Origin of the sequence: Novosphingobium olei, assembly GCF_037076535.1 — a bacterium.
In the GTDB taxonomy this organism is placed as follows: domain Bacteria; phylum Pseudomonadota; class Alphaproteobacteria; order Sphingomonadales; family Sphingomonadaceae; genus Novosphingobium; species Novosphingobium olei.
Genome location: NZ_AP029021.1, coordinates 959461 through 1073606 on the forward strand (window position 1 = coordinate 959461; position 114146 = coordinate 1073606).

General features: G+C 66.5%; 104 protein-coding genes (2 of these 104 only partly in view). 54 read left to right on the plus strand and 50 right to left on the minus strand.

Annotated features, from left to right (window positions below; all coding sequences use genetic code 11):
* The 3 genes from AACH40_RS04585 to AACH40_RS04595 form a co-directional block, all read left to right on the plus strand.
* Positions 1-193, plus strand: partial view of a hypothetical protein gene (locus tag AACH40_RS04585; RefSeq protein WP_169492494.1) — the 3' portion only. It extends 11 nt beyond the left edge of the window; the window shows 193 of its 204 coding nt (coding positions 12-204); its start codon lies off the left edge, out of view; the stop codon is at positions 191-193.
* Between the two features lie 231 nt (positions 194-424).
* On the plus strand, positions 425-1867 hold the full coding sequence (locus AACH40_RS04590; RefSeq protein WP_338644371.1) for a hybrid sensor histidine kinase/response regulator: 1443 nt from the start codon (positions 425-427) through the stop codon (positions 1865-1867).
* Positions 1864-2790, plus strand: coding sequence for a response regulator (locus AACH40_RS04595; protein WP_240959417.1), 927 nt, complete (start codon positions 1864-1866; stop codon positions 2788-2790). The genes AACH40_RS04590 and AACH40_RS04595 overlap by 4 nt, the downstream gene beginning before the upstream one ends.
* A 37-nt stretch (positions 2791-2827) precedes the next feature.
* On the opposite strand, the gene AACH40_RS04600 is transcribed toward AACH40_RS04595, so the two are convergent.
* Complete coding sequence (locus tag AACH40_RS04600) at positions 2828-3346, minus strand: Rid family hydrolase (RefSeq protein ID WP_338644372.1); 519 nt, start codon at positions 3344-3346, stop codon at positions 2828-2830.
* A 263-nt stretch (positions 3347-3609) separates the two neighbouring features.
* Here AACH40_RS04600 and AACH40_RS04605 point away from each other — a divergent pair, with 263 nt between their 5' ends.
* From AACH40_RS04605 to AACH40_RS04635, 7 genes are all read left to right on the plus strand, one after another.
* Positions 3610-6162, plus strand: a complete 2553-nt coding sequence (locus tag AACH40_RS04605) for a TonB-dependent receptor (RefSeq protein WP_338644373.1) — start codon at positions 3610-3612, stop codon at positions 6160-6162.
* 135 nt (positions 6163-6297) lie between these two features.
* Entirely contained in the window at positions 6298-8280 is a 1983-nt protein-coding gene (locus AACH40_RS04610; RefSeq protein ID WP_338644374.1) for a tetratricopeptide repeat-containing sulfotransferase family protein, read from the plus strand.
* A 37-nt stretch (positions 8281-8317) separates the two neighbouring features.
* Positions 8318-8773 carry a cytochrome c gene (locus AACH40_RS04615; protein WP_338644375.1) on the plus strand — a complete coding sequence of 152 codons (456 nt, stop codon included), beginning with the start codon at positions 8318-8320 and terminating at the stop codon, positions 8771-8773.
* Between the two features lie 57 nt (positions 8774-8830).
* Positions 8831-10420, plus strand: coding sequence for a flavin monoamine oxidase family protein (locus tag AACH40_RS04620; protein ID WP_338644376.1), 1590 nt, complete (start codon positions 8831-8833; stop codon positions 10418-10420).
* Positions 10421-10551: 131 nt separating this feature from the next.
* Entirely contained in the window at positions 10552-11466 is a 915-nt protein-coding gene (locus AACH40_RS04625; RefSeq protein ID WP_338644377.1) for an aldo/keto reductase, read from the plus strand.
* A 70-nt stretch (positions 11467-11536) separates the two neighbouring features.
* The gene (locus tag AACH40_RS04630; RefSeq protein WP_338644378.1) at positions 11537-12526 is read left to right on the plus strand and encodes an NADPH:quinone oxidoreductase family protein; all 990 of its coding nucleotides are present in this window, start codon (positions 11537-11539) and stop codon (positions 12524-12526) included.
* A gap of 518 nt (positions 12527-13044) precedes the next feature.
* Positions 13045-14472 carry a M20/M25/M40 family metallo-hydrolase gene (locus AACH40_RS04635; protein WP_338644379.1) on the plus strand — a complete coding sequence of 476 codons (1428 nt, stop codon included), beginning with the start codon at positions 13045-13047 and terminating at the stop codon, positions 14470-14472.
* Here the strand turns inward: AACH40_RS04635 and AACH40_RS04640 are convergent.
* Complete coding sequence (locus AACH40_RS04640) at positions 14453-15055, minus strand: TetR family transcriptional regulator C-terminal domain-containing protein (RefSeq protein ID WP_338644381.1); 603 nt, start codon at positions 15053-15055, stop codon at positions 14453-14455. The two genes, AACH40_RS04635 and AACH40_RS04640, sit on opposite strands and share 20 nt — an antisense overlap.
* Positions 15056-15123: 68 nt before the next feature.
* On the opposite strand from AACH40_RS04640, the gene AACH40_RS04645 reads away from it, so the two are divergent.
* The gene (locus AACH40_RS04645) at positions 15124-16305 is read left to right on the plus strand and encodes an aromatic ring-hydroxylating dioxygenase subunit alpha (protein WP_338644382.1); all 1182 of its coding nucleotides are present in this window, start codon (positions 15124-15126) and stop codon (positions 16303-16305) included.
* A 24-nt stretch (positions 16306-16329) separates the two neighbouring features.
* Positions 16330-18024 (plus strand): NAD(P)/FAD-dependent oxidoreductase, encoded by a 1695-nt coding sequence (locus AACH40_RS04650; protein ID WP_338644383.1) that lies wholly within the window; start codon positions 16330-16332, stop codon positions 18022-18024.
* Positions 18025-18092: 68 nt separating this feature from the next.
* Here the strand turns inward: AACH40_RS04650 and AACH40_RS04655 are convergent, their stop codons facing one another.
* The gene (locus AACH40_RS04655) at positions 18093-19418 is read right to left on the minus strand and encodes an amino acid permease (RefSeq protein ID WP_338644384.1); all 1326 of its coding nucleotides are present in this window, start codon (positions 19416-19418) and stop codon (positions 18093-18095) included.
* Positions 19419-19495: 77 nt separating this feature from the next.
* On the opposite strand from AACH40_RS04655, the gene AACH40_RS04660 reads away from it, so the two are divergent.
* Together AACH40_RS04660 and AACH40_RS04665 are read left to right on the plus strand one after the other, a co-directional pair.
* Entirely contained in the window at positions 19496-21097 is a 1602-nt protein-coding gene (locus tag AACH40_RS04660) for a tetratricopeptide repeat-containing sulfotransferase family protein (RefSeq protein WP_338644385.1), read from the plus strand.
* A 115-nt stretch (positions 21098-21212) separates the two neighbouring features.
* On the plus strand, positions 21213-23756 hold the full coding sequence (locus tag AACH40_RS04665) for a TonB-dependent receptor (RefSeq protein ID WP_338644386.1): 2544 nt from the start codon (positions 21213-21215) through the stop codon (positions 23754-23756).
* A gap of 30 nt (positions 23757-23786) precedes the next feature.
* On the opposite strand, the gene AACH40_RS04670 is transcribed toward AACH40_RS04665, so the two are convergent.
* Positions 23787-24458, minus strand: a complete 672-nt coding sequence (locus tag AACH40_RS04670; protein WP_338644388.1) for a response regulator transcription factor — start codon at positions 24456-24458, stop codon at positions 23787-23789.
* Positions 24459-24622: 164 nt separating this feature from the next.
* Between AACH40_RS04670 and AACH40_RS04675 the strand changes: the two genes are divergently transcribed.
* Positions 24623-25873 (plus strand): S8 family serine peptidase, encoded by a 1251-nt coding sequence (locus AACH40_RS04675; RefSeq protein ID WP_338644389.1) that lies wholly within the window; start codon positions 24623-24625, stop codon positions 25871-25873.
* Between the two features lie 248 nt (positions 25874-26121).
* Here the strand turns inward: AACH40_RS04675 and AACH40_RS04680 are convergent, their stop codons facing one another.
* Positions 26122-26604, minus strand: coding sequence for a GNAT family N-acetyltransferase (locus AACH40_RS04680; RefSeq protein WP_338644390.1), 483 nt, complete (start codon positions 26602-26604; stop codon positions 26122-26124).
* Between the two features lie 210 nt (positions 26605-26814).
* Here AACH40_RS04680 and AACH40_RS04685 point away from each other — a divergent pair, with 210 nt between their 5' ends.
* Genes AACH40_RS04685 through AACH40_RS04695 form a run of 3 tightly spaced genes read left to right on the plus strand, consistent with a single transcriptional unit; the run spans position 26815 to position 29196 of the window.
* Entirely contained in the window at positions 26815-27126 is a 312-nt protein-coding gene (locus AACH40_RS04685; RefSeq protein ID WP_169492134.1) for a PadR family transcriptional regulator, read from the plus strand.
* Positions 27123-28256: a hypothetical protein gene (locus tag AACH40_RS04690; RefSeq protein WP_338644391.1), complete on the plus strand. Its 1134-nt coding sequence runs from the start codon at positions 27123-27125 to the stop codon at positions 28254-28256. The genes AACH40_RS04685 and AACH40_RS04690 overlap by 4 nt, the downstream gene beginning before the upstream one ends.
* A 4-nt stretch (positions 28257-28260) precedes the next feature.
* Positions 28261-29196, plus strand: coding sequence for an alpha/beta hydrolase-fold protein (locus AACH40_RS04695; protein WP_338644392.1), 936 nt, complete (start codon positions 28261-28263; stop codon positions 29194-29196).
* 432 nt (positions 29197-29628) lie between these two features.
* Here the strand turns inward: AACH40_RS04695 and AACH40_RS04700 are convergent, their stop codons facing one another.
* From AACH40_RS04700 to AACH40_RS04730, 7 genes are all read right to left on the minus strand, one after another.
* On the minus strand, positions 29629-29886 hold the full coding sequence (locus AACH40_RS04700) for an ATP synthase F1 subunit epsilon (RefSeq protein WP_169492513.1): 258 nt from the start codon (positions 29884-29886) through the stop codon (positions 29629-29631).
* A 93-nt stretch (positions 29887-29979) separates the two neighbouring features.
* Positions 29980-31431 carry a F0F1 ATP synthase subunit beta gene (gene atpD, locus AACH40_RS04705; RefSeq protein ID WP_338644393.1) on the minus strand — a complete coding sequence of 484 codons (1452 nt, stop codon included), beginning with the start codon at positions 31429-31431 and terminating at the stop codon, positions 29980-29982.
* Between the two features lie 210 nt (positions 31432-31641).
* On the minus strand, positions 31642-32220 hold the full coding sequence (locus AACH40_RS04710; protein WP_338644394.1) for a putative colanic acid biosynthesis acetyltransferase: 579 nt from the start codon (positions 32218-32220) through the stop codon (positions 31642-31644).
* A gap of 52 nt (positions 32221-32272) precedes the next feature.
* Positions 32273-33145: a F0F1 ATP synthase subunit gamma gene (locus tag AACH40_RS04715; protein ID WP_169492518.1), complete on the minus strand. Its 873-nt coding sequence runs from the start codon at positions 33143-33145 to the stop codon at positions 32273-32275.
* Positions 33146-33255: 110 nt separating this feature from the next.
* The gene (atpA, locus tag AACH40_RS04720; RefSeq protein ID WP_169492519.1) at positions 33256-34785 is read right to left on the minus strand and encodes a F0F1 ATP synthase subunit alpha; all 1530 of its coding nucleotides are present in this window, start codon (positions 34783-34785) and stop codon (positions 33256-33258) included.
* A gap of 33 nt (positions 34786-34818) precedes the next feature.
* Complete coding sequence (locus AACH40_RS04725; RefSeq protein WP_338644395.1) at positions 34819-35373, minus strand: F0F1 ATP synthase subunit delta; 555 nt, start codon at positions 35371-35373, stop codon at positions 34819-34821.
* Between the two features lie 433 nt (positions 35374-35806).
* Complete coding sequence (locus AACH40_RS04730) at positions 35807-37363, minus strand: serine protease (protein WP_338644396.1); 1557 nt, start codon at positions 37361-37363, stop codon at positions 35807-35809.
* A gap of 96 nt (positions 37364-37459) precedes the next feature.
* Here AACH40_RS04730 and ada point away from each other — a divergent pair, with 96 nt between their 5' ends.
* The 4 genes from ada (at position 37460) to AACH40_RS04750 (ending at position 40763) form a co-directional block, all read left to right on the plus strand.
* On the plus strand, positions 37460-38515 hold the full coding sequence (ada, locus tag AACH40_RS04735; protein ID WP_338644397.1) for a bifunctional DNA-binding transcriptional regulator/O6-methylguanine-DNA methyltransferase Ada: 1056 nt from the start codon (positions 37460-37462) through the stop codon (positions 38513-38515).
* A 2-nt stretch (positions 38516-38517) separates the two neighbouring features.
* Positions 38518-39417 (plus strand): type II CAAX endopeptidase family protein, encoded by a 900-nt coding sequence (locus AACH40_RS04740; RefSeq protein WP_338644398.1) that lies wholly within the window; start codon positions 38518-38520, stop codon positions 39415-39417.
* A 55-nt stretch (positions 39418-39472) separates the two neighbouring features.
* The gene (locus tag AACH40_RS04745; protein WP_169492524.1) at positions 39473-39976 is read left to right on the plus strand and encodes a ferritin-like domain-containing protein; all 504 of its coding nucleotides are present in this window, start codon (positions 39473-39475) and stop codon (positions 39974-39976) included.
* A 253-nt stretch (positions 39977-40229) separates the two neighbouring features.
* Positions 40230-40763, plus strand: coding sequence for a GIY-YIG nuclease family protein (locus tag AACH40_RS04750; protein WP_338644399.1), 534 nt, complete (start codon positions 40230-40232; stop codon positions 40761-40763).
* Positions 40764-41020: 257 nt separating this feature from the next.
* On the opposite strand, the gene AACH40_RS04755 is transcribed toward AACH40_RS04750, so the two are convergent.
* The 3 genes from AACH40_RS04755 to AACH40_RS04765 are packed head-to-tail and all read right to left on the minus strand — an operon-like array spanning position 41021 to position 45818.
* Positions 41021-42595, minus strand: a complete 1575-nt coding sequence (locus AACH40_RS04755; protein ID WP_338644400.1) for a cryptochrome/photolyase family protein — start codon at positions 42593-42595, stop codon at positions 41021-41023.
* On the minus strand, positions 42592-43653 hold the full coding sequence (locus AACH40_RS04760; RefSeq protein WP_338644401.1) for a glycosyltransferase: 1062 nt from the start codon (positions 43651-43653) through the stop codon (positions 42592-42594). Before AACH40_RS04760 ends, AACH40_RS04755 begins: the two co-directional genes overlap by 4 nt.
* Positions 43653-45818: a primosomal protein N' gene (locus AACH40_RS04765; protein WP_338644402.1), complete on the minus strand. Its 2166-nt coding sequence runs from the start codon at positions 45816-45818 to the stop codon at positions 43653-43655. Before AACH40_RS04765 ends, AACH40_RS04760 begins: the two co-directional genes overlap by 1 nt.
* A 70-nt stretch (positions 45819-45888) precedes the next feature.
* On the opposite strand from AACH40_RS04765, the gene AACH40_RS04770 reads away from it, so the two are divergent.
* Together AACH40_RS04770 and AACH40_RS04775 are read left to right on the plus strand one after the other, a co-directional pair.
* Positions 45889-46569 carry a DUF4197 domain-containing protein gene (locus AACH40_RS04770; RefSeq protein ID WP_169492529.1) on the plus strand — a complete coding sequence of 227 codons (681 nt, stop codon included), beginning with the start codon at positions 45889-45891 and terminating at the stop codon, positions 46567-46569.
* A gap of 58 nt (positions 46570-46627) precedes the next feature.
* Positions 46628-47575, plus strand: a complete 948-nt coding sequence (locus AACH40_RS04775) for a rhodanese-related sulfurtransferase (RefSeq protein WP_338644403.1) — start codon at positions 46628-46630, stop codon at positions 47573-47575.
* Between the two features lie 7 nt (positions 47576-47582).
* Here AACH40_RS04775 and AACH40_RS04780 read toward each other — a convergent pair whose 3' ends face one another.
* Both AACH40_RS04780 and AACH40_RS04785 read right to left on the minus strand, forming a co-directional pair.
* Positions 47583-48842 carry an acyl-CoA dehydrogenase family protein gene (locus AACH40_RS04780; protein ID WP_338644404.1) on the minus strand — a complete coding sequence of 420 codons (1260 nt, stop codon included), beginning with the start codon at positions 48840-48842 and terminating at the stop codon, positions 47583-47585.
* A 36-nt stretch (positions 48843-48878) separates the two neighbouring features.
* The gene (locus AACH40_RS04785; protein ID WP_338644405.1) at positions 48879-49760 is read right to left on the minus strand and encodes a helix-turn-helix domain-containing protein; all 882 of its coding nucleotides are present in this window, start codon (positions 49758-49760) and stop codon (positions 48879-48881) included.
* Positions 49761-49887: 127 nt separating this feature from the next.
* Between AACH40_RS04785 and pobA the strand changes: the two genes are divergently transcribed.
* Positions 49888-51057 carry a 4-hydroxybenzoate 3-monooxygenase gene (gene pobA / locus AACH40_RS04790; RefSeq protein WP_338644406.1) on the plus strand — a complete coding sequence of 390 codons (1170 nt, stop codon included), beginning with the start codon at positions 49888-49890 and terminating at the stop codon, positions 51055-51057.
* A 39-nt stretch (positions 51058-51096) separates the two neighbouring features.
* On the opposite strand, the gene AACH40_RS04795 is transcribed toward pobA, so the two are convergent.
* The 4 genes from AACH40_RS04795 to ligK all read right to left on the minus strand — a co-directional run bounded on the left by AACH40_RS04795 (position 51097) and on the right by ligK (position 55117).
* Positions 51097-52413 carry a family 1 glycosylhydrolase gene (locus tag AACH40_RS04795; RefSeq protein WP_338644407.1) on the minus strand — a complete coding sequence of 439 codons (1317 nt, stop codon included), beginning with the start codon at positions 52411-52413 and terminating at the stop codon, positions 51097-51099.
* A gap of 73 nt (positions 52414-52486) precedes the next feature.
* Complete coding sequence (locus AACH40_RS04800; protein WP_338644408.1) at positions 52487-53380, minus strand: amidohydrolase family protein; 894 nt, start codon at positions 53378-53380, stop codon at positions 52487-52489.
* Positions 53377-54450 carry a 4-oxalomesaconate tautomerase gene (locus tag AACH40_RS04805; RefSeq protein WP_338644409.1) on the minus strand — a complete coding sequence of 358 codons (1074 nt, stop codon included), beginning with the start codon at positions 54448-54450 and terminating at the stop codon, positions 53377-53379. The genes AACH40_RS04800 and AACH40_RS04805 overlap by 4 nt, the downstream gene beginning before the upstream one ends.
* Positions 54443-55117 carry a 4-carboxy-4-hydroxy-2-oxoadipate aldolase/oxaloacetate decarboxylase gene (ligK, locus tag AACH40_RS04810; protein WP_338644410.1) on the minus strand — a complete coding sequence of 225 codons (675 nt, stop codon included), beginning with the start codon at positions 55115-55117 and terminating at the stop codon, positions 54443-54445. The genes AACH40_RS04805 and ligK overlap by 8 nt, the downstream gene beginning before the upstream one ends.
* Before the next feature lie 113 nt (positions 55118-55230).
* On the opposite strand from ligK, the gene AACH40_RS04815 reads away from it, so the two are divergent.
* The 7 genes from AACH40_RS04815 to AACH40_RS04845 all read left to right on the plus strand — a co-directional run bounded on the left by AACH40_RS04815 (position 55231) and on the right by AACH40_RS04845 (position 61699).
* The gene (locus tag AACH40_RS04815) at positions 55231-56385 is read left to right on the plus strand and encodes a LysR substrate-binding domain-containing protein (protein ID WP_338644411.1); all 1155 of its coding nucleotides are present in this window, start codon (positions 55231-55233) and stop codon (positions 56383-56385) included.
* A gap of 61 nt (positions 56386-56446) precedes the next feature.
* Entirely contained in the window at positions 56447-57283 is an 837-nt protein-coding gene (locus AACH40_RS04820) for a DUF1932 domain-containing protein (protein WP_338644412.1), read from the plus strand.
* Complete coding sequence (locus AACH40_RS04825; RefSeq protein ID WP_338644413.1) at positions 57280-58305, plus strand: amidohydrolase family protein; 1026 nt, start codon at positions 57280-57282, stop codon at positions 58303-58305. The genes AACH40_RS04820 and AACH40_RS04825 overlap by 4 nt, the downstream gene beginning before the upstream one ends.
* Entirely contained in the window at positions 58302-58727 is a 426-nt protein-coding gene (ligA, locus tag AACH40_RS04830; protein ID WP_338644414.1) for a protocatechuate 4,5-dioxygenase subunit alpha, read from the plus strand. The genes AACH40_RS04825 and ligA overlap by 4 nt, the downstream gene beginning before the upstream one ends.
* Before the next feature lies 1 nt (position 58728).
* Positions 58729-59571, plus strand: coding sequence for a class III extradiol dioxygenase subunit beta (locus AACH40_RS04835; protein WP_169492542.1), 843 nt, complete (start codon positions 58729-58731; stop codon positions 59569-59571).
* A gap of 8 nt (positions 59572-59579) precedes the next feature.
* Positions 59580-60536 (plus strand): Gfo/Idh/MocA family oxidoreductase, encoded by a 957-nt coding sequence (locus tag AACH40_RS04840; protein WP_338645922.1) that lies wholly within the window; start codon positions 59580-59582, stop codon positions 60534-60536.
* A gap of 68 nt (positions 60537-60604) precedes the next feature.
* The gene (locus tag AACH40_RS04845) at positions 60605-61699 is read left to right on the plus strand and encodes a helix-turn-helix transcriptional regulator (protein ID WP_338644416.1); all 1095 of its coding nucleotides are present in this window, start codon (positions 60605-60607) and stop codon (positions 61697-61699) included.
* Here AACH40_RS04845 and AACH40_RS04850 read toward each other — a convergent pair.
* The 5 genes from AACH40_RS04850 to AACH40_RS04870 all read right to left on the minus strand — a co-directional run bounded on the left by AACH40_RS04850 (position 61696) and on the right by AACH40_RS04870 (position 67023).
* Positions 61696-62430, minus strand: a complete 735-nt coding sequence (locus AACH40_RS04850) for a 3'(2'),5'-bisphosphate nucleotidase CysQ (RefSeq protein ID WP_338644417.1) — start codon at positions 62428-62430, stop codon at positions 61696-61698. The genes AACH40_RS04845 and AACH40_RS04850 overlap by 4 nt on opposite strands.
* Positions 62431-62453: 23 nt before the next feature.
* Complete coding sequence (gene cysN / locus AACH40_RS04855; RefSeq protein ID WP_338644418.1) at positions 62454-64379, minus strand: sulfate adenylyltransferase subunit CysN; 1926 nt, start codon at positions 64377-64379, stop codon at positions 62454-62456.
* A 125-nt stretch (positions 64380-64504) separates the two neighbouring features.
* Positions 64505-65425, minus strand: a complete 921-nt coding sequence (gene cysD / locus AACH40_RS04860) for a sulfate adenylyltransferase subunit CysD (protein WP_338644419.1) — start codon at positions 65423-65425, stop codon at positions 64505-64507.
* 113 nt (positions 65426-65538) lie between these two features.
* Positions 65539-65757, minus strand: coding sequence for a hypothetical protein (locus tag AACH40_RS04865; protein ID WP_338644420.1), 219 nt, complete (start codon positions 65755-65757; stop codon positions 65539-65541).
* Between the two features lie 48 nt (positions 65758-65805).
* Positions 65806-67023, minus strand: coding sequence for an argininosuccinate synthase (locus AACH40_RS04870; RefSeq protein ID WP_169492546.1), 1218 nt, complete (start codon positions 67021-67023; stop codon positions 65806-65808).
* Positions 67024-67722: 699 nt separating this feature from the next.
* On the opposite strand from AACH40_RS04870, the gene AACH40_RS04875 reads away from it, so the two are divergent.
* From AACH40_RS04875 to AACH40_RS04885, 3 genes are read left to right on the plus strand one after another with little or no spacing between them, the layout of a single operon-like run.
* Complete coding sequence (locus tag AACH40_RS04875) at positions 67723-68220, plus strand: helix-turn-helix transcriptional regulator (RefSeq protein ID WP_338644421.1); 498 nt, start codon at positions 67723-67725, stop codon at positions 68218-68220.
* 41 nt (positions 68221-68261) lie between these two features.
* Positions 68262-68600, plus strand: coding sequence for a hypothetical protein (locus tag AACH40_RS04880; protein ID WP_338644422.1), 339 nt, complete (start codon positions 68262-68264; stop codon positions 68598-68600).
* 14 nt (positions 68601-68614) lie between these two features.
* A complete protein-coding gene (locus AACH40_RS04885) occupies positions 68615-69067 on the plus strand; it encodes a hypothetical protein (protein WP_338644423.1) in 453 nt (150 codons plus the stop codon).
* Between the two features lie 4 nt (positions 69068-69071).
* Here the strand turns inward: AACH40_RS04885 and AACH40_RS04890 are convergent, their stop codons facing one another.
* On the minus strand, positions 69072-70349 hold the full coding sequence (locus AACH40_RS04890) for a cyclopropane-fatty-acyl-phospholipid synthase family protein (protein ID WP_338645924.1): 1278 nt from the start codon (positions 70347-70349) through the stop codon (positions 69072-69074).
* Between the two features lie 101 nt (positions 70350-70450).
* Positions 70451-70861, minus strand: a complete 411-nt coding sequence (locus tag AACH40_RS04895) for a glycine zipper 2TM domain-containing protein (protein WP_169492549.1) — start codon at positions 70859-70861, stop codon at positions 70451-70453.
* Between the two features lie 182 nt (positions 70862-71043).
* Here AACH40_RS04895 and AACH40_RS04900 point away from each other — a divergent pair, with 182 nt between their 5' ends.
* A complete protein-coding gene (locus tag AACH40_RS04900) occupies positions 71044-71883 on the plus strand; it encodes a PhzF family phenazine biosynthesis protein (RefSeq protein WP_338644424.1) in 840 nt (279 codons plus the stop codon).
* Positions 71884-71956: 73 nt separating this feature from the next.
* Positions 71957-73120: a hypothetical protein gene (locus AACH40_RS04905; RefSeq protein WP_338644425.1), complete on the plus strand. Its 1164-nt coding sequence runs from the start codon at positions 71957-71959 to the stop codon at positions 73118-73120.
* A 9-nt stretch (positions 73121-73129) separates the two neighbouring features.
* Here the strand turns inward: AACH40_RS04905 and rlmN are convergent, their stop codons facing one another.
* The gene (rlmN, locus tag AACH40_RS04910; protein ID WP_338644426.1) at positions 73130-74392 is read right to left on the minus strand and encodes a 23S rRNA (adenine(2503)-C(2))-methyltransferase RlmN; all 1263 of its coding nucleotides are present in this window, start codon (positions 74390-74392) and stop codon (positions 73130-73132) included.
* Between the two features lie 179 nt (positions 74393-74571).
* On the opposite strand from rlmN, the gene AACH40_RS04915 reads away from it, so the two are divergent.
* Entirely contained in the window at positions 74572-75243 is a 672-nt protein-coding gene (locus AACH40_RS04915; RefSeq protein WP_169492553.1) for an outer membrane protein, read from the plus strand.
* 233 nt (positions 75244-75476) lie between these two features.
* Positions 75477-76166, plus strand: a complete 690-nt coding sequence (locus tag AACH40_RS04920; RefSeq protein ID WP_338644428.1) for a porin family protein — start codon at positions 75477-75479, stop codon at positions 76164-76166.
* 61 nt (positions 76167-76227) lie between these two features.
* On the opposite strand, the gene AACH40_RS04925 is transcribed toward AACH40_RS04920, so the two are convergent.
* From AACH40_RS04925 to AACH40_RS04950, 6 genes are all read right to left on the minus strand, one after another.
* A complete protein-coding gene (locus tag AACH40_RS04925) occupies positions 76228-76716 on the minus strand; it encodes a hypothetical protein (protein WP_338644429.1) in 489 nt (162 codons plus the stop codon).
* Positions 76713-76916 carry a hypothetical protein gene (locus AACH40_RS04930; RefSeq protein WP_338644430.1) on the minus strand — a complete coding sequence of 68 codons (204 nt, stop codon included), beginning with the start codon at positions 76914-76916 and terminating at the stop codon, positions 76713-76715. Before AACH40_RS04930 ends, AACH40_RS04925 begins: the two co-directional genes overlap by 4 nt.
* A 3-nt stretch (positions 76917-76919) precedes the next feature.
* Positions 76920-77105, minus strand: a complete 186-nt coding sequence (locus AACH40_RS04935) for a DUF4169 family protein (RefSeq protein WP_338644431.1) — start codon at positions 77103-77105, stop codon at positions 76920-76922.
* Positions 77105-77734 carry a phosphoglycerate mutase family protein gene (locus tag AACH40_RS04940; protein WP_338644432.1) on the minus strand — a complete coding sequence of 210 codons (630 nt, stop codon included), beginning with the start codon at positions 77732-77734 and terminating at the stop codon, positions 77105-77107. Before AACH40_RS04940 ends, AACH40_RS04935 begins: the two co-directional genes overlap by 1 nt.
* 79 nt (positions 77735-77813) lie before the next feature.
* The gene (locus AACH40_RS04945; protein WP_169492559.1) at positions 77814-78197 is read right to left on the minus strand and encodes a hypothetical protein; all 384 of its coding nucleotides are present in this window, start codon (positions 78195-78197) and stop codon (positions 77814-77816) included.
* 110 nt (positions 78198-78307) lie between these two features.
* Complete coding sequence (locus tag AACH40_RS04950; RefSeq protein WP_338644433.1) at positions 78308-78892, minus strand: TetR/AcrR family transcriptional regulator; 585 nt, start codon at positions 78890-78892, stop codon at positions 78308-78310.
* Positions 78893-79032: 140 nt separating this feature from the next.
* Between AACH40_RS04950 and AACH40_RS04955 the strand changes: the two genes are divergently transcribed.
* On the plus strand, positions 79033-80700 hold the full coding sequence (locus AACH40_RS04955) for an FAD-dependent oxidoreductase (RefSeq protein ID WP_338644434.1): 1668 nt from the start codon (positions 79033-79035) through the stop codon (positions 80698-80700).
* Positions 80701-80719: 19 nt separating this feature from the next.
* Here AACH40_RS04955 and AACH40_RS04960 read toward each other — a convergent pair whose 3' ends face one another.
* On the minus strand, positions 80720-81205 hold the full coding sequence (locus tag AACH40_RS04960) for a GreA/GreB family elongation factor (RefSeq protein ID WP_338644435.1): 486 nt from the start codon (positions 81203-81205) through the stop codon (positions 80720-80722).
* Positions 81206-81321: 116 nt separating this feature from the next.
* Between AACH40_RS04960 and AACH40_RS04965 the strand changes: the two genes are divergently transcribed.
* On the plus strand, positions 81322-81525 hold the full coding sequence (locus tag AACH40_RS04965) for a hypothetical protein (RefSeq protein WP_338644436.1): 204 nt from the start codon (positions 81322-81324) through the stop codon (positions 81523-81525).
* A 1025-nt stretch (positions 81526-82550) separates the two neighbouring features.
* On the opposite strand, the gene AACH40_RS04970 is transcribed toward AACH40_RS04965, so the two are convergent.
* Positions 82551-84572, minus strand: coding sequence for a lytic transglycosylase domain-containing protein (locus tag AACH40_RS04970; RefSeq protein WP_338644437.1), 2022 nt, complete (start codon positions 84570-84572; stop codon positions 82551-82553).
* A 108-nt stretch (positions 84573-84680) separates the two neighbouring features.
* On the opposite strand from AACH40_RS04970, the gene dapA reads away from it, so the two are divergent.
* Complete coding sequence (dapA, locus tag AACH40_RS04975; RefSeq protein ID WP_169492565.1) at positions 84681-85562, plus strand: 4-hydroxy-tetrahydrodipicolinate synthase; 882 nt, start codon at positions 84681-84683, stop codon at positions 85560-85562.
* A gap of 25 nt (positions 85563-85587) precedes the next feature.
* Here dapA and AACH40_RS04980 read toward each other — a convergent pair whose 3' ends face one another.
* The 6 genes from AACH40_RS04980 to AACH40_RS05005 all read right to left on the minus strand — a co-directional run bounded on the left by AACH40_RS04980 (position 85588) and on the right by AACH40_RS05005 (position 90761).
* A complete protein-coding gene (locus tag AACH40_RS04980; RefSeq protein ID WP_338644438.1) occupies positions 85588-86307 on the minus strand; it encodes an SDR family NAD(P)-dependent oxidoreductase in 720 nt (239 codons plus the stop codon).
* Positions 86304-87617, minus strand: a complete 1314-nt coding sequence (locus AACH40_RS04985) for a fatty acid--CoA ligase family protein (RefSeq protein ID WP_338644439.1) — start codon at positions 87615-87617, stop codon at positions 86304-86306. Before AACH40_RS04985 ends, AACH40_RS04980 begins: the two co-directional genes overlap by 4 nt.
* Positions 87610-87942 (minus strand): acyl carrier protein, encoded by a 333-nt coding sequence (locus tag AACH40_RS04990; RefSeq protein ID WP_338644440.1) that lies wholly within the window; start codon positions 87940-87942, stop codon positions 87610-87612. The genes AACH40_RS04985 and AACH40_RS04990 overlap by 8 nt, the downstream gene beginning before the upstream one ends.
* Before the next feature lie 14 nt (positions 87943-87956).
* Positions 87957-88469, minus strand: a complete 513-nt coding sequence (locus AACH40_RS04995; RefSeq protein ID WP_338644441.1) for an acyltransferase — start codon at positions 88467-88469, stop codon at positions 87957-87959.
* 361 nt (positions 88470-88830) lie between these two features.
* A complete protein-coding gene (locus AACH40_RS05000) occupies positions 88831-89613 on the minus strand; it encodes a 3-hydroxybutyrate dehydrogenase (protein WP_338644442.1) in 783 nt (260 codons plus the stop codon).
* Between the two features lie 44 nt (positions 89614-89657).
* Entirely contained in the window at positions 89658-90761 is a 1104-nt protein-coding gene (locus AACH40_RS05005; RefSeq protein WP_338644443.1) for a patatin-like phospholipase family protein, read from the minus strand.
* Between the two features lie 174 nt (positions 90762-90935).
* Here AACH40_RS05005 and smpB point away from each other — a divergent pair, with 174 nt between their 5' ends.
* The 8 genes from smpB (at position 90936) to AACH40_RS05045 (ending at position 102870) form a co-directional block, all read left to right on the plus strand.
* Positions 90936-91424: an SsrA-binding protein SmpB gene (smpB, locus tag AACH40_RS05010; protein WP_169492570.1), complete on the plus strand. Its 489-nt coding sequence runs from the start codon at positions 90936-90938 to the stop codon at positions 91422-91424.
* 122 nt (positions 91425-91546) lie between these two features.
* On the plus strand, positions 91547-92107 hold the full coding sequence (locus AACH40_RS05015; protein WP_338644444.1) for a DUF2062 domain-containing protein: 561 nt from the start codon (positions 91547-91549) through the stop codon (positions 92105-92107).
* 37 nt (positions 92108-92144) lie between these two features.
* Positions 92145-94613, plus strand: a complete 2469-nt coding sequence (locus tag AACH40_RS05020; RefSeq protein ID WP_422394897.1) for an ATP-binding protein — start codon at positions 92145-92147, stop codon at positions 94611-94613.
* Between the two features lie 263 nt (positions 94614-94876).
* Entirely contained in the window at positions 94877-95947 is a 1071-nt protein-coding gene (gene recA / locus AACH40_RS05025) for a recombinase RecA (protein ID WP_169492573.1), read from the plus strand.
* Positions 95948-96188: 241 nt separating this feature from the next.
* Complete coding sequence (locus AACH40_RS05030; RefSeq protein WP_338644445.1) at positions 96189-97037, plus strand: class I SAM-dependent methyltransferase; 849 nt, start codon at positions 96189-96191, stop codon at positions 97035-97037.
* Positions 97038-97095: 58 nt separating this feature from the next.
* Positions 97096-99741: an alanine--tRNA ligase gene (gene alaS, locus AACH40_RS05035; protein ID WP_338644446.1), complete on the plus strand. Its 2646-nt coding sequence runs from the start codon at positions 97096-97098 to the stop codon at positions 99739-99741.
* A gap of 39 nt (positions 99742-99780) precedes the next feature.
* A complete protein-coding gene (locus tag AACH40_RS05040) occupies positions 99781-100719 on the plus strand; it encodes an energy transducer TonB (RefSeq protein WP_338644447.1) in 939 nt (312 codons plus the stop codon).
* A gap of 120 nt (positions 100720-100839) precedes the next feature.
* Positions 100840-102870, plus strand: a complete 2031-nt coding sequence (locus tag AACH40_RS05045) for a S9 family peptidase (RefSeq protein ID WP_338644448.1) — start codon at positions 100840-100842, stop codon at positions 102868-102870.
* Positions 102871-102873: 3 nt separating this feature from the next.
* Here AACH40_RS05045 and AACH40_RS05050 read toward each other — a convergent pair whose 3' ends face one another.
* The 6 genes from AACH40_RS05050 to AACH40_RS05075 form a co-directional block, all read right to left on the minus strand.
* Positions 102874-103050 carry a hypothetical protein gene (locus AACH40_RS05050; RefSeq protein WP_338644449.1) on the minus strand — a complete coding sequence of 59 codons (177 nt, stop codon included), beginning with the start codon at positions 103048-103050 and terminating at the stop codon, positions 102874-102876.
* 71 nt (positions 103051-103121) lie between these two features.
* Positions 103122-103766: a hypothetical protein gene (locus AACH40_RS05055; protein ID WP_338644450.1), complete on the minus strand. Its 645-nt coding sequence runs from the start codon at positions 103764-103766 to the stop codon at positions 103122-103124.
* Positions 103767-103790: 24 nt separating this feature from the next.
* The gene (locus AACH40_RS05060; protein WP_338644451.1) at positions 103791-105572 is read right to left on the minus strand and encodes a cation:proton antiporter; all 1782 of its coding nucleotides are present in this window, start codon (positions 105570-105572) and stop codon (positions 103791-103793) included.
* 327 nt (positions 105573-105899) lie between these two features.
* Complete coding sequence (locus tag AACH40_RS05065) at positions 105900-106769, minus strand: energy transducer TonB (RefSeq protein WP_338644452.1); 870 nt, start codon at positions 106767-106769, stop codon at positions 105900-105902.
* A gap of 28 nt (positions 106770-106797) precedes the next feature.
* A complete protein-coding gene (locus tag AACH40_RS05070; RefSeq protein ID WP_338644453.1) occupies positions 106798-108843 on the minus strand; it encodes a DUF3857 domain-containing transglutaminase family protein in 2046 nt (681 codons plus the stop codon).
* Between the two features lie 286 nt (positions 108844-109129).
* A complete protein-coding gene (locus AACH40_RS05075) occupies positions 109130-110353 on the minus strand; it encodes an NADP-dependent isocitrate dehydrogenase (protein ID WP_338644454.1) in 1224 nt (407 codons plus the stop codon).
* 203 nt (positions 110354-110556) lie between these two features.
* Here AACH40_RS05075 and AACH40_RS05080 point away from each other — a divergent pair, with 203 nt between their 5' ends.
* Positions 110557-111318 carry a crotonase/enoyl-CoA hydratase family protein gene (locus AACH40_RS05080; protein ID WP_169492583.1) on the plus strand — a complete coding sequence of 254 codons (762 nt, stop codon included), beginning with the start codon at positions 110557-110559 and terminating at the stop codon, positions 111316-111318.
* A gap of 76 nt (positions 111319-111394) precedes the next feature.
* Here AACH40_RS05080 and AACH40_RS05085 read toward each other — a convergent pair whose 3' ends face one another.
* Positions 111395-112408 carry a sensor domain-containing diguanylate cyclase gene (locus AACH40_RS05085; RefSeq protein WP_338644455.1) on the minus strand — a complete coding sequence of 338 codons (1014 nt, stop codon included), beginning with the start codon at positions 112406-112408 and terminating at the stop codon, positions 111395-111397.
* A 245-nt stretch (positions 112409-112653) separates the two neighbouring features.
* Between AACH40_RS05085 and AACH40_RS05090 the strand changes: the two genes are divergently transcribed.
* The 3 genes in view from AACH40_RS05090 to AACH40_RS05100 are tightly spaced (at most 9 nt apart) and all read left to right on the plus strand, a layout consistent with a single transcriptional unit that may run on beyond the window.
* Positions 112654-113289, plus strand: a complete 636-nt coding sequence (locus AACH40_RS05090; protein ID WP_338644456.1) for a cytochrome b/b6 domain-containing protein — start codon at positions 112654-112656, stop codon at positions 113287-113289.
* Positions 113290-113298: 9 nt separating this feature from the next.
* Entirely contained in the window at positions 113299-113814 is a 516-nt protein-coding gene (locus AACH40_RS05095; RefSeq protein WP_338644457.1) for a hypothetical protein, read from the plus strand.
* A gap of 5 nt (positions 113815-113819) precedes the next feature.
* Positions 113820-114146 carry the 5' end (the start) of a VIT family protein gene (locus tag AACH40_RS05100; RefSeq protein ID WP_338644458.1) on the plus strand. The gene runs 366 nt beyond the window's last position, so the window shows 327 of its 693 coding nt (coding positions 1-327); its start codon is at positions 113820-113822; its stop codon lies beyond the right edge, outside the window.

The following is a 114146-nucleotide window of genomic DNA, read 5'->3' on the forward strand; positions in this document are numbered from 1 at the left end:
GCGACTCACCCAGCTTGAACCGGACATCGTCGCCAAGATGCGTTCGGTCATCACCTGCCAGAAGCCCGAAGTGATCCAGACCCACTTCGGCATCGGTCTCAACACTTGGGTCAAGCTTCGCGAGGGCAAGGCGATCCGCCATTCCGTAGCGGAAAGGCTGATGCAGCGGCTGCAGCGCGACCATCTGATCTGACCGGCAGGCACGGAACGGCGCAAAGCTTTGCCTATCAGGGGCATGGGGGCTTGATGCCCCTTGCTTTGCAGTGCACAATGCCCTCCTCGGTGCCGGCAAACCAACGGCGCTGTGGGGTCGAGCAAAAAAATGCACAGGGCGTTGGGGCAGGGTCCGGCGCAAGGCCGCGAACCCGCACGTGGTTCATCATGGAATGCGCTTTCCCGCCGCGCAGGACGCGCCGTCTCCACGTTGCGCCGTCTTGTTCGCCGCGACGCCATCGCGGCGGGCGGCATCGCGGGAAGAATTGCCGAGCTTGAGCGGGCCTGTGCCGTGGCCGAGGCGGCCAGCGCTGCCAAGAGCCGCTACCTCGCCAACGTCAGCCACGAAATCCGCTCCCCGCTCAACGCGATCTATGGCTACGCCCAGCTGATCGAACGCGGTTCGGGCGTCGACGCGGCCGAAGCGGCCAAGGTGATCCGCCGTAGCGCCGAGCACCTGACCGATCTTGTCGAAGGGCTGCTCGATATCTCGCTGGTCGAAAACGGGGTTACCCGCGTGGCCAGCGACGTGGTGCGGCTGCCCGCCTTCATCGACCAGCTGGCGCGCATGTTCGCGCCTTCGGCCGAGGCAAAGGGCCTTGCCTTCGAGGTCGACCTGCCGTCGCGGTTGCCCGAATTCGTGCGCACCGACCAGAAGCGGTTGCGCCAGGTGCTGATCAACCTGGTCAGCAACGCGATCAAGTTCACCGACACAGGCACGGTCACTTTGCGCGTGCGCCGCAGCGGCGAGACGACCCGGTTCGAGGTGGAGGATACCGGCCCCGGCATCGCGCCCGAGGATCGCGAGCGGGTGTTCGCGCCGTTCGAACGGGGCGAAGGCGAAGAGGGGCGCAGCAGCGGCTTCGGCCTTGGCCTGCCGATCACCCGCGCCATCGTGCAGATCCTGGGCGGTGACATCGCCGTGACCGACGGCGCGTCGGGCGGCGCCTGCTTCCGCGTGTCGCTGATGCTCAATGAAGTGCGCGTCGAAGGCACCGACAAGCCGGACCTTGGCCGCATCGTCGGCTATGCCGGCGCGCGGCGCCAGGTGCTGGCGGTGGACGACGATATCCGGCAGCTTTCCTTCGTGCGCCAAGCGCTGGAGGATGTGGACTTCGACGTCTCGATCGCGCCCGATGGCGAAACCGCGATCGCGCTGTGCGATGCGCAGGCGTTCGATGTCGTGCTGCTGGACGTGCAGATGGGCGGGCAAAGCGGGTGGGAGACAGCGAGCCACCTGCGCAGCGTCCACGGCCGTTCGCTCAAGATCGTGATGCTATCGGCCAATGCGCACGAACGGCATGGCCCCGCAGCGGACGACGAGGAGTTGCCGCACGACCTGTTCCTGCTGAAACCGGTGGAGATCGGCCAGCTGATCGACGCGATCGGGCGCCAGCTGGGGCTGCAATGGGTGCGTGAGGGTGGCACGCCTCGCCCGATGTTCGGCAAGTGCGAGGAGCTTCCCGAAGCTGCGCTTGCCCATGTGGCCAAGTTGCGCGAACTGGTGCGGATCGGCCATGTGCGCGGGATCGAAGCGGAAATTCGCGCGCTGGAGAAGGCGGCCCCCGAATGCGGGACGCTCGCGGCGACGCTTTATGCTTGCCTCGACCGCTTCGACCTCGCCGCGCTGGCGCGCAAGCTGGAAGGACTTTGACCGTGAGCGAGGACAACCCGCAGCGTCGCGACACCGTGCTGGTGGTCGATGATGAGCCCAATTCGCTGCGGCTGCTGACCGATACGCTGGAGGCGGGCGGCATCCAGGTGCTGGTGGCGACTTCGGGCGGCGCCGCGCTGGATCTGCTGGGCCACGTCGTGCCCGATCTGGTGCTGATGGATGCGGTGATGCCCGGCATCGATGGCTTCGAGACGACCGCGCGGATCAAGGCCAATCCCCAGACCGCGCACGTGCCGGTGATCTTCATGACCGGGCTGACCGAAAGCGAGCACGTGATCGAAGGCTTCGAGGTTGGCGGCGTCGATTATGTAAGGAAGCCGGTCAACGTTCACGAACTGCTCGCGCGCGTCAGGGTGCACTTGGGCCATGCGCGTGCGGTGCAGGCCAGCACGGCCAGCCTGGATGCCACCGGCCGCCTGATGATGGCCACCGACACGCGCGGTTTCCTGCTGTGGTGCACGCCGCTTGCCGAACAGGCGATCAACCGCTTGGCCCCGGGCTGGAACCGCGATCAGCGCGAACTGCCCGACGAGCTGCGCCACACCGTCGAACGGTTGCTGACGCGCGATTCGCAAGGGGCGAGCCTGCGGATCGAGCAAGGCGACGGCGCGCTCGAACTGGTGCTGATCGCGCATTACCGCGAGAACGAAGTGCTGATCCGGCTGAACGAGCTGAACCCGCATGTCGATGCGGCGCGGATGCAGGCCAAGCTCGGCCTGACCGAGCGCGAGGCCGAAGTGCTGCTGTGGATCAGCTACGGCAAGTCGAATGCCGATATCAGCGAAGTGCTGTCGATCAGCCCGCGCACGGTGCAGAAGCACCTAGAGCGAATCTACGAAAAGCTGGGCGTGGAAACCCGGGCGGCGGCTGCGGCGATCGCGATCAAGGTGATCGCACCCTGATCGCTGCTGCCTTCGGCCTACGCCCGGGCCGGGGAAATCACTTCTTCTTGGCAGCGATGCCTTCGATCTCGATCAGGAAGTATGGACCGGCCAGTGCAGCGACCTGGAAGGTCGAACGCGCGACCGTTGTCGGGTTGTCGGCGGTCTTGAAGAACTGCTTGAAGCCTTCGTTCGCGCCGGCGAAGTCCATGTGGCCGAGCTTGGGATCGGCGGCGACGAACAGCGTCAGCTTGACCAGATCGGCCATGGTGTAGCCCCGCGCTTCGAGCAGCGCCTTGATCTTGGTGAGCACGCTGATCGTCTGCGTCTTGGTATCGCCCAGATCATCGACCGACTTGACGTCGGCGAAGGTCTTCTTGGGATCGACGGGCGAGGCGAGCTGGCCCGAAAGGAAGATGATGTCGGTGCCCGCCTTCACGTCGGCGGCATCGAGAATCAGCGCCTGCGGGTTCGACTGGATCTTGGTGACCTGCGCCTGCGCCGAGGCGAACGGCGCGGCCGCGACGGCTGCGGCAAGGGCGAGTGCGGAAATCCGGGGGCCGGTAAAAAGGCGCATGGGCAGTCCTTGGCATGATGTTGCAACGGGAGCGGCGCCGGGCGCCCTCCTGTCGGCGCCACCGTAAAGCGGCGCGGTCCCGGTGTGATACGTTAATCGGCGTATGGGCAAGTCTCCTGCTTTGCCGTCTCTGCCGGACACATCGCGCAAAATTCCAAAAACAGGCGCGAAACAAAAGGGTCGGCATCAAGGGCAAGGGAGCCTGGGCGCACGATACCAGCTTGAGTGGATGTCTGGAGCGACACGATCAAGGGGGTCCTACAATGTCGCCACTGTCCAAAGCTGCTTTGATTTCGCTTCTCGCCTCGACCGCGCTTCCCACTGCGGCGATGGCGCAGGATGCGCCCGCTGCCGACGAACTGCCGTCGGACATTATCGTTACCGGCACCCGCGTTACCGGCATGCGCGCGGCAGACAGCGCCGCACCGGTCCAGGTCGTCGGCACGCAGGCGATGCAGGCCGTGGGCCAGCAGGACCTGACCCAGGTTCTGGCGCAGAGCCTGCCCAGCCTCAACTTCCAGGCCTTCGGTGGCGATACCGCCAACCTGACGCTGACCGCCGCGCTGCGCGGGCTTTCGCCCAACGACACGCTGGTTCTGGTCAACGGCAAGCGCCGCCACTTCACCGCCAACCTCGCGGTGCTGGGCGGCTCGCCCTATTCGGGCGCGGCGACCACCGACCTCAGCTTCATTCCGACCAACGCGATCGGCCGCATCGAAATCCTGCAGGACGGCGCCGCGGCGCAATACGGTTCCGACGCGATCGCCGGCGTGGTCAACATCATCCTCAAGGACCAGTCGTCGGGCGGCCTGTTCACCGTGACCGGCGGCCAGTACTACGAAGGCGATGGCGAAACCGCCTCCACCGCGCTCAACATGGGCTTCAAGCTGGGCGATCGCGGCTTCGTCAATGTCACCGGGGAGTACAAGTTCCACAACTACACCCAGCGCGGCGGCTGCGATCGTCGCTACCTGACGCTGGACTGCAAGACGCGCACCGACATCAACCCGATCGATGCGGCCGGTGTTGAAGCCAATCCGTTCTATCCGCGCGTGAACACCATCAACGGCGATGCGAAGTACAGCCTGTACAACTTCGTGTTCAACGCCGGCTACGATTTCTCGGACGCGGTGTCGGGCTATGCCTTCGGCAGCTATGGCAAGCGCAAGGCCTATGCCTACGAAAACTACCGCCGTGCGACGCGCGTTTCCGGCACCACCAGCGATGGCGAGAAGGTCTATCCGCTGACCGCCGGCTTCAACCCGCAGGAACACCTGGACGAGGAAGACTTCTCGCTCACCACCGGGCTCAAGGGCGCGGTATCGGGCTGGAACTGGGATCTGTCGCTGACCTACGGCCGTGACGCGGTGGCGCTCTACACCATCGATTCGGCCAACCCAACGCTCTATGCGCAAGAGCAGTCGCAGAACGCCGACCCGATCGGCCTGCAGCGCGATTTCTATGACGGCACGCTGGTCAACAGCGAGTGGGCGGTCGAAGCCGGCGTCACCAAGGACTTCGAAGTCGGCATGGCCAAGCCGCTGACGCTCGCCCTTGGTGGCCAGTGGCGCAAGGACACCTACGCCATCCAGTCGGGCGAATTCGCCTCGTACTTCGGCGGCGGTGCGCAGTCCTATCCCGGCTTCGCGCCGACCGATGCCGGTTCTTACAACCGCAAGGCCTGGGGCGCCTACATCGACGTCGCCATGGACCCGGTCGAAGGCCTGCATGTCGACCTCGCCGGCCGCTACGAACACTATTCCGATTTCGGCAAGGTGTGGAACGGCAAGGCCACCGCGCGCTATGACTTCAGCCCTGCGTTCGGCATCCGCGGCACCGTTTCGAACGGCTTCCGCGCTCCGACGCTCGCCGAATCGTACTACTCGTCGGTCAACGTCGGCCCGGGTTCCACCTTCGGCCAGCTGCCGCCGAACTCCGCTGCCGCCAAGCTTCTCGGCTTCTCGCCGCTCAAGCCCGAAAAGGCGACCAGCTTTTCGGCCGGTTTCGTTGCGCACCCGCTGCCGAACCTGCAGATCACGCTCGATGCCTATCAGATCAAGCTGAAGAAGCGCATCGTTCCTTCGGCCGCGATCTTCGGCTCGCTGGGCTCCAGCACCGTGTCGCAGGCGGTGATCGATGCGCTGATCGCGCGCGGCGTCAGCCTGGCCGACGCGACCAGCTACGCCGGCATCAACATCTTCACCAACGGCGCGGACACCCGCACTCGCGGCGTCGAAGCGACGATCGACTACACCAGCGATTTCGGCGGCGATGCGAAGGCCAACTGGACGCTGGGCTTCAACTACAACCAGACCAAGCTCGAGAAGATCTACGCGCTGCCGGCAGCGGTGGTGAACACCGCCTTCAGCCAGACCACGCTGCTCGATCCCAACTCGATCGACGGCCTGACGACCGCCACCCCGCGGGTGAAGGTCATCGCCAACGCGCTGTTCACCTTCGGTGATTTCTCGGTCAACCTGCGCGAAACGCTTTATGGCGTCACGCACCAGCGCACCAGCTTCAGCGGCAGCGGCTATGGTTCGCCGGGGGATGGCAGCGGCTACACCGTCCTGCGCATCGGCACCAGCGTGATCACCGATCTCAACGTCGGCTACAAGATCACGCCGAAGATCCGCTTCGACATCGGCGCCAACAATCTGCTCAACAAGAAGGCGCCGACCGTTCCGCTGGTCGCCCATCCGTCGGGCGGCGTGCGTCCGGCCAACGGCAGCAACGTCTACAACCCGCCGATCACGTTCACCCCGTGGGGCATCAACGGCGGGTACTACTACGCCCGCGCGACCTTCAACTTCTGACGGTCGAACGATGATGGTTGCGCCTCTTCGGACCGGCAGTTCAGCCACGAAGAGGCGCCTTGCGAACCGGGGCGTATCCCGCCCCGGTCTTGCCTCCGGCTCCGTGTCGGCTGGCTCCATTCAAGATGAAATGCCATGCTCGCCGCGATGACCAATCCCCTCGACCAGGCAGCCCGGGACCTTGCGACAAGGCCGGCCTCTGCAGAGCGGATCGCGCGCAAGCTGGTGGAGCAGAACCCGGCCGATCCGCGTCCGCGGCTGATCCTCGCCTCGGCACTGCGGCGGCTGGCGCGCGGCGCCGAAGCGCTGCCGCTGCTGATCGAACTGGCCCGCGCCTTTCCGCGGGCAGCGCGCACGCGCTACGAACTGGGCCTCACGCTCTGCGCCGTCGGTCGCACGGGCGAGGGTGAGCAGCAGCTCGAGGCGGCAACCGCGCTCGATCCCAACCATGCAGAAGCGTGGGCCGCGCTGGCCGAGCGCGCCTTTGCGAGGGGGGATGTCGGCGCCGAACGCCGCGCCCGCGCTGCTCTCGCCCGGATCGACGCCAGCCACCCCGAACAAGGCGGGCACGCTGAACTCGGCAAGGCGGCAGAACTCGTCGCGCTCGGCCAGCATGGCGACGCCGAGCAGATCCTGCGCCGCTTTTGCCTGACGCATCCCAACCATGCCGAAGGTGCGCGGCTGATGGCCGCGTGCCATGTCGCCAACCGCACCGTCCATGCCGCCGAAACGCTGCTGCGCCATGCGCTGAGCATCGAACCCGGCTCGGCCCGCATCCGCTTCGACCTTGCCCATGCGCTGTTTGCCGCACGCCTTGCCGAACAGGCGCTGGCAGAGCTTGCGCCGCTGCTCGAAGCCGATCCTGTCAACCCGGCCTATCTCAACCTGCAGGCGGCGTGCCTTGGCCTGCTCGGCGATGATCGCGCCGCCGAAGCGATCAATGCCGATCTGGCGACGGCCTTTCCCGACAACGCGAGCGTTGCCGTCAACCACGGTCACGCCGCGCGCACCGCCGGTCTGCGCGACAAGGCAATCGCCGCCTATCGCCGCGCAACGCAGCTCAGCCCGCAGGCGGGCGAGGCGTGGTGGGGCCTTGCCAACCTCAAGATCGGGGCGATGAGCGATGCCGACGAGGCGCAGATGGCCGCGCTGCTCGCAGGATCGCTGTCCGACGATGATCGCATGCGCATCGAATATGCGCTCGGCCGCCGGTTCGAGGATACGGGCAGGGCGGCAGACGCCTTCGCCCACTATGCCCGTGGCGCGGCGCTGGGGCGGATCAAGTTCGGTGGAGCCGATCGCGATTACGCGGCCGAGGCCGATGCGGTAACCGCCCTCTATTCCCGTGAATTCCTGGACCAGCGCGCGGGGCAGGGCGCCCCGGACGATGCACCGATCTTCGTTGTCGGCCTGCCGCGTTCGGGCTCCACGCTGGTCGAACAGATCCTTGCCAGCCACCCCGCGATCGAAGGGACGATGGAACTGCCCTATATCGGCAGCCTGGTCGGCCGGATCGAGCGCGAGGGCGGGGCCGAACGCATCGCGCGCGCAACGGCGGACGAGCTGCGCGCCTGGGGCGAGGAATATCTCGCGCGGGCACGCGTCCATCGTCGGCTGGGCCGGGCGCATTTCATCGACAAGATGCCCAACAACTTTCGGCACATCGGCCTGATCCGGCTTATCCTGCCGAACGCGCGCATCATCGACGTGCGACGCAATCCGATGGCCTCGTGCTTCTCGGGCTATAAGCAGCTCTTCGCGGAAGGTCAGGAGTTCTCATACGACCTCGGCGATCTGGCAGCCTACTACCGCCATTACCTTGCCATCGTTCGCCATTTCCATGCCGTCGCGCCCGGTGCGGTCCACACGCTGGTCTATGAAGACCTTGTCGAGGACACCGAAGGCGAAGTGCGCCGCCTGCTCGATGCGGTGGGCGTGCCGTTCGATCCGGCGACCCTGCGCTTTTTCGAAAACGACCGCGCCGTGCGCACCGTCAGCTCCGAACAGGTGCGCCAGCCGATCTACCGCGCGGGCATCGACCAGTGGCGCAAGTTCGAACCATTCCTTCAGCCGCTCGCCGATGGCCTGGGCAGGGAGCGCGAAGAGTGGCGCGCATGAACCACTTCAGTTTCCGGGTCACAACCAAGAGTAAGCGATGAACAGGAAGATCAGGGTTGCCGTGCTTGCCCTTGCGGGGGCGACGTTCGCAGGTGTCGCCAGTCTTGCGACGCCAGGCTTTGCCCAGGACCGGCCGGGACCGGGCGGTTCGACGGTGGAAGTCTCGAACCAGGGGCAGGAGGTCTACGAACAGATCTGCCAGGCCTGCCACATGGCCGATGCCAAGGGCGGGGGCGAACCGGGGGCGATGATTCCCGCGCTCGCCGGAAACAAGAACCTGGCCGACAAGGACTACCCGATCATCGTGGTGATGAAGGGCCGCGGTGGCATGCCATGGTTCAACGGCGTGCTGACCAAGGAACAGATCGCCGCGGTCATCACCTACGTCCGCGGCCACTTCAACGATTACCACGATCCGGTCACCGTTGCCGACATCGACCGCATCGTGGCGACCAACCCGCCCGTGCCCGAATGCAACACCTGCGGGCATTGATCCGCCAACCTCCAACACTGTCAGACAGTTTCCCGATCCGACCACGAAGGGATTGCAATGCTTGAGGATTTTACCCCGCCGACCCGCCGCCAGCTGCTGACCATGATCGGCAAGGCGGGGGGGGCTGCCGCACTGTATCAGGCGATGACGGTGCTCGGCCATGCCAAGGACAGCCAGTTCAACGGCCCGCCAAAGCTTTCGGGCGCGAAGCCGGGCGCAAGCGTGCTGGTGCTGGGCGCCGGGCTTGCCGGTATGCTCGCGGCCTATGAACTGACCAAGGCAGGCTACAAGGTCCAGATTCTCGAATTCCAAGGCCGCGCCGGCGGGCGCAACTACACCGTGCGCGGCGGCGATACGATCAACGAGATCGGGTCCAAGCAGGAAGTCACCTTTGCGCCGGGCAACTACCTCAACCCCGGTCCGTGGCGCATTCCCTACCACCACCGCACCGTGCTGCATTATTGCAAGGAACTGGGCGTCCAGCTTGAACCGTTCCTGCAGATCAACCACAACGCGCTGATCCACGGCAAGAAGGCATTCGGCGGCAAGCCGCAGCCCTATCGCGACCTGATGGTCGACTGGAAGGGCCACGTTTCCGAACTGCTCGGCAAGTCGCTCAATGCCGGCGCGCTCGACACCACAGTGACGGCCGAGGACAAGGCCCGCCTGCTCGAAGCGATGCGCGCATGGGGCGTGCTCGACAAGGACATGAAGTACACCAAGAGCGACAAGGTCGGCGAACAGCGCGGCTGGGAACGCCCGCCCGGTGGCGGCGTCAACGGTGCGCCGATCCCCAACGATCCGTTCAGCCTCAGCGAAACGCTCGACAGCGGCATCTGGAACACGCTGGGCTTCTATGCCGAACACGTCATGCAGACCACGATGTTCCAGCCCAAGGGCGGCATGGACCACATCGGCAAGGGCTTCCAGGCCAAGGTCGGCAAGCTGATCCGCTTCAACACGCGCGTTTCGAAGATCGCGCAGGACGATCGCGGCGTCACCGCCAGCTGGACCGACACCAAGACCGGCCAGACCGGCGAAAGCCATGCCGACTGGATGGTTTGCACGATTCCCGCACCGGTGCTCAACCAGATCGATTTCCAGGTTTCGCCGGCCAAGAAGGCGGCGATCCGCGCGCTGCCCTATGGCAACTCGGTCAAGATCGGGCTCGAAATGAAGCGCCGCTTCTGGGAAACCGACTACGCGATCTATGGCGGTATCTCGTTCACCGATCAGGCCATTTCGCTGATCTCCTACCCCAGCGCGGGCTGCTTCACCGATGGGCCGGCGGTGCTGCTCGGCGCCTATCCCTTCGGGCCCGGTGCCTACATGCTGGCGGGCATGACCCCGGAAAAGCGCATCCAGGCCGCGCTCGACCAGGGGTCGGTGTTCCATCCGGCCGAATACAAGGCCGAATTCCTGTCTGGCGCCAGCGTATCGTGGAACCGCATGCCGTGGATCCTCGGCTGCTGCGCCGCCTGGACCGAGGAAAGCCGTGCCGCGCACTATCAGGACCTCGTTTCGATGGAGGGCCGCATCGTGCTCGCGGGCGAACACTGCTCGTACTACGGCTGCTGGCAGGAAGGCGCGCTGCTCTCCTCGATCGATGCGATCACGCGCCTGCACCAGCGCGCTTCGGCGGCCTGAGGACGCCGATCACCGCTTCATGAGGGGCAACGGAGCGGACCTTATTCGTATGCGATGAGGCCCGCTCCGTTCGCATGGAGCGCAGATGCTGGCATGGCAGGCGGCCCGATCCTTGCAGAAGGCCGCTGCCCATGTCCGAATTGCCCCTGCCACCTGCCGTCCGCCCGCTGGGGCGAAGCGGCATTGCGGTTTCCGCGCTCGGATGGGGCATGTGGCGGCTGACGGCGGCGGGGCTGGACGCCGCCGGGGTCGCGCGACTGGTCGAGGGCGTGCTCGATGCCGGGGTGACCCTGCTCGACACCGCCGATATCTATGGCTTCGATGGCAAGTCCGGGTTTGGCGATGCCGAAGCGCTGCTGGGGCAGGCGCTGGCGCTCGCGCCGTCCTTGCGCAGCCGGATGGTGTTGGCGACCAAGGGCGGCATCCTGCCGCCGCTGCCCTACGACCAGTCGCCGACCTACCTGCAAGGCGCGATAGAGGCGTCGCTGCGGCGGCTGAAGACCGACGTCATCGATCTCTACCAGATCCACCGTCCCGATATCCTTGCCCACCCGCAGGACGTGGCCCGCGTGCTCGACGATGCGGCGCAGGCCGGCAAGATCCGTAGCATCGGCATGTCGAACTTCACCCCGGCCCAGATCGCGGCGCTGAGCCATTTCCTCGATGCGCCGCTGGTTGCCACCCAGCCAGAGATCAGCCCGCTCAGGATCGAACCGCTGGAAAACGGCGAGATGGACCAGGCGATGGTGATGGGGCTGACCCCGCTCGCGTGGTCGCCGCTGGGCGGTGGCAGCCTGCTCGATCCGCAGACCCCGCGCGACCGGGCGGTTGCCGATGCGCTCGACGTCGTGGCGGATGCGCAGGGCGTTTCGCGCAGCAGCGCGGCGTTCAGCTGGCTCATGGCGCATCCCGCGGGCATCGTGCCGATCGTGGGATCGCAGCAGCTCGCCCGCGTGGTCGAAGCGACGCAGGCGCTCACCGTGCGCTGGACCCGGGCCGAATGGTACGCGGTACTCGTCGCCAGCCGGGGCGCGCCGCTGCCGTAGCGCATGTCTTAATTGCCCGGTTGATTAGTCGGCGCTGCGCCTGCATGGCGGTGATGGGAGAACAACCGCCATGACCATGATGCGTGCCGTCGAAGTGGGAGCGCTTGCCCCGGATCTTGCCGGGCTGTCGATCGTCGAAAAGCCGATCCCTGTCCCGGGGCCGGGCGAAGTTCTGGTGCGTATCGAGGCGGCGGCGCTCGGCTTTCCAGACCTGCTGATGACCGAAGGGCTCTATCAGGCAAAGCCGCCCGTGCCCTTCGTGCCTGGCATGGAGGCGTCAGGAACGGTCGCCGCAGTCGGCGAAGGTGCAGGCTTTGCGGTGGGCGATGAAGTGATAGTCGGCGGCCTGACCGGGGCGGTGCAGCAATACGCCGTCTACCCCGCTGCCGCCGTTTCGCCCAAGCCCGCCCGCCTGTCGTTCGGGCAGGCAGCGGGGCTGCGCGCGGCGTACCTCACCGCTTATGTCAGCCTCGTGCGCTGCGGGCGGGCCGAGCCTGGCGATTGGCTGCTCGTCCACGGAGCGGCCGGAGGCGTGGGCCTCGCCGCGGTGGACATGGCGCGGGCCCTCGGCTTGCGGGTCATCGCCGTCGCCTCCAGCGAGGACAAGCTTGCTCGCGTGCGCGATCTCTTCGCGCCAGACCATGCCATTCTCGGCCCCACCGGCTTTCGCGAGCAGGTGCTGGAGATTACCGGCGGCAAGGGCGTGCAGATCGTCTACGATCCGGTCGGCGGAGACGTGTTCGACGAATCGACGCGCTGCATCGCGTTCGGGGGCCGCCTGTTGGTGGTGGGCTTTGCAAGCGGCCGCATTCCGGAAGTCCGCGCCAATATCCCGCTGATCAAGGGCTTTTCCGTGGTCGGCGTGCGCGCGGGTGAATTCGGGCGCAAGTTTCCGGAACTGGGGCGCGAAAACGTCGCCGCGATCATGAAGATGGCGGAGGAGGGGACGATCACCCCAACCGTCCACCGTGAAGTCCCGCTCGACGATTTCCGGGACGCCTACGGTGCGATGCGCGATCGCAGCGTGGTCGGCCGCACGATCATCCTGCCACACGCCTGATCCGGTCATCTGATTCGATCAGGGCACGGCTGACGGTGCGCCGTCGGCCTCTTTTTGCGCGTAATTTTGGCGTGCGCTGTCAGAACCTGCGGAAAACGGGCAAAAAGAAAGGGCCGTCCCGAAGGGCGGCCCTGGAAAGTTTGGGAGAGGATGCCTGAAAGGCCCGTCCCATGTGCTCCGCGGACCCGATTCCGGCAAGTGCGAAACGCGCTCGTTCAATTGAGCTTTTTGCAATCATAAAGCTATCATTTTTTGCAATTGATACTGTCGCTTTTTGTGAGGGGGCGAAAAAACGTGCAAAATCAGGCATGCATTCGTATGCCTTGCTCTCCCAAAACTGCACAAGTTGCATGCACTGCAATACGCAGGTGCGAAAAGACCTGCCCATTAGGACAGGTTGAGAAGCGCTTTTCTGGGCGCGGCAAGGTTTCAGATGCAACAGTAACGCCTGCAACAATGGGGGATTGCGCTGTGTGCGGCGCCGCCGCAAGGTCCCCGCCAAAGGAGTCGCACCTACAATGTATTCACCCGCCCAAGCCCGTTTCCGTGGCCTGCTTGCCGCTGCCCTCATGCTGGGCGCCTCTTTCCCCACGCTCGCCATTGCCGCCACGCCGTCCGCGCCCACCGCGCGCGCCGAAGCGCAGGTTCTTTCGCTGTCACAGCAGATCATCGCGATGCGCTCGGTGGTGGGGCAGGGCAACGAGACGGGCAAGGTTGCGGCCGCAATCCGCGATGCGCTGGTTGCCGGCGGCTGGTCGGCCGCGGATGTCGAGATCGTGCCATACAAGGACACCGCCTACCTCATCGCCACGTGGAAGGGCAGCGATACCAGGCTCAAGCCGCTGGTGGTTTCCGGCCACATGGACGTGGTCGAAGCCAAGCGCGCCGACTGGCAGCGGGATCCCTTCGTGCCCGTGGTGGAAGACGGCATCCTGTATGGCCGGGGCGCCACCGACATGAAGTTCAACGCGGCGCAGGCCGTGTCCAGCCTGATCGACCTGCGCCGGGGCGGGTACAAGCCCAAGCGGACCATCGTGGTCGCGTTCTCGGGCGACGAGGAAACCACGATGGAAACCTCGCGCCAGATCGCACAGCGGCTGAAGGACGCCGAACTGGTCATCAACGTCGATGGCGGCGGCGGCAAGCTCGACGAAGGCACGGGCAAGCCGGTCTACTGGACCTGGGACGGCGCCGAAAAGACCTACGCCGATTTCAAGCTCGAAGTGACCAACGCCGGCGGGCACAGCAGCGCGCCACGCCCGGACAACGCCATCGTCCAGCTGAGCCGCGCGCTCGAACGGATCGGCGCCTATCATTTCGCCGCCGAGCAGAACCCGCTGACGAAGGCCTGGTTCGAACGCGCTGCCGCCTTCGAATCCGATGCCGCGACCGCGGCGGCGATGCGCGCCTTTGCCGCCAACGCGAACGATGCCAAGGCGCTCGAAGTGTTGCGCGCCAATCCGGCAACGGTGGGCAAGGTGGGCACCACCTGCGTGCCGACGATGGTTTCGGGCGGCCATGCGCTCAACGCGTTGCCGCAGCGCGCCACCGCTAACATCAACTGCCGCATTTTCCCCGGTCACAAGCCGGCCGACATCATGGCCGAACTGGCCAAGGTCGCCAGCGAACCGGCGGTGAAGTTCACCGACGTGACCGAAGGCTCGACCGCCTCGCCCGCCTCGCCGATGCGCGACGATTTCGTGAAGGCGTCGGAAGCGGCGATCCATGCCGCCTATCCCGGCGTCGCGGTGATCCCGGCGCAGGCGTCGGGCGCATCGGATTCGATGTGGTATCGCAGCGTCGGCGTCGCCGCCTATGGCGCCAGCCCGACGATGACCAAGGACAGCGAAGACTTCTCGCACGGGCTGAACGAACGCGTCCGCCTGTCGAACGTGCGTCCCGGCCTCGTCTACTTCAACACGCTATTCACCCGCCTGTCGCAATGACCGCGTCCAAGAAGCGGCGGGCGATGGCGTCGGCTTCGGCCGGATCGAACTGATCGGCCGAAAGGCAAAGCTCCAGCCACAGCCCGTCGACCAGCGCGGTCACCCCGATCGCGGTGCCGCGCAACCGGTCGGCGGGCACGCCGCAATCGGCCAGCAGCCCTTCCAGCCGCGTGCGGAAGGATGCGTAGTGCATTTCGTGCCGTGCGGCGATGTCGGGACGGACCGATACCAGCGACCAGAACGCGATCCAGGTGGCGAGCAGATCGGGGCTGGCGATCGGCGCCGCAAAGCTGCCGGTCACGAACGCGGCCAGCCGGTCGCGCGGGTTCTCGCCTGCGGCCTCCACCGCGTCGACCAGATGCTGCGTCACCATGCGGTCGGTTTCGGCATAGGCTTCGGCGACCAGCGCATCGACCCCATCGAAGTAGTGGTTGACCAGCCCCGCGGAAACGCCGGCCTCGGCAGCGATCGCCCGCACACTGGCGCCCGATGCGCCAAGGCGGCCAAGCACGCGCATGCACGCCTCGATCAGGCTGCGCCGCCGCGCGTCGGGTTCGGAACGGCGGTATGCGGGTTCTTTCATGCTGGCATCGACTTTCAAATCTGTTATACGATCGTTCAATAAGCCGGGTGATTCAGGGGCGTTGCGTGATGGGTGATCTTTCTTCCGCCTTCGCTGCGATCTCGTCGGTCGACGTCGATCCGGATGGTGACTGGAGCCTTCCTGGCTGGCTCTATACCGATCCCGAGTATTACGCGAAGGAGGTTGAGGAAGTTATCCGACCTTCGTGGCAGATTGTATGTCACGCAAACGACATTCCGGCCTCCGGTGATTACCGTACTCTCGACTACCTGGGTGAAAGCGTCCTCGCCATTCGTGGCGACGACGGCCAGATCCGCGCCTTTACCAACGTCTGCCGTCATCGCGCGATGCGACTGGTCGAGGGCCCTTCGGGTTGCACGAAGAAGCTGATCTGTCCCTACCACGCCTGGGCTTTCGAAACCGATGGCCGCCTTACCGGCGTGCCGATGAAGTCCGATTACCCCGCGCTCAAGATGGAGGACAACGGGCTTCATCCGGTTTCGGTCGAGATCTGGCGCGGCTTCGTCTTCGTCCGCCTCGTCGACAAGGGCTTCCCCTCCGTCGCCGAAATGATGGCGCCGTTCGAAGACGAAGTCGCGCCTTACCGCTTCGAGGAGATGCAGCGCATTTCCGACGTCCGCCTTCGCCCGCGCGCAGTGAACTGGAAGAACGTGGGCGACAACTATTCCGACAACCTGCACATCCCGGTCGCGCACGATGGCCTGACGCGCATCTTCGCGAAGTCGTACGAGATTTCGGCGCACGGCTGGGCCGACCGGATGAAGGGTGATCTGGTGGAGAAGCCTTCGGGCAACTTCTGGGAACGGTTCTACCAGGCGCACCTGCCGGAAGTGCCGCACCTGTCCGAAACGGCGCAGCGCCGCTGGCTCTACTACAAGCTGTGGCCCAACATCGCCTTCGACATCTACGCCGACCAGATCGACTTCATGCAGTGGATCCCCACGGGACCCACCAGCTGCGTGCTGCGCGAAATGGCCTACGCGCTGCCCGATAACCGGCGGGAAATGAAGCTGGCTCGCTACGCCAACTGGCGGATCAACCGCGTGGTCAACCAGGAGGACACCTGGCTGATCGAGCGGGTGCAGCAGGGTATGGCGAGCGGCACGTATGGCGCAGGCCCCATCGGCCGCAGCGAGGTCTGCCTGCGCAGCTTCGCCCGCAAGATCCGCGCGATCTTCCCCGAAGCGCGCCTGCACAAGGCGCCGCCTGCGGGGTGGAGCAAGCGCTGAAGTGAGCAAAACCAGCTTCCGTTCGTGTCGAGCGCAGTCGAGACACGCCGCGCACCGTGTCTCGACTGCGCTCGACACGAACGGGACGTCAGAAGAGAGTTCCGGGAGCATCGCATGACCAATCGCTACGACGCCATCGTGATCGGCGGCGGCCACAATGGCCTCACCTGCGCCTTCTACCTTGCGCGCGCCGGCATGAAGGTGCGCGTGCTCGAACGCCGCCACATCGTTGGCGGCGCAGCGGTGACCGAGGAATTCCACCCCGGCTTCCGCAATTCGACCGCGAGCTACACCGTCAGCCTGCTCCGGCCCAAGGTCATCGCCGACATGAAGCTGCACGAACGCGGCTATCGCGTGATCGAACGGACGATCAGCAACTTCTTCCCGTTCGAAGACACCTACCTGAAGCTGGGCGGCGGCCCAGGCCGCACCGAGGCCGAGTTCGCGCGCTTCTCGAAGAAGGACGCGGAGGCTTATCCCAAGTACGACGCCGCGCTGGAAAAGGTCGCCAACGTGCTGCGCGACATCGCGCTGCAGACCCCGCCCAATCTCGGTGGCGGGCTGGCCGCACTGAAGAATGCCGCGATGCAGGGATGGCCGCTCGCCAAGCTCGACCTGGCGACGCAGCGCGACCTGCTCGACATCTTCACCAAGTCCGCGCGCGATTTCCTCGACGGCTGGTTCGAGGACGACCACGTCAAGTCGGCCTTTGCCTTCGACGCGGTGGTCGGCAACTATGCCGGCGTGTCCACCCCCGGCAGCGCCTATGTCCTGCTGCACCACGTGTTCGGCGAAGTGAACGGCAAGCTCGGTGCCTGGGGCCACTCGGTCGGCGGCATGGGCGCGATCACCCAGGCGATGGCGCAGGCCTGCGCGGAATATGGCGTCGAGATCAGCCTCGAAGCCCCGGTCGCCAAGGTGCTCGTCAACAATGGCAAGGCGCAGGGCGTGAAGCTCGAAAGCGGCGAGGAGCTTTATGCGCCGATCATCGCCGCCAACGTCGGCCCCGCGCTGCTCTATCGCCAGCTGGTCGATTCAAGCGACCTCGACGAGGACTTCAACCGCCGGGTGAAGAACTACAAGACCGGCTCGGGCACGTTCCGCATGAACGTCGCGCTGTCCGAACTGCCCGATTTCACCGTGCTTCCGGGCAAGGAACAGGCCGAACACCACACCGCCGGCATCATCATCGCGCCCGGCATGGACTACATGGACCAGGCCTTCATCGACGCGCAGCAGAAGGGCTGGTCGAAGAAGCCGATCGTCGAGATCAAGATCCCGAGCACCGTCGACGACAGCCTCGCCCCTCCGGGCCAACACGTCGCCAGCCTGTTCTGCCAGCAGTTCGATCCCAACGTCGATTGGGACAAGCACCGCGAGAAGGTCGCCGACCTGATCATCAATACCGTCAACGACCATGCTCCCAATTTCAAGGCCAGCGTGATCGCCCGCCAGATCCACTCGCCGCTCGATCTCGAGCGCAAGTTCGGCCTGATCGGGGGCGACATCTTCCACGGCAACATGGGGCTGGACCAGCTCTGGGCCGCGCGCCCGTTCCTGGGCCACGGCGATTATCGCGCGCCGATCAAGGGCCTCTACATGTGCGGCAGCGGCACCCACCCGGGCGGCGGCGTGACCGGCGCGCCCGGCCACAACGCGGCGGCCGAGATCATCCGCGACCGCTCGATGCTGTGGAAGGTGCTGCACCGGGCGCGGTGAGCGTGGTGTGAGGCAAGGACAGTGCTTCGACAGGTTCAGCAAGGACGGGTAAGGGCGGGGACGTCCTCCTAGACCGCCTGCTCTGAGCTTGTCGAAGGGCCGTCCTTCTTTTGCCCCCGCCGCACGACCCAGTACACCGGCACCCCCGCCACCACGAACAGCGCCCCATAACCCAGCGCGTGCGCACCGAGGCCCCACGAGGCCCAGACGATGAACGCCGCCGCGATCAGCGCGACCACGGCGAGAAGCCGCTCGCCCGGCAGCAGCTTCAGCGCGGCGATCATCACCATCAGGTAGCTCAGCATGCCCGCAGCCAGGCTGACCGAGGCGATGAACTGGAACAGGTCGCCCAGCCCCTTGGAGTAGTTCATTACCGCCACGCACGTCAGCAGCACGGATGATACCACGTGCGCCCGCCCCGGCGTGCCGCGCGATGTCTCCTTGGCGAACCAGGCTGGGAACACGCCGCCCCTGGCCATCGCCCAGGGCACTTCGCCCTGCAGCAGGATGAAGCCGTTCAGCGTTCCGAACGCGCTGATCGCGGCGAACACGGCAACCACGCTCGCCACCCCGCTGCCGAAATGCTGGCCCAGAAAGTCGGCCACGGGCGCTGGCGAGGCCGCCGCCTGTCCGGTCGGCATATAGGCGAAGAAGGCAAGGCTGATGCCGACATAGACCACGCCGGTCAGCACCGTGCCGATCAGCGTGGCGCGCGGCACCACCGCGCTTGCATTTTCCACCTTGTCCGCCGGAACGGTCGCGGATTCGAGTCCGAGGAAACCCCAGAAGGTCAGCCCCGCCGCGCTGGCGATCGCGCCTGCCGCGATCGGCACCGGCGGCTGCGTCACATGCGGCGCGCCGGTGAGGGCCAGCCAGAGCGCCAGCGCGATCAGCGCCACCAGCGGGATCAGCTTAAGCGCGCTCGTCACCAGCGACACTTCGCCCGCCGTGCGCACGCCACGGATGTTCACCGCGGTCAACAGCCAGACGCAGCCGACCGCGAGCAGCGCGGGAAGGCCAGGCGTCCGGCCGATGACCGGGGCGATCAGGCTGATGTTGCTCACCACCGCCACCGCGATCGCACCGTTGCCCGCCCAGATCATCGTCCAGTACGACCACGCCGTGGCAAACCCGGCGAGCGGGCCGAACGCGGCATTGGCATAGGCATAGGGGCCGCCGGCCAGCGGCAGCTTGCCGCCCAGCCGCGCGAACACGATGGCAAGGCACAGCGCGCCGCCGATCGTCACCATCCAGCCGAGCAGCTGGTTCGCCCCCAGCGGCGCCAGCGTCGCCGGCAGCAGGTAGATGCCCGATCCGATCAGATTGCCGACGACCAGCGCCAGCGTCATCAGAAAGCCGAGCTGGCGGGCCGGTCTGGTGCCTGTGGTGCTCAAGCGTTAGTCTCCCCGCCGTCTCGAAGCGTGCAGACTAACGCTTGATCGCGCCGCGTCACCGTGTTTGTTGCACACCGATGGCGAGCCTTCCCGACTTCGACCCCCGATCCTACGACCCGCGCCTCCTCCGCGCCGCGCACGCGATGAACGCGAACGACCTGCCAGCCGCCGAGCCGCTGCTGCGCGCGCTGCTCAAGGACAATCCGTTCGACGTGCGCGCCATCCGCCTGTTTGCAGAACTTGCCGGGCGCATCGGGCGCTATCAGGATGCCGAGAACCTGCTGCGCCGCGCCATCGAGCTTGCACCTCAGTTCACCCCCGCGCGCGCCAACCTCGCGCTGGTGCTCTATCGCACCAACCGCGCGGGCGAGGCGCTCGAGGAACTGGCGCGCGTTTCGGCCGAGGATCCCGACAATATCGGCGTGTCGAACCTGCAGGCCGCCGCTTATGGCCGCATCGGCGAATTCGACGAGGCGCTGGCGCTCTATGCGCAAGTGCTCAAGGAACTGCCGAACCAGCCCAAGGTGTGGATGAGCTATGGCCACATGCTCAAGACCGTGGGCCGGCAGGCGGACGGCATCGCCGCCTACCGCCGCGCGATCGAGCTGACGCCCACGCTGGGCGAGGTTTGGTGGAGCCTTGCCAACCTCAAGACCGTGCGCTTTTCGGACGAGGACATCGCCGCGATGGAAGCGGCCCTGGCCGACGAGGGTATCTCGGCGGAGGACCGCTGGCATCTCGATTTCGCGCTGGGCAAGGCGTTCGAGGATCGCGGCGAGCCGGAACGCGCGTTCGCGCACTATGCGGCGGGCAATGCCCTGCGCAAGCGGCGCATGCCTTACAAGGCGGAGGATACGACCGCGCAGGTCGACCGGATGATTGCCGCCGCAACGCCTGCGCTGCTGGCCGGTGCTGCGGGCACGGGCTGCCCCGCCCGCGATCCGATCTTCGTGCTCGGCATGCCACGCGCCGGGTCCACGCTGGTCGAACAGATTCTTGCCAGTCACAGCCAGGTCGAAGGCACCAGCGAACTGGGCGACATCGCGCTGCTGTCGCGCAGCGTGGAGGACTTTCCCGCGGGCCTCGCCACGCTTTCGGGTGACGATCTTCGGGCCTTGGGCGAACAGTACCTCGATCGCACGCGCATCCAGCGCCACACGGCGAGGCCGCTGTTCGTCGACAAGATGCCCAACAACTGGCTCTACGTGCCGTTCATCCGCATGATCCTGCCCAATGCCACGATCATCGATGCGCGCCGCCATCCGCTCGCCTGCGGCTTTTCCAATTTCAAGCAGCACTTCGCCCGGGGGCAGGGGTTCACCTACAGCCTCGACGACATGGGCCGCTATTATCGCGACTACGTGCGGCTGATGGCCCATGTCGACGCCATCGCGCCGGGCGCCGTGCACCGCGTGATCCACGAAGCGCTGCTCGATGATTTCGAAGCGGAAGTGCGCAAGCTGCTCGCCGCCTGCGGCCTTCCGTTCGAGGAAGCGTGCCTCGCCTTCCACAAGACCGAACGCGCCGTGCGCACCGCCAGCTCAGAACAGGTGCGCCGCCCGATCAACCGCGACGGAGCGGAAGCGTGGAAGCCCTTCGAACCCTGGCTAGGTGAACTGAAGGCCGCGCTCGGCCCGGTGCTCGATGCCTACCCGCAGGTTCCGCTGACATCGTTGTAATTTCGCCACGCCCGTGGACGAACGATAGTTTCAAAGCGTTGCTATCTTGACCGCCCGCCCTTGCGCGGCGCACGCTTGTTATTGGACAAAGTCATAACAAGGGTGGGCAAATATCATGAGGATGTCCCGCAAGGCGCGGATCGCACACGGCCTCCTTCTCGCATCGGGCGCGCTGCTGGCCGCACCGGCTCTCGCGCAGGAAGCGCCACAGGCGCCGCAGGCCGATAACGCAGCGGCGGCCGACGGGCCCGACGTCATCATCGTCACCGCGCAGAAGCGCAGCGAAAACCTGCAGAAGGTGCCGATCTCGATCCAGGCGCTGGGCGAAGCAAAGCTCGAACAGCTCAACGTCAGCAACTTCAACAGCTACACCCAGCAGCTGCCTTCGGTCGTCGCGCAGTCGGCCGGCACCCCCGGCACGAACGTGATCTACATGCGCGGCGTCGCCTCGGGCGGCGATGGCAACCACTCGGGTTCGCTGCCCTCGGTCGGCGTCTATCTCGATGAACAGCCGGTCACCACGGTCGGCGGCAATCTCGATGTCCACATCTACGACGTTGCCCGCATCGAAAGCCTGTCGGGGCCGCAGGGCACGCTCTACGGCGCCTCGTCGGAAGCGGGCACGCTGCGCATCATCACCAACAAGCCCGATACCAGCGGCTTCTACGGGCGCGTCGATGGTGAAGTGAACACCGTCCACAAGGGCGGGCAGGGCGGCAAGCTCGAAGGCATGATCAACGTGCCGTTCTCGCAGACGGCGGCGCTGCGCGTGGTCGGCTACTACCAGCGCGATGCCGGGTTCATCGACAACGTCGCCGGTTGCCGCAGCTTCCTGCCCGAAGGCGATCCGCTCGGCTGCCCGCCATCGAAGAACGGCGGCATCTCGGTCGACAATTCAGCCTTCGTGAAGAAGGACTACAACGACACCGAAATCTACGGCGGCCGCGCCGCGCTCAAGGTGGATCTCGACGACAACTGGACCGTCACGCCGACCGTGATGTACCAGGATACCAAGAGCCACGGCTCCTATGGCACCGATGCCCGCGTGGGCGACCTTGCCGTGCAGCACTTCTTCCCCGAATACCGCGACGACAATTTCTGGAGCGCGGCACTCACCATCGAAGGCAAGCTCGGCAACTGGGACGTGACCTATGCCGGCTCCTACATGGAGCGGAAGACCTACTCGTCCAGCGACTATACCGACTACGCCGAAACCTACGACCAGCTCTATGCTTCGTACGGCGGCGTCGCCAGCTACCTCTACTTCCACGATGCGGCCGGCAACACGATCGACCCGCGCCAGAAGGTGATCGGCACCGATCACTTCAAGAAGATCAGCCAGGAACTGCGCATCGCCTCGCCGTCTGACCAGCCGCTGCGGCTGGTGGCGGGCGCGTTCTTCCAGCGCCAGTCGAACGCGATCCACCAGGATTACCAGGTCGCGAACCTTGCTCCCGAACTTTCGGTCAACGGTTCGCCCGGCACGCTCTGGCTCACCCAGCAGGAACGTGTCGACAAGGACTACGCCGCGTTCGGCGAACTGACCTGGGACATCACCTCGAAGTTCTCGGTGACGGGCGGCGCGCGCCTGTTCAAGTACGACAACTCGCTAGTCGGCTTCTTCGGCTTCGGCCGCAATCCGGGGGCGAACGGGCTCTACGATGGCTCGCCGCCCAACGCCGTGGGCAGCAACCGCACCGGCGTGGCGCAGTGCTTCACCGAATCCGGCCAGCGGCTCTATGACCGCGATACCGACACGTACGCCACGTCGCGCGTGCTGTTGCCGGCGGTCGTTTCGGGCAGCCCGTGCACCAACCTGGGTGTCTATGAAAACGGCAAGGTCAAGCCGGTCGTCGCCAAGGGCGATGGCGTGACCTGGCGCTTCAATGCGACCTACAAGCCCACCGACACGCTGATGATGTACGCCACCGTGTCCAAGGGCTTCCGCCCCGGCGGCCAGAACCGGCGTGGCGATTTCGGCGCCTACCAGCCCGACTACCTCATCAACTACGAACTGGGGCTCAAGACCACGCTGGGCGGCGTGCTGCGGTTGAACGCGGCGATCTACCAGCAGGACTGGAAGCACTTCCAGTTCGCCTATCTGGGGCCGAACAGCTTCACCGTCATCACCAACGGCCCGAACGCCCGGATCCGCGGTTTCGATATCGATGCCGGCTTCAACATCGAACGGCTGAGCGTGAACGTGGCGGCGGCCTATACCGATGCCAAGACGAGCCAGAACCTGTGCGCGGTGTTCGATCCGACGTTCACCTGCGCTACCTCGTCGGTTCAGGCGCCGGCCGGCACCCGCCTGCCGATCACCCCCCGGTTCAAGGCGACGACGACGGTGCGCTACACCGTGCCGGTGGGCGAAGCGAAGGTCTATGGCCAGTTCAATCTGGCCTACCAGTCCAAGGCCTCGTCCGATATCCGCGTCGACTATGCGGCCAAGCTGGGCGAGCTGCCCGACTTCGCCACGGTCAATCTCTCGCTCGGCGCGGACTGGCCGAATTACTCGCTCGAACTCTTCGTGCAGAACCTGCTCGACGAGCGCGGGCAGCTGTCGCGGTTCGTGCAGTGCGGGGCGTGCACCAGCCGGCCGTACTACGTGCCGATCACGCCGCGCACGATCGGCTTGCGCGCCGGCGCGAAGTTCTGATCCGTCGCGCTCGCTCGGCTGAAGGGGCGGCTACGGCTTGTCCAGCACGTAGCCGAGCGAGCGCACGGTCCTTAAGGGGTAACCCGCGCCCACTTCGCGCAGCGCGCGGCGCAGGCGGCTGACCCAGGCATCGACGGTGCGTTCGTCGATCGGCTGCTCGTTCTTGCCCAGCGCGCCGATCAGCTGGGCGCGGCTGAACACCTTGCCCGGCTGTTCCATCAGGTAGCGCAGCAGGCGCAGCTCGTTGGGCATCAGCGCGATTGGCGTGTCTTTCCAGCGGGCCTGCAGCGCGGCAAGGTCGAGCGTCAGGTTGCCGAGCTGCAGCGTCCGGCCCGGCGCCTCCCGCTCGGGAATCTGCACCGAAAGCACGCGATCCAGCACCGTGCCGCGGTCGACCGGCCCGACGATGTAGTCATCAGCCCCGGCGCGCAGTGCGCGGCGCTTGGCCTCGGCTTCGTCCTCTTCCAGGATCATCGTCACGTGGGCCTGCTCGGTCACCGGATCGCAGCGCAGGCGGCGGCACAACTCCAGGCCCGACATGTCGGGCAGGACCCAGTCGACGAAGGCCCACGGCTGGCCATCGAGCAGCGGGATCGGGCTGCCCCAGCGCCAGCGGTGGAACTGCACCTTCAGGTCGCCGTGGACGAACGGATCGTGCCCGCCGGGCAGCGTTTCGGTAAGCAGGATGTCGATCTGGCGCATGGGGTCCCGCAACTTGAGGCGAGGCCTATCTGTCGTGATTTTGTGACGCTTGCATGACGATGAAGGCTGCGGCGGCCGCTTGGCGCGATGGCGCAGTTTCCCGTTCGCGCTCGCCGTGTTCGGTGATAGCTTCCGATAATAATTTCTTGTGAACGGGGGCGTGCATGAAGAAGTGGATGATGGCGGCGTCGGTTGTGGCGCTGGCAGCGGGCGGCGTGGTGCTGGCGGCGGCAGGGGGCAGCGGAGCGACGGCCAGCGCGGTTTCAAGCCTCGTCACGCTGGCGAGCCGGGGCGGCGGGGGCGGCGCGACGGGCGTCCCGGCGGCCCGGGCGACGACCGGCACAGGCCGGCTCATCCTGGCAGCGGCGGGCAAGGGCATTCCCGACAGCTGGATCTGCGTGTTCGCCAAGGGCGCGGTCGAACGCGCCGCCGTGCGGACCGCGGCGCAGGGCGCGGCGGGTTCGGTCGGGGGCAAGCCGGGCCATGTCTATGACGCGGTGCTCGGCGGCTTCTCGATCACGCTGCCGCAGCAGGCGGCGCAAGTGCTGGTGGAAAAGAACCCCAACATCGATCACTGCTCGCAGGACCAGGTGGCCGAACTGGTCAAGCCGATCGAAGCGAGCGCCAAGCCTGGCGGTGGCGGCGGTTCGACCGAGACGGTGCCCTGGGGCATCACCGCGGTCAACGGCGGGCAGGCCTATACCGGCACTGGCCGGGCGTTCGTGGTCGATACCGGCATCGACCTGACCCACCCCGATCTCAATGTCGATACCGCGCTCAGCGCCAACTACGTCACCCGCGAAACCTCGCCGCAGGACCTGAACGGCCATGGCACCCACGTGGCCGGCACGATCGCGGCGATCGGCGGCAACGGCAAGGGCGTCGTCGGCGTTGCGGCCGGCGCCAAGGTGGTCGCCATCCGCGTGCTCGACCGGCGCGGCAGCGGCGCCTATTCGGACGTGATCGCGGGCGTCAACGCGGTGGCGGCCAAGGGCAAGCCCGGCGATGTCGCCAACATGAGCCTGGGTGGGCCGATGTCTACCGATCTCGACACCGCCGTGTGCCAGGCGGCGGCGACCGGCGTGCTGTTCGCGATTGCCGCGGGCAACGACGGGGCGGATGCCTCGGGCTATTCGCCCTCGCACGTCACCTGCGCCAACACCTTCATCGTCGCGGCCGAACAGCAGGGCAATGTCTGGGCGAGCTTTTCGAACTACGGCCAGCCGCCGGTCGATTACATCGAGCCTGGCGTGAACGTGCTCTCGCTCTGGCTCAATGGCGGCACCAACACGATCTCGGGCACGTCAATGGCGACGCCGCACCTGGCCGGCCTGCTGTTGTGGGGCACCGGGGTCAAGGCGGGTGGCACGGTCACCCGCGTGGCGGGCGACGTCTACACGCTCGGCGTCCACTGAGCGCCTGGTGCCATCACGGTTCGGGGAGGGGGGAAGGGGTCGCTTCGGCGGCCCCTTTTCCGATTCGGCACAGGGCAGGGGGTTGACGGGGTTTACACGGTCCAAGAGCTAAATCCGGCCGCCTCGCCCGCTGATCGCGAGTACTGGCACAAGACCTTGATTACCGACGATTTCAACGAGCGAGGAGGGCACTTCTAGCGCATCCTGCGCCTGTAGGACAGCGCTTGCCCATCTTGTATATGCAACGCCTATACTGACGCGTGCGTCAGCTTTATTCGGTAGAGCGTTTCGAGCGCCATCGCCGTGGCGGCGGGGCCGGTATCGCCGACGCGTTCGAGCTCCAGGTCATGCCGTGCCGCGAAGCGCTGCATCATGCCCTGCGAGGCGAGGTTGTCGTCGGCAATGGTCAGGGTGACGGTAGCGACGCCAAGCGCCCGCGCTTCGTCCAAGAAGGCATCGAGCAACCGCTGCGACAGTCCCGTCCCCCGCTCGCCCTCGCGCAGGCCGACCTGCCAGAGCAGCATGGCGCTGCCTTCCGGCGCGCGCATCGCGGTAAGTAACCCCACCAGCCTCCCGTCTCGCTCGGCAACGAGGAGCAGCCCGGCATGGGCAAGCGCCCAGTAGGTATAGGGCGTGTGCAAATCGAGCGTGCCGGTATCGCGCACGAGATCGAGCAGCGCGGGCACGTCGGCGGCGGTAGCGTGGCGGATGTGGGGTTGGGGGAGGGGCATAGTTCGCGGCCTAGAGAAGGTTAAGGCGTCCAGTAACTGACGGTAGTGTTCGAGGGGCGGTGTAGCAGGTCTGGCATTGGGACTTACCGGTCATTAGACAGCGCGCCTTCGGGCGGCAGCTTTCGTTTGTACCAGACAATATCCGAGCCGCCTCAGCTTAACGAAAATGGAGGCTTGACGATAAATCTATCTAGGTAGAGTAAATGATACATGCCCCGAAGACGCGCGCTTTCCCCCCATGCAAAGACGGTCCTCGCCGTTCTCCTCGACGCAGCCGACCAATGGTCGCACGGCTATGAACTGGTGCGGCTTGCGGGCGTGAAATCCGGGACGCTGTATCCGCTCCTGATCCGCCTGGAGGCGCAAGGCTATCTCGAAGCGGAATGGCAGCAACCGCTGGAAGGCGGGCGTCCGCCGCGACATGCGTACCGACTGACGGCAAGTGGCGTGCAGCTTGCCCGCGCCAATCTCCCCGCCCAAGCGCTGGCGCCCGCCTCGCCACGTCGGGAAGCGACGACATGAGCACCGGCCTTCGCCGCTCGCTCGCCAATCTCGCGTGCCGCACGCTGCAAGCGACGCTGCCCCCCTCGCTGCAATCCTGGGGATGGGCGATCCGATACGAGACGGCAGGCATCTCCGACGACACGACGGCGCTGCTGTTCGCGCTCAACAGCCTGTGCGGGCTGTTCCCCCGCGTGATCGCAGCGCAGGTATTTCACCCAGTCGCCGCCTTGCTCGGCGGTGCTGCGATGCGCAGCCCTCGCGCGCTTGGCATCCTCTGCGCGACTGGTGCCGTCCTCCTTGGCCTCGTCTATATGGCGGCCGCCGGCGCACCGACGCGCTATCTTTGGGTCAACGCCGCCGCGCTGGTGATCGGCCTAACGATGCTGGCGGTGCTTGGTCGCGCGGTCACGGCAGAACGATGTTCGGCGGAGGCCGCCATCATCGCCATGGCGGGTGCCTTGCTGGCAACGGCGTTGCTCGGTGCCGACGTCGAGGGGGCTGTGCGTTGGGTCTATATCGGCGGATTGAGCGTGCAGCCCAGCCTTGTTCTGCTGCCGATGATGCTCGCCCTGTTCGCGAGAACCCGAAGCACGCCCGCGACGGTGGGCATCATCGCGGCCGCTCTTGCCATGGCCCTTCAGCCCGACCGGTCGATGGCTGCAATGCTCGCATTATACCTCGCAACGCTCGCGGCCATACGCCGGGACCCGTACGTCCTCACCGCGCTTGCGGCCAGTGTGATCGGTTTCGCGCTAACGCTTGTTCGCGCCGATCGGCTGCCGGCGGTCCCGTATGTCGATCAGATCCTGTATTCGTCCTTCGACGTGCATGCCGTCGCCGGCCTGGCGGTGCTGAGCGGTTCGGCCCTGCTCCTGGTTCCGGCGATCGCCGGTTGGCGCCGCGACCCCGACAACCGCGCGACCTATTCTGCCTTCGGTGCGATCTGGTTGGTCGTGATTCTGGCCGCTGCCCTCGGCAACTATCCAACGCCGGTTGTCGGATACGGCGGCAGCGCCATCATCGGCTACGCATTGAGCCTTCTGGCCCTTCCGAAACGCGCAGGCGCCCGTGCCGGGGGCGCTGCCTGGGCGCGTGACCCGGCGGATGGGACAGCGTCCGATCGACACCTTCTCATTGCACTGGCCTGATCGCATGTCTCTGCCCGAAACCCGCGGCAAGCTCCGCCGCATGGTCGCCAACATGGTGCGCCGTCCCTACCGATACTGGCTCGTCGCCGCGTTGATCGTGAGCCTGCTCACTTACGCGTGGGGCCAGATCACGCAGCGGCGTGGCGATCAGGTCGTTTCCTTCGATCCTGCGACACAGACGTGCGGCACGGATGGATCGCTTCGTTACTGCATCTATCGGGACAGGCGGGGGACGAACGGCGACATCCTCTACCATCTCCATGGCAGGGGCCTCGACGAACGCATCTGGAACGACGACACATACCTCACCGCGATGGTGCAGAGCGAATGGCAACGGAACGCCGCGTTGCCCCCAACCGTGGTCGAGCTGTCCTACGGATCTACCTGGCTGCTGACCCCGAAGGGCGAGAAGGCCGACAGCGGCTTGCTGGACGACATGATGCGTCGCTTGCCGGCGATAGAGGCGAAGGTCGGCCGTCCTCAACGACGCCTGCTGCTGGGGGAATCGATGGGCGGCCTCAACGTCTTGATTGCGGGCCTGTCCTATCCCACGCGCTTCGCCAAGGTCGCAGCGCTCTGCCCCGGCGTCTACACGGTGTCACCATTCGCCACATTCTCGGAGATCCGCGCGTCGGCAAAACGGACGGGGGCCGACCCCAAGATGATCTTCGGAGTTTGGATGTTGGCGCGCAAATACGCGGCGAACAACGCGGAATGGCAGCGTGTCTCGCCGCTCACGCTGATCGAGCGCGCAGGCCCGAGCTACCCAGCGCTCTACCTTTCGAACGGCCTGTACGACGCCTATGGCAATTTCGAAGGCACCCAGCGCCTTGCCGACAGAGCGCGGGGTCGCGGCGTCAGGACGGAGTGGCATCCGATCTATGGCGGACACTGCGGCACCGATGCAGCATCTCTCGCAGCATTCCTTGTCTCGGACTGACCTGCATCAACGCAACTTGGCGGGTTCCAAACCGCTGATTGCCATTTCGAATCGGAGATCGAAGATCGCTACGCTTCCAGCTCGTCGTGACGTGCTCGTTGGAGGAACGCGTTGACGGTTACAACTGGGGGCGAACTGCCAGAGCGGAACAACGGTTTCAGGCCGCTGCCGCCGACGGAGCGACTAGGGCTGCCTATGGCCGCTTTCAGCCCGAGCGGTCGTTCCCATCCGCTGACAGGAAGGGCGCATTCTGGTCGTAAGCAGCCGCGATTCTGTCTCCTGTCAGGTTGATGACGCGAACCTGCGAAATGTTGCAAGAAGTTCGTCTCGCAAGTTGATGCGCCTCGTGGCGCTTTCATCCAGAGCCAGCCCTGCAAACGAAAAAGGCCGACCCATCGGGCCGGCCTTTTCGTCAGGTCTCGGGACTAATTATCAGCCTTCGACGTGTTCGGCAAGGACGGTCAGGCCCTTGTCGCCCACTTCGGCGAAACCGCCCTGGACCTTGATTTCTTCCGGGCTTGCCCCCGCCGCGCGGTAGACGCGGATGGTGCCGTCCTTGATCGTCGACATGAACGGCGCGTGGCCTTCCAGCACGCCGAATTCACCGTCGGTGCCGGGCACGACGACCATGTAGACTTCTTCCGAACGGACCTGGCGGGCCGGGGTGACGAGTTCGAAGTGCAGCGACATCTGTGGTCCTTCGTGAAACTGGGCGGCGTGAGACGGGGCGGCGGGCCACCCCTCTCCCAACCCTCTCCCGCGAGGGGAGAGGGCCAGTGAGCCTTAGGCCTCGGCGGCCAGCTTCTTGGCCTTTTCGACCGCTTCGTCGATGCCGCCGACCATGTAGAACGCGGCTTCGGGAAGGTGGTCGTATTCGCCGTCGACGACAGCCTTGAACGACTTCACGGTGTCTTCCACCTGGACGAACTTGCCCGGGATGCCGGTGAACACTTCGGCGACGTGGAACGGCTGCGACAGGAAGCGCTGGATCTTGCGGGCACGGGCGACGGTGAGCTTATCTTCTTCCGAAAGCTCGTCCATGCCCAGGATCGCGATGATGTCCTGCAGCGACTTGTACTTCTGCAGCGTTTCCTGAACGCGGCGGGCGGTGTCGTAGTGCTCCTGGCCGACGATCGCGGGCGAAAGCACGCGGCTGGTCGAATCGAGCGGGTCGACCGCCGGGTAGATGCCCAGCTCCGAGATCGCGCGGTTCAGCGTGGTCGTCGCGTCAAGGTGCGCGAACGAGGCGGCCGGGGCAGGGTCGGTCAAGTCGTCCGCGGGAACGTAGATCGCCTGCACCGAGGTGATCGAGCCCTTGGTGGTCGAGGTGATGCGTTCCTGCAGCTGGCCCATGTCGGTGGCGAGCGTCGGCTGGTAGCCCACCGCCGAAGGAATGCGGCCGAGCAGCGCCGACACTTCCGACCCCGCCTGGGTGAAGCGGAAGATGTTGTCGACGAAGAACAGCACGTCCTGGCCTTCCTGATCGCGGAAGTATTCGGCCATGGTCAGGCCCGACAGGGCGACGCGGGCGCGGGCGCCCGGCGGTTCGTTCATCTGGCCGAACACGAGCGCGACCTTGGAGCCGTCCGAAGTCGGGTTGCCGTCGGCATCCTTGGCGATGACGCCGGCGTCGAGGAATTCGTGGTAGAGGTCGTTGCCTTCACGGGTGCGTTCGCCGACGCCCGCGAAGACCGACACGCCGCCGTGGCCCTTTGCGATGTTGTTGATCAGTTCCTGGATGAGCACGGTCTTGCCCACGCCCGCACCGCCGAAAAGGCCGATCTTGCCGCCGCGCGCATAAGGCGCGAGCAGGTCGATGACCTTGATGCCGGTGACCAGGATCGCCGCTTCGGTCGACTGGTCGATGAATTCGGGTGCCTTGGCATGGATCGGGGCGGTCTGTTCCGCGCCGACCGGGCCACGTTCGTCGATCGGATCGCCGATCACGTTCATGATGCGGCCCAGCGTCTTGGGGCCGACCGGAACCGAGATCTGCGCGCCGGTGCTGGCCACCGCCTGACCGCGGGTCAGGCCGTCGGTCGAGTCCATCGCGATGGTGCGGACGGTGTTCTCGCCCAGGTGCTGCGCGACTTCGAGAACGAGGCGGTTGCCGTTGTTGTCGGTTTCAAGCGCAGTCAGGATCGGCGGGAGCTCGCCATCGAAGGTCACGTCGACGACAGCACCGATGACCTGGCTGATCTTGCCAGTGGTGCTGATGACGGGGGCGGTTGCCATGCGTCAGTTCCTTATCTTTCTTCGCTCGGCCCACACGTGTGGCGAGGCCGAGGCATCGGTCCAAAGCGGCAGTTGAGTCGGCGTGCCCCTAAGCACAACCTGGCGCTTGCGTCCACTGTCGATTGCCGGGCTGGGCACGCAGTCGCGGATAAGCCGTGCATTGGTATGCACGATCTTTCGCCATGGGCGAGGCAAAGGGGCGGAATTGCATCATTCCTGCGGCACGTTGGAAAGCACGCGTGTCTTGAGCAGGGTGGCGGGATTGCCGCGGTACACGCCGTAGGCCTGCGTCGATTCAAACAGCGCGCCGCGCGCGGCAAGGACGCTGCCTTCGGCCACGGTGACGCCCGGCCCGACGAAGGCTTCGGCGGCGATCCAGCTGAGCCGTTCGATCGTGACCGGCCGCAGCACGAGCTGGAAGTGGAAGTCGTTGACGCGGTGGGTGCTGGCGCAGACGTGGGCGCGCTGCGAGATGGTCACGTCATCGCCGATGGTGATGCGCCCCTGGTTGTAGAGCCGCGCGCCGGGGCCGACGGTGACGTTGCGCCCGCACGCCAGGTTGCCGGGGTGCCAGATCGAGACCGAGCCATAGATACGGCACCTGGGACCCAGCTGGGCCCCGAATGCGCGCAGCACGAGCGCGCGCCAGGCATGGAGCGGGGGCGGGGTCCAGCGGCACAGCAGCAGCCAGGCAAGGCCCCAGACGATCCGGAACAGGCGATTGCCAAGCGAGAACGAGGGCCCGCCTTCGCGGTTGCCGGTTGCCTCTGCGGAAAGCGGTTCGGCCACGGTCTCGGCTCCAAAGAGAAAGGCCGGAGCAAGCCCCGGCCTTTTCGTTCGATCAGAGCGCTTCGGCGCCGGCGATGATCTCGATCAGTTCGGTCGTGATCGCCGCCTGGCGGCTGCGGTTGTACTGGATGGTGAGCTTGTTGATCAGCTCGCCCGCGTTTCGCGTGGCGTTGTCCATCGCAGTCATGGAGGCGCCCTGTTCGGAAGCTTCGCGTTCCAGCAGCGCACCGAACAGCTGCGTGGTGACGTAGCGCGGCAGCAGGTCCTCGAGGATTTCCTCTTCGCTCGGTTCGTATTCCACCACGGCGCCACCTTCGGTCTTGGCGACGGGCGCCGGGACCGGGATCAGCTGGGTCGTGACCGGGTCCTGCGACAGCGCGGTGCGGAACTTCGGCGCGACGAGATGGGCGACATCGAACGCGCCGGCTTCGAACATGGCGATCAGTTCGTGGGCGATCGCGCTGGCTTCGTCGAAGCCGGGCGTGCGCACCAGGCTGGTGTCGAAGCTCTTGGCGATGGCGCCGGGGAAGTCACGCTTGATCGGCGCGCGGCCCTTCTTGCCGACGAGGTAGAAGGTCACGTCCTTGCCCTCTGCGGCAAGCGCGCGGGCGCGCAGGCGCGCTTCCTTGACGATGTTCGAGTTGAGACCGCCGCACAGCCCCTTGTCGGTGTTGACCACGACGAGGAGGTGGCGCTTGTCCGAACCCGTCCCGCGCATCAGCAGCGGACCGTTGTTCTGGCCGGCGACCTTGGCGGCGAGGCTGCCCATCACTTCGGCAAGGCGGCTGGCGTAGGGGCGCGCGGCTTCGGCCGCGGCTTGCGCCTTGCGCAGCTTGGCCGCGGCGACCATCTGCTTGGCCTTGGTGATCTTCTGGGTCGACTTGACCGAGTTGATCCGGCCCTTGAGTTCCTTGAGTGAAGCCACTCTATCGGTTCCTCTAAATCGTCACCCCGGACTTGATCCGGGGTCCCGCTTGGTTCTGCCCCGCAAGAGCGGGACCCCGGCGCGGAGGCCGGGGTGACGGGAAAAGGGCGTCAGGCGAACTGCTTGCCGAAGGCGTCGAGCGTTTCGATGACCTTGGCCTTGGCGGCATCGCCCAGGTCCTTGCTGTTGCGGATCTCCGCGAGCAGTTCGGGCTTGTCGTTGCGCAGGTGGTGCAACAGCTCGGCTTCGTATTCGGTGACCTGCGACACGGGAATGTTGTCGAGGTAGCCGTTGGTGCCGGCGAAGATCACGATCGTCTGCTCTTCGAAGGCGAGCGGGCTGAACTGCGGCTGCTTGAGCAGCTCGGTCAGGCGCGCACCGCGGTTGAGCAGCTTCTGGGTCGAGGCATCGAGGTCCGAACCGAACTGGGCGAACGCGGCCATTTCGCGGTACTGCGCGAGCTCCAGCTTGATCGAGCCGGCGACCTTCTTCATCGCCTTGGTCTGGGCCGACGAACCGACGCGCGACACCGAGAGGCCGACGTTGATGGCCGGGCGGATGCCCTGGTAGAACAGGCCGGTTTCAAGGAAGATCTGGCCGTCGGTGATCGAGATCACGTTGGTCGGGATGTAGGCCGAAACGTCGCCCGCCTGGGTTTCGATGATCGGCAGCGCGGTGAGCGAGCCGGCACCGTTTTCGTCGTTCATCTTCGCGGCGCGCTCGAGCAGGCGGCTGTGGAGATAGAACACGTCGCCGGGGTAGGCTTCGCGGCCCGGCGGGCGGCGGAGCAGCAGCGACATCTGGCGGTAGGCCACAGCCTGCTTGGAAAGGTCGTCGTACACGATCACGGCGTGCATGCCGTTGTCGCGGAAGAATTCGCCCATGGTCGCACCGGTGTAGGGCGCGAGGTACTGCAGCGGCGCGGGCTCCGAAGCGGTTGCGGCGATGACGATGGAGTATTCCATCGCGCCGTTTTCTTCGAGCTGGCGAACGATCTGCGCCACGGTCGAGCGCTTCTGGCCAACGGCGACGTAGATGCAGTAGAGCTTCTTGCCTTCGTCGTCGCCCTTGTTGACGTCCTTCTGGTTGATGAAGGTGTCGATCGCGACGGCGGTCTTGCCGGTCTGGCGGTCACCGATGATCAGCTCGCGCTGGCCACGGCCCACGGGAACGAGGGCGTCGATCGCCTTGAGGCCGGTCTGCACGGGTTCGTGCACCGACTTACGCGGGATGATGCCCGGCGCCTTGACTTCCACGCGCTGGCGGGTGGCGTTCTCGATCGGGCCCTTGCCGTCGATCGGGTTGCCCAGAGCATCAACCACACGACCCAGCAGGCCCTTGCCGACGGGAACGTCGACGATGGTGCCGGTGCGCTTGACGGTATCGCCTTCGCGGATTTCGGCGTCCGAGCCGAAGATCACGACGCCGACGTTGTCGGCTTCGAGGTTGAGGGCCATGCCCTTCACGCCGTTGGCGAATTCGACCATCTCGCCGGCCTGGACCTTGTCGAGGCCGTGGATGCGGGCGATGCCGTCACCGACCGACAGCACCGAACCGACTTCCGAGACCTGAGCCTCGGCGCCGAAGCTGGCGATCTGGTCCTTGATGACCTTGGAGATTTCAGCGGCGCGGATTTCCATGTTCAGTCCTTCCTGGAACCTTGTACGGGCCGATTAGGCCTTCATCGCCTGGGCGAGAGAATTGAGACGGGTGCGGATCGAGCTGTCGATCATCTGGCTGCCGATGCGCACGACCAGACCACCGAGGATCTCGGGATCGACCGAAGCCTTGACCTTCACGGTCTTGCCTTCGCGGGCGGCGAGCTTTTCGGTGAGCGCGGCCAGCTGCGAATCGTCGAGCGGGTGCGCGGTGGTCACTTCGGCGGTGACTTCGCCGCGCATCGCGGCGGCGATGGTCACGAAGGCGCGGACGACATCGGGCAGCGCCGACAGGCGGCGGTTGCCGGCGAGCACGCCGAGGAAGTTCCTGGTCAGCGGCGAGAGCGCCAGCAGGTTCGCGACCGCATCGACCGCGCGGCCAGCCGCATCGCGGCCGATCTGCGGGTTGCGGATCAGCGCGGCGAGATCGTCCGATTCGCGCACCGCAGCGGCGAGCTTTTCGAGATCCGCCTCGACAGCGGCGACGAAGCCCTGCTCGTTCGCCAGATCATAGAGCGCCGAAGCGTAGCGCCCTGCCAAGCTGGCCGTAATGCCGCCGGAAATCTCCACGCGCCTGTGTCCCCTTAGTACCGATGAGCCGGGCAGGCACTCATGCCGCGCGAAAAACACGCGACGGCCCGCAGACGGGGCGCGCCTAGCAACGTCGACCCCATATGACAAGAGAGCAGATGCCGCCGGACCGTCTCGCCTGTGCAGACGTATGCGCGCGGGGTGCGCGTCGGGGTTCGTCTTTGCCGGTTTCGGGCTTGCCGAACTGGGGCGCTTGTGTGCGAGCCTGGGGTGCGCCGTCGAGGAAAGGGCAGCCCTTCGACAGGCTCAGGGCGGGCGGGGGTGGTGGGGGAGCGCTTGGGTTTCGCGGGCTGCTGTCTGTCCCTCAGCCCCCCATCCTGAGCTTGTCGAAGGACCGTCCAGCCTTGGGTCCCACAGGGCCGGGGAAGGAAGGTCCGCGACAAGATTCAGGGCTGGCGGGGGTGGCGCTCCATCAGGGCGTCGGCTGACAGTTGTAGCGCATGCGTTCGTTGGGCTCGGCCGGCAGCAGCGCGGTGATCGCCGCTTGTGCCGCGCCGAACTGGCGCGCGGCGTCTTCACCCGCACCGCAGGCCGGGGCGACGATCTTGGCGCGGGCGGCGCGGGCCTGGTTCATCGCGTCCAGCCCCATCAGGAAGCGTTCGACGGTGTAGCCGCGCGTTGCCGGGTCATAATGCGTGACCGAGATCGTGTCCTCGCCATTGGGGACGAGCACGCGGCTCCAGCCGTTCTCGGCCAGGCCATACTGGGTGCGACCGTTGACGCAGCCGTCGGCGCTCCAGTCGAGCGGCACATCGGTGATGTCCGACACGGTGACGCGGCTGCGCTGCGCATCGATCACGCAGGTCATCTTGCCGGTGCCGTTGGCGCGCGCAGGCAGAGCGGCATCGCTGGCCGATGCGCTCGCGTCCGGGGCGGCGGCGAGATCGGCGGCGCGTTCATCGATGCTGGTGAGCGAGGGGCGCAGGAACCAGGCGACCACCGCGCCGAGCACCAGCAGGCCGGCCACCGCGCCGAACATCTTCATCGCGCGGGATTCGCCGCGCTGGCCCTGCATGAACGCCCAGCCGCCCATGGCGAGCGCGCCCACCAGCAACAGTGCGGCAAGCGCCAGGCCGTTGTCGCGTTCGGACAGCACGGCAAGCTCCGCATCGCGGCGCGCCTTGTCCTGCGCGCGCTGGCGGGCTTCCAAGCGGGTCTGTTCCTCGGCGGCGGCGCGGGCCTGATCGCTCATCGCGCGGGTGGCATCGGCGCGGTCGAGATCGGCGATCGAGGTGCAGGGCAGCCCGCTGGTGTGCGGCTCTACCCCGGCCTGGCGGAGGAAAGCGGCAAGCTCGCGCATCGAGATGGCGAAGAAGAACGACGAATCGGTGCCGTTGTCGCTGACCGTGCCGAAGCTGTTTACGCCGACGACGCGGCCGCACGAATCGAGTAGCGGTCCGCCCGAATTGCCAGAGCCCAGGGGCGCGGTGTGCAGGATGGTGTCGAACTGCTTCGATGAGCGCCCGGCCGAGACATAGCCGCGCGTCTTCACCGCGGCCTGCGGCGTGACGAGGTCGGCCATCGACAGGCCTTGCGCCATGTCGACATTGCCGGGGTAGCCCACGGCGAAGACTTCGGCGCTGTCCTGCACCGCGCCGGGATAGATCGTGGCGGCGGGCAGTATCCCTTTGCCGTCAATGCGCAGCAGCGCGAGGTCGTTGCGCGGGGAATAGGCGACAAGCGTGGCCTGCACGCCGGCGCGGCCTTCGGGCGGGACGACGCCGACCAGCAGCGAATCGTCATTGCGCAGCTGTTCGACGACGTGGGCGTTGGTGACGACAAGGTTGGGCGCAACGGCAAAGCCGGTGCCGTGGCCGACCATGCTGGCGCGGGTGCCGTCGGTCTGCAGGATCACCACGCGCACCACGCTGCGGCTGGCGGCGGCGATGTCGGCCGGGTCGGCAAGCGCGGGGCTGCCAAGCAGCACGAGGCAGAGGGCGGCGAAAAGGCGGGCGACCGTTCTTGTCATGCGCGGACTTCTTGCCGCCTTTCGCTTTGACCGCAAGCGGCGGGACGCGGACGCGAGGTGGAGCGCATAGTCTTTTCGGCAGGAAGGAGACCTGTCATGTCGAAGATCATGAGCGAGGCACTGGATGACGAGGAATGCTGGAGCGCGGTGCTGCTGCGCGACCGGGCGTCCGACGGGCGCTTCGTGACGGGCGTGCTGACCACGGGGATCTATTGCCGGCCAAGCTGTGCGGCGCGGCATCCCCGGCGCGAGAACGTGCGCTTCTTCGCAGACGGCGCGGCGGCGCGCGCGGCGGGACTTAGGCCATGCCTGCGCTGCAGCCCCGACGACGTGGCGCGCGATGAACGCGCGGTGCTGGCAGCGATTGCGGCGATCCGCAGCGCGGGCCAGCCGCTGGCGCTTGCCGATCTCGCCGCGCAGGCAGGCTATTCGCCGACGCATTTCCAACGGGTGTTCGCGCGCCACACCGGCCTTTCGCCCGCCGCCTATGCCCGCGCGCTGCGCGCCGAGCGGACCGCCGAGGCGCTGAGCGGCGAGGAGAGCGTGACGGGCGCCATCTACGAAGCGGGATTTTCAGGACCGTCGCGGTTCTATGCGGCGAGCGAGGGGAGGCTGGGCATGGCGCCATCGGCGTGGGTCAATGGCGGGGCGGGGGTGACGATCCGCTGGGCGGTGGTCGAAACATCGCTGGGGGCGATGCTGGTGGCCGCGACCGACAAGGGGGTTTGCCGCCTCTCCTTCGCCGAAGGGCCCGATGCGCTGGCTCGGCGCTTCCCCAAGGCCGAGCTGGTCGAAGGCGGCGAGGACTTCGCCGCGCTGCTGGCGCAGGTCGTGGCGGCGGTCGAGGCGCCGGGCAGCGCGGCGCACATCCCGCTCGACGTGCGCGGCACCGCGTTCCAGGAGGCGGTGTGGCGCGAGCTGCAGCGGATCCCGCCGGGCGAGACGCGCAGCTATGCCCAGATCGCGGCCGCGGTGGGCAAGCCCGGCGCGGTGCGCGCGGCGGGCAGCGCCAACGGGGCCAACAACGTCGCTGTGCTGATCCCCTGTCACCGCGTGGTGCGATCGGACGGTAGCCTTGGCGGCTATGCCTATGGCCTTGCGATAAAGCAGGCGCTGCTCGATAAGGAGGTCGGACGCGACGTAGGGGGGTAACCATGGCCACTTCTGCGCGCGATCTTGCGCCTGGTACGTTTTCACGCATCCTTGCCCATCCGCTGACCTTGCTGATCCTTGGCGAGGCGCTGGTCGGCTTCCCGGCGATCGTTCTCGCCAGCTTCGGTCCCAACCAGATCCGGGCGATCAACCCGGCGCTGGTGTTCCCGTTCACCGTCGCGGCGGTAATGGCGACGTTTCTGGCGTACCGCGCGTTCAAGCGATGGATCGAACGCAAGCCCGATGGCGAACTGCCGCTCGGCATGGGTTCGCTGAAAGAGGTGACGGGTGGCTTCGCGCTCGGCGTTGCGCTGTTCAGCCTGCTTGTCGGCGCGGTTGCGCTGATGGGCGGGCTGAAGGTTACCGGCATGGGGCACGGCACGATCTTCTTCCCCATTGCGGCGATGTCGCTTGCGGCGGGGGTCAACGAGGAAGTGATGTTCCGCGCCATCGGTTTCCGCTTCGTGGAAAAGCTGGGCGGCAGCATCGTCGGCCTGTTCGCCGCCTCGCTGTTCTTCGGCGTGGCGCACCTTGCCAATCCCGGCGCGTCGCTGTTCGCGGCGGTGGCCATCGCGGTCGAGGCGGGCATCCTGCTTGGCGCGGCGTACATGGTCACGCGGCGGCTGTGGCTGGCGGTGGGGCTCCACGCCGGCTGGAACTTCACCCAAGGGTTCATCTGGTCGATCCCGGTGTCGGGCAATCCGGCGGGCGATGGCCTGTTCCTGACCGAACGCAACGGCCCCGACTGGCTGACCGGCGGCGCCTTCGGGCTCGAAGCGTCGGCGGTGACGCTGGTGATCGCGACGATCGCCGGCCTCATCATGCTTCGCATCGCGATCCGGCGCGGACACTGGGTGCCGTTCGGTTGGTTACCCCCAACGGATGAGGCGAAAAGCGCTTAACGCAGGGGCCGGTTTCAGGCAGGCTGCGAGCGAACGACAATCGGGGAGAGAAGCAATGGCCTTTGCACTGGAGCCGGGCTGGCCGCAGAGCTTGCGCGAGGCTTTCGCGCATATCGGGACGGTGACCAGCCCGAGCGTGGACGACATCAAGATCATGGCGCTGGTCGAGGCGGCGAGCGAGACACTCTACCAGCTTTCGGCCAAGGGCACCGAGCATCCCGGCGTGATCGACATCCTGCACAGCAACGGCCGCGAGGAAATGGTCCACGCCCGCCGTGCGGCGCAAGTCGTCGGCCTGCTCGGCGGTGGCGAGTTCGAGCCGCCGGAGGCTGAGGACAATCCCTATCTCGCCGCCGCCGATGACCTGCCGGTAGCAGCCATCACGCCCGAAGGCCTGCGCAAGCAGGCGCAGGGCGAATTCGGCGGGCAGGCGCTCTACGAGAGCTGGGCCGCGCGCATCGACAACCCCCAAGCCGCCGCGCTGCTGCGCCAGAACGGGGCTGAGGAAGTGGACCACGGGAACAGGTTGCTGGCGGCGGCGGAACTGCTGGAGGGGTAGGGGAGCTGGTGTCCGGAAGAAGGTCCGCATTGCCTTCCTCCCGTCACCCCGGGCCTGACCCGGGGTCCCGCTGTTCCGACGAGGTTGCAGGAAGAAAGCGGGATCCCGGGTCAAGCCCGGGATGACGGCGTGTTGTTCAAGGGCCGACTGTGTGGATTGTTAGCGGACTACCAATAGAACACCCTATCCGTCGCCCCGTGCTTGACACGGGGCTTGGCTATCCTTGCGACCCTGCACTTGCCAATCTGGCCCGATGGAAAAGGTCGGCTGGGTCACGATCATGGCGAACAGCTTCTGCGGCGGGATGTACGTCGGTGTCATCTCGGATCTGATCCGGCGCGTGCGGCAGCACCGCGAGGGTCAAGGCTCGATCCACGCCAGGGACTTCGGCAAGACAAGCCCTGTCTATGCCGATCGCCACGAGGAAATCGAGCTCGCGACTGCGCGCGAGAAGCTGGTCAAGAAATGGCGCCGGGAATGGAAGTTCGCGCTGATCGAAGCGGACAATCGCGATTGGCTGGACAATTGGGACCAGTGGTATCCGGCGGCGGTTGCGCAAAGCGCGAGCACAAAGCAGCCAAGCCCCGTGTCAATCACGGGGCGACGAGGAATTTGGGTGGGGATTTGCCCTTCAACTAAAGGCAACGGTAACCATAGACACCGGATACCTCGCGCAATCGGCCCGCTTTGGCTCTCCATCGCACTGACCAGATTGTTTGGCAGTTCAGGTTGCCGCGCTGGATGTCAGCAGACCGATATCCGTTACCTGTTTGGGGCGACACTATGAAACCGGCGTGGCGCAAGTCTGCGACTGCAGTCTCTTCAGAAGAGCCGGCTGGATAGGCAGCCTTTACCCGCCTGTCGAACTCCGGCTCTGCGTCACGGACATCGGACGGCAACTTGTCGGCGATCGGCGGTAAAGGCTGGTAGCGAGAAGAACTACAGCCGGACAACGATCCGAATAGAACAATGGCTGCAAAACACCTCATGTGTACCAGCCTACTGCAACGCCCAATGACCGCAACTGGCGGAAGCGGCTATCCCCTACTCCCGCGCCCAGCCCGGTTCCGCCGGTTCCAGCGTCGCCAGAAACGCCTCGGCGCTCTCGATATATTCGCGCTGCTTGTCCGCGGTCATGCGGCGCCAGGTGGCGTAGGGCTGGAACAGGCGGGGGTTGCGGGCGAGCTTGCTCTCGTTGCGGGCGAGGAAGTGCCAGTAGAGCGCGTTGAAGGGGCAGGCGTCCGGGCCGGTCTTGACCTTCACCTTGTAGGCGCAGGTGCCGCAATAGTCGCTCATCCGGTCGATGTAGGCGCCGCTCGCGGCATAGGGCTTGGAGGCGAGGCGGCCGCCGTCGGCGTGGAGCGCCATGCCGGCGACGTTGGGCAGTTCGACCCATTCGTAGGCATCGGCATAGACGGTGAGGAACCAGTCGGCCACCTCTTGCGGCTTGAGCCCCGCCAGCAGCGCGAAGTTGCCCAGCACCATCAACCGCTGGATGTGATGGGCATAGGCATTGTCGCGCGTGGTGCGCACGGCTTCCGACAGGCAGCGCATCTTCGCCTCGCCCGTCCACCAGAAGTCGGGCAGCGGGCGGGTGGCATCGAGGAAATTGGCCTCGGCCATGGCGGGCATGTCGAGCCAGTACATGCCGCGCACGTATTCGCGCCAGCCGATGATCTGGCGGATGAAGCCCTCGACCGCCTCGATGGGCGCGCGGCCTTCGTGGTACTCGGCCTCGGCGGCCCGGCACACGGCGAGCGGATCGAGCAGGCCGAGGTTGATCGCGGGCGAAAGCAGGGCGTGGAACACGAAGTCCTGCCCCGCGACCATCGCATCCTGCCAGCGACCGAAGTGGGGCAGGCGCTGTTTCAGGAAGTGGGCGAGGAGCCGTTCGGCGTCCGCCCGCGTTACCGGCCAGTTGAATGCATCCAGAGTGCCGAAGTGGCGGGCGAAGCGGCTTTCCACCATGGCGATCACGTCGCGCGTCGTGGCATCGGGGGCGAAGCGTGGCGGGCTGGGGAAGCTGGCGCCCTTTTCCGGCCCGGCGCGGTTTTCGGCGTCGAAGTTCCAGCGGCCGCCGACGGGCTTGTCGCCTTTTATCAGCAGGCCGGTCTTGCGGCGCATGTCGCGGTAAAAATACTCCATGCGCAGTTCGCGCCGCGCGGCGGCCCATTCGTAGAAATCGGGCAGCGGGCAGACGAAGCGCGTGTCGGCCAGGATGCGCAGGCGGACGGGCAAGTCCTCGCGCCATTGCTCCATCGCTTGCCGCAGGCGGTATTCGCCCGGCTCGGTCACCTGCACGCCGCGGGCATCGTGCCGGGCGATGGCGCGCGCGACTTCGCCGGTGAGGCTGCCCGAATTGCCTTCGTCTTCCAGCCGCACGTAATCGACCGTCCAGCCCGCCTGCCGCAGCTCGGTGGCGAAATGGCGCATGGCCGAGAGGACGAGCGCGATCTTGGCCTTGTGATGGCGCACGTAGGTGGTCTCGTCGGCGACTTCGGCCATGAGCACGACGGTATCGTCAGGCGTCCGGTCGGCGAGGCTGGAAATCGCGGGCGAAAGCTGGTCGCCCAGGATCAGCACGAGGACCGGGCCCTGCTTGTCGTTGCTTGTGGTCATCCGAGCAGTTCCCGCCACTGGCCGAGCACGGCTTCCAGCGTCAGCGCGGGGTTGGCGCTGACCTGCGGCCGCGCGCCATCGCGCCAGGCGCGCACCCGCGCGACGACGGCGCCAAGATCGCGCGCATCCAGCCGCTCGTCCGGCGTCAGCAGGTCGACCGCCGCGCCGAAATCGTGCGCCAGCGCGGGCGTGCCGAGCGCGTGCGCTTCGGCAAAGACCAGCCCGAACGCCTCTGGCACGACCCATTGCGGGTAGAACAGGCACAGCGCGTCGGACAGCTGGCGATGAAGTTCCGGCTGGGGCAGCGAGCCCATCAGCACGATGCCGTCGCGATCAGCGGGCAGGTCCTCCTCGCGAATTGGATCGTAGCGCGGGCTGGCGAGGTGCAGGCGCAGCGAGGGCATCTCCGCCCGTGCGGCGGCGAACGCGGCAAGGATCATCGGCAGGCGGTCGGTCGGGCTGGAGCAGTAGACCAGCTTGTCGCGATCGAGCGGCGGTCGCGGGTCGGGCGGGTACACCACCACCGGGTTGGGAATGACCCGGATGCGTGGGGAAGGCGGTCCGGGCAGGCGCCGCTGGCGCCGCAGCGCCTCTGCCTGGTTGGCGGCGTGGAAGGGCGAAAGGCACAGGCGGGTAATGCCGGCTAGGCCGTGGAGCAGCGCTTCACGGTCGGCCTTGAACGAGGGCGGCGGCAGTTCGGCGTAATCGATCGAATCGTGGTTCCACAGAAAGATCGGCGTGCGCAGGGCAAAGCGGCGCAGGCGCGGGGCAAGTTCATCGTGGCGCTGGACGACGATGGCATCAGCGGCGCGGGCAAGCTGGCGCAGGGCGCTCCACGGATGCCAGCGCACGTCGCCGCCATCGCGCGGCTCCTTGCGGACATATTGCACCACGTCGACATGATGGGTGGCGGCAAGGCCGCAGGCGATGCGCACCAGCGTGGTCTCGCTGCCGCCGATGGCGGGGCCGGCCTGGCCGAGCGCGCGATCGTCGTAGACCGCGCCGCCGAAGGTTTCGACGAAAAGGATGCGGCGTCGTGCGGGGCCGGGGGAACGCATCACACGAAGCTATAGGGATCGACGTCCACCGCAACCCTGACACCGGGGGCAAAGCGCAAGGGATCGAGCCATTCGCGGATCACGCGCTGCAACTCGGTCGAGCGGCGGGCGTTGATCAGCAGGCGATAGCGATAGCGTCCGCGCAGCAGCGAAAGCGGCGCGGGCGCGGGGCCCAGCACCAGCACGTCCTTCAGGCGCGGCGCGGTGCCACCGATGGCGCGGGCGGCATCGCGGGCCTCGGCCTCGTCCTCGGATGAGACGATGATCGCGGCCCAGCGCCCGAACGGCGGGGCGTTTGCCTCGCGCCGGGCTTCGGTCTCGGCGGCGTAGAACGCGTCGCGGTCGCCGCTCGCCAGCGCCTCGATCACCGGGGCTTCGGGATGGCGGGTCTGGATCAGCACTTCGCCCGGCTTTTCACCGCGCCCGGCGCGCCCGGCGACTTGGGCGACCTGCTGGTAGGTGCGCTCGGCCGCGCGCAGATCGCCGCCTTCCAGCCCCATGTCGGCATCGACCACGCCGACCAGGGTAAGCTCGGGAAAGTGGAAGCCCTTGGTGACGAGCTGCGTGCCGACGATCACGTCGATTGCCTTCGCTTCGGCCTGCGCCACGAATTCGGCGGCCTTGGCGGGGCTGGTCAGCGTGTCCGAGGTGACCAGCGCGACGCGCGCCTGCGGCAGGATCGCGGCGACTTCATCGGCAATGCGTTCCACGCCGGGGCCGCAGGCGACGAGGCAGTCCTTCTCGCCGCATTCGGGGCAGGCGTCGGGCGGGGGCACTTCGTAGCCGCAGTGGTGGCAGGCAAGGCGGCGCGAAAGGCGGTGTTCGACCAGCCAGGCCGAGCAGTTGGGACACTGGAAGCGATGGCCGCAGGTGCGGCATAGCGTGAGCGGCGCATAGCCGCGACGGTTGAGGAACAGCAGGCTCTGTTCGCCCTTGAGCAGCCGGTCCCTCAGCGCATCGACCAGCACGGGGGCGAGCCACTGGCCCCGGGGCGGCTGCTGCTCGCGCAGATCGACCACGCGGATGTCGGGCAGGGTCGCGCCGCCGAAACGGCTCGGCAGGACGAGCCGTTCGTAGCGCCCGGCCTCGGCCATCTGCAGGCTTTCGAGCGCGGGCGTGGCGCTGGCCAGCACAACCGGCACGCTTTCGAAATGGGCGCGCATCACCGCCACGTCGCGCGCGTTGTAACGCACGCCATCGTCCTGCTTGAAGCTGATCTCGTGCGCTTCGTCGACCACGATCAGGCCCAGCCGGGCAAACGGCAGGAACAGCGCCGAGCGCGCGCCGACCACGACGCGGGCCTGCCCGAAGGCGACCTGCCGCCAGGCGCGGCGGCGCTCGGACGATTTGAGCGAGGAATGCCAGGTGACCGGCGGCACGCCGAAGCGCGCCTCGAACCGTTTAAGGAAGCTTTCGGTCAGCGCGATTTCGGGCAGCAGGACAAGCACCTGCCGCCCAGCTGCGATGGCGGCAGCGATGGCTTCGCTGTAGGTTTCGGTCTTGCCCGAACCGGTCACCCCGTCGAGCAGGAACGGGCGGAATTCGTGCGCCTCGACCGCGGCGACCATCTTGGCGGCGGCTTCGGCCTGCTCGGCCGAAAGATCGGGCTCGGCATGGCGCGGATCGGGCGCGGGATAGGGGCGGTCACTATCGACCAGCACGGCTTCGAGGATGCCGGCATTGACCATGCCGCGCAGTACCGCGTCGGACACGCCCGCGATCTCGGCCAGTTCGCGGATGGTGCCCTGCTGTCCGTTCAGAAGATCGAGCGCCTGCGCGCGCTGCGGGGTAAGGCGCGCCGGTTCGTGCCCGGTCAGGCGGTATTCGGTGATCGTTCCGCCGCCGCGCAGCGCCGCACTGCTAGACAGCGCCATCCGCGCGACCGAGGCGAGGCTTGTGACGTAGTAATCTGCGCACCATTCGATCAGCCGGCGCAGCGGGGCGGCCAGCGGCGGCACCGGCAGGACCTGCAGCAGCGGGCGCAGCTTCGCATCCGGAACCTCGCTGGCGGGCAGCCGTTCGGCCTCCCAGACAACGCCCACGATCTGGCGCGGCCCCAGCGGCGCAACGACCACGCTGCCCGGCTCCACCGTCATGCCTTCGGGCACGCGATAGTCCAGCGGCCCGAGGGCGGCGTTGAAGACAAGGCAGCGGACGCGGTTCATCGTGGGGACTGCATATGGCGGGCATGAGCGGGCGGTGAAAGCCCGCGCGGCAAAAAGAGGAGACATGGGCATGGCAGCAGTGCTGACCCGCAGGGGATGGATGATCGGCAGCGGCGCGCTGGCCGGAACGGCGGCGCTGAGCCTGGCGGGATGCGCCAGCTATGGCGGCTTTTCGCTGACTGAAGTGGTGCGGCACCTACTGCAGGCTTCGGCCAACCGGGCGTTCGACCGGCTGCTGGCGCCCGGCGGGTTCTATGATGACCAGATGGCGCGGCTGGCATTGCCCGAACAGCTCGGCAATCGCGGCGGCATGCTGCAGCAGCTGCTGACCGGGCCGCTGTTCAAGGACCGGCTGGCGCGTGCGTTCAACGACATGGCGGAGCGCGCTGCCTATCGCGCCGCGCCGGCGGTGACCGAGGCGATTCGCGGGATCGGTGTGCGCGATGCGCTGGCGCTGGTGCGCGGCCGCCCGGACGAGGCGACCAACTACTTGCGCGGCGAGATGTCAGGACGGCTGATCGACGTGATGTTCCCCGAATTCGGCAACCTGCTCCACGCAACGTCGGACCCGCTGGTGGGCCAGGCGCTGCAGGTGGCGACCGGCGTGGACGTCAATGCCATTGCCAACGATCTGGCCCGGCAGGCCGACGACGCGATCTGGCGGGCGATCGGCCGCGAGGAAGCGGAAATCCGCCGCGATCCGCGTAGCACGCGCGATCCGCTGCTCGAACGCGCGTTTGGCGGAGGTTAGGGCGGTGGCGGCTGAGTGAATTGACGAAAAGGCCGCTATCGGGGAAGGGCGGCGCATCATGACCGCTGCTGCCTCCCCGTTCACCGTCGCCGCGCTTTACTGCTTCACGCCGTTCCAGGATACGGCGGCGCTTCAGGGGCCGCTTGAGGCGATTTGCCGCGCGAACCGCGTCAAGGGCACGCTGCTGCTGGCGCACGAGGGCATCAACGGCACCATCGCTGGCCCGGACGCAGGCATTGCCGATGTGCTGGCGCATATCCGCGCACTGCCGGGCTGTGCCGACCTCGACGTCAAGCTGTCCCATGCCTCGGCCATGCCGTTCCACCGGCTGAAGGTGAGGTTGAAGCGCGAGATCGTGACGATGGGCGTGCCCGACATCGATCCGCGCGCCAGCGTCGGGACCTATGTCGATGCGCAGGACTGGAACGCGCTGATCGCCGATCCCGACACGATCCTGATCGACACCCGCAACGACTACGAAGTGGCGATCGGCACCTTCGCCGGTGCGATCGACCCCAAGACCGCCACATTCCGCGACTTTCCCGGCTGGTTCCGCGCGCACCGCGATGAACTGCTGGGGGAAGCGCGCCGGCCCAAGGTCGCAATGTTCTGCACCGGCGGCATCCGCTGCGAGAAATCGACCGCGTTTCTGCGTCAGGAAGGGATCGAAGAGGTCTACCACCTCAAAGGCGGCATCCTGAAATACCTCGAGACGGTGCCCGAGGACGAAAGCCTGTGGCGGGGCGAATGCTTCGTTTTCGACGAACGCGTCGCCGTGGGCCACGGCCTGCGCGAGGGCAGCCACGGCCTGTGCCGTTCGTGCCGCCGCCCGGTGAGCGAGGCCGACAGGGCATCGCCGCTCTACGAGGAAGGGGTGAGCTGCGCCGCCTGCTACCCGGAAAAGACCGACGCACAGCGCGCTTCGTATCGCGAACGGCATCGGCAGGAAAAGCTCGCCGCGGCGCGGGGCGTGCGCCATGTCGGCGATCCGGGGACGCCCGCCTGAACGCCGCCTAGCGCACGGTTTCGGGAATGGTGAAGTAGCGCGTGTTGCGCCCCAGCGTTTCGCCCACGCGATCGAGTTCGGCCCGCGCCACGGTGCGCAGGTGCACCTCGTCCGGCCCGTCGAACAAGTGCAGCGCGCGGCCCCAGGTGTAGAAGTAGGCGAGCGGAGTGTCGCTCGTCAGCCCCATTGCCCCGAACACCTGGATCGCGCGGTCAAGCACCCGCGTCTGGAGCTGGGCGGCGACGAGCTTGATCGCCGATACGTCGACCTTGCAGGCCTTGTTGCCCCGCGCATCGAGCCGCGCTGCGGCGCGCAGCACCAGCAGGCGGGCCATGTCGATCTCCACCCGCGACTGCGCGATCCAGTCCTGGATGTTGGCATAGCCGGAAATCGCATGGCCGAAGGCGCGGCGTTCGAGCGCGCGTTCGCACATCAGATCGAGCGCGAGTTCGCATTGGCCGATGGTGCGCATGCAATGGTGCACCCGCCCCGGCCCCAGCCGCGCCTGCGCCAGCGCGAAGCCCTGTCCTTCGACGCCCAGCAGATTGGCGGCGGGCACGCGGCAGTCGCGGAACACCAGTTCGCACTGCCCCTCGATCGCGGAGTGGTGCAGGATCGGGATGTTGCGCACCACGGTCAGGCCCGGCGTGTCCATCGGCACGATGATCATCGAATGGCGCGCGTGGCGCGGCTGCACTTCGTCGGCATCGCTCACGCCCATGACCACCGCGAACCGGCACAGCGGGTGAAGCGCGCCGGTGATGAACCACTTGCGCCCGTTGATCACATAATCATCGCCGTCGCGGCGGATCGTGGTGCGGATGTTGGTGGCATCGGACGAGGCGACGTCGGGCTCGCTCATCGCGAAGCACGAGCGGACGCTGCCGTCGAGCAGTGGGACCAGCCAGCGGGCTTTCTGTGCTTCATTCGCATGAAGATGGAGAAGTTCGATGTTCCCGCTATCAGGCGCATTGCAGTTGAACGCCTCCGAAGCCCAGGGCAGGCGGCCCATGATTTCGGCGAGCGGCGCGTATTCGAGGTTGGTGAGGCGAGTGCCGGGCTCGTCGTCACGCAAGCCGGGCAGGAACAGGTTCCACAGACCGTCGGCGCGGGCGATCTGCTTGAGCGGCTCCATGATGTGCAGGGGGTATCGCCCGGCGGCGACCTCGGCATTCCATTCGGCGTTGTAGGGCAGCATGTAATCTTCGAGGAAATCCTCGACCTGCCGCCGCAATTCGTTGACCCGCGCGGAAAATTCGAAGTTCATGACGATCGCCCCCCTTTGCCGTGAGGGTTGGCGCGATCAGGCGGCGGGATCATTGTCCTGGATCAAGCGGCCCCGCAGCGCTTGCCGTTCGGCGAGCGGACGATGGCCCGTCATGCGCAGGTAGAAGCGCGAGAACCACGAGGGATCGGCAAAACCGAGGTCTTCGGCGATCTGCGCTACCGTGGCGCTGGTGTAGCGCAGGCGGCGCTGCGCTTCGAGCGCGAGGCGGCGGTTGATCAGCACCTGCGGCGGCGCGCCCAGCCGGGCGCGGGTGAGGCGGGTGAGCGTGCGCACGGTCAGACCCATCGAGCGTGCATAGAATTCGAGCGGGCGCTGTTCGGCAAGGTGCGTTTCGACGAGGTGGCGGAACAGGCCCAGCCGGCGGTCGTCGCCGGGCGTGGCAGCTTGCCCGGCGATCGAGCGGACCAGCGCTTCGGCCAGCGCCTCGAACAGCGGGTCGGCGGTGGCGCCCGCGCTTTCGGCGATGTGCAGCAGTTCCCGGGTCAGCCAGTCAACCCGCGCGACGGCGTCGGCGGCGATCTCGCCCGAGCCGCCCTGCGCAAGAAAGCCGGGCAACGGATCGCCATCGCCGCGCCCGCGCCCGGCAAATTCCTGCGACAGCGTCAGCACGTGGCCGCGGGTGCCGGGATCGAAGCGGAAACCGTGGACCACGCCGGTCGGCACGACGATGAAACTGGGCGCGGGCAGGGCAAAGGGTGCGCCGTCGAGCGTGACGCGCGCATGTCCTTCCTGCACCACGAGAAGCTGCACGACGCGATCGTGGCGATGCGGCGCTATGGTCCAGTCATGGAGCGCGCTGCGTTCGGCGATCGTCTCGATATGCGCGAAACCGGCGGGGCTCTGCCAATCTCCTTCGCCATAAAGGGCAAACGTCGGGATCGCGGTGGGCTGGTTCATCGCATGTCCTGAAAATGCCAGAAGATTGACGTTGCCGTCCCTTCACCCCGGCAAGCGCCGATGTCAATTGCATGTCCATTGGAATGACGCGCCGCCGGCGAGCGGCCATCGTGGGGAGAGCCAGGCAATGAAGACCCAGGTTGCGATCGTTGGCGCCGGCCCTGCAGGCCTGCTGCTTGGCCATCTGCTCAAGGCGGAGGGCATCGACTGCGTCGTGGTCGAGCGCCAGAGCGGCGACTATGTGCTGTCGCGCATCCGGGCCGGCGTGCTCGAACAGATCACCGTGCAGCTGATGGAGCGGCTTGGCCTCGATGCCCGTCTCAAGGCCGAAGGGCTGATCGAGGGCGGTTTCAACCTTGCCGATGGCGAGCGACTGATCCGCATCGATTGCGAAGGCCTGACCGGCAAGACCGTGGTCGTCTATGGCCAGACCGAAATCACCCGCGACCTGATGGACGCGGCCGCCCCGCGCGGGCTGAACGTGATCTATGATGCGGGTGACGTGGCGCTGCACGATATCGAGAGCGATGCGCCTTATCTCACCTTTACCAAGGACGGGGCGGCGCAGCGGATCGACGCGCGCTTCATCGTCGGGTGCGACGGCTTCCACGGCCCCAGCCGCCAGGCGATCCCGGCGAGCGTGGGCAAGAGCTTCGAGCGCGTCTATCCGTTCGGCTGGCTCGGCATTCTGGCCGACGTGGCGCCGTGCAACGACGAGCTGATCTATGCCAACCACGAACGCGGCTTTGCGCTTGCATCGATGCGCAGCCCGACGCGCAGCCGCTACTACGTCGACGTGCCGCTGACCGAAAAGATCGAGGACTGGTCCGATGATCGCATCTGGGACGAACTGGCGCTGCGCCTTGGCCCCGATGCCGCGGCCAACATGACGCGCGGCCCTTCGATCGAGAAGTCGATCGCGCCGCTGCGCAGCTTCGTGTTCGAGCCGATGCGGTACGGCAGCCTGCTGCTGTGCGGCGATGCCGCGCACATCGTGCCGCCGACCGGGGCGAAGGGGCTGAACCTTGCGGCATCGGACGTGCACTATGCCTCGGCCGCGCTGACCGCCTTCTTCAAGCGCAACGATGCCGACGCGATCGCCGGCTATTCCGACAAGGCGCTGGCCCGCGTGTGGAAGTCCGAACGATTCTGCTGGTCGCTGACCAAGCTGATGCACCGCTTCCCCGAAGACGGTCCGTTCGAGCGGCGCATGCAGGTTGCCGAGCTCGACTACATCGCAGGCAGCCGCGCTGCGCAGCAGACGATCGCGGAAAACTACGTCGGCCTGCCGGTCTGAAGAGGACGAAGGGGCGGTGGGGACCGCCCCTTCGTTCGATCAGACGAGGGCGTTTGCCTCGGCGATGCGCTTTAGCACCATCGCGCTCGGCTTTGGCGTCCGCTTGAACGTTGTCCGGTCGAGCGTGCACAGCCCGAAGTGGATGCCATAGCCGAACACCCATTCGAAGTTGTCGATCAGCGACCAGTGGCAATAGCCGTGGACGGGCACGCCCTGGTCCATCGCAAGCTTCAGTTCGCGCAGCGCGTTCGGAATCAGCCATGCGCGGATGCTGTCATCGTCGCTTCCGACACCGTGCTCGGTCACGATCACGGGGATGCCCGTCGCTTCATGGGCATAGCGCACCGCGCCCGCCAGCGAGCCCGGCCAGACTTCGGCCCCCATCTTGTTGCGCCGCGCGTCGGCGGGGGCGGGGACCACGCCCTTGTCGTTCCAGACCTTGCGCTCGTAATTCTGCACGCCGATGAAATCGTCACCGCGGGCGGCACGCAGCCATTCGCCGTAATAGCGTTCGCGCATTGCGTCGCGCAGCGAGTTCCGGCCCACCGCCTGATCGTCCATCATCGCCAGGCTTACGCCCACGGGCAGGTCGCCACGCACCGCCTTGATCGCGGCTCGTCCCTGCTTGTGCCCTTCCAGCTGATGCGCGCGGAAGGATTTGGGATCGTCGATGTGCAGCGCGCTGCCCGCACTGAAGCGCTCCACGCCCATGGCGCGGGCGCAGGCCTTCAGCATCGCCTTGTCCTGGGCAAGAAGATCACCCGGCAGCAGTTCGGCGAGCAGCCCGGCAAGGTTGGGCTCGTTCAGCGTGGTCGCATGACCGATACCTTCGGCCAGATGACGGGCAGCGCGGTCGCAGTAGCGGGCGAACAGGGCCGGGGCTTCAGGATTGTGCCAGCCCCCGCGCCCGGCGAACCAGCGCGGGGTGGTGAAGTGGTTGAAGGTGACGATCGGGTGAAGCCCGCGCGCACGGCAGCCTTCGATCATCGCCTTGTAGTGATCGAGCATGGCGATCGAGAACAGGCCGGGTTCAGGTTCGATCCGCGCCCATTCGAGGCTGAAGCGATAGGTGTTGAGGCCGAGGCTCTTCACCAGATCGAGATCGGTCTGCCACAGCTCGAAACTGTTCGCCGCATCGCCGGAGGGCTCAACGAACGTGGTCGGCTTGACGTTCTCCATCAGCCAGGCATCGGCGTTGACGTTGTTGCCTTCGACTTGGTGAGCGGCCGTTGCCGAGCCCCACAGGAAGCCCTGCGGAAAGGCCGGGCTCGGCTTTGTGGCTTTGGCCTGCGCGACCAGCGGCGCGGCACCCAAAGCTGCCGCGCCGGCGATCAACGATCGACGATCGAGTTCCACTCTGCACTCTCCCCACTATAATAGAATTCAAATTCTGATTATGGTGCAGGCCGAGCTTTGGCAAGCCGTGTGGTCAGAGTTCCTCGGGCCAGTAGAGGCGCATCGGGTTGTCGATCAGCAACTTGCGCTGAAGATCGACCGTAGGCGCGATGCGCGGGATCATGTCGACGAGGTGGCCATCGTCGGGGATCTCGGTGTCCATGTTGGGGTGCGGCCAGTCGGTGCCCCACAGCACTCGATCCTGGTAGTCGGCCACCAGCGGCGCCACCGCAGCGGCAAAGGCGTTCCACGGATCGCCCGCGCCGCCCTCCTTGATCGCGTCAAGCCGGTCAGGGCAGGTGGCCTTGAACCAGATGTCGTCGCGGCTGTCGAGAAACGCGCGGAACGCCTTCATGTCCGCGCCGTCCGGCCCTTGCCGCACGTCGGGCCGGCCCATGTGGTCGATGACTAGGGGGACGGGGATGGCGTCCATGAACGGGCGCAGTTCTTCAAGGATGTCGGCCTCGAAGTAGATGACCACGTGCCAGCCCTTGGGCAGGCGGCGGGCGACTTCGAGGAACTTGTCCTTGGGCGCATCGTCGACAAGGCGCTTGAGGAAATTGAAGCGGATGCCGCGGATGCCGCCTTCGTGCAGGGCGTTGAGGTCTGCTTCCGAGATGGCGGGATCGACCACGGCGACGCCGCGCGCCTTGCCTTTCGACTTGGCGATGGCGTCGAGCGTGGCGGCGTTGTCGGTGCCGTGGCAGCTCGCCTGCACGATGACGTTGCGCTCGAAGCCGAGGAGGTCGCGCAGCGCGAACAGCTTGTCCGGGCCGGCGTCCTGCGGAAGGTACTTGGCCTTGGGCGAGAAGGGGAACTGCGCCATCGGGCCGAAGACGTGGCAGTGCGCGTCCACGGCGCCCGGCGGCGGGGTGTAGCGCGGCTTGCTGGGATTGGTGTGCCAGGAAAGGATGCGGTCAGAGGTCATCCGAATACAACTCCGTCCATCAGTTTGCGCGCGGTGCGCAGCAGGGCGGCGGTGCGGACCGCGCCGGTTTCGTCGGTTTCGAGCACGCAACTCATTTCGCCGGTCGGGTGTTCGACCGAGAGCGTCTTGCGGGCACCTCCGGGGATCTCGGCCACTTCGGCGGCGGGCGAGCCCGGGATCAGGCAGGCCGTGGCAACGCTGACCGCGCCGAGCACGCCGATGGTGGCATGGGCGCGGTGCGGGATGAAGCTGCGCACGGTGACCGCGCCGCCATTCTTCGGCGGGGCAACGAGCATCATCTTGGGCACCGACTTTTCCTTGACGTCGCCAAGGTTCATGCGTTCGCCGACGGCAAGGCGGATGGCTTCGATCCGGGCCTTGAGTTCGGTGGCATTGTCGAGCCAGTCGCGGTCTTCGTAGCCGGTGATGCCGAGGTCGGCGGCCTTCATCACCACGCAGGGCATGCCGTTGTCGATCAGCGTTACGGGCACGCCGTTGACCACGTCAACCGCATTGCTGGTGGGCAGCAGCGCGCCGCAGCTGGAACCGGCGGTATCGCGGAATTCGAGCGGTACGGGGGCGTGGGTGCCGGGGACGCCGTCGATGGCAGCAGTGCCGGTGTAGGTGACCTTTCCGTTTGGCGTCTGCACGGTGGCGACGGCGACCTGCCCGGTGTTTTCCATGTAGATCGCGACGCGGGTCTCATCGCCCGTCGCAGCGACGAGGCCGCGTTCGATGGCAAAGGGGCCGACGCCGGCAAGGATGTTGCCGCAATTCTGCGCATCGGTGACGATCGCCTGGTCGACGAAGACCTGCAGGAACAGGTAATCGACGTCGATGCCCTCGCGCTCCGATTTGGCTACCACCGCGACCTTGCTGGTCAGCGGATCGGCACCGCCCATGCCGTCGATCTGGCGCGGATCGGGACTGCCCATCACGGCGAGCAGGAAGGCATCGCGTGCGGCCGTATCGGCGGGCAAGTCGGACTTGAGGAAATAGCCGCCCTTCGAGGTACCGCCGCGCATCCATAGGCAGGGTGCGCTGTGCCCGGTGAAGCGGGCCTCAGACATACTTGAGGCCTTCCTTTTCGAGGCGCTCACGCATTTTGTACATGTCGAGCCCGAGCACGCCGGCAGCGAGTTTTTCGCGCTTTTCGCCCTCGTTGGCTTCGCGGGCCTGCGCCGCCTTCAGCACGGCTTCGGCATTGGCGCGGGGGACGACGCAGACGCCGTCGTCGTCGGCCACGATCACGTCACCGGGGTTGACCAGCGCATTGGCGCAGACCACCGGCACGTTGACGCTGCCCAAGGTGTTCTTGACCGTGCCTTGCGCGTAGATCGCCTTGGACCAGACGGGGAACTGCATTTCGGTGAGGTCGCGAACATCGCGCACGCCGGCGTCGATGACGAGGCCACGGCAGCCGCGCGCCTGCGCGCTGGTGGCGAGCAGATCGCCGAAATAGCCGTCCTCGCACGGCGAGGTGGGGGCGAGCAGGAGGATGTCGCCCGCCTTGAGCTGTTCGATCGCTACGTGGACCATCCAGTTGTCGCCGGGAGGTGCGCTGATCGTCACCGCGCTGCCGGCGACGCGCGCGCCACGGTAGATCGGGCGCATGTAGGAGGCGAGAAGGCCGGTGCGTCCTTGCGCTTCGTGGACCGTGGCGACGCCGCAAGCGGCAAGGCCGTCGATCACCGCAAGATCGGCGCGTTCGATGTTCTGGACGACGATACCCGACATGGGCAGCTCCTTATGCGGGGGGTCTATGTGCAGCGTTGCCTTCTGCCCCTCGCGCGGCGAGCGCTAATCCGATGTTTGCGCCTAGCTATAAGGAAATGCTAAGTGCGTTTGTGATGACTGCATCTGTCCCCAATATACGACACCTTGCCGCACTGGTCGCAACGGTTCGCTATGGCAGCCTGACGCGGGCGGCAAAGGCGGTCAACCTGACCCAGCCGGCGCTGACCCAGGCGATCGCGCGGCTCGAATCCGATCTCGGCTGCGTGCTGTTCGAACGCTGTACCGCCGGCATGACGCCCACCGAGGCCGCTTTGCTGCTTTCTCCGCGTGCCGAAGCCGCGCTGGCGCACATCGGCAGCTCGCGCGTGACTGCGACCCAGCTTCGGGCGTTCAGTGCGCTGGCGCGGGCGGGGTCCTATGCCGGCGCTTCGGAGGAAACCGGCCTGTCGGCCGCATCGCTCCACCGCGCGGTGGCGGACCTGGGGGTCGCGCTGGGGCAGCGGCTGGTCGACCGGCGCGGCCGCTCGATCCTGCTGACGCCTGCGGGCGAGCGCCGCGCCAAGGGCTTCGGCCTCGCGCTCGCCGAGCTGCGCAGCGGGCTGGACGAAGTGGCGGCTTGGCAGGGCAAGGCGGCGGGGCGCATCGTTATCGGCGCGATGCCGCTGTCGCGGGCGGCCTGGCTGCCGCAGGCCATGCTGCGCTTTCGTGCCGAGGCGCCTGCCGTGGCGCTTTCGGTGGTCGAAGGCAGCCATGCCGAACTGGCCGGTCCCTTGCGCGAAGGCGACATCGACCTGATGCTCGGCGCGCTGCGGGCGGACAGCGCGCTTGATGACCTGGCGCAGGAGCCGATGTTCGAGGACCGGCCGGCCCTGATCATGCGGGCGGGGCACCCGCTGGCGCAGGCAGCAGCTATGGATGGCGCGGCGCTGGCGCAATGCGAATGGATCCTGCCCGGGCGCGAGACGCCGTTGCGCGGTTATTGGGAAGTCATGATGCGCACGCTTGGCGTGGAGCCGCCGGCCATCGCCATCGAATGCGGATCGGTAATGACGATCCGCCAACTGCTGGTCGCATCGGATGCGCTGACGATCCTTTCGCCGGCCCAGCTGGCGGTCGAGCTCGACGCCGGTCTGCTGGTCGCAGTACCCCCGCCGGTGCCGGTCGCGCGGACAATCGGAGTCACCACCCGGCTGGGCTGGCGGCCCACCGCGACGCAGGCCCGGTTCATCGCCATCCTGCGCGAAGTGGCTGAAGAAGACTTCGCATAAAGTTATGAGGCGGGCGCTCTTCCCATTTGTGTGATGGCGGGGCGCGGGCGAGAGGCGGGGAATGGATATTCGCATCGCCCTTATCGGTTTTGGCGAGGCCGGCTCGACGTTCGCCAAGGCCGCGGGCTGGGAAGCAGGCGCGCTGGCCTATGACGTGCAGCCCGCGCGCCGCGTGGTGATGGAGGAGGCGGGCGTGATCGCCTGTGCCACTGCCGACTGCGCGCTGGGGGATGCCGATCTGGCGCTGTCGCTGGTGACGGCCGATTCCGCGTTCGATGCGGCGCGCGACTTTGCGGGCCTGCTGCGGCCGGGGGCGCTGTTCTGCGACATGAACTCGGTTTCGCCCGAGACCAAGCGCGCGGCGGCGCGGGCCGTGGAGGCGGCGGGCGCGCGCTACGTCGACGTGGCGGTGCTGGCGCCGGTCAATCCTGCGCGGATGAACGTGCCGCTGCTGGTGGCTGGCGCGGCGGCGGATGATGCGGCGCAGGCGCTGCTTGCAGCGGGCTTTGCCAACGTGCGCGTGGTTGGTGCCGAAGTGGGCCGGGCGAGCGCGATCAAGATGATCCGCTCGGTCATGGTTAAGGGCATCGAGGCGCTGACCGCCGAGATGATCCTTGCGGCCAACGCCGCCGGCGTGGCCGAGGATGTGCTTGCCTCGCTCGATGCCAGCGAACGATCGCAGAGCTGGTTCGAGCGCGCGGCCTACAACATCGAGCGGATGGCGACCCACGGCATACGCCGCGCCGCCGAGATGGAGGAATCGGCCAAGACTCTGGCCGATCTGGGCGTCGAACCGATGATGACCAGCGGCACGGTGCGACGCCAGCGCGCGCAGGCCGGCCACCCCATCGAGACACCGGCCAAGCCTGCCGCCAGAACTGAGGGAACGGTTGCATGACGATGATCATCGATTGCCACGGCCACTACACCGTGTTGCCGAAGGCGCACGACGCCTGGCGCGAGGCGCAGAAGGCGGCGTTCAAGGCCGGCACCGAATGCCCGCCGTACCCCGAGATTTCCGATGACGAGATCCGTGAGACGATCGAGGGCAACCAGCTGCGCCTGCTCAAGGAGCGCGGCGCGGACATGACGATCTTTTCCCCGCGCGCTTCGGCCATGGCGCCGCACGTGGGCGATCAGTCGGTGGCGGTGAAGTGGGCACAGGTGTGCAACGATCTCATCGCGCGCGTCGTCGGGCTCTACCCCGACATCTTCGCCGGGGTGTGCATGCTGCCGCAGTCGCCCGAGGCGGACATGACCAGCTCGATCGCCGAGCTGGAACGCTGCGTCACCCAGCTTGGCTTCATCGGCTGCAATCTCAATCCCGATCCCGGCGGCGGCCATTTCAAGCATCCGCCGCTGACCGACGAATTCTGGTTCCCGTTCTACGAGAAGATGGTCGAGCTGGACGTTCCGGCGATGATCCACGTGTCGGGATCGTGCAATCCGGCGATGCATGCCACGGGCGGGTACTACATCGCGGCCGATACGATCGCGTTCATGCAGCTGCTCGAAGGCGACCTGTTCAGCCGTTTCCCGACGCTGCGCTTCATCATCCCACACGGCGGCGGCGCGGTGCCCTATCACTGGGGCCGCTATCGCGGTCTGGCCGACATGCTGAAGAAGCCGTCGCTCGACACGCATCTGATGAACAACATCTATTTCGATACCTGCGTCTACCACCAGCCGGGCATCGACCTGCTGGCCGACGTGATCGAGAACAAGAACATCCTTTTCGGCAGCGAGATGGTGGGCGCGGTGCGCGGCATCGATCCGACGACCGGGCACTACTTCGATGACACCAAGCGCTACATCGACGCGCTCGACATCACCGATGCCGAACGTCACGCGATCTTCGAGGGCAACGCGCGGCGGGTGTTCCCGCGGCTCGACGCCCAGCTCAAGGACCGGGGCCTGTGACCGACCAGAACGACAGGTCCGTGCAGGACATCCACGAATATCTCGCCGAGTTCGACGATATTCCCGGAACGCGCGTCTATACCGCGAGCCGCGCGCGCAAGGGGTATCACCTCAACCAGTTCGCGATGAGCCTGATGAAGCCGGAAAACCGCGAGCGGTGGAAGGCGGGCGAGCGTGCCTATCTCGACGAATGGCCGCTGACCGAGGACCAGAAGCTCGCGGTCCTGGCGCGCGACTACAACCGCATGCTCGATCTGGGCGGGAACATCTACTTCCTGTCCAAGATCTTTTCGACCGACGGCATTTCGTTTGCGGAAGCCTGTTCGACGATGACCGACATGACCTTTCCCGAATACCGGCAGATGATGCTGGATGGCGGACGCTCTCCGGTGGGCAATCGCAGCATAAAGGGGGGCTTCTGACATGGCGCGCATTACCGCAGGCGTGGGGTCGAGCCACGTGCCGCTGCTCGGTGTCGCGGTCGACCAGGGCAAGAGCCGTGATGACTATTTCGGCCCGATCTTCGCCGGCTATGACTGGACTAGGGCCTGGGAGGCCGAGCAGAAGCCCGACGTGATCGTGCTGGTCTACAACGACCACGCCTCTGCCTTCGATGCGAACATCATCCCGACCTTCGCGATCGGCTGCGGCGAACGCTACAAGCCGGCAGACGAGGGCTGGGGACCGCGTCCTGTGCCCGACGTCGAAGGCCATGCCGACCTTGCCTGGCACATCGCGCAGAGCCTGATCCTCGACGATTTCGACATGACCATCATCAACGAGATGGACGTCGATCACGGTTTGACCGTGCCGCTGTCGATGATGTTCGGCCAGCCGGACCGGTGGCCGGTGAAGGTCATCCCGCTGGCAGTCAATGTCGTCACCTATCCCGTGCCGTCGGGCAACCGCTGCTGGGCGCTGGGCGAAGCGATCAAGCGCGCGGTCGAAAGCTTTCCCGAGGACCTCAACGTGCAGATCTGGGGCACCGGCGGCATGAGCCACCAGCTCCAGGGGCCGCGTGCCGGGCTACTCAACCGCGAATGGGACAACATGTTCATGGACCTGCTGGTCGGTGACAGCCAGGAGGCGCGGGCCATTCCGCACATCGAATACCTGCGCGAAACCGGCAGCGAAGGCATCGAGATGGTGATGTGGCTGATCATGCGCGGTGCGCTGGGGCGGGAAACCCGCTGCCTGCATCGTCACTACCACATCCCTTGCAGCAACACCGCCATCGGCCACCTTGTTCTGGAGCCAGTAGAATGACCCAACCTATCCGCATCGCGCTCGCCGGGGCTGGCGCCTTCGGCGAGAAGCACCTCGACGGCCTCAAGAAGATCGACGGGGTCGAGATCGTCTCGATCATCAGCCGCACCGGAGAGCAGGCCGCCGCGGTTGCCGCCAAGTACGGCGCGAAGCATTCGTCGACCGAGCTGGCCGATGCGCTGGCGCGCGACGACGTCGATGCGGTGATCCTGTGCACCCCGACGCAGATGCACGCCGAACAGGCGATCGCCTGCATGGATGCCGGCAAGCACGTACAGGTTGAAATTCCGCTGTCCGACAGCTGGGCCGATGCCGAGGCTGTGGTCGCCAAGAGCCGCGAAACCGGCCTTGTCTGCATGGTCGGCCACACCCGTCGCTTCAATCCTTCGCACCAGTACGTGCACAACAAGATCGTCGCGGGCGAACTGTCGCTTCAGCAGATGGACGTGCAGACCTACTTCTTCCGCCGCAAGAACATGAACGCCAAGGGTGAGCCGCGGTCCTGGACCGACCACCTGCTGTGGCACCACGCGGCGCACACGATCGACCTGTTCGCCTATCAGTCGGGCAAGATCGTTGCCGCCAACGTGCTGCAGGGGCCCAAGCACCCCGAGCTTGGCATCGCGATGGACATGTCGATCCAGCTGAAGGCCGAGACCGGCGCGATCTGCACGCTGTCGCTCTCGTTCAACAATGACGGACCGCTCGGCACCTTCTTCCGCTACATCGGCGATACCGGCACCTACATCGCGCGCTACGATGATCTGGTGAATGGCAAGGAAGAGCCGATCGACGTGTCGAAGGTCGATGTCAGCATGAATGGCATCGAGCTGCAGGACCGCGAGTTCGTCGCCGCCATCCGCGAAGGGCGCGAGCCCAACTCGTCGGTGGGCAAGGTGCTCGATTGCTACCGCGTGATAGGCGAACTGGCGAAGAGCCTCGAAGCGCAGGACGGCTGGTCCTAAGCTGATCGCGACGATCGCCTGGACTTGCCCGGTGGCGGTCCAGGCGTGGCGGCGATAGACTGCCGCCCATGCGTACCCCCGTTCCCGGCGAGACCGACCTGCTCGTCCCGCTGCACGAAGGCCTGTTCGAACAGCCGATGTGGCAAACCTTCCTGTCGCGCCTGCGCGCGGCGGCGGGCGCTGCGCAGGCGGCCATCGTCGTCATGGCGGCGAGCGGGGAGGACGTCATCGAAGTCCGCTCGGGGCAGGGAGGCGAAGGCTTTGCCCGCTTCCTGACCGAAGGGCATGCCGACGAATCCGCCCGGCTGCAGCTGATGCGCGAGGCGCGGGTCTATGCGCTGGAGGAGATCGTCGCGGCGGGCGGCCCGGCGCAAGCCGACTTTGCCGCAGACGTGCTGCGGCCGGCGGGGATCTTCGACTTGCGCGCCGTGCGCCTGCGCGAACCGGCAGGGCTCGATGGCTGGCTGATCCTGGCCGGGCGCGAGGAGCTGGGCGCGGCGCAGGGGCGGCTGCTGGCGCTGGTGGTGCCGCATTTCCGCGCCGCATTGCGCGCCTTTTCCGCGCTGGAGCGCGAACGTGCCCGCGCGCAGATCAGCGCCGAGGCGTTCCGGCGAATGAATTTCGGCTGGATCACGCTCGATGCCGCGTGCTGCGTGGTCGACATGGACTCGCAGGCCGAAAGCCTGCTCGCGCGCACATCGGCGATCCGCAAGGGCCCGCGCGGCCGCCTGCTGCCCGCCTCGCCCGAGATCGACCGCGCGCTGACCAGCCAGGTTCGCGCGCTCGCCGCCGATCCAGCCGCGCGGCCCAAGGCGCTGCATCTCAGTCGCGATCCGTGGATCGACCTGCTGGTGGCGCCGGTGCGGCTGCACGGCCTTGCCGGTGGCAACCAGCCGGTCGCCGTGGCCTATATTTCGGGAGACCGCAGTTCGAGCGCCGACCGGCGCGAGCAGCTGGTCGGGCTGTTCGGCCTGAGCCCCAGCGAAGCGCGACTGGCCTGGGCCATGGCGCAGGGGCTTGGCATTGCCGAAGCGGCGGCAGAGCTGGGGCTGACGGTGGAAACCGCGCGCAACTATTCGAAGAAGATCTACGCCAAGACCGGCGCGCGCGGGCAGGCGGACCTTGTCCGCCACATCCTGACCAGCGTGCTGGCGCTCGCTTAGGCGGAGACCCTCGCGACTTCGGAGAGAACCCGCTCGGCATGTTCCTTCCGGCAGATCAGCAGGTCGGGCATGTAAGTGTTGGCCTGGTTGTAGACCAGCGGGCTGCCGTCGATGCGGCTGCAGTGCAAGCCGTGGGCGAGGGCGACTGCGACGGGCGCGCAGGAGTCCCATTCGTACTGGCCGCCCGAATGCAGGTAGATGTCGGCTGTCCCCAGGATCACCGCCATCGCCTTGGCCCCGGCGCTGCCCATCGGCACCAGTTCGGCGCCGAGCGTTTCGCCTACCGCCAGCGCTTCCTTTGCCGGACGCGTTCGGCTGACCACCATCCGCAAGCGGTCGGGCGCGGCCGGCAAGGCACGCGGCTGGTCCGAGCGCAGGACGATCCCGGCTCCCGGCAGCGCGACCGCGCCGGTGGTGGCGACGCCGTCGATCGAAAGGCCGACGTGGACCGCCCAGTCAGTGCGCTCCTCTCCATATTCGCGCGTCCCGTCGACCGGATCGACGATCCAGGTGCGCGAAAAGGCGAGGCGGTCGAGGTTGTCCTTTTCCTCTTCCGACAGCAGCCCGTCGTCGGGGCGCTGCTCGCGCAGGGCGTGGCAGAGGAACTGGTTGGCGGTGGCATCGCCCGCCTTGCCCAGCGACTTGAGGCTGAGCACCTGGCTGTCGCGCACGGTCAGCAGCAGGCGCCCGGCCACTTCGGCCAGATGCGCGGCAAGGTCAGCGTCGGTCATCGCCACAAGTCAGCTCTCCGCCATCAGATCGTCGGCGCCCAGCCGAGCAGGTGGTCGACGATCCGTTCGGCCGCGTCTTCGGGGCTTTCCTTCGTGGTGTCCACCCGGATTTCGGGGCTCTCGGGCGCTTCATAGGGGCTGTCGATCCCCGTGAAGTTCTTGAGCTGGCCCGAACGTGCCTTCTTGTAGAGGCCCTTCACGTCGCGCGCCTCGGCCAGTTCGAGCGGGGTGTCGACGAACACTTCGAGGAACTCGCCATCGGCCAGCAGCTCGCGCACCATCTCGCGCTCGGCGCGGAACGGGCTGATGAAGGCGGTGAGGACGATGAGGCCCGCATCGGTCATCAGCTTGGCGACTTCGCCCACGCGGCGGATGTTCTCGATGCGATCGGCTTCGGTAAAGCCCAGGTCCTTGTTGAGCCCATGGCGCACGTTGTCGCCATCGAGGACGAACGTGTGCTTGCCCAGCGCATGGAGCTTCTTTTCGACCAGGTTGGCGATGGTCGACTTGCCCGAGCCGGAAAGGCCGGTGAACCACAGCACGGCGGGCTGCTGGTTCTTGAGCGCGGCGTGCGCGGCACGGCTGACGTCCATCGCCTGCCAGTGCACGTTCTGCGCCCGGCGCAGGCTGAAGTGCAGCATGCCGGCGGCGACCGTGGCGTTGGTGATCTTGTCGATCAGGATGAACCCGCCGAGCGTGCGCCCTTCGGCATAGGGTTCGAACACGATCGCGCGGTCGGTCGTGATCTCGGCCACGCCGATCGCGTTGAGATCGAGCGTCTTGCAGGCAAGATGCTCCATGGTGTTCACGTTGACGGTGTACTTGGGCTCCTGCACCGTGGCCGACACGGTCTGCGTACCGAGCTTGAGCCAGTAGGCGCGGCCCGGCAGCAGCGCTTCGTCGGCCATCCACACCAGCGTGGTTTCGAACTGATCGGCCGCCTGCGGCGGCGCATCGGCGGTGGCAAGGACATCGCCGCGCGAACAGTCGATCTCGTCGGCAAGGCAGATCGTTACCGACTGCCCGGCCACTGCCTCGTCAAGGTCGCCATCGAGAGTGACCACGCGCGAGACGGTGCTGGTCTTGCCCGACGGCAGCACGCGCACGGTATCGCCCGGGCGCACCGTGCCGCTGGCGATCAGGCCCGAAAAGCCCCGGAAATCGAGGTTCGGACGGTTCACCCACTGCACCGGCATGCGGAACGGCTTGGCCTGGTCCGTGGTGGTATCGACCTCGACCGTTTCCAGATGCTGGATCAGGCTGGGCCCGGTGTACCAAGGCGTACTGGCGCTCAGCCCGGTTATGTTGTCGCCCTTGAAGCCCGAGATCGGCATCGGCACGAAGCGTTCGATCCCGATCGATCGCGCGAAAGCGGCATAATCGGCAACGATCGCGTCATACGTCGCCTGATCGTAGTCGACGAGGTCCATCTTGTTCACCGCCAGCACGATGTGGCGGATGCCGATCAGGTGGGCGAGGTACGAGTGGCGGCGGGTCTGCGTCAGCACGCCCTTGCGCGCATCGATCAGGATGACGGCAAGGTCGGCGGTCGAGGCGCCGGTGACCATGTTGCGCGTGTACTGTTCGTGGCCGGGCGTGTCGGCCACGATGAACTTGCGCTTCTCGGTGCCGAAGAAGCGATAGGCAACGTCGATGGTGATGCCCTGTTCGCGCTCCGCGGCGAGGCCGTCGACGAGCAGCGCGAAATCGATCTCCGCCCCTTGCGTGCCCACCTTCTTGCTGTCGCTTTCCAGCGCGGCGAGCTGGTCCTCGAAGATCATCTTCGAATCGTAGAGCAGCCGCCCGATCAGCGTCGACTTGCCGTCGTCCACCGACCCGCAGGTGATGAAGCGCAGCATTGTCTTGTGCTGGTGCTGTTCGAGGTAGGCGTCGATGTCCTGCGCGATGAGGTCATCGGTCTTGTAGATCACGTCGGTCTGGTCAGTCATTTTGCTCACCCGTCATCCCGGACTTGATCCGGGATCCCGCTGTTTCTTGCTTCCTTCGGAAGGAAGCGGGCCCCCGGATCAAGTCCGGGGTTGACCCTTCGGAACGCCAAGCATTCCGTGGCAGGTCAAAAATACCCCTGCTGCTTCTTCACTTCCATGCCGGCGCCGCCGGCGTCCTTGTCGATCACGCGGCCCTGGCGTTCGCTGGTGGTGGTCAGCAGCGTTTCCTGGATCACTTCGGGAAGGGTCTTGGCCGTGCTTTCGACCGCGCCGGTCAGCGGGAAGCAGCCCAGCGTGCGGAAGCGGATCGAACGGTTGACGATCTCGGGCTTGCGGCCAAGCACGCGCTCCAGCCGGGGAATGTCGTCGGCCATGAACAACTGGCCTTCCCATTCATAGGTCGGGCGCTCTTCAGCGAAGTACAGCGGCACGATCGGCACGTCGTTCAGGTGGATGTACTGCCAGATGTCGAGCTCGGTCCAGTTCGAGATCGGGAATACGCGGATGCTCTCGCCCTTGTTCTTGCGGGCGTTGTAGAGGTTCCACAGCTCGGGGCGCTGGTTCTTGGGATCCCAGCCGTGGCTGGCGGTGCGGAACGAGAAGATGCGCTCCTTGGCGCGGCTCTTCTCCTCGTCGCGACGCGCGCCACCGAAGGCGGCGTCGAAGCCGTACTTGTCGAGCGCCTGCTTCAACCCTTCGGTCTTCCACATGTCGGTGTGGAGCGCGCCATGGTCGAACGGGTTGATGCCCCGCGCTTCGGCTTCGGGATTCTGGTAGACGAGCAGTTCCATGCCGGATTCACGCGCCATGCGGTCGCGCAGCTCGTACATCGCCTGGAATTTCCACGTGGTGTCGACGTGCAGCAGCGGGAAGGGCGGCGGCGAGGGGTAGAACGCCTTGCGCGCCAAGTGGAGCATCACCGCGCTGTCCTTGCCCACCGAATAGAGCATGACCGGGTTGTCCGCCTCGGCCACGACCTCGCGCATGATGTGGATCGCTTCGGCTTCCAGCCGCTGCAGATGGGTAAGGACTTTGGGATCGGTCATGATCAACCCTTGATGAACCTATTGGCGGCGCAAATGGCATGCGCCCAAACAGACCCCACCTCCCATCTGGGAGGGGTTTCGGGCAATCAAGAATTTCTACTCCGCCCAGCAGGTCAGGCGGTAAACCACAGGTGCGCGGCCGCGCTGAGCGCGACGATCGCAATGATGGAGGTGACCGCGGCGATCTGGCGCCAGTTGATCAGGCTCACCCGGTCGAGATCCTCGCGGCGCAAGTTGCGGCGGTCGCGCCAGCCGGCGAAGATCGAGACAGCAAGCAACATGGCCCCAACGCAGGCAAGGACATGCAGCGGGGTCAGGTCGTCTGGCAGCATGATGGCGGGGCGGGGAAGCGTCGCCGTGGACGCTTCCCCGCGAACCGGTCAGCGGCTGTCGCGCTGGGCGAGCAGGCGCAGGCGCAGGGCGTTGAGCTTGATGAAGCCCGCCGCGTCCTTCTGGTCATAGGCGCCGGCATCGTCCTCGAACGTCACGTGGCGTTCCGAATAGAGGCTGTCGGGCGACTTGCGGCCGACGACCTGCGCGCTGCCCTTGTAGAGCTTGAGCCGGACCGTGCCGTTGACGCGCGCCTGGCTGTGGTCGATCGCCGCCTGCAGCATCTCGCGTTCGGGGCTGAACCAGAAACCATTGTAGATCAGCTCGGCATACTTGGGCATGAGCTCGTCCTTGAGGTGCGCGGCACCCCGGTCGAGCGTGATGCTTTCGATGCCGCGATGCGCGCGGGCATAGATCTCGCCGCCCGGCGTTTCGTACATGCCGCGGCTCTTCATGCCCACGAAGCGGTTCTCGACCAGGTCCAGCCGGCCGATGCCGTGCTTGCGGCCAAGTTCGTTGAGCGCGGTCAGCAGCGTGGCGGGCGACATCGCTTCGCCGTTCAGCGCAACGCCATCGCCCTTCTCGAAGTCGATGGTGATGTATTCCGGGGCGTCGGGCGCGTCTTCCGGGTTCACCGTGCGCGAATAGACGTAGTCGGGCGTCTCTTCCCACGGATCTTCCAGCACCTTGCCCTCGGACGAGGTGTGGAGGAGATTGGCATCGGTCGAGAACGGGCTTTCGCCGCGCTTGTCCTTGGGTACGGGGATCTGGTGCGCTTCGGCCCATGCGATCAGGGCGGTGCGGCTGGTCAGGTCCCATTCGCGCCACGGCGCGATCACCTTGATCGACGGATCGAGCGCATAGGCCGAAAGCTCGAAGCGAACCTGGTCGTTGCCCTTGCCGGTGGCGCCGTGAGCCACGGCATCGGCGCCGGTCTCGTGCGCGATCTCGATCAGGCGCTTGGAGATCAGCGGACGCGCGATCGAGGTGCCGAGCAGATAGTCGCCCTCGTAGCGGGCATTGGCGCGCATCATCGGGAAGACGAAGTCGCGCACGAATTCCTCGCGCAGGTCGTCGATGTAGATGTGCTCGGGCTTCACGCCCATCAGTTCGGCCTTGGCGCGGGCCGGTCCGAGTTCCTCGCCCTGCCCGAGGTCAGCGGTGAAGGTCACTACTTCGCAGTTGTAGGTGACCTGCAGCCACTTGAGGATGACGGAGGTGTCGAGCCCGCCGGAGTAGGCAAGGACGACCCGCTTGATATCGGACATGGGCGACTCCCGTATGCGCGCCAGAAATTTCGCGCCGCGCGCCTAACAGGCGGGGGGCGGGGGCGCAACCGGAGAGGAACCTGAAACGTCCCCGGCCACCTCGGCATCGCGATCGTGAGCCGTTTCGAGGGCTAGTCCGCGCGTCGGCGAGTAAGCCCTCGCGCCCGGTCACATGGGCCTGTTACACGGGCACGACACGCAGGCAGCGCCCGCAAGCTGGCACCCGCAATCTGGCCCGTGCCGTCTGGCCATCGCTTGTCGATGTGGCCGGTCGGAAGGCAAATCGCCCTCGGCCGGTTTCATTCCAGTTCTTCCCGAGCCGGCGGTACGGCCGGCCCGGTCGCTTCAGGGTTGGCGGGTCGGGACAGTGGACCTCCCGACGGATAGCAGCTGCCACGACTACCCACGCCGCTGGCAACCCTCCGGAGCTATGGCCAATCCGCCTTTCGCTGGTCGCATTGTCGCAGGATGTGGGCTCTCCAGACCATTGGAGGCACTTCGCTGGAGATCACTGGAGATTGCCCATGCCTGCCCGACCTGTGCGGAGAATCGCTTGGGGAATGCTGGAGATCGACTGGAGATCACTGGAGATCGGCTGGACATCGTCCGAAATCGCGGTTCCGACGCGCGAATCGTTGATCAAGTATTTGTTTTAAAAGCGCGATTTTCTGCCCCTCAAACCACCGATTCGGACATTTCATGCCAAATTGGCCGTTGTTGGAGATGCAGGGGTCGGAGCGCCATGGCATTGATTTTTATGCCATGCACACACTTAATGACGCTCTCCATCGCCTAGAGGAAGTTCGGCTGACGGCGCGGCAGGAGGACTGCATCGCCCTTGTCGCCAAGGGGATGAGTTCGAAGGAGATCGGTCGTGAGCTCGGCATCTCGCCTTCGACTGTCGACAATCACATTGCCATCGCGATGCACCAGTTTGGTTTCCAGAACCGCGGCGCCGTGGCGCGGTGGTATCGCGAAACGGTCGAGTCGCAGCGCAACCAGGTAAAGCCGGAACCGCCTCCATCGGCGATGCGGATAGTGGGCAGATCAATCCCTACGGGAGGGATTCGCAATTCACTTTCGTTGAAGGAAAGGATTTTGTCGGTCGCCCAGGTGTCGATCCTCTCGATTATGGCCACATCTGCCATCATCACTTTTGTTCTTGGTTTGATCTTCGTCCTGAAATTGCATATCTGACTGTATAATCATGGACCTCGAAGCGAAACAGGAGGTATTCCATGATCAACCTGCGTGAAGGCTCGACCCGCGTTGTCGCCAGCGATGCCCAGGAAATGGGTGGCATGATCGATCGCGCACTGCTGCAGCAGATGCGGCTCGCCACCAGCTTCATCGAAGCCAGCCAGGAATCCAAACTCGCCATGCCGATGACCCAGGCGGCGCTCCAGTCGCTCGCCGAAGGGCTCACCTGCCTCGTCGAAGGCCGTGCCAAGATGTCCAATTCGGTTCGTGAAATGACCAAGATCCTGAAGCACAGCAACTTGCGCGAAACCAGCTTCGGCTGCCCGACCGGCCCGTGGACTGCCATTGCCGACGTGACCGAACCGGTCGCCTGCTGATCTGAGGGAGCCCCGTGTTCGCGCTTGCTATCCTTATCCTCTTCTGGGTCATGCTGCTGAGCAACATGATCACGGCGATGGTCTTCGGACAGCGGCTCGAGCGGGGCTTCGCCGTCCTACTTTGTTTGATCAGTGTCGGCATGGTGATTGCGAACGCGTTAGTGTCACCAGCCTTCCTCGCGAGTATCGGAAGCGGTTCCGACATTCTTATCCTGTTGATCGCCTGGATCCTGGCCCTCAAATCGGACCGCTACTGGCCGATCTGGTTTGCCGCCATGCAGTCGCTGTCGGTGATCACGCACTTCGTCTCGCTGATCGTCGACGGCGTTCCCCACCTCATCTTCTCGAACCTCGCCGCCGTCTGGGCGCTCCCCGCGCTGCTGACGATGAGCTGGGGAACGATCCAGGACTGGCGTGCGCGCCGGCCCGGGCGCGCCGCGCCGCTGACGGACGCGGCATCCGGCTGAAGGGTCAGCCGGCCCGTCCCGCCTTGCCCAGCGGGACCACGTTGCCTTGCGCATATCCCTTCATCAGTTGCGCCTCGGTCGTTCCGATATAGTCCCGCGTCAGCGGCAGCGCGTCACGATCGCGCACGATCTGGAACTGGAAGTTGACCAGGTCGCCGTGCTCGAACGCGGTGGCAGCCCCGGCAAGGTAGAACAGCCACATGCGATAGAACCGCGCGTCGTACAGCTCGACGATGCGCGCCTCGTTGGCAATGCAGCGCCGATACCATTCGCGCAGGGTCAGGGCATAGTGGCGGCGCAGCACCTCGACATCGCTTACCATCAGCTTGTTGGGTTCGATCCCCTGCAGCATCTCGCTCATCGACGGAATGTAGCCGCCGGGGAAAATGTACTTGCGCGTGAAGCCGTCGGTCCCGGTCGGCGGGCCGGCACGGCCGATCGTGTGCAGCAGCATCACCCCATCGTCGGCCAGCAGGTCATGGCACGTGCGGAAAAAGGTGCGATAGTTCGGCACGCCAACGTGCTCGAACATGCCCACCGAAACGATGCGGTCGAACCGTCCTTCCACGTCGCGATAGTCGGTCAGCGAGAACGTCACCTTGTCGGCCACGCCCTCGCGCGCGGCCCAGGCCTTGGCGTACGAGATCTGCTCCTCGCTCAGCGTCACACCATGGACGCTTGCCCCGGTCATGCGATGGATCGTCATGGCAAGCCCGCCCCAGCCGCACCCGATGTCGAGCACGCGCTGGCCCGGGCGCAGGTCCAGCTTTGCCGCGATGTGCGCGATCTTGGCTTCCTGAGCGGCCTCGAGCGTGGTCACGCCCTCCGGCCAGTAGGCACAGGAATACTGCCGCAGCGGATCGAGGAACAGCTCGTAGAGATCGTTGCCGATGTCGTAGTGGTGCGCCACGTTGCGCTTGGAGGCGACGCGCTGGTTGCGCTGGTCGATCAGGAACGCGATGCGCTCCAGCACCTTCTTCAGCGGGCCGGGATTGTCGAGGTCGCCCCCGCGTTCCCACGGGTTGTTGCGGCGGATGAAGCCGACGAAATCCATGATGTCGCCGCCCTCGATCCTGGCGCGTCCGTCCATGTAGGCTTCGGCAAAACCGAGCGAGGGATCGCGCGCGATCGCGCCCGGCACCTTCGCATCCATCAGCCGCAGCCCCAGATCGGGCCAGCCCTCGGTCGCGGTGCCATAGACCCGTGTCTTGCCCGAGCTTTCGGTAACCGTCAGCGTCCCTTTGCGAACCAGCCGCTTCAGCGCCTGATCCAGCAACAGCATGCTCATTGCGTACCTCCCGAAGATCCCGCCGTCGCAAAGCATGACGCGCGGCTTGCGTTCCCGCAAGCCGCGCGCCCGTTTTGTTTTTTCAAGCTAGGTGCTTAGCGGCACTGCAGTCCGCCGCGATCGATCTCGCGACCAAGCAGGCCGCCGCCCGCGGCGCCGAGGATCGTGCCCAGCGCCCGGTCGCCACGGTTATCGATCGAGCGACCGACCAGCGCACCAACGCCTGCGCCGATGATCAGGCCCGTGGTGCCGTTGTTGCGGCGGCAATAGTAACGGCCGTCGTTACCGCGCCAGATGCGATCGTTGCGCGAAAGGCGGCGCGGTTCGCGATAGCGGCCATAGCGGTCATAGTCACCCGAACGATAGTCGCGGCGGTAGTCACGATCACGATCACGATCGTGGTCGCGGCGGCCATGCGCCGGGGCCCACGACGGCGGGTCCGCCAGCGCCGGAGCGGCGGGAACGGCGACGGCGGCAAGCACCGCGGCGATGATCATCTTCTTCATGGCGAAAAGCTCCCTGCTGTTTGCCGATATTCGATTGTGACGGGCAACGCGGGGGGTGGACTTGCGATCCACAACGCCGGATGAACGCAGCAACGCGCGGCTCTTTCCGGGACAGGGCGTTTCCTGCGGGCGATGGATCACCTCTGCAGGTATGAACAGGCTATGAGAAAAAGGCGAAAATCGTGCTGATCGATCTGGTTGACGTGTTCGGACGCCAAGCGATGACCGGAAATCCGCTCGCCGTCGTGCGTGGCGGAGAAGCGCTTTCGTCTGACCAGATGCTGGCGCTGACCCGTTGGCTGGGTTTTTCGGAAACGACCTTCCTCCTGCCTCCGACCGATCCGGGGGCCGATTACCGCGTGCGCATTTTCTATCCCGCGGGCGAGCTGCCGTTTGCCGGGCACCCGACGCTCGGGACCGCACGCGCCTGGCGTGCGTCGGGTGGCGTTCCGCGCCAGGACGGGGTGATCGTCCAGCAATGCGGCATCGGCCTGGTCGAGGTGCGCGAGGAGGGCGAGGAGCTTGCCTTCCGTGCGCCGCCGCTGTTGCGGGCGGGGCCGCTGGACGAAGAGGACGCGCGCGAGGCGATGCGCGTCGCCGGCGTTACGCGCGAGCAGGTGGTCGCGGCCGTGCACGCGGACAACGGGCCCGGCTGGCGGCTTCTGGTGCTTCGCTCGGCCGAGGACGTTCTCGCAGCGCAGCCGGTGGCGCGGGCCACCGTGCCCACCGACGTCGGCCTCGTCGGAGCCTTGGCCCCCGGCGGCGAGGCCACATGGGAAGTGCGCGCCTTCTTCACCAAGCCGGACGGCACGTTCACCGAAGATCCCGTGACCGGCAGCCTCAACGCAGCGATCGCGCTCACCCTGTTCGAACGGGGTGAGGGCGGCGAGGGCTACGTCGCCGCGCAGGGCCGCAAGGTCGGCGCAGACGGCCGCGTGAGCGTGCGCCGAACCGCGGACGGCGTGTGGATTGGCGGACGCGCCGACATGGTGTCACAAGGCGGCACTCTCACCATGGGATAGGCATGTAGGTTAGTTATATTTCCTACAAGAACCGATTTGGTTATCTAGAGCGTCCCTTGCAAGGAGCCTCAAGATGCCAAACCCCCCCATACAGTTCCCCTCGACGTTCACCGCGGCCAACGCGGTGGCCTTCGCCAACCCGGACAATTCGGCCCAGACCGTCAGCCTCGATGCGCCGCTGCCTGTCGCGGTGACCAACCTGCCGGGAAACCAGACCGTCTCGGTGGCGAACTTCCCGACGACGCAGGCGATCTCTGCCGCAAGCCTTCCGCTGCCCACCGGGGCGGCGACGGCCACCGCGCAGGCGTCGGCGATCACCACGCTTTCGGCGATCTCGGGCCAGCTTCCCGCCAGCCTTGGCGCCAAGACCGGTGCGGCCAGCCTGTCGATCGCGCCGGCGACGGACCTTGCCAACATTGAACCCGCCGGCGCCGCCGTCACCGGCACCACGATGCCGACCGGCGGTACGGGGCTGACCGGCTGGCTCTCGGCGATCTATCGTTCGTGCAGCGAAGGCGCGGCGGTTACCGGCACGGCGACGTCGGCCGCAGTCGTCGTTTCGGCCAGCAATTCGCTCTATATGGGTGGTTCGTTCCAGGTGACCAGCGCCGGAACGTCGTGCACGGTCAGCTATGAACAGTCGAACGACGGCACGAACTGGGTCGCGCTGCCGGTGATCTCCAGCGCTGCCGCCAACAGCGCGCCGGTCACCAGCTCGACGATCGCCGGCCTTTTCAGCTTCAGCTCCACCGCCGCCTTCGTCCGCGCGCGCGTGTCGACTTATGGCAGCGGCACGGTCTCGATCACGCTGTCGCAAAAGCAGCAGTCGAGCAGCTTCAGCGGCGTGTCGCTCGCCGGCGGCTCGTCGGCGCTCGGGTCGGTGACGGTCACTGGCACGGTCAATTCGACCACCGGCTTTACCGACAGCCAGACCGCGCTGGCCGCATCGGCCACGTTCACCGGGACGGGGCGCAACACCAACAGCCTGCAGTACTGCTTCTTCAACGCCTGTGCCTATGCCGACCAGGCGGGCACGCTGTTCATCGACCAGTCGACCGATACCGGCACGACCTACCAGCCGATCCTCAGCCAGGCTGTCACGGCGGGCAGTTCGGCCAACCTCTCGGTGCGCCTGTGCGGCAGCCTTGGCACCGGCGTGCTCTACCGCGTGCGCTACGTGAACGGCGCCACGGCGCAGACGGTGTTCCGCCTTTCGAGCAGCTACACCGCCTCGTGACGGTGGCCGTCAGCCGAGCGCGGCCTGCTTCTCTTCGGCGAGGCGGTCGAGCTCGGCGCGGCTCTTCTTTTCGGCGGCCGTCTTGAGCTGCCCGCACGCCGCGTCGATGTCGCGTCCGCGCGGCGTGCGCACCGGGGCGGAAATCCCGGCATCGAACACGATCTCGGCAAAGCGCTTGATCCGCTCCGGGCTCGAACATTCATAGACCGCGCCGTCCCACGGGTTGAACGGGATCAGGTTGACCTTGGCGGGCAGCTTGTACTGCTTGATCAGCCGGACCAGTTCACGCGCATCGTCGTCGCTGTCGTTCTTGTCCTTCAGCATCACGTATTCGAACGTGATCCGCCGAGCATTCGAAGCGCCGGGATAGTCGGCGCAGGCCTGCAGCAGTTCCTCGATCCCGTACTTGCGGTTGATCGGAACGATCTCGTCGCGCACGTCCTTGGTCACCGCGTGGAGCGAGACGGCAAGGTTCACACCGATTTCCTCGCCCGCGCGGGCCATCATCGGCACCACGCCGCTGGTCGAAAGCGTGATGCGGCGCTTCGACAGGGCAAGCCCGTCGCCATCCATCACCAGCTTCAGCGCATCGCGCACGTTGTCGAAGTTGTAGAGCGGCTCGCCCATGCCCATCATCACGATGTTGGTGAGCAGGCGTCCGTCGGGGGTGTAGGCGCTGGCGGCTTCCTCGTCGTCGTCGTCGAAGTCCAGACCGGCCATGTTGCCGGCCCCCTTGGGCCATTCGCCCAGCGAATCGCGCGCGAGCATCACCTGGCCGACGATCTCGCCCGGCGTCAGGTTGCGCACCAGCCGCATCGTGCCGGTATGGCAGAAGCGGCAGTTGAGCGTGCAGCCGACCTGGCTGGAAACGCACAGCGTGCCGCGGTCGGCGTCGGGGATGAACACCATCTCGAAGTCATGCTTGTCCGCCGTGCGCAACAGCCACTTGCGCGTGCCGTCGGTCGAAACTTGCGCCTCGACGATCTCCGGACGGCCGATCACGAACCGTTCGGCCAGCCACGGGCGCATCGTCTTGGCGATGTCGGTCATCGCCTCGAAATCGGTCACGCCGCGATGGTAAAGCCAGTGGAACACCTGCTTGGCGCGCAGCTTGGCGGCCTTGGGATCGAGCCCGGCTTCGCCGAACAGCTCGACGATGCGCTTCTTGGGCAGGCCGATCAGGTCGATCCGGCCATCTTCGCGCGGGGTCACGTCACGCGGCACCGGAACGGGGTCCGTGTGCCCGGGGATCGGCATCAGGGGGGTGTGCATGCGCGCGCATATAGGGAAGTGCGCCCGCTTTCGCAAACGCGCCCTGCCACTGTGGCGGTTTTGCCACATGGCCTTGTTGTGTTAGGTTCATGAAACCGGCGATCTGTCTCATCCGTTCGAAGGACCAATGCCAGCCGATGCGTTTGCTTGCTGGCAGGGGTTACAGAACGGAGTTTTTTATGAAGAAGATCAGCGCCATCCTTGCCGTCGGTGCGGCAGCGATCTCGGTCCCGGCGTTCGCGCAGGATGCCACGCCCGCGCAGAATTTCCAGGGTCTTCGGGTCGAAGGCCTGGTCGGTTACGACCACAATCGTTCGGGCAGCAGCGTCGACATCGACAACACACGCAACATCAAGCAGTCGATCGACGGCGTCGTCTACGGCATCGGTGCCGGCTACGACGTGGCCGCCGGCAGCAACTTTACCCTGGGTGCCGAAGCCGAAGTCACCGACAGCAGCGCCAAGTGGGACAACAACAATGGCGTGCCCAACACCTTCAATCTCGGCCGCGTGAAGGCCGGGCGTGACCTCTACTTCGGCGCCCGCGCCGGCTACGCGGTCTCGCCCTCGACGCTGGTCTACCTGAAGGGTGGCTACACCAACGCGCGCTACAACCTCGAAGGCACCGACGGCAGCACCAACCTGCGTCAGCGCCTCGATACCGACGGCTGGCGCGTTGGCGCCGGTGTCGAACAGAAGGTCGGCACCAACGCCTATGTGAAGGCCGAATACCGCTACTCGAACTACTCGAAGGGCGAATTCGACTTCAACGGCGATACGCCGGACAGCAGCCGCTTCAACATCGATACCGATCGTCACCAGGTCATGGTCGGTGCGGGCGTGCGCTTCTGATCCGGGAACGGATCGCCGCCTGACGGTTTGACCGTTCTCGAATGACGGGGCGGGCTGGAGCGATCCGGCCCGCCCTTGTTATGCAACCAACTAAATAGTGTTGCAGAAATAACACTGTCATTTGTTGTATTCGATTCAGGAAACCGAATGGCCGTGAAGTCATTCGTCAGTGGACTGCCGGCTGGGTCGCAACCTTCCGGTTACTGGCAGACACGAAAAAGGGAGTTTCATTTATGAAGAAGATCGTTGCCGCGCTTGTCGCCGTATCCACCATTGCTCTGGCCGCTCCGGCCTTTGCGCAGGACGCCAGTGACGAAACGGTGTCGCCGTCGAAGAACTTCAGCGGCCTCAGCGTCAACACCACGATCGGCTGGGATCACCTGCGTTCGGGCAGCACCAAGGACATCGACAACACCGCCAACGTGAAGCAGTCGCTGGACGGCATCGTGTTCGGTGGCGGCATCGGCTTCGACGTGCCGCTGGGCGATCGCCTGACGCTCGGTGCAGAAGGCGAAGCGACCACCAGCTCGGCCCGCTGGGACAACAACAACGGCGTTCCCAACACGTTCAACCTGGGCCGCGTGAAGGCCGAACGTGACCTCTACGTCGGTGCCCGTCTGGGCTTCGCCATGTCGCCCAAGACCCTGCTCTACGTGAAGGGTGGCTACACCAACGCCCGCTTCGCGCTGGAAGGCAATGGCGGTGGCCTGGTCAGCAACCAGCGCCTCGACACCGACGGCTGGCGCGCAGGCGCCGGTATCGAGCAGAAGCTCGGCGATCACGGTTTCGGCCGTATCGAATACCGCTACTCGAACTACCAGAAGGCGGAATTCGACTTCAACGGCAACACGCCGGACAGCAGCCGCTTCAACATCGACACCGACCGTCACCAGGTCGTTGCCAGCGTTGGCGTGCGCTTCTGATCGCCTGATCGATCCGAAGATCAAAGCGGCGGGCCGGGGGCAACCTCGGCCCGCTTTGCTGTCAGCGCCGCGCGCAGGCGAGTGTTGCGGCGTCGAGCGCGCTGGGCAATCCGGCAAGCCGCCATGTCTCGCGCGTCACCCGGCCGGGTTCGCGCAAGGTCACGGTCAGGTCCGTGGAAGACCGCATCGCCGCCACGATCGCCGCATCGGCGCGCCGGTCTTCGGCCCAGGCGCTGGCCCCGCCTTCCAACAGCACGAACGACTGCCCGCCGATCGACAGCGTGACCCGCGCGGCAGGCGAGGCAACGCGCGGCAGGCGCACGTGGATCTGTCCGCGCACATCGCGCGTCGGCCAGCTGGCGACGGTCAGGTACGGCTGGAAATCGCGCTTCCGCCCCGGTGCCGGGCGCGGCATGGCGATGACGTAGCAGCGCGGCACGCCCGGATCGCGGAAGGCCGCCCAATCGTTCCACACGCCCAGCGAATCGCGCGCCTCCGCCGCAGGGACGGCCGCGATGGCCAGCGGCACGGCCAGCAGCCCCCGCTTCACCCTTCGAGCAGGTCCAGGTAGGCGACGACGTCGTTGTCGGTGGCAAGGAACAGGCCGTCCTGCACCGCTTCGCTCTGCGCGGCGGCAATCGCCATCGCCTGGTCCAGCGGGCCGTAGAACAGCGTTTCGGCCGATCCGCCTTCGGCTCCGTCACCCAGGTGATAGAGGCGCACCGTCGCCTCGCCATAGGTCGTGCGCATCGCTCAGTCGGGGTCCCGCTCGCGCCGCAACGCGGCAAGCCTCGCCGCAGCGCGCGCTGCTTCGGCTTCCTCTAGCGCCTTCTGCCCGGCGGTGCGGCCGAACTTCGCCCGGTTGGCCGCCGCCTCCGCCTGCGCGCCCGCGCGTTGCTTTGCCTTGCGGACGGCGCGAAGGTTGACGATCTCGGCCATCAGGCGTGCTCGGTCCCGCGCTCGGCGCCATGGAGCACGCATTCCGCGCCATCCTTGATCAGCGCGATCGAGCCTTGCACCAGCGAAGGCGCGATCGGCACGCCGTGATCGGGATGGGCCGGGTATCCGGCCATGATTCCGCGCAGCACCCGGCTGGAGATGCCGTGCATCACCACGATATGATCCTGCCCGTCATCGCCGGTGCGCTCGATCCAGCTCTGCAGCCGCGCGGCGATCTCCGGGTAGTCCTCGCCATCGGGGGCGGGGCGCAGCAGGTGGTCGGCGATGACGATGGGCCCATGCTCGGCCTCGACATCGTCGTAGGACCGTTCGCACCACGATCCCATGTCGATCTCTTTCAGGTCCGCCGTGCGGCTGGCGGCGAACCAGTCGATGCCCAGCTCCTCGGCGATCAGCGCCGCCGTCTGCAGCGCCCGGCCGGTCTCCGAAACGTGGAGCACCACGCGGGGCCGTTCGCCCAGTTCCCGGCGCAGCGCCTGGCCCATCTGCGTCGCCTGTTCGCAGCCGAGCCGGGTCAGCGGAGTATGGATGTGGTTCGATTGCAGGCGGCGCGCGGCGTTATAGACGGTTTCGCCGTGGCGCATGATGTAGAAGCGCGATGAGGTCATGCCTCGCGTGATAGCGCGACCGGTGGCGTCACGCCATCCGTGTCAGGCCATCCGTGTGAGGCCATCGGCGATCACGCGATCAGTCGCAGGCCGACCAGTCGCCCGCGCGGCAGGCGGCCACGGCGCGGCGCCAGTCGCCCATGTCCTGCTCGTACTGCGCGCGGCGTTCTTCGTAATCGGCCTGGTCGGCGCGATAGCGGCTGTCCTGTTCGGCATAGTCCGCGCGCGTGTCCCGGCCCTGGCCGTCCTGCGCCTCGCGCCAGGCGCGCCAGCCTTGTGCATATTGCGCATCGCGCTGCTTCACGCGCGCCGCCTCGTTCAGATTCAGCTGGCGGATGATCGCGCTGTCGCGCGCCCGCGCTGCCTTGCTGCGCATGGCAGGATCGTTGGGATTGTCGGCGTGTGCCGCAACCGGAAGAATAAGCGCCGCAAACGCGACGATGGCGCATGATCCCGTTTTCATTGATGCTCCCCGAACCCGTACCCGATCCGTTATTTGTCGAAATGTATCAGGCAGCTGGACGGCGGCAAAGCGACTTGCGACCAACCGCTCGGCTTGCCTTGCGGGCACGGTCAGCGGATGGCTCTGTCGCCCATGATAAGCCGGGCGTTGGCGCGCCAGAATTCGCGCTGGCGTTCGGCCGGCCAGTTGTCGGGATCGAACAGCGACTGGATGGCGATGCCCTGCAGGGCGCTGACCGCCATGGTCGCCCTGCGGTCGATATCGTCCACGTGCGGGTAGGCAATCTTCAGCGCTTCGCGGGCAAGGCCGACCGCGTTCGCGCTCCACCAGCGCTGCTCCTCGGCCAGTTCCGGATCATGATCGGCCATCGGCCAGAACTGGAAGTAGACCCGCCAGGCCCGTCGCCCGTCCTCGTCGATCGGCAGCAGGATTTCCAGCCTGGCCAGCGGATCGGACAGCTCGCTGCCGGCCAGCGCGTCGAAGCGCTGCTGCGTGCTCTCGGCCGCATGGCGATAGGCGGCGCGCAGCAGCGCGCGTTTGTTGGCGAAGTAGTGGGTCACCACCGTTGTGCTGAATCCGGCGCGCGCCGCGATCTGCCGGATGGTTGCCGCCTCCAGCCCGCGTTCGGCGATCAGGTCCGCCGCGATCGCCGCGATTTCCCGGCGCTTCTCGTCATGGTCGACCGGTGCAGGCATCGCCACCTCGTAGCCACAAGTGGGGGGCTGGCCAAGCCACCTAGCCAAAGGTCGAGGACACTGTGTGCAACGCGTGTTGTATACGGCCGATGCAAGCTGAGGCTCCTCGAAAGACGGGATGCCGCAAACGGAGATGGACGATGGCGCAAGGCGTGACCAGTGCGAACGTGGCGTGGGATCTGACGGCGGATGTCGTCGTGCTCGGCTCGGGCGGGGCGGCGATGACCGCTGCCATCTCGGCCTACGATCACGGTGCCAGGGATGTCGTCATTCTCGAGAAGTCGGGCATGGTCGGCGGCACCACGGCGATGTCGGGCGGTATGCTGTGGATTCCGAACAATCACCACCAGCACGAAGCCGGGATCGGCGACAGCGACGAGGACATCGTCGCCTATCTCGACAGCCTTGCTCCCGGCGCGCTCGATCCCGACCTGTTATGGGCGTTCATGCAGAACGGGCCGGAAATGCTGCGCTACTTTGCCGAAAAGACGCCGGTGCGGCTGGTCTCGTTCACCGATTTCCCCGATTACCAGCCCTATGCCCCCGGCGCGAAGCCCGATGGCGGGCGCAGTCTGGACAACGAAGCCTTCGCCTTCGAACGGCTCGGCAAGTGGGCGGGGCGGGTCAACCCCAGCAAGATGGCCTACCCCTTGCGCGGCAGCCTGATGGAGGCGACGCGCGGCACGCTCGACGCGGCGACGCTCGAAGAGCGCGAACGCGGCGATTATCGCGGTCTGGGACAGGCGCTGGCGGGGTCGCTGTTCAAGGCCGTGCTCGACCGTGGCATCCCGGTCGAATTCGAAAAGCGTGCGCGGCGGCTGGTCAAGGATGGCGACCGCGTGATCGGCGTCGTGGCCGAAGACGCCAGCGGCAAGGACGTGCGCGTCCGCGCCCGGCGCGGCGTGGTCATCGCCACGGGCGGGTTCGAATGGAACGAGACGCTGGTGAAGAATTTCCTGCGCGGTCCGCTCACCGGCCCGGTCAGCGTTCCCGAGAACGAAGGCGACGGCCTGCTGATGGCGATCGAGGCGGGGGCGCAGCTCGGCAACATGCAGAACGCCTTCTGGATGCAGAGCGTGCTGGAGTTCGAGCCGCAGCATCGCGCCGCGAAGCCCAACTACATGCTGGGATCGGACGAGCGCGCGCGGCCGGGGGCGATCCTGGTCAACCGCAAGGGGCAGCGCTTCGTCAACGAAGCGGCGAACTACAACGCGCTGGGCAAGGCGCTGCATGCCTTCGATGCGGGCACCCATGCCTATGCCAACCTGCCGTACTGGCTGATCATCGACCAGCGCTACAGGGACAAGTACCACACCTTCAACGCCGCGCCGGGAGCGCCGACGCCGTCCTACATGCTGCAGGCCGATACCCTGGCCGAACTGGCGCAGAAGGCGGGAATCGATCCGGCGGGTCTCGAGGCGACGGTGGCACGCTTCAACGGCTTCGTTGCGCAGGGACGCGACGACGATTTCCAACGCGGCGCCAACACCTACGACAACTTCTACATGTGGGGCGATCTCGATTACGATCCGCCGTTCCGCACGCTGGGTGCGATCGACCGTGGGCCGTTCTATGCGGTGAAGATGGAGGCGGGCGCGCTGGGGACCGCGGGTGGCCCGCGCACCAATGCCGATGCGCAAGTGGTCGACTGGAACGGCAACCCGATCCCTGGGCTCTATGCCGCGGGCAACGCCATGGCGGCGGTGCTGGGCGATGTCTATGGCGGGGCCGGTGGCACGCTGGGACCGGGCATGACCTTCGGCTATATCGCCGGAAAGCACTTGGGCGCCACGATCCCCAACGTGTGAGCGAAGGGCGACGTTGGGATCACGGCTCCGGATAGCTGACGCCGACGATCTCCCACTCCTTTTCGCCGCCGGGCAGGCGCACCACGCGCAGATCGCCAAGGCGCGCGCCGCGCAGGGCGCGGGCGATGGGGGCGCTCCAGCCGATCAGGCCGGCGCTCGCATCCTGTTCGTCATCGCCGACGAGCGTGAGCGTGCGGCGGTTGTCGTCCTCGTCGGCGATTTCCACCGTGGCGCCGAACAGCACGCGGGTGCGGTCTTCCTGCCGCGCGGGATCGACCACGCGCGCGGCCTTCATCCGCCGGGCGAGGTGGGCGAGCTCCCGATCGATCTCGCGCATGCGCTTGCGACCATAGAGATAGTCGCCGTTCTCGCTGCGGTCGCCATTGCCCGCCGCCCAGCTGACGATCTCGACGATGGCCGGGCGTTCGGTGCCGAGCAGGTGATCGTAGCGCGCGCGCAGCGCGGCGAGGCCGGCCGGGGTGATGGGATTGCCTTCAACCTTCATGCGCGCGGTCTTAGGCGTTCGTCCTGCACGGCGAAAGCAGGCGCGCGCTGTTGCGCTGTGGATGGCCCGCGCGTAGGGCGGGCAGGACTTTATCCAAGATGCGAAAGCGAATCCCGATGGCCGAGACCTTTTCCCTGACCGTGACCGCCGACGAGCTGGAAATGCTGGTCGACGCGCTCGAAGCGGATCTCGAGGGCTATGTCGAAGCGGCCAAGGAAGCCCGGGGTTCGGGCGATGGCGGCGATGTCGAGATGTTCAAGGACGCCGCGCTGAACATCCAGAAGCTGCTGACCCGCCTGCAGGACATGCTGCCCGAATAAGGGCAGGGCTCGCCCGCGCGGGCCACTCGACTCACGCCGCCTTATCCGGCGGCGAGCCCGGACGATAACGCCGTTGGGAAGAGTACGGACCTGCGCGACCGGCGCGGGCGCCATGCGTGGCGCGTGCGCGTGGAGGGCAAGAGGAACGCTGTGGCGAGTGGCCGGCGGGGCGTTGGCTATCCCGGATCGGCTCAGCCTTTATTCGGACGGGGGCTCGAAACCCGGGCGGCGGCTCGCAAGGCGGCCCGGTCCGTAGCGAATAAGTCCCTGAAGGATCAGCCCGGACGGCCTCGGATCGGCGTGGAAGCGGATCTTCGGCGGATCATGGGGCACTGTGACTTCAGGGAGGCGCTGCCACGCGGTTGAACCACCGCACCACATCCGCCCGTCCGTTGCAGTGGCGTTGGGTTGCCCTGAGGGACTTGGGGCTTAACGCCCTCTCTGCCGTATCCCTTGAGAGAGATGCGGTTCCCGCAGCGCCGACCCGCGCCGGTCGCGTCGGGCCATACCCCACGTGGAGATTGGCCCGAAGGAGCGAAGAGCAAGCCGGCCATGCCGCTCCCGGTCCGTGGGGTGGCGTATAACCTATATGGTACGTTTTGTCAAGGTCGGGAAGGAAGGGCAGAGAACAGAGCAGATGCGAGGGGGTCACCCCCTCGCGCTCCCGGGACGTCTTCCGGCGCTGGCCAAGCGCTTTGGGGAGGTGCTGCGTTCGATCTCGCTGTTGCGCTGGAAGGACAAGGGCAGCCCTTCGACAGGCTCAGGGCAACGGGTATGGGGGAGGGGGTAGTTCTTGCTTCCGGGGTCGTCATGCCAGCGTAGGCTGGCATCGTGGGCGGTTTGCGGAGCGGTTGGTAGGCGCTTGGCGGCCAGCGATCCCAGCCTTCGCTGGGATGACGCTATTTTGGCGGGTAATGGTTTCGCCCCGAACCCCGCCCATCCTGAGCTTGTCGAAGGACTGTTCTTCTTTCTTGGGGCCCCACGCCTCGCTCGCACTCCTCCGCCACCCTTCGGGTCCGGTCAACTCAGCCTGGCTGGTTCTTGCCGAGGAAGTGGCTGAGCGGGTTGGGGCCGCGGTAGCTGGCCTTGTCGGGGTTCATGGCTTCGTAGACCACGGCGTTTTCCAGCACGCGCTGGACGTAGTTGCGGGTTTCCGACAGCGGGATGCGTTCGATCCAGTCGACCCAGGCGATGCCGCCGGTGCGCGGATCGCCGTTGGCGCGCAGCCACTTGTTCACGTTGCCCGCGCCCGCGTTGTAGGCGGCGACCGCCAGCGGCCAAGACCCGCCGAAGTAATTGAGCATGCGCTGGAAATAGGCGCTGCCGAGCTGGATGTTGAGGTTGGGGTCCTGCGTCAGCAGCGTGGTATCGTAGGCGAGGCCGAGCTTGCCCGCCTGTTCGTTGGCGGTGCCGGGCATCAGCTGCATCAGCCCGCGCGCGCCGGCATGGCTCAGCGCGTTCTGGGCGAACTGGCTTTCCTGACGGGCGATGGCGTGGATGCCGGTCCAGCCGCTTTCGTAGCCCGGCGGCACGGTGACGAGCGGGAAGGCGATATGCTGGAAATCGAGATAGCCGCGCGCGCCGGCCGCTTGCCCCACGATCACGCCCAGGTCGCGCCGGCCGAGGCTGCGCGCCAGTTCGGCGACGAGCATGTGCTGGCCTTCGGTCTGCTGCTGTTCGGCGATTTCCTTGAAGAAGCGCACGCTGGTGCGCCAGTCGGCTTCGCGCGCCACTTCGCGCACGGCCTGCGTCAGCGGTGCGGCGGCGAAGGCGGCGCGTTCGGCGGCCGTGGCCTGCGCATCGGAATCGCGGGCAAAGCGCGGCACCGCGCGGCCGAGCCGTTCGAGCGCGAGGAGGCCGTAGAACTGGTCGGCATATTGCGCGGCGAGTTCGTAGTACTTGTTGGCGTCTGCCGTGCGGCCCGCCTGGGTGAGCGCGCGGCCCGCCCAGTAGAACCCCTTGGACCGGGTGCCCGGCGTGCGCGCGGCAGCACCGTAGCGGTAGAACAGCGGGGCGGCCTGGTTGCCATCGCCCATGTTCCACAGCGCCTGCGTGCCGCCGAGCCATTCGAGCGAGGTGTAATCATCGCGCAGGCCGTAAGTCGTCTGGCTGACATCCTCGCCCGGATCGAACGCATCGTCGATGGCCGCCGCGATGCGCACGGCAGAACGGGCATCGCCCGACGTGGCCGCGCCGCGCGCGTTCATGAGCAGTTCCTCGACCCACTTTTCGCGGTCGAGCGGCTTGCGCGTGAGCGGCAGGCGGTTTGCGAGCAGCGATTGCGCGGCGCTGCCCTGGCCCGACTTGCGAAGCTGGCGCGCGCGCTGGAAGAGGAATCCGGGATCGGAATTGAGCGCCTGCGGCTGGACGCCTGCGGCAACGGCATAGGGATCGAGCCCCTGCAGCGAAGCGAGGCGCGCGCCGTCGATGGCCTTTCGCGCCGGGGAGATCCACGGCAGTTCGCGCTGCGCCTGCGCGGTGGCGCCGGCCCAGAGCAGCGCGTCCATCCGCGCGTCGTGATCGTCCTGCGTGAAGGTCGATCCATAGGCGGCGAGGATGTTCGCTTCGGCCATGTCGCTCATCGCGCCGCCGCGCCAGGCGGCACGGGCGACTTGCGCGGCATCGGGGCGGCCGAGCTGGCGCAACGCGAGCGCGTACTGCGCGCGGCCGGGATTGGTCAGCGGCGGCTGGCGATCGAAGAAGGCGACGAGCGTGGTGGCATCGGCGAATTCGCGATCGAGCGCCGCTTCGGCATAGCGGCGCAGGCGCTCCTCTTCCGGAAAGCGCGGATAGGACAGCACGAAGCCGGCATAATCGTTGAACGAGAAGCGGTTGGAGCTGGTCAGCAGCTTCCAGCGCTCGATTGCCTGGGCCATCGGCCCCTGCGCCTGCGCGACGAGTTGCGCGCGGGCGCGATCCCACGCGCTTGCATCGACATCGCCGCTGCCTTCGCTGGCGTGGCAGGCGACCGAGGCGGCAAGGCCCGGCAGGACTGCCGCACCCAGCAGCAGCTTTCGAATGACAGCTTTCACGTCCACGCTGGACATCCTATGCCACGCGTCCTTATCAGGCACTGAATAACGATACCCCGTCCTCATTTTCGGCGCTGTTCAGCGCCGCTGTCCGATCATGCGGCATGTTGAAGGTGAAAGTCCATGTTTTCCGGCTCAATTCCGGCTCTGGTGACTCCTTTTCGCGACGGAGCGTTTGACGAGAAGGCGTTCCGCAAGCTGGTCGACTGGCAGATCGAGAACGGTTCGTCGGCGCTGGTGCCCTGCGGCACGACGGGCGAGGCATCGACCCTGTCGAACGCCGAACACCACCGCGTGATCGAGGTCTGCGTCGAACAGGCGGCAGGCCGGGTGCCGGTGATCGCCGGCTGCGGCAGCAACGACACGATGAACGCGCTGCTGCACATGACCTTTTCCAAGAAGTGCGGCGCGCAGGCCGCGCTGTGCGTGGCGCCCTACTACAACCGCCCCAGCCAGGCGGGGATCATCGCGCACTTCAGCTATCTGGCCGAACACATCGACCTGCCGATCGTGCTCTACAACGTGCCCGGCCGCACGGTGACCGACATCCTGCCCGAAACGGTGTGCGAGCTGGCCAAGCGCTTTCCCGACCGGATCATCGGCATCAAGGATGCGAGCGGCGACCTTTCGCGCGTGACCGACCACCGCATGGGCATCGGCAAGCACTTCTGCCAGCTTTCCGGCGACGACGAACTGGCGCTGCCGGCCAATGCCGCGGGCGCGGTGGGCTGCATTTCGGTGACGGCGAACGTGGCGCCCAAGCTTTGCGCCGAGTTCCAGCAGGCCTGCGCCGACAACGACCTGGTCCGCGCGCGCGAGCTGAACGACAAGCTCTACCCGCTGCACTACGCGATGTTCGAGGACGCTTCGCCGGGCCCGGTGAAGTACGCGCTGACCCGCGTGCACGACTGGTTGACCGAGGACCTGCGCCTGCCGCTGGTGCCGTGCAGCGAAGGCGCGCGCAAGGCGGTGGACGCCGCGCTGGAGCACGCGGGCCTTATCTGAGGCGCGGCTGGACTGAGGTGAGATTCTAGGCGGTGCTGCCGCCGTCGACGGTCAACACCGTGCCGGTGACGCGCGCCGCCTCTTCCGAGAGCAGGTAGAGCATGGCGCCGGCCACATCCTCGGGTTCGGCCGGGCCAAGCGGGGCGCGGCGCAGGACCGAGGCGAGCCGTTCGCCATCGAGCGTGCGGGTCATCTCGGTCGCCATGTAGCCCGGAGCCACGCAGTTCACCGTGATCCCGCGCTTGCCCACTTCGCGCGAAAGCGAGCGGGTGAAGCCTTCGAGCCCGGCCTTGGTCGCGCCATAGACCGACAGGCCGCTGTAGCCGGTGCGCGCGTTGACCGACGAGGTCATGATGATGCGGCCGCGGCGGCGCACCAGCATCGGTTGCAGCAATTGCCGCGTCAGCAGGATCGGCCCGGTGAGGTTGGTGGTGACGAGGCTTTCGATCTCGCCCGGAGGGGTGAGCGCGAACAGCCGGTCGCTGCTGGCGGCACCGTTGTTGACGAGCGCGTAGATGTCCTTGTGCGTCTTGACGATGCGGCGGCCGACTTCGGCGACTTGCGCCAGATCGCCCAGATCAAGCGGTTCGAACGCGAGCTTGCCGGGATGGCGCTCGCCAAGCTCTGCCAGCGCGTCGCTCCAGCGACGGTTGGCGGCAACGACGTGATAGCCCCGCTCGAGCAGGCGGGCGGCGAGCGCGAGCCCGACCCCGCGCGAGGCGCCGGTGACGACGACCGTGCTCATGCCGGAACCCGCGCCGCCTTGCCCGCGCGGGTGAGCGCGAGTTCGGGTGCGATCTCGATCGTGGCGGGGCGTGCTTCGCGGGGCAGGTGTTCGCGGCACCAGCGCTTGAGCGCGGCGATGGTGTCGGCAGGAGGCGCGCCCTGCGCCGCATCGCCGGGATCGAGCACGACCCTTGCCGCGATCAGCGCGCCGAGCATCGCGCTGGGGCGGGGCACGACCTGGCAATCGAGCACGGCGGGATGCTGCTTGAGCACCGCTTCGACGCGTTCGGGATGGACCTTCGCCCCGCCGACGTTGATGACGTTGCCCGCGCGGCCGAGAAAGCGCACGCGCCCCTGCGCCAGCTCGACGCGGTCCTGCGTGCAGAGGAAGCCGTCGGCGTCGAACAGCGCCTCGCGCCCGGCGCGAAGGGTCTGCGGATCGGGGCGGATCCACAGCATGTCGTCCCGGATGCGCAGCGCGAGCGCGTGCGGCGCGCGGTCGAGCCATTGCTGCGTAAAACCGGCGATGCCATCGTGGACCGAAAAGCCGGTGCCGGCCTCGGTCGAGGCATAATGGTGCGAAATGCGCGCGGCGGGGAACTGGCGGGCGAGCCGGTCGAGCAGCGGCTGGTCGGCCGTTTCCCCGCCCAGCGTGACCTGCTGCAGGGCAAGATCGCGCGACGCCGGGGCCATCAGCACGCGGCGCCAAAGCGATGGCGTGGCCGACAGATGGATGACCCCGCCTGCGGCCAGCGCGGCGATGCGCTGGGCGAAGGGCAGATCGGCGGCGGGGGCGACGAGCCGGCTTCCCCCGAGCAGGGCGTGGAGCAGTACCTGCAGCCCGGCAAAGCGGCACGGATCGTAGAGCATGCCCCAGACGGGCGCGCCCTGGCCTTGCGCCGGATCGGACGGGGCCGGATCGGGCGGGGTTGGCACACCGCGCGCGAGGCTGGCGAAGGCGTGAGCGAAGAACTTCGGCGCCCCGGTCGAGCCCGAGGTCGCGAGGTCCCAACGTGTGGCGACGGCGGCGCCTTGGTGCGGGTGGACGACGGCGGGCGGGGCGGTCAGCGCATCGGTGGCTTGCGAGGCGAGGTCGGCGGGCAGGAAGCGCAGCGCCGCGACCTTGCCATCGAGCAGGGCGACGAGCCGGGCCAGATCGCCGATTTGCGCCGGGGCCAGCGTGACGATATCCTGCAGCCCGCATCCGGGCGCGGCGGATGCGGCGAGATCGGCCAGCTCGCCAGCGGTTACGCGGGCATCGCCGGTATCGATCACCACCTGGCCGGGCGGCAGGGCGCGCGCCCTGAACCGCAGGCCCAGGCTAGCCATCGACGAAGGCGGGCGCGGTCAGGTCTTCGCGCGGTTCGGCGGCGGCGAGCGGGATGGCCGGCTGGTCCGCTTCGAGCAGGCGGGTGTAGAACCCGACGAATTCGGCGAAAGTGATCGGCGGTTCGGCATCGGGATCGATCGCGAAGGGATCGACGCCGAGATCGTCGTCGAGCTGCGCGATCAGCACCGCGAAGGCCATCGAATCGAAGCCCGTTTCGAGCAGCACGGTGTCATCGGAGAGCGGCGGTGGCGGCTCGTCGTGATCTTCGCTCCACAAGGCGTTGAACGTCGCGCGGATCTGGTCGGCTACGGTGTCTGTGGTCACGCCTTTGTCCCCCTTCAGGCATGTGCTGGCATGGTATCGGCCTGGTCAGCGGCTGACTGTGCGGCCGGTGCCGTTTCGGCGGGCGCGCCATCGCGGATGCGCGCGCCGTAGAGCCCGGTCTGGATGTTGCGTTCGATCACGCGCGCGGGGTTGCCGAAGGCCAGCGAATGGGCCGGCACATCGCGCAGCACGACTGAGCCCGCGCCGATGATGCAGTGATCGCCGATCGTCACCCCCGGCATGATCACCGCGTGCGCGCCGATAAAGCAGTAGTCGCCGATGGTGGTGGGCAGGTGCACGTTGTTGACGAAATCGTGCGTCATGATCGACGTGCGGAAGGTGACCGCCGAATACTTCCCGATGCGGATCCCGTCGGGAAAGGTCTTGTCGATCTTGGCGGTGAGGGAAATCCGGGTGCCTTCGCCGATGTGCGTTCCCCAGAAATGATTATAGTACCAACGTACTATACTAATAAACCGCCTGTATAGTTCGGTCCTGATTCGCGTTGCGACCCCGTAGCGCTTCACCAAACCCTCCATGACAGGCGGTAAAGGCGGCAAATTGTTTCCTATCGCCCGCCGATATTTTCGCGATTTTTATCGGCACCAATTTACGGGTGGGAAATTATTTAAGCAACAATCCGCAACGTCTTTTTGTCGTTGGGCATTATCTTCTGTTTTCATGCAGTTCCATGCTTTCGCTTGGCCGGATGGTGCCGTCAGCGGAAGGCAGGAACGGGCAGCGGGGGATGGGCGCCGACAATGATCGATTGCGCGGGCGGCGATCGCTCCGCGCCGTGATTCGGATGCGCAGGGCTTGACGGGCGACCGTGGCGGCCGCCCGCGAGAAGGGTCAGGGGCGTGATGCGGGGGGGCGAGGCTCCCCGCGTCAGCTCATCGACCAGCCGTGGCTGGCGGTGAGCGACTGGCCGGTCAGCGCGTTCGAGGGGAAGGCGGCGAAGAACAGGGCGAGTTCGGCAATGTCCTCGACCGTGGTGAATTCGCCGTCGACGGTCTGGCCGAGCATGACCTTCTTGACCACTTCGTCTTCGCTGATGCCCAGTTCCTTCGCCTGTTCGGGGATCTGCTTGTCGACCAGCGGGGTGCGCACGAAGCCGGGGCAGATCACGTTCGAGCGCACGCCCTTGGCGCCGCCTTCCTTGGCGATCACCCGCGACAGGCCGAGCAACCCGTGCTTGGCAGTGACGTAGGCGCTTTTGAGCGGGCTCGCTTCCTTCGAATGGACCGAGCCCATGAAGATGACCGCGCCCGAGCCCTGCTTGTACATGTGCGGCAGCACCGCCTTGCTGGTGAGGAAGGCGCCATCGAGGTGGATCGCCAGCATCTTCTTCCAGTCGGCATAGGCGAAGGCTTCGACCGGGTTGACGATCTGGATGCCCGCGTTCGACACCAGCACGTCGACGGTGCCCCACTTGGCGACGACTTGCGCCACGCCGGTGTTGACCTGGTCTTCGCTGGTGACGTCCATCGCCACCGCAAGCGCGGCATCGGCATGGTCGGCGTTGATCGCATCGGCCGCGGCCTGCGCCGCATCGAGCTTCAAGTCGGCGATGGCGACCTTGCCCCCGGCGGCCGCATAGCGCTTGGCGATGGCAAGCCCGATGCCGCTGGCGGCGCCGGTGACGATGCAGACCTTGTTGTTAAGATTCATGGTGATGGCTCCGGTTCTTGAGGGGGATTCCCCGGTTAGGGTGGTCAGGCGAGATCGAGCGTCACGATGCCGCGCGTGGGGCGTTCGCGTTTCTTCCAGCGCGGGCTGGCGAACGAGCGGAGCACGTCCTCGCGCCCCGCCTGCCAGTGCCCTTCGACCGTCATGCGCGAAAATTCGTAGTCCTTGCCCTGGCTCTCGTAGTCCTCACCCCGATTGATCAGGTGCAGGATCGTCACCGGCCCCTGCGACCGGTAGGCCTTGAGCAGGGCGAGATCGGGATCGTCGGCAAATTCCGGTGGCAATTTGGCGAACAGCCTTTGTGCCGCTGCTTCAAGCGCTTCGATCCGCTTGTTCATGTCGGTATTCATGCGCGTGCGGCTGGAATAGCGGATGTCCTTTTCGCGCTGCGCCGCTTCGGCCAGGCTGCGCGGCATCATCCCGCGCGCGCTGAACAGATCGACCTGAAACACCAGCAGCGGGTCGGTGCCGCGCTGGTCCAGCACCTGCTGCAGCGGCGTGTTCGACACGATGCCGCCGTCCCAGTAAGGTTCGCCATCGATCATCACCGGCGGAAAGCCGGGCGGCAGCGCGCCGCTCGCCATGATGTGTTCGGGCCCGATGCGCCGGTCGCGGTTGTCGAAATAGACGAAGTTGCCGGTCAGCACGTTGACCGCGCCCACGCTGAAGCGGACCGGGCCATCGTTGAGCAGGTCGAAATCCACCAGCTCTTCCAGCGTGGCGCGCAAGGGGGCGGTGTCGTACAGGCTGATCGCCTGCGGCGAGCCGGGCTGTTCGAGCCAGGGCGCGCACAGCCGCGGGGTGAAGAATCCGGGAATGCCGGTGAGTGCGATCGTGGCGGCCGACGCTTCGTTGAACAGCCGCCGCCCCCAGCCATCGGCAAAGGGCGAGGGGAAGGGCACCCGGCTCGACGCCTTGTCCCAGAACGCGCGCAGCGCGGCGATGCGCTTGTCCGGTGGGTTACCCGCGATGAGCGCCGCATTGACCGCGCCGATCGAGATGCCCGCGACCCAGCCGGGCATGTGGCCGCTTTCCATCAGCGCCTCGAACACGCCCGCCTGATAGGCGCCGAGCGCGCCGCCGCCCTGAAGGACCAGCGCGCAGGATTCGCTGTCGACTTGGCCAGTCATTTGGGAGCGCCTCGCAAGGGGTGAGCGATGTCGGGAAACGGTTTGTGCACTGCAACGTGAAAGCGCAAGGGCGGTTTCCTGAAACTTCGGTCATGCGGGCGGGCCCGGATCGCGCAAGTCATTGCAGGCGCCCCGCTTCCCTTTTGCCGGGGCACACCCTACATGGCGGCGACCATGGCACGCCCTACCCCCGCAGCCTTCGACAAGAAGAAGATCGTCGCCGAGAACCGTCGCGCGCGGTTCGAATACTATATCGAGGACGTCTACGAGGCGGGCATCGTGCTGACCGGCACCGAGGTGAAGTCCTTGCGCTTTGGCGAAGGCTCGATTGCCGAATCCTATGCCGAGGTGAAGGGCGGCGAAGTCTGGCTGGTCAATTCCAACGTGCCCGAATTCAGCCACGGCAACCGCTTCAACCACGTGCCCCGGCGGCCGCGCAAGCTGCTGCTGAAGGAGCGCGAGATCGACAAGTTCCACGGCGCGGTGGAACGCAAGGGCATGACGCTGGTGCCGCTGTCGATCTATTTCAACGGTCGCGGCCGAGCCAAGGTGGAGCTGGCGCTCGCCAAGGGCAAGAACGCAGCCGACAAGCGCGCCACGATCAAGGAACGCGACTGGAAGCGCGACAAGGCGCGCATCATGCGCGAACACGGCAAGGAATAAGTTGGCTTTCCACCCCGCGCTTCACTTCGGCGTAAGCTCCGCGCGGGTAGCCACGGCGGATCGATAGAGGCGCAATCGTTCCGTGACGGGACGGTGACACGCCGCTAACCTTGCGGGACGAGATGCAGACGAGAATCGCCAACTGGGCCCGGGCCAACATGCCCACGCGCGAACAGATGGAGCGCATGCCCCTGGCGCGCCCGCTCGCCGCGCGGCACGAACTGTGGCGGTTCACCCGCCGTTCGGTGCCGCGGGGGGTGGCGGTCGGCCTGTTCATCGGCATCTTCGCGATGATTCCGGGCGTGCAGATCGTGGGTGCGGCGCTGATGTGCCTGCCGTTTCGCGGCAACATCCCGATCGCGGCGCTGATGACGTTCATCTCGATTCCGCCGACGACGCTGTTCGTGTTCCTTCCCGGCGCGATCTGGGTGGGCAACCGCTTCGGTTTCCACGCCGATCTCTCGACGATCACCACGCTCGTGTCCAAAGGGGCAGGCGTGGGCGAATGGCTCGCCTGGTTGGGCACCGATGCCGCGCCGTCGCTGGTGATCGGCCTTGGCGTGATCTCGCTGGCCAGCGCCGCGCTCGGTTATGTCGTCACGGCGATCGGCTGGCGGTGGTGGACCGCGCACAAGCGGCGCACCCGGCTGATGCGGGCGCAGGCAAGGGACTTTCCGGAGTGACCGCCGGGCCGGAGGGGGTATGGCCCGCGTGAGCAGGATTGAAAGCGGGGCAGGGGTGACGACGACGTATCGCAGCGAGGGGGCGTTGCTCTCGGCCGAACCCGACGGCAGGCGTCTGCCGTGGAAGGACTTTGCCGCGATCGCGCTCGGCATCCTGGCAAGCGCCGGCCTGTTGTGGTGGGTTTCGGGCGAGGCGGTGGCCGCCATCGCCTTTCTTTCGGGGATCGTGCTGGTCGGCGCGCTGGTGCTCGCCGTGCTGCGGCTGCGGCCCGAAGCCGAAGTGCCCGATTTTGCCGCGCCCGACTGGTCGGTCACCTTCACCGCGATCGACCGTGACGACGAAGCGGTGGCGATCACCGACCGCGCCGGCCGGCTGGTCTGCGCCAGCACGCGCTATATGGAATGGTTCGATGCAAGCGTTGCGCCGCCGAGCCTGCAGCTCGATGCACCGGCCCGCGAAGGCATCGACAACGCGGCGCGCACGGCGTGGCGCGATGGCGCGGCACGGGTGGCGCTGATTCCCGGGTCGCTCGGAGGGCTCTCGCTCGACGTGCGGCGCGCGGGCCGGGGCGAGAACCACCTGGTCTGGCGCTTCGTGCCGGCGAGCGACGACGATCCGGTGACCGAGATGGCCGCGCATGTCGCCGGCAAGCTCGGCCGCGCGCTGAGCCGCGAAGCGCTGCAATGCGCGCTGGTCGCGCCCGACGGGCAGGTGCTGGCTGCCAACGGCGCCTTTGCCGCGCGCGCTTCGGGCCGCGAGACGGCGGACCTGGTCGGCACCGACTTCGTCTCGTGGTTCTGCTCGGACGAGCACGAACGCATCTACTATGCGCGCGAAGGCGCCAAGGGCGCGCCGGTGCGCTTCGTCCACGTGCCCGTTGCCGATCCCGACGTTTCGGACGCGATCGATCCGACCGCGGTGCCGTCGCTGTTCCTGCTGCTCGACGATCAGGGCGGCATCGGCGATCCGCGCGCCGGGCTGCCGCAGGTGGAAGCGCTGCTGGCGCGGCTGCCGCTGGGCCTTGCCATGACCGATCGCGACGGCCGCTTCCTCTTCGCCAACCGCGCCTTCCTGCGCGCCGCCGGGCACGAGGACCCCAATTTGCCGCCGCCGTACCCGTCCGACCTCGTCATCCGCGAAGACAAGGGCGCGCTGGCCGATGCGGTGCGCCGCTATGCACAAGGCGCGCCGACATCGGGCGACGTCGCCGTGCGCCTGCGCGCCGCGCCCGAAGAGCCGGTCTCGCTCAACATGGCGGCAGTGCGGGGGCTGGGCGAAGGGGCGGTGCTGCTGAGCCTCAAGGATTCGACCGAGGAAACCCGCCTCAAGCGCGAGATCGCGCAGGCGACCAAGATGCAGGCAGTGGGCCAGCTGGCCGGCGGCGTGGCGCACGATTTCAACAACGTGCTGACCGCGATCATCGGCTATTGCGATCTCATGCTGATGCGTCACACCCCGGGCGACAGCGATTACGACGACATCCAGCAGATCAAGGCGAATTCGAACCGCGCCGCCTCGCTCACCCGCCAGCTGCTCGCCTTTTCGCGCCAGCAGACGCTGCGCCCCGAAGTGCTGCAGCTGCCCGACGTGGTGGCCGAGGTTTCGACCCTGCTCAAGCGCCTGCTCGGCGAAAAGATCAGCCTGGAAGTCACCCACGATCGCGATCTGGGCTTCGTTCGGGCAGACCCGGTGCAGCTCGAACAGGTGCTGCTCAACCTTGCCGTGAACGCGCGCGATGCGATGGCCGACATCAAGGGCGGCGGCACGCTGCGGCTGATGACCCGGCGCGTGACGGCCGGCGACGTGCGCGCGATGAAGAGCGAGATCCTGCCGATCGGCGACTATACCGCGCTGATCGTCGAGGACACCGGCCACGGCATCAAGCCCAACCTGATCGGCAAGATCTTCGAGCCGTTCTTCACCACCAAGGACAAGGGCAAGGGCACCGGCCTTGGCCTTTCGACCGTGTACGGCATCGTCAAGCAGTCGGGCGGGTTCATCTTCGCTTCGAGCGAGGTGGGCAAGGGCACGCGCTTTACCATCTACCTGCCGGTCCACGTGCCCGACGCGGTCGAGCAGGCCGAAGCCGCCAGGCCGAAGCCCGAAGGACGGCGCAGCGAATGGAGCGGCGGCGGGCGCATCCTGCTGGTGGAGGACGAGGACACCGTCCGCGCCGTGGCCGAACGCGCGCTGGTGCGCCAGGGCTACGAGGTGACCACGGCCGCCGATGGCGAGGAAGGGCTCGAGGCCTTGCAGCGGATCATGGCGGCGGGCGAGGATGTCGACATGATCGTGTCCGACGTCGTCATGCCCAGCATGGACGGCCCGACGATGGCGCGCGAGATCCGCCGCCTGCGCGCGGACATGCCGATCCTGTTCATGTCGGGCTATGCCGAGGAACAGCTGCGGCGCGAGATCGACATCCCCAACATGCACTTCCTGGCCAAGCCGTTCAGCGTGGCGCAGATCGTGGCGGCGGTGGAAGACGTGCTGCGCGGCGACTGACCGCCGCGCGATTGTTGCGGGCGCCAGGGCGCCACACCGATGCCGCCATGTTGGAAGGAATCGGTGGAAAAGCCCACCCGGATTCCAACGTCCTTCCGGCGCGCTCGCCCCGAAAAAGCGGCGTTGGCGCAGAGCTTTAGGGGGTAATCGCGCGAAAATGGCGGGAAATTTCCGTTCCCCTCTTGTTCCATGAGAACAAAATGCATACAAAGCCAGTGTTGACGGTTCGTGTGAGCCATCTTTAGGCAAGGGGAAGCAAAGCCATGGCGGCGCAGCTCAAGCTCATTCAGGAAGGTAAAGACAAGGACATGGACCGTCAGAAGGCGCTCGATGCGGCCCTGGCCCAGATCGACCGGGCATTCGGCAAGGGTTCGGCCATGCGGCTGGGCCAGAAGGAAGCGATGCAGGTCGAAGCGATTTCGACCGGGTCGCTCGGTCTGGACATCGCGCTTGGCGTCGGTGGCCTGCCACGTGGCCGCGTGATCGAAGTTTACGGGCCGGAAAGCTCGGGCAAGACCACGCTTGCGCTGCACGTGATCGCCGAAGCGCAGAAGAACGGCGGCACGGCAGCGTTCGTCGATGCCGAACACGCGCTCGATCCGGTCTATGCCAAGAAGCTGGGCGTCGATATCGACAACCTGATCGTCTCGCAGCCCGACACCGGCGAACAGGCGCTCGAGATCACCGATACGCTGGTGCGCTCGAACGCGATCGACGTGCTGGTGGTGGACTCGGTCGCCGCGCTCGTCCCCCGCGCCGAAATCGAAGGCGAGATGGGCGACAGCCACGTCGGCCTGCAGGCTCGCCTGATGTCGCAGTCCTTGCGCAAGCTGACCGGCTCGATCAGCCGCTCGCGCTGCATGGTGATCTTCATCAACCAGCTGCGCATGAAGATCGGCGTGATGTACGGCAATCCCGAGACGACGACGGGCGGCAACGCGCTCAAGTTCTACGCCTCGGTCCGTCTCGACATCCGCCGCACCGGGCAGATCAAGGATCGTGACGAGATCACCGGCAACGCCACCCGCGTGAAGGTCGTGAAGAACAAGGTCGCCCCGCCGTTCCGGCAGGTCGAATTCGACATCATGTACGGCGAAGGCATCTCCAAGATCGGCGAGATCCTCGATCTGGGCGTCAAGGCCGGCCTCGTCGAAAAGTCGGGCGCCTGGTTCAGCTACGACAGCATCCGCATCGGGCAGGGGCGTGAAAACGCGAAGAACTACCTGCGCGAACACAAGGAAGTTTGCGACCGGCTCGAAGCTGCGATCCGCAGCCGCACCGAGCAGGTCTCCGAAGGTCTGATGGCCGGTCCGGACGCGGACGACGACGTCTGATCTTCAGGCGGGGCGCGGGGCCGGGCATCGTCCGGGCCAGCACGCCTGATCGCCGAACAAGGGGGCGGCGCGTTCCACGGGCGGAACGCGCCGCTTTTCCTTTGGCGCGGACGCGGCTCCTGCCTATGCTCGATCCCTCCGCTGTACGCGCGGGACGGCCCGCAGACCTACACACCGCCTTGCTTCAGAGCGGAACCATCCCCGCTTGCCCGCCAGCACCGCTGCGCCTAGCCTGCCGGCCATGACAAGCGCCGGGGATTGGGAGGGCAGCGTCGGGACCAGCTGGGCCGCGGAATGGCGGCGCACCGACCGCTCGTTCGCCGCGCTCACCCCCCGCCTGCTCGAAGCAGCGCTGGCGCATCCCGCTAACCGCGTGCTCGACATCGGCTGCGGCGCAGGCGAAATCGCGCTGTCGCTCGCCCGCGCGCGGCCGCAGGCGACCGTCATCGGCCTCGATCTTTCCGCCCCGCTGCTGGCCGTGGCGCGGTCGCGCGGGGAAGGGCTGGGCAACCTCTGGTTCGAACAGGGCGATGCCGCGCGCTGGGCCGATACCGCGGGCAAGCCGGACCTGCTCGTTTCACGCCACGGCGTGATGTTCTTCGACGATCCCGCTGCTGCCTTCGCGCACCTCGCCGCGGTTGCCGCACCGCAGGCCCGGCTCGTCTTCACCTGCTTCCGCTCGGCGGCCGAAAATGCCTGGGCAGCGGATATCGCCCGCCTGCTGCCGCCCGCCCCTCCCGTGCCAACTTCCCCATCACCAGCGGCGTTCGATCCGCCGCCCGGCCCTTTCGCCTTCGCCGATCCGGAACGCGTCCGCCGCGCGCTGGCCGGATGGCGCGACATCGAATTCACCCCGGTGGACTTCACCTACGTCGCCGGCAGTGGCGAAGCTCCGGTCGAGGACGCGCTCGCCTTCTTCCAGCGAATCGGCCCCGCCGCCGCAGCGATCCGCAATCTGCCGCGCACGGCGCGCGCCTCGTTCGAAGCCAAGCTCGACGAACTCGTCCGGTCGCGCCTTGCCGGTGGGCAGGTGATCTTCCCCGCAGCGGCGTGGCTGGTGACCGCCATCGCCGATCACGCGGCAGGATGAATGCGGGGACGATGAATCGTGCTTGTTCCGCGCCAAGTGCTCGCCTAATTCGCGTGCCATGACGTCGACGAACGAAATCCGCCGCTCCTTCCTCGAATACTTCGGCTCGGCCGGGCACGAGGTCGTGCAATCCGCGCCGCTGGTCCCCTACAACGATCCCACGCTGATGTTCGTGAACGCCGGCATGGTGCCGTTCAAGAACGTGTTCACGGGGCTTGAGACGCGCGCCACCTCGCGCGCCACATCGTCGCAGAAGTGCGTCCGCGCCGGCGGCAAGCACAACGATCTCGACAATGTGGGCTACACCGCGCGCCACCACACCTTCTTCGAGATGCTGGGCAATTTCAGCTTCGGCGATTATTTCAAGGAACAGGCGATCACCCACGCCTGGACCTTGCTGACGCGGGAATGGGGCCTGCCCAAGGACAAGCTGCTCGTCACCGTCTACCACACCGACGACGAAGCCTTCGGCCTGTGGCAGAAGATCGCCGGGCTTTCCGAAGACCGCATCATCCGCATCCCCACCAAGGACAACTTCTGGGCGATGGGCGATGAAGGCCCGTGCGGGCCGTGCTCGGAAATCTTCTACGACCACGGCGACCACATCTGGGGCGGTCCTCCGGGATCGGCGGACGAGGACGGCGACCGCTTCATCGAGATCTGGAACCTGGTGTTCATGCAGTTCGAGCAGGCGGCGGGCGAAATCGTCGGCAACCTGCCCAAGCCCAGCATCGACACCGGCATGGGCCTGGAACGCATCGCCGCGGTGATGCAGGGCGAACACGACAACTACGACATCGACACGTTCCGCGCGCTGATCGCCGCGAGCGAGAGCCTGACCGGCGTGAAGGCCGAAGGCGAGCAGACCGCCAGCCACCGCGTGATCGCCGACCACCTGCGTTCGACCAGCTTCCTGCTGGCCGACGGCGTGCTGCCGAGCAACGAAGGCCGCGGCTATGTCCTGCGCCGCATCATGCGCCGCGCCATGCGCCACGCGCATCTGCTGGGCGCGAAAGACCCGCTGATGCACCGCCTCGTCGGCGCGCTGGTCACCGAAATGGGCCAGGCCTATCCGGAACTGGGCCGCGCGCAGCCGCTGATCGAGGAAACGCTGCTTCGCGAGGAAGTGCAGTTCCGCCGCACGCTGTCGAACGGCCTGAAGCTGCTCGACGAAGCGACCGGCACGCTGGGCGAAGGTGACAAGCTGCCCGGCGAAACCGCGTTCCGCCTCTACGACACCTACGGCTTCCCCTACGACCTGACCGAAGACGCGCTGCGTGCGCGCGGCATCTCGGTCGATCGCGATGGCTTCGATGCGGCGATGGCGCAGCAGAAGGCGGCGGCGCGCGCGGCGTGGAAGGGCAGCGGGCAGGCGGCCGACAGCGAAGTCTGGTTCGACATCGCCGAACGCCACGGCGCCACCGAATTCACCGGCTACACCGCCACCACCGGCGAAGGCGTGGTCGTGGCGCTGGTCAAGGACGGCAAGGAAGTGGCCGAGGCGGGCGTTGGCGAAGAGGTCGTCATCCTCACCAACCAGACCCCGTTCTATGGCGAGAGCGGCGGCCAGATGGGCGATACCGGCACGATCTCCACCAACGAAGGCCTGAAGATCGTCGTCGGCGATACGTCCAAGCCGCTGGGCCGCCTTCACGCGCACCAGGGCAAGGTGGAAGCGGGCACCGTCAAGGTTGGTGATGCCGTGCTGCTGGCGGTCGATGTCGAGCGGCGCGATGCCACGCGCGCCAACCATTCGGCCACGCACCTGCTGCACGCCGCATTGCGCCATCGCCTGGGCCACCACGTCACGCAGAAGGGCTCGATGGTTTCGGCCGATCGCCTGCGGTTCGACTTCTCGCAGCCGACCGCGCTGACGGCGGAGGACATCGCCGCGATCGAAGCCGAAGTGAACGCGGAAATCCGCGCCAACGAGGCGGTCACCACCCGCCTGATGAGCCCGGACGAGGCGATCGAGGCGGGCGCGATGGCGCTGTTCGGCGAAAAGTATGGCGACGAAGTCCGCGTGCTCAGCATGGGCCGCCAGACCGACAAGCACTATTCGGTCGAACTGTGTGGCGGCACCCACGTGCGCGCGCTCGGCGATATCGGCGTGTTCCGCATCGTTTCGGAAAGCGCGGTATCGTCGGGCGTGCGCCGGATCGAGGCGCTGACCGGCGAAGGCGCGCGCCAGTGGCTGGTCGATCGCGAGGACAAGCTGAAGGGCACCGCCAGCCTGCTGCGCACCACGCCCGACGAGGTGGAGGCGCGCGTCGCCGCGCTGCTCGACGAACGCCGCAAGCTGGAGCGCGAGCTCGCCGAAGCGAAGAAGGCGCTGGCGCTTGGCGGCGGCGGTTCGGCGGCTGCGGCTGCGGACGAGGACGTGGGCGGCGTGAAGTTTTCAGGCCAGGTGCTCGAAGGGCTGGACCCCAAGGAACTGCGCGGCCTGCTTGACCAGGCCAAGCAGCGCATGGGCTCGGGCGTGGCGGTGATCGTGGCGGTCAACGACGGCAAGGCGAGCATCGCCGCCGCCGTGACCGAAGACCTTGCCGGCAAGGTGAGCGCGGTCGACCTCGTCCGCGCCGGCGTCGAAGCGCTGGGCGGCAAGGGCGGCGGCGGCCGTCCCGACATGGCGCAGGGCGGCGGCCCGGATGGCAGCAAGGCGGCTGACGCTATCGCTGCGACGAAGGGCGTGCTGGCGGGGTGATAGGCTGGCGCATTGCCGTCGCGGCAGCGGGGATCGCGCTTGCCGCTGGGCAGGCGCTGGCCCAGGCTCGCGCCCGAGCACGCCACGACATGGGATCTCGATGGCGGCGGCGCACTTGATTTCGTCGGGCAGGATGCCGCTCTTCAGGCGCTCGATGCAAAACTTGCGGCGCAATCGGCAACGGTCGACATGGTCGGTGCGCCCGGCGGTGCCGTCGTCTCCTGCCAGGAGGCGCAAGGCGTGCCGCACAATCCGGCGGCGCAAGACCTTTGCCGCGTGGCGTTGGCAGGCGCTCGGTTCGGGCAGCAGCCCGGTCTCGAGCTTCCCGCCAAGGTGCGCCTGCGAGTGAGTGCCAGCGCGCGGCAAACGTACCATCCGGCACAGCCGATACGGTTCGGCTCACTGGTGGGCGGCAACGGCTTTGCCGTTTTCAAGCAGAAGCCGGACGGGACGTGCAACGTCTTCACACTTGACCTTGCCGACGAGGACCGCGCAGCCATGTGTGCGGCCTGGTTGGCTGCAGGCAAGCCCGGTCGAGAGCTTGTGCCCGGACTCGGCGATTTCGAAATTGCCGTGGCGCCAGACTTCGCGGCACCTGCAGGCTATCGCCGCGATATCGGCGCTGACATGCCGCGTAACGACGGGCCGGTGACCAGCGCGCTCGGAGACCCGGCAGCCGACCTGCAGCTCGGCAATGAAATGGGAAATGCGCGCATTTCGCTGCAGAGTGGTGACTACCCCGCGCGCGCGCTGCGGGCGAACATCGGGGCAAAGGTGCGCGTGTGGATTGGCTTTTCGCGTGATGGCAAACCGGGAAGTTGCAGGCCGGTTGAATCGAGCAACGGCTCCTACCTCGCCAATACCACGTGCATGGCAATGATGCGCGGCGCACGCTTTGATTTCGCGCCCGGAACGCCGGCCTTCCAAGGCCTTCGTTACCTAGCCAAGACAGTCAGCTGGGCTATTCCTGTCGATTGACTTCTGACCGTTTCGGGCTCGTTGGCGCGGCCCTCTGCCTTCTGCCCTTTTTGGCGGGGGCGATTGCGGCGTGTTGGCGGAGCGGTTAGCCCTGTTGCGGAGGCAGCAGGGAGGCGGGTCATGCGGCGGTCGGGTGCGGGTTTGCGGGTGGCGCTGGCGCTGGGGGCGGCGGCGACGGGATTGTCGGGCCTTGCCGGTCTGGCGCTGGCGGCGGAAGCGCCCAGGCCCATCACCATCGATGATATCATGGCGGTCAAGCGCCTGTCCGCGCTGCAGTGTTCGGCCGACGGGCGCAGCGCGCTCTACACCGTCAACAGCGTCGATGCGAAGAAGGACAAGCGCCGCGATGCGGTGTGGCTGGCTTCGCTGACGGGTGGCGAGCCGCTGCGGCTGACCGGCGAGGACGAAAGCTCCAGCGCGCCCGCGTTCAGCCCCGACGGGCGCTGGATCTCGTTCCTGTCGAAGCGGGGTGACGACAAGCTGGCGCAGCTCTGGCTGCTCGACCGGCGCGGGGGCGAGGCACGCAAGCTCGGCGAGGTGAAGGGCGATATTGTCGACTATCGCTGGTCGCCCGACAGCCGCACGATCCTGCTGACCAAGACCGATCCGGTGCCCGACGGGCCCGAGGACGACAAGGATCGCCCGCGCCCGGTGGTGGTCGACGATGTGCTGTTCAAGCGTGATGGCAGCGGCTTCCTCGTCGCCGAAAGCCACAGCCACCTTCACGCGCTCGATGTTGCGAGCGGCAAGGCAACGCAACTGACGCCGAGCGGGGCGAGCGACGAAAGCGCGGCGGAATGGTCGCCCGATGGTTCGCAGATCGCCTATTTCGTCGATCACGCGATGGACCCGGCAGCGCCTGCGACGCAGTGGCTCTATGTCATGCCGGCGAGCGGCGGGGCGGCCCGGCTGGTGGCGAAGGTCCCCGGGGTAGCGGGGCAGGCGCTGGTCTGGTCGGCCGATGGCAGGACCATCTCCCACCTGATCGGAACGGCATCGCCCAAGGTCGCGCAATATGCCCAGCCGCACCTTGCCCGGACCGACGTGGCGACCGGGCAGACGCAGCTGGTGCCATCGACAGACAACCTGTTCGTATCGCAGCCGGTGGCGATGACCGGCGGGCGTATCGCCGTGATCGTCAGCGAAGACCGGCGCGAGCTGCCCGCGATCGTCGATCGCAGCGGCAAGCTGCAACGCGCCAGCGACGGCGCGCTGGGCGTGACGGCGCAGTGCGGCGAGGAGGCGGGATCGGCTGGCCGCGCGGTGATCGCCAGCAGCGATACCGCGCCCGCCGAGGTCTATGCGCTGGCGGGCGGAAAGATGCGCGCGCTGACCAGCCACAACGCCGCGCTTGCGCAGAAGATTGCCTGGGCGCCGGTGCGCGATTTCTCCGCCAAGGCCAGCGACGGCAACGATGTGCACGGGATGGTCACGCTCCCGGCAGGCTACGCTGCGGGCACCCGCTATCCCGCAGTGCTGTGGATCCACGGTGGTCCGAACGGGCAGGATGCGCATGGGACCGACGGATACAGCCTGATGCGGCAGTGGCTTTCAGCGCAAGGCTATGCCGTGCTGTCGGTCAATTATCGCGGCAGTTCGGGGCGCGGCGATGCCTATGCCCACACGCTTGCGGCGGACTGGGGCAACAAGGACGTGCTGGACCTGCACACGGCGGTCGATTGGGCCGTGTCATCCGGCCTTGCCGATCCCGATCGGCTTGGCGTGGGCGGATGGAGCTATGGCGGCATCCTGACCGACTTCCTGATCGTGCGCGACAACCGCTTCAAGGCGGCGTTCAGCGGCGCGGGCGAAGGCAATATCCTGGCGCTGTTCGGCGTGGACGAATACGTGCAGCAATATGCGCAGGAAATCGGTGCGCCGTGGGAGCGGCCGGACCTGTGGATCAAGTTTTCCGAACCCCTGCTCAAGGCCGACCGTATCAAAACGCCGACGCTGTTCATGGGCGGAACGGCCGACGACAATGTGCCGATCGCGGGCGGGCAACAGATGTACCAGGCGCTGCGGCTGCTCGGCGTGCCAACCCAGCTTGTGGCCTATCCGGACGAGACGCACGGGCTTGTCCGGCCAAGCTTCCAGCGCGACCGGCTCGAACGGTTCGCCGCCTGGTACGCCCGCTACCTAAAGCGCTGAGCGCTACTGCCGCCTGCCGCTCGTCGCGCGGGTTTCGGGCTCGCTGCCGCGGGGCAAGTCCTTTTCGCCCATCGTCCAGTCGGTCTGTTGCGGGCGCTTGATCGCGCCGGTGTCGGGCTGGTCGCCTTGCGTGGCAGGGTTCTTGTCGGGTTCGTTCGACGGGCGTTGGTTGGCGGTCATGATCGCACTCCTTCGCTTGCTCGAACGCTTTGGGCGGGGGCGGGGGGCGGCGGTTGCGGTGGAGCGGGCGTTCAACCGGTCGGCAGGAGTTCCAGATTTTCCAGCAGCGCTTCAAGGTGCGCCCGGCTGATCCTGCTCCACACGTTATAGGTGCAGGTCTGGCCGCCGACGCGGAGATAGGCGAGCGAATTGAGGCCTTTGCCCTCCGGATTGGTGACGGGATAGGGCTGCGCGCCTTCGACGCCATAGCCGGCAAACGCGGGCTGGGGCAGGGTGTCGAGCTGGCGCAGGTGCTGCCATTGGCGCGCCAGCCGGTCGCGCTGTGCATCGGCCGAGGCATGATCGTCGGGAAGGATCGCCACCCCGGCGATGCCGAACGCGCTGCGCACCTGCGGCTGGTCCCAGGCGACGGCCCAGCCGCCTGAAAAGCGGGCCGGGCGCGGCGTGCCCGAAGCGCCGGCGGTGCTGCGGAAATGAAGCGGCGCGCATTCGCCCCGGTTCGCGGCCTTGCGCCACTGGCCCAGGATCAGGCGGTCGGTGGCGGACAGCGGTGCGGCGGTGGGCATTGGCGCAGGGGTTGGCGAAGGGGCAGGCGCCGATGCGACCGGCGGAGCGGGTGACGGTTGCGCCGTGGGGCGCGGCTCGGGACCGGGCGCGGCGTGGCGCTCGCATCCGGTGAGCAGCAGCGCGGCGGCAAGGGCAAGGCGTTGATTCATGGCCGTTTCAACACAGGTTCCGGGTCAGGCGTTCCTTTCGCGCAGCCGCGAGGACTTGAGCCGGGGCATGGCATCCAGCTCGCCATCCTTCATGATCTGCTTGCGCAATTCGTCGCGCTTTTCGTGGATCGAGGCGATCACCGGCCCCATCGGCACGCCCAGATCGACCAGCACCGCTTCGGACAGCTGGAGCGAGCTTTCGAGCGTTTCCGGCACCGCGTGGCTCGCTCCGGCGCGGTAGAGTTCGGCGGCGTGGACCGCATCGCGGGCGCGCACAATGATCGGCACGTCGGGGCGGCGGGCGCGCAACTTGCGCACGATGCGCGAGACGAGCACCGGTTCGTCCATCGTCAGGATCAGCGCGCGGGCGTGGTCGAGGTCGAGCCGGTCGACCACGGTTGCCGCCTCGATATTGCCGAACAGCACGGGCATCCCGGCAGCGCGCGCCTCGCGGACCATCGCCGGGTCGCTGTCTATGCCGATATAGGGCGTGTCGTGCGCCTTGAGCATTTCGCCGATCAGGCGGCCGACGCGGCCGAAGCCGATGATCACCGCACGATCGCCGACCGGTTCCTCCACCTCGGCCTCGGCAGAGCGGCCCTCGGCACGTTCGACGCGGGCGCCGCTGATCTCGCCCAGCTTGGCGAGCAGGGGCGTGATGGTGAGGCCGATGGCGGTGACGATCTGCCAGTATTGCGCCGTCTCGGCATCGATCAGTGCGGCGGTGCCGGCGGTGCCGAGCACGATCAGCGTCGTTTCGCTGGGGCTCGCCATCAGGATGCCGGTCTGCAGCGCGGTGGCCCGCTGCTTGCCCATGATGCGCAGCGCCACCGTGGTCACCAGCGCCTTGACCACCACCACCCCGGCAACGCCCGCCAGCAGCGGCCAGAAATCGCGCCAGACCACGGCAAGGTTGATGCCCATGCCGATGGTGATCAGGAACACGCCGAGAGCCAAGCCCTTGAACGGCTTGGTGATCGCCTCGACCTCGCCGTGATATTCGGTCTCGGCGATGAGCAGGCCCGCCAGCAGCGCGCCCATGATCGGCGACAGGCCCACCGCGCCGGTGGCGAGCGCGGCGACGATGACCACGAGCAGGCTGGCGGCAAGGAACAGTTCGGGGCTCTTGGTCTTGGCGGCTTGCGCGAACAGGCGCGGCAGCAGCAGCTTGCCCGCGACGAGCAGGACGAGGACGACCAGCCCGCCCTTCCACAGCGTATCGACCAGGCTGGGCCCGCCGCCCGCCGCCGCCATCGGCCCGATCGCGCCCAAGAGGAAGATGATGGGGACGAGCGCGATGTCCTCGAACAGCAACATCGACAGCGCGGCGCGGCCGACGGGCCCTTGCGTGCCCGATATCGGCAGGACCAGCGCGGTCGACGACAGCGCGAGCGCAAGGCCGAGCCCGAGCGCGGCGGGCGTCGTCTCGCCCGTGGCGCGCAGGACCAGGCCGAGGAGCAGCGCGGACACCAGCAGCTCGATCGCGCCGAGCCCGAAGACCAGCCGCCGCATCGACCACAGGCGGTTGAACGACAGCTCCAGCCCGATCTCGAACAGCAGCAGGACGATGCCGAATTCGGCGAAGGGTTCGATCGCGTGCGGATCGGATATGGTGACGTGGTAGAGCCAGGGATAGCGCGGCACGAGCGCGCCCAGGCCATACGGGCCGACGGCGAGGCCGACGAGGATGAAGCCGATGATCGGCGTGATCCGCAGGCGGGCGAACGCAGGAATGACGATCCCCGCCGCGCCGAGGATGACGAGCGCATCGGAAAGCGCGGTGGTGGGTGCAATCGATCCGGCCATGAAGGCAGCCTAGCGGGCGGGGGCTGCGGTTGTAACCCCTTGCGAGGGAAGGAAAGCGCCCGCGCAACGGTTTGAATTGAATGCTTCGATGTTTGGAAGGGGTTTACGGGGTTTACACAGTCCAGAGACGAAATGTCCCGGTCCCTCCAGTGCCAGCGAAACCGTTCGATGCGAGGGATGGAGAGCGAAAATAGCTTTTCTTTACAACAGATAAGAGGCTTGAATGCATCTTTTCTAACGGAGTGGCGGCTTGTAGGACAGGCCAAGTAGCGTGGCGCTTTTCTGACGTGCGCGTCAGCAAAGCGCCCTTTGAGGGCCGTGTTTCGCTTACCCCCCGGTCTTCAGCAAGATCCGCTCCACATGCCATCCTTCAGCGACGCCGTCTTTGCTGTACGCCGAGAAGGGCGGGTCGAATGTCCTTTCACGGACCTGACCGCAGAAATCGGCTGCGAAGTTATCGATGCCGCGCTGTTCCACATAGCTGCATTGTGCAACTTTGCCGTCCTTGGTCACGGTAAAACGATAGACATTCAGCGCGCGCTGTTCATAGCCCGCCACCGGCGCCAGCGCCCGCGTGCGCAGATCGGGTGAGAACGCAAGCGCCTGCTGAAGCTGTACCTCGTTGGAGGCCGCCGCATGGTTTCCAAGTATTTCCAGCGCAGCAGCCTCGGATGGCCTTACATCGTTTCCGCAGGAATTCTCGCTGGGGGGAGCGGTCCCGGCCGTGAGCTGCATGACCATTTTGCACGACGTCATCTTGCCGGACTGATCGACGGTCAGCACGGCAGCGCCAAAGGACTCGCTCAACGGCGTCTGTTCCCCGTCCGGCATCACCCATCGCACGCTGTTTCGATAGGTGCTTTCGACCAGCTTTCCCTTGCGATCGTGGGGAGGCGTGAATTTTGCGTTCGCCATGAGACGTTCGCACGTGGCCCTGTCGAGCGCATCGAATCCGCTGCTTTTCACAATATCACAGCGGGACGGCTTGCCACTGGTATCCACCGTCAGCGCAAACGCGGTCACCCCGGCCATGTCATACCGCAAGGCAACAGCCGGGTAGTCCTGGGGGGCAAGCCAATCTGCAGGAGATCCAATCGGCGTGGCCACGAGTGGTGCGGGCTCTGCAGCACTGGCAATTGCCGGTAGGGCAAGAGAGACCATCGACCAAGCTGCCAAGGAAAATCCGCCAAATTTCATCGTGCGTTCCGCTCGCTATGGTCCGTGATTACTTTGCGACGACAGCGCGCGATGACGCAGCCACGCATGGCACGTCGTCGCGTGTCCAATCGATGTCATTGACCGCTGGCACATTCGTGTTGGTCGCAATCGGATTGGACTGGCCAGCCGGGTCGTAGAAAATGTAACCCATGCTGTTGTCGAAGGCTGCGATGCGGTTGTTGTCCGCCTTGGCCGTGGCGGCGTCAATTTCATTGCGTTCGGTACGGGAACCACGGATCATGCGAATTGCGCCGTCCTTGAGGCCGAACACCCGGTAGAAATTGCGGCCAAAGATGTGCGTGTCGTAACTCGGCTTCGATGCCCATTGCCTGGACCGCGTCGTGGAAGGCAGATGGACTGTCGTGACGTAGCAATTGTAGCTGGGCTTGATGGAATAGGGCGCATCCTGATCCTGGTCGGAAGGGCGGCCGCGCCGCTCGGGCGGACTGAAACCGCCGCCCGGCAAAGCCAGCGATCGGGCGCCGCTGCCGTCGTCTTCCCAATCGAGTTTCATCTTGCCGGTAATCGTCAGAACGCTGGCTTGCGCCTTTTCATCATAGTGCCATTTTACATCATCGATCGCCTGCCAGTTCCCCCCGACTAGGTTCTGGCGAAAAGCGTTGAACAGCTGGTCCGCCGTTACGGTGGAAAACTGGACTTGCTGCTTCAGGCCATCGATGCCTCTGACAATCGTCGTGCTGACCACGCTGGCGTTCTGGTCAAATCCGGAACGGGCGTCGATGTCCATCAGGTTGATTTCGTCCGGCCTGTCTTCCGGATGCCAAGCCAGGGGCTGGAGGGCGCTGCCACTTTCATCGAGCGGCAGAAACCAGCGATAAGGCAAGGTGGGCTCCTTTCCAGGCGCGACCACGGACGGCATGGTGCCATCCAGCCAATACCAGGTGCCATCGATGCGAGCGCGCACGAGCACATGGTCGAATAGCCGCGGGCTTGGCAGATGCTGGTCCAGGCCATCGTCCGCCCCGCCATTGTTGACAAGGACCGGCTGCGCCTCGATCCCCATCGTGTTCAGCAGCGCCAGAAGGAGCGCCGTCTTGGCCTTGCAATCCCCATACCGGCGCTGCCAGGTTTCGTCTGCCGTGGCAGGGGTCAGGTTTCCCCGATCAAGTCCGACGTAGATGTAGCGGATATCCTGTTGCACCAGTTTCAGCGCGGCGCTTGCGCGTTCGAATGCAGTCGGGTTTGCGGCGGCAATCCTGCTCGCTTCCTGCTGGAGCGGCGATCGGGGCGGCAGGGCAGCCGCTTTGGCAAAAAGCGGCGCAATGCGGCGAGAAACGCCCGCCCATTCCGAGAAGCTGCTGTATTCGATCATTCGTTGCCACTGGTAACGCGACGGCGCGTCCTTGGGTGGCGTCAAGATGGGCGGGTTGTCGTACGTGACTTCGACGGCGTGATCGCTGCTTCGGGTGGCGGCGGCCAGGTCCGGGGTCAACTTGAGATTGGGCTTTCGCCCGTCGTCCCAACTCACTTTCAGACGATACCGCCCCGGAAGGGGGCTTGGCCCGAGCAGGAGCAGACCAGCATCATCGTTGCCCAGCGTGGGGTCACTTACCCGGACTGTGTAGCTGACTTCCAGTTCATCGCCGACCCGCAAGTCCGGGACGCGCAAGACCGCCGTCAGCATCCCGTCGAGCTTGGCCGCTTCGAGCTGATCTTCGCGCCGCAGTATCTCGAACGAGGTCGATTTCATGACATCGATGGCCTGGTCGGCCCTGAACACCTTTATGCTGTGAACGATCGGCGACCCAGCCGCGGGATTCCAGGATATAGAGATATTGCCCGCATCAAGCGCACCAGGCTGCAACAGCTTGAGCCGGTATCCGACGTATTGCTGCTGCCCCTGAGCATCGAGATGGACAAGGATATCCTGCCGCCGGAAGACGGCAGCACCGCTGGCCTTTTCGGGTGCGGGCATCAGGTCGGATTGCGTGACCCATGATGGCACGGGGCCTTCCTTGACCTGCCGGTCTTCCGCGACTGCCGGACTGACAACAACCATGGAGGCAACAAAAGCAAAAGCCAGACCGCGCAAGTCATTCCCCCTGGACCGCATGTTCGACGCGAACGTTGGCAAATATCTCGCCGGTCCACAATATTGGCGAGGCGCAGATTGAGGGCCGGGTTGGGGAAAGAAAGACCAAAATGCTGCGATCTTCGGTTGCCCAGCCAAATCGGAAAGGATCGGTGCGACTGCTCTTTACTGAATGCAAGGTCGTTGCTTGCGCTGACGCGCCTGATCGTGACCGATCTGGACCCGAGATAAAAAAAGGCCCCGGATCGCTCCGGGGCCTTTATCATTCGGCCTTGGCGGCGGGGCTTCAGGCCCAGCTGGCCATTTCGGCTTCGAGGTTCTGCACGATCGCCTCGAAGAACTGCTCGGTGGTCATCCACGGCTGGTCGGGGCCGATCAGGATGGCGAGGTCCTTGGTCATCTTGCCGCTTTCGACGGTCTGGATGCAGACGCGCTCAAGCGTTTCGGCGAACTTGACCACTTCGGGGGTCTCGTCGAACTTGCCGCGATAGATCAGGCCGCGCGTCCAGGCGAAGATCGACGCGATCGGGTTGGTCGAGGTCTGCTTGCCCTGCTGGTGCTGGCGGTAGTGGCGGGTGACGGTGCCGTGGGCGGCTTCGGCTTCCACGGTCTTGCCATCCGGCGTCATCAGCACCGAGGTCATCAGGCCGAGCGAGCCGAACCCTTGCGCCACGGTGTCCGACTGCACGTCGCCGTCGTAGTTCTTGCACGCCCAGACGAACTTGCCCGACCACTTGAGCGCCGAGGCGACCATGTCGTCGATCAGGCGGTGTTCGTAGACGATGCCGGTGGCGGCGAACTTTTCCTTGAAGCCTTCGGTTTCGAACACTTCGGCGAACAGATCCTTGAAGCGGCCGTCATAGGCCTTGAGGATGGTGTTCTTGGTCGACAGGTACACCGGCCAGCCGAGATTGAGGCCGTAGTTGAACGAGGCGCGGGCGAAATCGCGGATCGAATCGTCGAGGTTGTACATCGCCATGGCGACGCCGGCGCTCGGGAAATCGAACACGTCGAGATCGATCTTCTCGCCATTTTCGCCGTCCCAGACGAGGCGCAGCTTGCCCGGGCCCGGGATCAGGGTGTCGGTGGCCTTGTACTGATCACCAAAGGCGTGGCGGCCGACGACGATCGGGTCGGTCCAGCCCGGCACCAGGCGCGGCACGTTCTGGATCACGATCGGCTCGCGGAAAACGACGCCGCCCAGGATGTTGCGGATCGTGCCGTTGGGCGACTTCCACATCTTCTTGAGGCTGAATTCCTCGACGCGGGCTTCGTCGGGCGTGATCGTGGCGCACTTCACGCCGACGCCGTACTGCTTGATCGCGTTGGCGGAATCGATGGTGATCTGGTCGCCCGTCTCGTCACGCTTTTCGACCGAGAGGTCGTAGTACTTCAGATCGATGTCGAGATACGGCAGGATCAGGCGTTCGCGAATCCACTGCCAGATGATCCGGGTCATTTCGTCGCCGTCGAGTTCGACGACCGGGTTCTTCACCTTGATCTTCGCCATGTCCGTCCTGTCTGTTTCCGGGGAGGTTTGCGCACTCCCTTAGCAGAGGTTGCGGGGCGTGCAAGACGGGCGGAACCGCGCGCTTTGCAAGGACGCGCGGCGCTGCGCGCGGCGGAAGGGCTGGACAGGGCAGGCGATCCGGGCCAAGGATTTAAGTAAGCGGTTAAATGCCGCGAGCCACGAACCAGAGGGAACCCTGAAGGATGAGCGAAGAAGTCCTGACCGAAGTCGACGGCAATGTCCTTGTCGTCACCATCAACCGCCCCGAAGCCAAGAACGCCATGACCAAGGCCGCGGCCGAGGGCATCGCCGCCGCGATGGACCGGCTCGACGCCGAAACCGACCTGCGCTGCGCGATCCTGACCGGCGCGGGTGGCACGTTCTGTTCGGGCATGGATCTCAAGGGCTTCCTGCGCGGCGAATCGCCCTCGATCAAGGGACGCGGGTTCGGCGGCCTTTCGGAATGGACGCCCAAGAAGCCGATCATCGCGGCGATCGACGGCTATGCGCTGGCCGGCGGCATGGAGCTGGCGCTCGCCTGCGACCTGATCGTGGCCAACGACAAGGCCAAGTTCGGCATCCCCGAAGCCAAGCGCGGCCTTGCCGCCGCCGCCGGTGGCCTGATCAAGCTGCCGCGCCAGATCCCGCCGCGCATCGCGATGGAACTGGCGCTGACCGGCGACTTCATCGACGCCAAGCGCGCCTATGACCTGGGCTTCATCAACCAGCTGACCGAAGGCCCCGCGATCGAGGCGGCCAAGGCTCTGGCGGCCCGCGTTGCCGAGAACGGCCCGCTGGCGCTGATCGCTTCGAAGGGCATCATCCGCGATTCGCACGAATGGACCGAAGCGGAGATGTGGAAGAAGCAGCAGGAATACATCGCGCCGGTGTTCTCTTCGAGCGATGCGCGCGAAGGCGCGGCCGCTTTCGCCGAGAAGCGCAAGCCGAACTGGCAGGGCAAGTAAGCCTGCCAGGGCTTTGAGGTACGAGGCCGGGGCGCACGCGGGTGCGTTCCGGCCTTCGTGCGTCAGGAGCAGGCGATCAGGCGGCGCTGCGCTGCCGGGCAAGGCAGCAGCGGTTACGGCCCGAACGCTTTGCTTCGTAGAGCGCGGCGTCGGCAGCGGCGAGCCAGCCGGGCGCATCGCGGAAGGCGAGCGGCGTGGCGGAAACCCCGAAGCTTGCCGTCACGGGCAGCGGCGTTGCGATGCCGTCCACCACGATCGGTTCGCGTTCGAGCGCGGCGCGAATGCGTTCGGCGATGGCAAGGCCGGTGTCTTGCGAAAGGCCGGGAAGCAGGACGGCGAACTCTTCGCCGCCCAGGCGACCGAAGCAATCGGTTTCGCGCAGTTCGCGCGTGATCCGCGCGGCCAGCGTTTCGAGCACGCGGTCGCCCGCCGGGTGGCCGTGGCCATCGTTGATGCGCTTGAAGTGATCGACATCGAGCGCGATCAGGCAGGCATTGGGACTGTGGCCGGGGGTGCTGTGGGCGCGTGCGTTGTCGAGCTCTCGCTCCACGCAGTCTAGGAAGCCGCGCCGCGACAGGGCGCCGGTCAGCAGATCGCGTGCGGCGATCTGGCGCAGTTCGAGTTCGTTGACGACGATGCGCGCGAAATCGCCCAGCATGGCGATGTCGCGCGCGCTGAAATCGCGCGGGCGCTGGTCGATCACGCACAGCGTGCCGACGTTGTAGCCATCGGGCATCTGCAGCGGCACGCCAGCATAGCTGCGGATGTGCGGCTCGTCGGTGACCAGCGGGCTGGCGGCGAAGCGGTGGTCCTCGGTGGCGTTGGCGACGACCAGCGGCCCGTCGTTGGCGATGGCGACGGTGCAGAACGAGCCCTGGCGCGGCCCTTCGCGATTGGGCAGGCCCAGGCTTGCCTTGAACCACTGGCGATCGCGGTCGACCAGCGAGATCGATACCATCGGCACGTCGAGCACGTTGCGCACAAGGCTGACCACCCGGTCGAACGGCTGTTCGGGCGCGGTGTCGAGCACAGACAGGCGGTGGAGCGCGGCGAGGCGTCCGGGTTCGTCGAAAAGCTGTGCGGCGGGCATGGTAAAGATCCGGATCTGCGGCTTGGTAGAATTACCTAGAGATGCACCAAACTTCGTTAATTTTGCACAAATTATCCGCACGGCACGTGACGAAACCGGACGAAGCGAAGCGGCGTCAAGAGCGACCGGAAAGGGACCTGCCGCGATAAGCAGGCGCTTATCCCCGCCGCAATAAGCGCAGTGCCAATGGATGGCGGTGGACGTGGCACGCATTGCACAACCTTGCCCGAAGCAAGGAGACGGCGATGCACGATGACGATCAAACGATGCCACCGGCGCGCCGGCGCTGGGACCCGGTGGTGAAAGTGACCCACTGGGCGGTGGTGGGCGCGGTGCTGGCCAATGCCCTGCTGACCGAGGAAGGTTCGGCAACCCACGTGTGGATCGGCTATGCCCTTGCCGCGGTGCTGGCGTTGCGGCTGCTGTGGGGTTTCGTGGGCCCGGCCGAGGCGCGGTTCAGCGCCTTTCCGCCCAACCCGGCCCGGGCGCTGGCCCATGTCCGCGAGATACGGGCGGGCGGGCACACGCGGCACACTTCGCACAATCCGCTGGGCGCGCTGATGGTCTATGCGATCTGGAGCTGCCTGGGCGTGGTGATCGCATCGGGCATCGCCACGGCGGGCTTGCCGGGCGCGGTGCGGGCCGAACGGCACGAGCCGGCCGTCGCGACCGCGCAAGTTGGTGGCGAGCGCGAGGAGGAGGGCGAGAAGGATGGCAGGGAGGACCGCGAAGGCGAAGAGCAAGGCGGACTTGGCGAAGTGCACGAGGCGGCGGTGAACCTGCTCTACCTGCTGATCGTGCTGCATATCGCGGGCGTCGTCTTCGAAACGCGGCGGAGCGGGCGCGATGTGGTGCTGGCGATGCTGCCCGGTCGCGGCTAAGCCGTGGCCATGAAGCACCACCACGCCACGCTGCAACGCCGCGCCGCGCTGCTGGCCGTTGTGGTGGTGCTGCAGGCCATCGCGGCGCTGTTCTTCGTGCTCGATCTTGTCGGCGACGTGATCGCTGACGGGATGGGCCCGCATCTGGCGATCGAGGGCGCGGCGGTGGTCGCACTGGTGGTCGCTGTCTTCGGCGGCGCGCTGCAGATCCGCGCGCTGGTGTTGGCAACCCGCGCCGACGAAGCGGCGGTGGCGATGGCGCGGGGCGCGGCGGCCGAACTGGTGCGGCTGCGGTTCGCGCAGTGGAAGCTGACCCCCGCCGAGGCCGACGTCGCGCTGTTCGCGCTGAAAGGTTGCGACATTGCCGAGATCGCGCGGCTGCGTGGCGCGGCGGCGGGCACGGTGCGCGCGCAGCTGGCCCGCGTCTATGCCAAGGCGGGCGTGGGCTCGCACGCGGCGCTGCTGGGAAGCTTTCTAGAAGACCTGATCGTTGCCGAAACGCCTGCACCCGCCGGCCTGGAGTGAATCGCATGAGAGCACACCGCGAACATCATCTCGTATCGCGCATCGGCTGGCTTCGCGCCGCGGTGCTGGGCGCCAACGACGGGATCGTATCGACCGCCAGCCTGGTGCTGGGCGTCGCGGCATCGGGCGCGGACCGGCCGGCGCTGCTGGTGGCAGGCGCGGCGGGGCTGGTGGCGGGCGCGATGTCGATGGCGGCGGGCGAATACGTCTCGGTCAGCTCGCAATCGGACACCGAGCAATCGGACCTGGCGCGCGAGGCTTCGGAAATTGCCAGCAACCGCGAGGCCGAGGTTGCCGAACTCGCCGGGATCTACGTGGCGCGCGGGGTGGAT

Coding starts and splice junctions, on each gene's coding strand:
- AACH40_RS04600 (WP_338644372.1), bottom strand. CDS start 3,346: ATGCGCCTTTTTACCGGCCCCCGGATTTCCGCACTCGCCCTTGCCGCA.
- AACH40_RS04605 (WP_338644373.1), top strand. CDS start 3,610: ATGTCGCCACTGTCCAAAGCTGCTTTGATTTCGCTTCTCGCCTCGACC.
- AACH40_RS04610 (WP_338644374.1), top strand. CDS start 6,298: ATGCTCGCCGCGATGACCAATCCCCTCGACCAGGCAGCCCGGGACCTT.
- AACH40_RS04615 (WP_338644375.1), top strand. CDS start 8,318: ATGAACAGGAAGATCAGGGTTGCCGTGCTTGCCCTTGCGGGGGCGACG.
- AACH40_RS04620 (WP_338644376.1), top strand. CDS start 8,831: ATGCTTGAGGATTTTACCCCGCCGACCCGCCGCCAGCTGCTGACCATG.
- AACH40_RS04625 (WP_338644377.1), top strand. CDS start 10,552: ATGTCCGAATTGCCCCTGCCACCTGCCGTCCGCCCGCTGGGGCGAAGC.
- AACH40_RS04630 (WP_338644378.1), top strand. CDS start 11,537: ATGACCATGATGCGTGCCGTCGAAGTGGGAGCGCTTGCCCCGGATCTT.
- AACH40_RS04635 (WP_338644379.1), top strand. CDS start 13,045: ATGTATTCACCCGCCCAAGCCCGTTTCCGTGGCCTGCTTGCCGCTGCC.
- AACH40_RS04640 (WP_338644381.1), bottom strand. CDS start 15,055: ATGAAAGAACCCGCATACCGCCGTTCCGAACCCGACGCGCGGCGGCGC.
- AACH40_RS04645 (WP_338644382.1), top strand. CDS start 15,124: ATGGGTGATCTTTCTTCCGCCTTCGCTGCGATCTCGTCGGTCGACGTC.
- AACH40_RS04660 (WP_338644385.1), top strand. CDS start 19,496: ATGGCGAGCCTTCCCGACTTCGACCCCCGATCCTACGACCCGCGCCTC.
- AACH40_RS04665 (WP_338644386.1), top strand. CDS start 21,213: ATGAGGATGTCCCGCAAGGCGCGGATCGCACACGGCCTCCTTCTCGCA.
- AACH40_RS04670 (WP_338644388.1), bottom strand. CDS start 24,458: ATGCGCCAGATCGACATCCTGCTTACCGAAACGCTGCCCGGCGGGCAC.
- AACH40_RS04675 (WP_338644389.1), top strand. CDS start 24,623: ATGAAGAAGTGGATGATGGCGGCGTCGGTTGTGGCGCTGGCAGCGGGC.
- AACH40_RS04680 (WP_338644390.1), bottom strand. CDS start 26,604: ATGCCCCTCCCCCAACCCCACATCCGCCACGCTACCGCCGCCGACGTG.
- AACH40_RS04685 (WP_169492134.1), top strand. CDS start 26,815: ATGCCCCGAAGACGCGCGCTTTCCCCCCATGCAAAGACGGTCCTCGCC.
- AACH40_RS04690 (WP_338644391.1), top strand. CDS start 27,123: ATGAGCACCGGCCTTCGCCGCTCGCTCGCCAATCTCGCGTGCCGCACG.
- AACH40_RS04695 (WP_338644392.1), top strand. CDS start 28,261: ATGTCTCTGCCCGAAACCCGCGGCAAGCTCCGCCGCATGGTCGCCAAC.
- AACH40_RS04700 (WP_169492513.1), bottom strand. CDS start 29,886: ATGTCGCTGCACTTCGAACTCGTCACCCCGGCCCGCCAGGTCCGTTCG.
- atpD (WP_338644393.1), bottom strand. CDS start 31,431: ATGGCAACCGCCCCCGTCATCAGCACCACTGGCAAGATCAGCCAGGTC.
- atpA (WP_169492519.1), bottom strand. CDS start 34,785: ATGGAAATCCGCGCCGCTGAAATCTCCAAGGTCATCAAGGACCAGATC.
- AACH40_RS04730 (WP_338644396.1), bottom strand. CDS start 37,363: ATGACAAGAACGGTCGCCCGCCTTTTCGCCGCCCTCTGCCTCGTGCTG.
- ada (WP_338644397.1), top strand. CDS start 37,460: ATGTCGAAGATCATGAGCGAGGCACTGGATGACGAGGAATGCTGGAGC.
- AACH40_RS04740 (WP_338644398.1), top strand. CDS start 38,518: ATGGCCACTTCTGCGCGCGATCTTGCGCCTGGTACGTTTTCACGCATC.
- AACH40_RS04745 (WP_169492524.1), top strand. CDS start 39,473: ATGGCCTTTGCACTGGAGCCGGGCTGGCCGCAGAGCTTGCGCGAGGCT.
- AACH40_RS04750 (WP_338644399.1), top strand. CDS start 40,230: ATGGAAAAGGTCGGCTGGGTCACGATCATGGCGAACAGCTTCTGCGGC.
- AACH40_RS04755 (WP_338644400.1), bottom strand. CDS start 42,595: ATGACCACAAGCAACGACAAGCAGGGCCCGGTCCTCGTGCTGATCCTG.
- AACH40_RS04760 (WP_338644401.1), bottom strand. CDS start 43,653: ATGCGTTCCCCCGGCCCCGCACGACGCCGCATCCTTTTCGTCGAAACC.
- AACH40_RS04765 (WP_338644402.1), bottom strand. CDS start 45,818: ATGAACCGCGTCCGCTGCCTTGTCTTCAACGCCGCCCTCGGGCCGCTG.
- AACH40_RS04770 (WP_169492529.1), top strand. CDS start 45,889: ATGGCAGCAGTGCTGACCCGCAGGGGATGGATGATCGGCAGCGGCGCG.
- AACH40_RS04775 (WP_338644403.1), top strand. CDS start 46,628: ATGACCGCTGCTGCCTCCCCGTTCACCGTCGCCGCGCTTTACTGCTTC.
- AACH40_RS04780 (WP_338644404.1), bottom strand. CDS start 48,842: ATGAACTTCGAATTTTCCGCGCGGGTCAACGAATTGCGGCGGCAGGTC.
- AACH40_RS04785 (WP_338644405.1), bottom strand. CDS start 49,760: ATGAACCAGCCCACCGCGATCCCGACGTTTGCCCTTTATGGCGAAGGA.
- pobA (WP_338644406.1), top strand. CDS start 49,888: ATGAAGACCCAGGTTGCGATCGTTGGCGCCGGCCCTGCAGGCCTGCTG.
- AACH40_RS04800 (WP_338644408.1), bottom strand. CDS start 53,380: ATGACCTCTGACCGCATCCTTTCCTGGCACACCAATCCCAGCAAGCCG.
- AACH40_RS04805 (WP_338644409.1), bottom strand. CDS start 54,450: ATGTCTGAGGCCCGCTTCACCGGGCACAGCGCACCCTGCCTATGGATG.
- ligK (WP_338644410.1), bottom strand. CDS start 55,117: ATGTCGGGTATCGTCGTCCAGAACATCGAACGCGCCGATCTTGCGGTG.
- AACH40_RS04815 (WP_338644411.1), top strand. CDS start 55,231: ATGACTGCATCTGTCCCCAATATACGACACCTTGCCGCACTGGTCGCA.
- AACH40_RS04820 (WP_338644412.1), top strand. CDS start 56,447: ATGGATATTCGCATCGCCCTTATCGGTTTTGGCGAGGCCGGCTCGACG.
- AACH40_RS04825 (WP_338644413.1), top strand. CDS start 57,280: ATGACGATGATCATCGATTGCCACGGCCACTACACCGTGTTGCCGAAG.
- AACH40_RS04835 (WP_169492542.1), top strand. CDS start 58,729: ATGGCGCGCATTACCGCAGGCGTGGGGTCGAGCCACGTGCCGCTGCTC.
- AACH40_RS04845 (WP_338644416.1), top strand. CDS start 60,605: ATGCGTACCCCCGTTCCCGGCGAGACCGACCTGCTCGTCCCGCTGCAC.
- AACH40_RS04850 (WP_338644417.1), bottom strand. CDS start 62,430: ATGACCGACGCTGACCTTGCCGCGCATCTGGCCGAAGTGGCCGGGCGC.
- cysN (WP_338644418.1), bottom strand. CDS start 64,379: ATGACTGACCAGACCGACGTGATCTACAAGACCGATGACCTCATCGCG.
- cysD (WP_338644419.1), bottom strand. CDS start 65,425: ATGACCGATCCCAAAGTCCTTACCCATCTGCAGCGGCTGGAAGCCGAA.
- AACH40_RS04865 (WP_338644420.1), bottom strand. CDS start 65,757: ATGCTGCCAGACGACCTGACCCCGCTGCATGTCCTTGCCTGCGTTGGG.
- AACH40_RS04870 (WP_169492546.1), bottom strand. CDS start 67,023: ATGTCCGATATCAAGCGGGTCGTCCTTGCCTACTCCGGCGGGCTCGAC.
- AACH40_RS04875 (WP_338644421.1), top strand. CDS start 67,723: ATGCCAAATTGGCCGTTGTTGGAGATGCAGGGGTCGGAGCGCCATGGC.
- AACH40_RS04880 (WP_338644422.1), top strand. CDS start 68,262: ATGATCAACCTGCGTGAAGGCTCGACCCGCGTTGTCGCCAGCGATGCC.
- AACH40_RS04890 (WP_338645924.1), bottom strand. CDS start 70,349: ATGCTGTTGCTGGATCAGGCGCTGAAGCGGCTGGTTCGCAAAGGGACG.
- AACH40_RS04895 (WP_169492549.1), bottom strand. CDS start 70,861: ATGAAGAAGATGATCATCGCCGCGGTGCTTGCCGCCGTCGCCGTTCCC.
- AACH40_RS04905 (WP_338644425.1), top strand. CDS start 71,957: ATGCCAAACCCCCCCATACAGTTCCCCTCGACGTTCACCGCGGCCAAC.
- rlmN (WP_338644426.1), bottom strand. CDS start 74,392: ATGCACACCCCCCTGATGCCGATCCCCGGGCACACGGACCCCGTTCCG.
- AACH40_RS04915 (WP_169492553.1), top strand. CDS start 74,572: ATGAAGAAGATCAGCGCCATCCTTGCCGTCGGTGCGGCAGCGATCTCG.
- AACH40_RS04920 (WP_338644428.1), top strand. CDS start 75,477: ATGAAGAAGATCGTTGCCGCGCTTGTCGCCGTATCCACCATTGCTCTG.
- AACH40_RS04930 (WP_338644430.1), bottom strand. CDS start 76,916: ATGCGCACGACCTATGGCGAGGCGACGGTGCGCCTCTATCACCTGGGT.
- AACH40_RS04935 (WP_338644431.1), bottom strand. CDS start 77,105: ATGGCCGAGATCGTCAACCTTCGCGCCGTCCGCAAGGCAAAGCAACGC.
- AACH40_RS04940 (WP_338644432.1), bottom strand. CDS start 77,734: ATGACCTCATCGCGCTTCTACATCATGCGCCACGGCGAAACCGTCTAT.
- AACH40_RS04945 (WP_169492559.1), bottom strand. CDS start 78,197: ATGAAAACGGGATCATGCGCCATCGTCGCGTTTGCGGCGCTTATTCTT.
- AACH40_RS04950 (WP_338644433.1), bottom strand. CDS start 78,892: ATGCCTGCACCGGTCGACCATGACGAGAAGCGCCGGGAAATCGCGGCG.
- AACH40_RS04955 (WP_338644434.1), top strand. CDS start 79,033: ATGGCGCAAGGCGTGACCAGTGCGAACGTGGCGTGGGATCTGACGGCG.
- AACH40_RS04960 (WP_338644435.1), bottom strand. CDS start 81,205: ATGAAGGTTGAAGGCAATCCCATCACCCCGGCCGGCCTCGCCGCGCTG.
- AACH40_RS04965 (WP_338644436.1), top strand. CDS start 81,322: ATGGCCGAGACCTTTTCCCTGACCGTGACCGCCGACGAGCTGGAAATG.
- AACH40_RS04970 (WP_338644437.1), bottom strand. CDS start 84,572: ATGTCCAGCGTGGACGTGAAAGCTGTCATTCGAAAGCTGCTGCTGGGT.
- dapA (WP_169492565.1), top strand. CDS start 84,681: ATGTTTTCCGGCTCAATTCCGGCTCTGGTGACTCCTTTTCGCGACGGA.
- AACH40_RS04980 (WP_338644438.1), bottom strand. CDS start 86,307: ATGAGCACGGTCGTCGTCACCGGCGCCTCGCGCGGGGTCGGGCTCGCG.
- AACH40_RS04985 (WP_338644439.1), bottom strand. CDS start 87,617: ATGGCTAGCCTGGGCCTGCGGTTCAGGGCGCGCGCCCTGCCGCCCGGC.
- AACH40_RS05000 (WP_338644442.1), bottom strand. CDS start 89,613: ATGAATCTTAACAACAAGGTCTGCATCGTCACCGGCGCCGCCAGCGGC.
- AACH40_RS05005 (WP_338644443.1), bottom strand. CDS start 90,761: ATGACTGGCCAAGTCGACAGCGAATCCTGCGCGCTGGTCCTTCAGGGC.
- smpB (WP_169492570.1), top strand. CDS start 90,936: ATGGCACGCCCTACCCCCGCAGCCTTCGACAAGAAGAAGATCGTCGCC.
- AACH40_RS05015 (WP_338644444.1), top strand. CDS start 91,547: ATGCAGACGAGAATCGCCAACTGGGCCCGGGCCAACATGCCCACGCGC.
- recA (WP_169492573.1), top strand. CDS start 94,877: ATGGCGGCGCAGCTCAAGCTCATTCAGGAAGGTAAAGACAAGGACATG.
- AACH40_RS05030 (WP_338644445.1), top strand. CDS start 96,189: ATGACAAGCGCCGGGGATTGGGAGGGCAGCGTCGGGACCAGCTGGGCC.
- alaS (WP_338644446.1), top strand. CDS start 97,096: ATGACGTCGACGAACGAAATCCGCCGCTCCTTCCTCGAATACTTCGGC.
- AACH40_RS05045 (WP_338644448.1), top strand. CDS start 100,840: ATGCGGCGGTCGGGTGCGGGTTTGCGGGTGGCGCTGGCGCTGGGGGCG.
- AACH40_RS05050 (WP_338644449.1), bottom strand. CDS start 103,050: ATGACCGCCAACCAACGCCCGTCGAACGAACCCGACAAGAACCCTGCC.
- AACH40_RS05055 (WP_338644450.1), bottom strand. CDS start 103,766: ATGAATCAACGCCTTGCCCTTGCCGCCGCGCTGCTGCTCACCGGATGC.
- AACH40_RS05060 (WP_338644451.1), bottom strand. CDS start 105,572: ATGGCCGGATCGATTGCACCCACCACCGCGCTTTCCGATGCGCTCGTC.
- AACH40_RS05065 (WP_338644452.1), bottom strand. CDS start 106,769: ATGAAATTTGGCGGATTTTCCTTGGCAGCTTGGTCGATGGTCTCTCTT.
- AACH40_RS05075 (WP_338644454.1), bottom strand. CDS start 110,353: ATGGCGAAGATCAAGGTGAAGAACCCGGTCGTCGAACTCGACGGCGAC.
- AACH40_RS05080 (WP_169492583.1), top strand. CDS start 110,557: ATGAGCGAAGAAGTCCTGACCGAAGTCGACGGCAATGTCCTTGTCGTC.
- AACH40_RS05085 (WP_338644455.1), bottom strand. CDS start 112,408: ATGCCCGCCGCACAGCTTTTCGACGAACCCGGACGCCTCGCCGCGCTC.
- AACH40_RS05090 (WP_338644456.1), top strand. CDS start 112,654: ATGCACGATGACGATCAAACGATGCCACCGGCGCGCCGGCGCTGGGAC.
- AACH40_RS05095 (WP_338644457.1), top strand. CDS start 113,299: ATGAAGCACCACCACGCCACGCTGCAACGCCGCGCCGCGCTGCTGGCC.